We start from the raw sequence: 112008 nt of genomic DNA on the forward strand, positions 1-112008 counted from the left end.
ATATGGGGGCTTACCTCGGCTTGGTACCCAGACGCTATCAATCCGGCGAGATCGACTATTCCGGCTCCATCTCCAAATGCGGCGACAAGCGTGTGCGCACACTGCTCTACGAGGCCGCTAACGTCATGCTGACGCGCTGGAAGCAGCCGCTCAAGCTGAAGGATTGGGCGTTGGCTATCGCTCGGCGCTCGACCATGCGCAAGGCCCGAGTCGCGCTTGCTCGGCGCCTCGCGATCATCATGCATGCCATGCTGCGCAATGGCACCACATTCAAACCGGCCTGACGATCAGCAGACAGAAGGCCGAAACGAGCCCCCGAGCGGGAGCGCCCCAGGGAGGGAGTGGTAGACGGCGCCGATTCTGTAGCATGCGGCCATTCAATGGCTGGCTGCGATTTCAACCAAGCCGCTTCACACCCAGCCGACCCCATCGAGTGCCTCGAGCACGTAGAGAACACAGGCATCCTGAAAGGCCTCAATTTCGCTCAAAGCGGAGCTCTCGTACTTGACCAATTAGAGAACGATATCGGCAAAGCTGTCCTTGGTGACATCTTGGTGACGAGAGTAAATTGCGACTGTGATCTCAAAGATCGCGCCGCGCTTTGGGCTTGGCCCGCTCATCTATTTCGCTTTCTTGGCCACCGCGGCTGGGGGCGCAACGAGCGCGAATTCCTTCATTTCATCAGGGGAAAGATAGTAGAGCCTGTCGGGCGGGGTCTCCATGGCGTGGATCCAGAGCCCCGGTTTGATTCCCATTTCGTCGAGATGGCGGGTCACGTCGGCGGTGGTGCGTTGTGCTTCCGACATGGCAAGTTCGGGCGAAAGCTTCTCCTTGGTGCCGTTGAAAACCTGATGCACGCCGAGAACGGCATCCTTGTCCGCCGTGCGCACGACGCCGCCTGCCATGACGATCGGGCAGGAGGAAACGCAAAGCGCGCCGCCGGCAACGCTGGTCGCTATCTTGCGTTCGCGGATGAGCTTAGAGATCGCCAGCGCGTCGCCGACCGATCCCCCCGGCGAGTCGAGCGAGACTGTTTTGACATATTCGCCACGGGTTTCGATCTCGGTCTGGAAGCGTGTGGCCGCACCCACCTCGATCGTGCCTTGTGCGAGCAGCACGCCGCCTGGCTGCAGATCGAAGCGGATCGCCTTCTTCAGGAGCGCTGGGTCGGTCTTCACCTCGACCGGCGCGCCCTGTGGTTTGCCTTCCGTCAGTGCCGGCGGCAGCACGGGCGGGGCGTTCGGCATCATCGGATCGAAGGCTGGAATATCCGGACTGGCAGAGCTGATTTCATGCCAGTCGATGACTACGAAGACCGCGGCCGCGGCGAGGAGGGCATGGAAGGCATGACGCATCAGCGTGCCGTCATCGGCAGAAAGCACGTAGTCCTTCAACCGTTGCCCCGCCGTTTCCAGTCTCATGCCGGCGGCCCTTTGCGTGGTCCCTTGCCGGAAAGATCGAAGCTCGCAATGTTCGACTGATCGGCCGCTTCGGTGCGCTCCGCGGCATCCATGGCGGCTTCGATGTCGACGCCATGCCGCTGGATTTCACGTCGCACTTCCAGCGCCTGCAGAAGCTCGGCCGCAGTGATCCGTTCGGCAAAGGGCAAGCGCTGCTCCTGGCGGCGCAGCGTCGAATGGACGATCGACAGCATGAAGATCAGCACCGCAGGCAGGATATCGATCGAGATGGCTCCGGCCCAGCTTGGGATGAAATCACCGGCATAGCGCAGCACGGCTTCCGCAGAGGAGAGCGGCACGAAACGGCGCTCGGCCACCGGTTTGCGCTCGAGGATCTGGTCGGCCGCCTGCGATAGTACCTTGGATTGCGCGGCGACAGACGATCGAATCGTTTCCATGACCTGATCCTGCCTTGTGGCAAGGTCGGCCTCGCGTCCATCCGCCACCGGGGCGATGAAGCCGAGCGACAGGTCCTCCGCCGCGCGCTTCACCGACGGCGCTATCGACGTCTGCTCCAGCGAGGTGATGACACCGGAAAGCCCAACGACTTCGGCCGAGAATTGATCGGCGCGCGGGTTGATCGCACCCGGCGCGGAAACCAGCGTGCGCATGGTCTCGAGATGCTTCCGCCCCTCGTCGAACAGTGTCGTCACGCGCTCGCGTGACGCGTTGATGCCATTCTCCAGCTCGGTCAGCTGCGAGGCCATCTGCGACAGAAGCTGGACGACGCTGCCGGCCCCGGTCGTTCCGGTCAGCGCGCCCGTCTCCCGCTCCTGGTCGGCAAGGCGCTGGAATCGTTCCTGTGTGCGCTGGATGTCGGGAAGTAGGCTTTGCGCGGCGAGTGCATTCTGGTGTGCCTGGTCGAGATCAGCCGTGTAGTCCTCCAGCGTTTCGGCCAGATGCTGTTCGAGCGCCGCCGAGCCCGCCAGTGCGGCCGCGTTCAGCCAGCTCGACATGGCGATGATCATCGCGCAGCCGAGTGCCATGACGCCGAGCATCGCGGTGCGTCCGGCCGTCCCCGTCACATGCGGATAGAAGCGAGCCATGTAGGTCCAGAAGGCGTAGATCGCCACCGAAACGGCGCTGGAATAGATGAGCGCTGCGAAGAAGACTGCCGTTGCCGAGCCGTCGAGGATGCTTCGCACCCCAAGGTAGGTGTAAACGCCGGAGGCGAGCGCCAGGATCGCGAACGCGAAACGGGTCATGGTCTCGACGGCTTCGACGCCGTCCTGCAAGCGATGCGATGTGCCGAGCGCCATAGTCTCCTCCGGGCTAGCCCCTTAAGAAACCACTACAATACAGGCAAAAGCAAGGTTTGGCATCGGGCAGGCCGACGGCGCCAAATCTGATCTCGTTCGGCCGCTTATTCGGCCGGCGTAATGTGAGCAGATTTAGTGTCGAAACCCGCTCCGCGCAGCGACTTCTGCGAGATGTCGATCATCGGCGTGAAGCTCGCAGCCCGCATGCCGACCTCGTCGCGCTCATCGAGGGTAGCTGCCGGCGCCATGCCGCCCGACCGCTCGCTGCGCGCGACTTCCAACTGGCCGGTCAGGATGGCACGCTCGGCCCGCAGCTGCCGGATTTCCGACTTGGCGATCTCCAGGCTGGTGCGCAGCTGGCCGATTTCGTAGCGATGCGCGTGTCGATATCGCGACGCGGCGCATCGGCATCGCGGCGTGCGCGCAGGCTCTCGGCTTCACGCAGCTTCAGCGCGCCGCCTGCTTGCACTTGCCTTCACCTCGGTCGCGAACTCCCGCCAGGCATCGCCTGACGAGGTGTGGCCGCTCCTGCCGCTGCCAATTGTGCGTTTGTCGGTAGCAAATGCCACCATAGTCACACTACTAGAAATTGAACGGCAACTTTGCTACAAAGGCAGCCTCGGGAGGCATGGAAGTTACACGCCTGGAAGTGAGCGCGGAACTCTGTGCTCCGAGGGGCGGAATGTTCGTTTGGAGGCGTCGATGCATTTCACACCTTCAATAGCGTCCATGGTATCCGTCGCAGCGATATCGGTCGGCCTTTTCGCACAGAGCGATGCCCACCAATCCGACAGCGGTTGGACATACCCCCCATCGTGCTGCACCGGTAAAGACTTCGGTGGAGACTGCCGGGCCGTACCCAGATCTCAGGTGAGGAAAGGACCCAACGGATTCTCTGTTATCCTTCATCCGGGGGACCATCACCTGGTGACGAGAAACCAGTTGTTCCTGATCCGTTATGGAGATGAGTTACGATCTGGAGACGGTGAATTTCACATCTGCCTTCAGCCAACCGATGACCCCACTGAGGCGGATGGGATAGGACGGGGTGGACGGTATCATATGACCTGCTTTTTTGCGCCTCCTGACGGCGTTTGATCACCAAGTGGGCTTTTGGGGACAGTTGCTGAAAATAGCGCAATTTTGCAGAAGCGGATTTTATTCCTCTCCATCCGAAAGGCCCCGGCTCCTGCTGTTGCGAAACGCGCCCATGATCAGCGATTTAGGGCCGGAAAGCCAAGTGCTTGGTAGAGGCAATTTTTCCTCTCGGCCGATCTTTTTTGATATTTCGCTGGTTGCCTCTCCATGCTTGCGCTCCTATGTTCCGCCTCACCTGCCGATTACGCAAACTATTGCCAAAGGAGACCCGCAATGGCTTTCGAATTGCCCGAACTTCCCTATGACTACGAAGCGCTTCAGCCCTTTATGTCGAAGGAAACCCTGGAATTCCATCACGACAAGCACCACAAGGCCTACGTCGACAACGGCAACAAGCTCGCGGCAGAAGCAGGCCTTTCCGACCTCTCGCTCGAAGACGTGGTGAAGAAGTCGTTCGGCACCAATGCCGGGCTCTTCAACAATGCTGCCCAGCATTACAACCACGTCCACTTCTGGAAGTGGATGAAGAAGGGCGGCGGCGGCAACAAGCTGCCGAGCAAGCTCGAAGCTGCCATCAGTTCCGATCTCGGCGGCTACGACAAGTTCAAGGCCGATTTCATTGCCGCAGGCACGACTCAGTTCGGGTCCGGCTGGGCATGGGTTTCCGTCAAGAACGGCAAGCTCGAAATCTCCAAGACCCCGAACGGCGAAAACCCGCTCGTACACGGCGCAACCCCGATCCTCGGCGTCGACGTATGGGAACACTCCTATTACATCGATTACCGCAACGCGCGTCCGAAGTACCTCGAAGCCTTCGTCGACAGCCTGATCAACTGGGATTACGTCCTGGAGCGCTACGAAGCGGCTGCGAAGTAAGCAGCTCGCAAGAACGAGATGTCAGCACCCGGCGCCTAGAAACGCCGGGTGTTTTCGTTTCGATGACCGTCACAAGCTTGTCATGCGGCGCGCCTAAAGCGCTGCCATGACATCCTTTTCCGATTTCCCAAGTCTCCGCTTCGGCATCGTCGCAGACCCGCAGTATGCCGCAAGGGCGCCGCATGTCGGGATGAACCGCCACTATGCCAAAAGCCTCGCCAAGCTCGCAGAGGCAATCGAGGTCTTCAATCGTGAGGATCTGAGCTTCGTCATCACGCTCGGCGATATCATTGACCGTGATTTCGAGAGCTTCGACGATATCCTTCCCGTCTACGATAGCCTGAGGCACGAGAATTTCTTCCTGCTCGGCAACCATGATTTTTCCGTCGCACCGGATCGATTGGTCGATGTCGCTAAGCGTGTCGGCCTGACCTCGCCGTGCTACAGCTTCGTCCGACACGGCTGGCGGTTCATTGGCCTCAATGGCAACGAGGTCAGCACCTTTGCGCCACCGGAAGGGCATCCCTATCGAGACATCGCGGCCCGCCGCCTTGCTGAGCTCAGGGCTGCAGACGCCATCAACGCGCAGGAATGGAACGCCATGCCGAGCGAGAAGCAGTTCGCCTGGCTTTCCGACCAGATCAAGGACGCCGGCGCCACGGGCGAGCGCGTCATCGTCATGAACCATTATCCGGTCTATCCGCCGAACGAGCACGACAGCTGGGATCGCGAGCGCATCGTCACGCTTCTGACGGCGCATGACAACGTCGCCGCCTACTTCAGCGGCCACAACCATGCAGGCAATTTCGGCACGCTCGACGGATGCCACTTCCTGAATTTCAAAGGCATGGTCGATACCGAGACCGAGAATACCTTCGCCATCGTGGAGATCTGGGCCGACCGCATGGAAGTCCGCGGCTTCGGACGCGAAGACAGCCGGACGCTGAAGCTCCGGCGCTAGGTCGTGATGATTTTGGTCCGAAGCCACCAACGTGTTTCACACTCCGCGTAAAAAGGGGGCAAGCCGATTGTTCCCTAGCGATCGGCAGCTTTGCGCCGTCAATGCAGCCCCATGTGAGGCGTCGCAAGGTACGTTTCGCGCCCGCTCCGGCTAGCCCGGTGGCACCGGCGCCGGGGTTTTCAACCGCAAGCCGAGGACCAAGGGCACGCCGGTCGCGTAAACGACGACGACCGATAGCCAGATCGCGCCGGGCCATTGTTGCCTGACGACGAAATAGAAGCTCGAGAACGCGAGCGGAGCCACAATCGAGGCCAGACTCACCGCGGACGCCAGCACGCCTTGGAACTGGCCTTGCTGGCTCTCATCGACCTGCCGGGTCGCCAGAGACTGCAAAGCCGGCACGCCGATGCCGCCGAGGGTGAAAACCGGCATGATCGCGAAGATCATCCAGCTCTGGGTAGCGAAGGCCATGACGATCAGAGCAATGCACGCTCCGGCGATGCCCGTCAGAATGGCTGCACGCTCGCCGAGCAGCTTCACCGCCGGCCCCGGAAGGAAAGCCTGGGCGAGGGTCTGGCAGACACCGAAGGTGCCGAGCGAGAAGGCCAGTCCAAAGCCCGTTCCACTGGAAGGTGTCGCTCCCCCAGAGGGCCCAGCAGGTGCCGTATGCCTCGCCTGTGGCGCTGAAAATCAAAAAGACGATGATGATGGGCAGCAAGCTCTTCACCGAGAACACCCAACGCAGCGGCCGAAGGGGGTTCAACGCCGACAGGTCGATTTTCTCCCGGCTGGGTGTGCGTGTCTCCGACAGGATGAAGAACGCCAGCAGGAGATTGCAGGCGTTCAGCAAGGCCGCCGCGATGAAGGGCAGTCGCAGCCAGTCATCACCAAGGGCGCCGCCGAGGACGGGGCCGATGATGAAGCCTATGCCGAACATGGCGTTGAACAGGCCAAAGCGGCGGGCGCGCTTTTCCTCGGGGGAAATGTCGGTGATGTAGGCGCTCGCCACGGAGATGTTGGCACTCGTCAGGCCGGCGATGGCGCGGCCGAGCAGCAGCATCCAGAGATTGGGTGCAAAAGCCAGAAACAGGTAGTTGATGGCTGCGCCCCCGAGTGAAATCAGCAGCACGGGCCGACGGCCCAGCCGATCGCTGAGGGCACCGAGCACCGGCGCAAAAATAAACTGCATGACCGCGTAGAGGGCGGTCATTGTGCCGATGTAGGGCGCCACGTCTTCAGCGTGGGTGACCTCCTGCAGCAACGAGGGCAGAATCGGAAAGATGAGGCCGATGCCCACGGCATCGAGGACAATGGCGGTGAAAATAACAATGAGGGGTCTGTTCATAGTGCGTTCCGATCGACGCAAGCATGCAGCGCTGCTAGGCGCCAATGGCTTGCGATTGGGCCTGACGGTGCGTCAGGGGTTTTGTTCTCGTGGAAACGCTGGCCGATCCATGCTCGAAAGCGCATGGATCGCTTGTACTCGACCGCCTAGACGACATTTCGTCCACCTGTTTACTCCGCCACTGAGCGGATCAAGGGAGGCGGTCGCTTTTCGCGACGATGGCCACCTACACCAGGCGACTGTGCGCGACAAGTCCCTTTCTTGCCGATGATGAATGACTGGCAAGCGCCATAGACGTGGTCCTTGCCATAGCCGCGCCGTCAGGCCGGCGTCCTTGGCCTCGTTCTCGATCGGAAAGAGCTTGTGTCCGGCCTGGTTGCGGTCGGTCCCGCAATGCGCGACCATGACCTGGGAGTCCCCCGGCGGCGCTAGCTGACGCGAGGTGGTACCTTTGTGCGTGAGGTTGGAGTTGCATTTGGCGGAGAGCCGCCATGTGCCGGCGGCGCCATGTCTTGCGCCAGTTGCGGTCGCTCTGGCAGAGAAAAATTGCCGCGCGATGCGATGGTGCCTCAGCCACGCCGGGCGGCTTCGATCACCCCAACGTCGATCTTCCTCATGGTCATCATTGCGTCAAAGGCACGCTTTGCTTGATCACCGCCTGCCGCCAGCGCTTCGGTCAGTACGCGCGGTGTGATCTGCCAGGACAGACCCCACTTGTCTTTGCACCAGCCGCATTCACTTTCAAGGCCGCCATTGCCGACAATGGCATTCCAGTAGCGGTCGGTTTCTTCCTGATCGTCAGTTGCGATCTGAAATGAGAAGGCTTCGTTGTGTTTGAACGCGGAACCGCCGTTCAAGCCGATACAAGGAATACCCGCGACCGTGAATTCAACAACCAACACGTCTCCTTGCTTACCGTCCGGATAGTTTCCAGGTGCACGAATGACGGCACCCACGGCGCTGTCGGGAAAGGTTTCGGCATAGAAGCGGGCGGCAGCCTCAGCGTCTTTGTCGTACCATAGGCAGATCGTGTTCTTTGCCATTGTGCGGGTCCTTTCGCTCTTCATTTCCCATTTCTCCCTGAAATAAGGAGCAAACCGTCTTTCTCCAGCCCATATGAGCCATTTCACGCGGCCGATTGCCAAGTGCCTCTCATGGTCGAAGGGTCCCCCTTTGGGGCCACAGTTGCGATTGGACCCGGTCGCTTTCGGTATCGCTCTAAGCTGCCGTTACCATCGGCAGCTCTTTGCGGTCCATGGCATCGCGCTTCGGCGGCGTGCCGAACATGCGCGAATATTCGCGGCTGAACTGTGAGGCGCTTTCGTAGCCCTCCTGATAGGCGGCAGTGGCAACGCTCGCACCGTCCGAAACCATCAGTCGCCGCGCCTCCAGCGGTCGCAGGTTCTTCTGATACTGTAGCGGTGTCATGGCGGTCATCTGCTTGAAATGCTGGTGGAAGGAGGAGGCGCTCATGCGGGCGACGGACGCAAGTTGCTCGATGCGCACGGGCTCAGCGAAATTCTCGCGCAGTAGGTGGATGGCATCGGTCATGCGGCGGGCATGGCTGCCGGGTAGCGCAAGCTGGCTGACCTCGCCTGCATTCGGCCCCGTCAGCAGCCAATAGCAGATTTCGCGCATGATCGCCGGGTAGGGCCCGATGATTGCCTCGCTGCTCTCGGAGGACAACCGCTGGGTCAACGGCCAGCGCATCGAAGTCTCCGGCGGCACATACCTCTGACGCGCCAGACCAGGATGATTTTAGGTCGTTCGGCCTGAGATCTGAATCCTGATCTACATCAAAGAGCTAGAGCGGATTTCGGGCGAGAACCGCTTACACTTTTTTGCATCCCGCTTCAGGCGGTTGCGGCGGCCGGCGGGTTCAGCCACTCGCTCGTCCACAGCTGCCGCAACCGGTCGCCTTCGCCCCGGAAATAGGCGTCGACCGCCTCGCAGTTTTCCACCCGGTCGCTGCGGAAATTGCGGATCGCCTGGCGCAGCTCGCACCAAGCCACGATGTTGGCGGTTTGCGAATAATAGATGAGCGCGATCGGTCGGATCTTGCGTTCGGTCGCGCGGCCAAGTTCGTCACGATAGTCGAGCACCAGCTTCTGCTCGTCGCGGATGGCGCGGCGAACAAGACCAAGATCAAGGCCTGCCGGCGATTGGGCAACCGATCCCCAGGCATAGAGCGCCTTTCGTTCCATCGCCTGACGCAGCGGCGCCGGTACGGAGCCGGCGATCTTCTGGTTGACGCTCTTGGCCGCCCGCTTGAGTTCCTCGTCGCCGGTCCGGTCGAGCAGGGCCAGCGACAGGACGATTGCCTCCATTTCCTCGACCGAGAACATCAGCGGCGGCAGGTCGAAGCCGGGTCGCATGATGTAGCCGATGCCGCGACCTCCCTCGATCGGGACGCGCATCGCCTGCAAGGCGGCGATATCGCGATAGATCGAGCGTACGGTCACCTCAAGCGTCTCCGCCATGGCTGCCGCCGTCATCGGCTTGCTCGCCAGTCGCAGGATCTGGATGATCTCGAAAAGCCGCGAGGCCTTGCGCATTTTTCGCCTCCGTCGGTCCAGGCTCCTGACAATACACTGTCAGTTGGATCGTCGTATAGATCTCCCTATCAAATTGAAAATCAACAAGGTCCCGGAAATCGACCTTGACCTGGATAGCGAGAAACTGACATGACTTACAGCGAAAATCTCTGGCTCTATTTCACCCTCCTCTTCGGCATCATCATCGTTCCCGGCATGGACATGCTCTTCGTGCTGGCCAATTCGCTGACCGGCGGCAGGCGTACCGGCATTGCCGCGACTGCCGGCATCATGGCAGGCGGCGCAGTGCATTCGCTCTATGGCGCGATCGGCGTCGGCGTGCTTGCAATCCTCTTGCCGACGCTGTTCAACCCGCTGCTTTTTGCCGGTGCCGCCTACATGGCCTGGATCGGCTACACGCTGATGCGCAGTTCGATTACCGTCGATACCGTCGGCGCGGGCGGCCTGCGCTCGGGCTGGCGGGCCTTTCGCCAGGGTGCGGCGACCTGCCTGATGAATCCCAAGGCCTATCTCTTCATGATCGCCGTCTATCCGCAGTTCCTAAAGCCCATTTACGGGCCGATCTGGGCGCAGGGCCTCGTCATGGGCTTTATGACCATGGCGACCCAGGCTGCCGTCTACGGGACGTTGGCGCTGACGGCGGCGCGAAGCCGCAATTTGCTGGTGTCCAATCCCAAGGCGACGATCCTCGTCGGCCGGATCGCCGGCGGCCTCCTGATCGCTGTTTCGATCCTCACGGCATGGCACGGTTGGCGCGCGCCGTCGTGAGGCACTCGGTGTGAAACGATTTGGAAGTCTGCTTTTTCCTGAAATCCTTGAAATCTCACCCACTTGTTACTTTTGGAGGTGGAAAAATTTGCAATGATGCCGCGCGCCTAGCGAAGCGCCGGGCTTTGCGGACCTGTTATCAAAGAGGAGTGGAGACATGAGACTGAAAACGATAGCCGCGGCACTGCTCGTCGCCGGCCTGGGGGTCGTAGGCGTTGCCATTGCAGCCGACGACGGCACGCACGAAGCGCGTTCTGCGCTGATGAAGAAGGTCGGCGGCGCGGCAGGGGCGATGACAGCAATCGCCAAGGGCGAGAAGCCCTATGACGCAGAGGTGGTGAAGGCGGCGCTGATGACGATCTCGGAAACCGCAAAGGTTTTCCCGGATCAGTTTAAGGCTGGCACCGAAAAGGGGGATAAGGCGGCAAGTCCGAAGATTTGGGAAGATCACGCGGACTTCAAGGCCCGTGCAGCAAAGCTTTCAGCCGATGCCGACAAGGTCCTCGCCCAGCTTCCGGCTGACGCAGCCGGTGTCGGCGGCGCTTTAAAGACGCTTGGCGGCAACTGCGGCGGCTGTCATGAGAAGTTCCGCATAAAGACCGAATAGCGATCCTGGCATTTCAGTCAAGCGATCCGCGCCAGCCTTGTCGCTGGTGCGGATCGTTTTATGTTTTCAACAAAGCTATTGGCAACAGGAGCGGTGAATGTTCCGCAGGTTCGTCCGGTATTTGCTCTGTCTCGTCGGTGTGGTCGTCATTGGCGGAGCGGTCTTCTACTTCATCACCGCGCCCAATCCGCTTCCCGACAATCATTGGGCCAACCTTGGCGAACCCGATCTGAAGAACGGTGAAATGGTCTTCTGGACAGGTGGCTGTGTCAGCTGCCACGCTGCGCCGAGGTCGGAAGGCGACGCCAAGCTGACGCTCTCGGGCGGCCTGGCGTTGAAAAGTCCCTTCGGCACCTTCCACGTGCCCAACATATCGCCTGACGAGAAGGCCGGTGTCGGGACATGGACGTTGGCGCAGTTCGGCAATGCCATGAAGCGCGGCGTCGCGCCCAGCGGACAGCATCTCTACCCGTCCTTCCCCTACAATTCCTACGCCCGGATGAGCGACAAGGACGTCAACGATCTCTTCGGTTATCTGAAGACGCTGCCAAAGAGCGGCAACGTGGCCCCGCCGCACGAATTGCCTTTCCCATACAACATCCGGCTGGCGTTGGGCGGCTGGAAGTTCCTCTATTTCAACGACGAGCCACGTGTCGCGCTTGCGGCCAATGTCGACGACAAGATTAAGCGCGGGCAGTATCTGGTCGAAGGGCCTGGCCATTGTGGCGAATGCCACACGCCGCGCGATCGGCTCGGCGGGTTCGAGGGCGACAAATGGCTGGCGGGTGCGCCAAACCCGGAAGGTCGGGGCAGGATCCCCAATATCACGCCGGGTTCGAAAACCGTCGGCTCATGGAGCCAGGAGGATATCGCGAACTATCTGGAAACCGGCTTCACGCCCGACTTCGATACGGCGGGTGGCTCGATGGCGGATGTGCAGCGTAACCTCGCCCACCTGCCGAAGCCGGAACTCGAGGCGATCGCAGCCTACGTGAAGGCGGTTCCCAACCGCTAATATTAGCAATATCTCAAAAATGCCGCATTGCAGCACTCCACTGGGTCGTGCGCACTGAACGCCCAGTGGCGAACCCTTCCGAGGTTCGCTTTCCGAACGACGCCCATCATCGTCTTCTGAAAGGACAGCTGCATGCACATCACGTCGGCCAACCCTGCAGATGATCTCGAGTCCGTCGCCCGCAAGGGCGGCAAATTGCGGCGTATGGTGGTGCGGATACCGACTTACATTGCGGATATCCGCGAAAATCCTGCCTGGCTGCCGATGTTCCTGCTGGCGCGCACAATACCGGCGCGCAAGGCGCATTGGCTGACTGCACGACGCAGCAATGGCGCGATCGAGAATCTGCCGACGCTTTTCACGGGCGTGGATTATGGAAGCGCCGTCGCGGCGCTGAGGCGCGATGGGATATTTCCCAACCTGACGCTCCCCGAGGCGATCACCGGTGAAATCGCCAGCTTTGCAAGCGCAACCCCATGCTTCGGCAATTTCGATCGGCAAATCGAGTTTCGGGCGTCGGATCATCGCGACGCAGAGCAGCAATGGGGACGGCCGATCCTGAGCGGCCACCACTTCGAGCGGGCCCTTGATTGCCCCGCGGTTCGTGCGGTCCAGCGCGATCCGGTCCTGTCGGAAATCGCACGCTGCTATCTGGGTGCCCAAGCCCGCCTCATTACCACCCGCATCTGGTGGAGTTTTCCCACGAGGGCCGGCGAGGCCGACCGCAGCCTGGCGTCGCTGGACAAGTATCACTTCGATCTCGACGACTGGCGAATGCTGAAGTTCTTCTTCTATCTCGTCGACGTCGACGAAGACACCGGTCCGCATGTCTATGTCAGGGGTAGCCACAACAAGCGCCGCATCAAGCACCAATTGACCCTTCTAGTCGGCCATCCCGCGCATGAAATCCTGGATTTCTACGGGAAGGAGAGCGTGACGACGCTGACCGGCGCGGCAGGCTTCGGCTTCGTGGAAGATCCGTTCGGTTTTCATATGGGCACGGTCGCCAAGACGAAGCCTCGCCTGATGATGGAGGTGGGCTTTGGTGTTTCCAAGCCGTCGCGCCGCCGCTTCCACGGCGAGCCGGTGCTACGGTGAACTCAGCGCGGTCGGCGCCGCTAAAGCATGTCCCCCGAAAGTGGACACCGGTTTCGGGACAAAGACATGCGTGAGAACAAAAAATAAAGCACAAATCAACGAATCCAAACGATCGCGACGCGCCTCCGTTCGTTTAGATTAGGCCGCTTTCGGCTGGTGCTCGGCACCGAACATCAGCACGTACTGGTCCAGTTCGTCGCCGGCATGTCCAAGTGCGCGGTAGATTTCCGCCGCAAAGGTCATCGGTGCCGATCCGGCCGCCGTCACCAGCTTTCCGTCACGCACGGCCTGCGGGATATCCTTGTAACGGGAGTGGCCGGCGTAGCCGGGCGCACCTGCGATAAAATTGGCGGCATTGCTGGTATGGTCGATGGCATTCAGCGCTCCTGCGCGGGCAAGGGCCAGCGTTGCGCCGCAAATCCCGGCGACGAGCTTGTCGTGGGCGATAAAGTCGTCGATCACCTGTTTGAGGTCAGGCGCCTTCTCCGTTTCCCAGATCGTTCCGCCGCAAAGCACGAGGCCGTCGAAGGCGTTGGCATGCAGGTTTTCAGCCGCGGTATCGGCCGCGACGCGCATGCTGCCCATCGAGCGCACTTCCTCGCCTTCGGGTGTTGCAAACACCACGTCGAAGCCGAAGTAGGAGCGTGCGGAGGCCGTCAGTTGCGCGACCTCCCAGTCGGCGAATCCGTCGGTCAGCACGATTGCAAGTCGGGTCATCGGTTTCTCCTTGCCGAGCGTCCGCAGTGGCCAATGCCGCTCATGCTAAAGCCTGCATATAGCGCATGCCAGTAACCGGGCGAGGCACGAAGTCCATGTTCTCGTAGAAGCGATGGGCCTGCACGTTGCCGGTGGCAGCGCTGACCGAGAGATAGCCGCAGCCGGCGCTGCGAGCCGTCTCGCGGGCGCGGTTGACGAGATGCTGGCCGACGCCATGGCCGCGATGGCCGTCGCGCACGAAGAGATGGTGCAGATCCATGCCGCGCGCACCATCCTGCGCCCTGTAGAGCGGCACGAGGATCGCGTAGCCGATCAGGCCTTCGCCGGTCTCGGCAACGAGGGCGCTGATCCACGGCACGGGGCCGAAGAGGTCGCGCTCGAGCTGCTCCGGGCTCGAGGCGGAAGCATCGCCGTGGTGCTTGGCGAGCAGGGCGATCATTTCGGTGAGTTCGGGCAGATCGCGCGGCTTGGCGGCGCGGATATTGATCACCGGCGGGCGGATCAATGAGACTTCGCTGTCTTCGATTTCAACCATGGTCTTCGCGTCCTTTGTGGTTTTCTGCCGTCAGGACGCTGCCAATACAACAAAGCCGCCTGACGGCGGCTTGTTGACAATATGATCTGTCCAGCCGCCCCTTACAGGTACAGCCAAAAATACGTGCTGGTGATGTGCGCGTTCTTGATCATGTGTCGATAGATCGTCCAGAACGCGCCGTTTGTCAATGGGGTTTACGCGCGGGCGCCGGGAAGCGCGCAGCGTCCTTCGACGCAGCCGCCATCGACTGCTTTGCCGGTGGCATCGGAACCGCTTGCGCCAGCTACTTTTCATCAGCCTCGTATTAGTATAGGGTACCCCCCTATACTAAATGGATGAAGCCATGTCGCACACGACGCACCACAAGAAAAAGCTGATGGCCCGCGTCAGCCGCCTGAAAGGCCAGCTGGAGGCGGTCGAGCGAGCCCTGGAGGCAGAGCGGCCCTGTGGGGAGATTTTGCAACTGCTTGCCTCCATTCGCGGTGCGCTGAACGGTTTAACCGGGGAGGTGTTGGACGATCATCTCCACGAGCATGTCCTGCATGCCGCGGATGAGAAGGCACGGACGGAAGCGGTCGAGGAAATATCCGAAGTCCTGCGGACCTACATTCGCTGAGAAAGCCGACATGAGGAGCGTGCAATGACTGCACAGACGGAAACACTTAAGCACGACCACGTTTTCCTGGGCGCGGACCACGACCTCAACGCCCGCCGTGTCTGGTTCGTCATCGCCCTGACCGCCGTCATGATGGTGGTCGAGATCGGCGCCGGAACTTACTACGGTTCGATGGCGCTGGTCGCCGATGGCTGGCATATGTCGACCCATGCCAGCGCTCTGCTAATCTCTGCCGTTGCCTACCTCTATGCGCGCCGGCAGGCACACAATCCCTGCTTCACCTTCGGCACCGGCAAGCTCGGCGACCTCGCAGGCTTCGCCAGCGCCATCATCCTGGCGCTGATTGCGCTCTTGATGGCCTGGGAGAGCTTTCTGCGCATCACCCATCCCGTACCGATCAGCTTCGAGCAGGCGATCGGCGTCGCTGTCGTCGGCCTGCTGGTCAATCTGGCCAGCGCCTGGCTCCTAAAGGACGGCCATCACGGCCACGGCCACGGTCATTCCCACCATCACGAGCACCATCATCACCACGATCACGGCGATCATGACCAGCATGGCGACCATGCCCGTTCTGCACATGCCTCCGACAACAACATGCGCGCCGCCTATGTCCATGTCATTGCCGATGCGCTGACGTCGGTGCTCGCCATTGCCGCACTGTTGCTCGGCAGTCTTTATGGCTGGCTCTGGCTCGACCCGCTGATGGGCATCGTCGGCGGCCTGATCATTGCCCAATGGTCCTGGGGCCTGATGACGTCGTCGGGCCGCGTGCTGCTCGACGTTGTGCCGCGGGAGGTGGATCTGCAGCATGAGATTCGTTCGGCGCTGGAAACGGGTGGCGAGCGGATCACCGATCTTCACGTCTGGCAAGTCGGACCCGGCCATCATGCCGCGATCGTCGCACTCGTCGCGCCGCAGCCCGAAAGCCCGGCCTTCTACAAGGCGAAGCTCGAGCCTCTTGCAGGTCTTTCGCACGTCACGGTCGAGGTCTCAAAGCCAGCCGCCGCTTGACGCGACTCATCCGGGCCACAATCAGTCTCTAGCCCTGTCTCCATTGATTCAGGCAGAGGACTTTTCATGCGCGGCTTTTCAATCCGGCGCCGGACACTTCTTGGTTCGGCACTGCTTTCGCCCGCCTTGCTCCTGCCGCGTGTTGCGCGGTCGGACGACAGCGACGATGAAATCAATCGGCGGATCGGTGCACTCGAAAAGGCGATCGGTGGCCGTATCGGTGTATCCGCCATCGACACGCAGACCAACATTTCGTTCGGCTATCGCGAAACCGAGCGCTTTCCTCTCTGCAGCACGTTCAAGGTCCTGGCCGCGGGCCTTGTACTTGCGCGGGTAGACAAGGGACAGGACACTCTCGAGAGGCGCGTCGTCTACGACCAGGCCAAGCTTGTCACCTACTCGCCCGAGACGGAAAAGCACGTCGGCGGCGAGGGCATGAGCCTCAGTGAGCTCTGCGAAGCGGCGATCACGCTGAGCGACAATACGGCCGGCAACCTGCTTTTGGAAAGCTTCGGCGGCCCTCCCGAGCTCACCAAATGGCTGCGTACGCTGGGCGACCGTTCGACAAGGCTCGACCGCTGGGAAACGGCACTGAACGAAGCCAAGGACGGCGACCCGCAGGACACGACGACGCCCGATGCAATGGTCGACACGCTCGGCAACCTGGCGCTTGGCTCGGCGCTCTCGGAGCCGTCGCGCGACAAGCTGACGGAATGGATGGTGGCGAATACGACGGGCGGCGCGCGCCTGCGCGCCGGTCTTCCGGGCACCTGGAGGATTGGCGACAAGACCGGCACCGGAAACAATGGCAGCGCCGCCGATATCGCCCTCGTCTGGCCGCCCGGCCATGGCGCGATCCTCGTTGCAGCTTATGTGACGCAGGCCAGGGCGCCATTGTCCGAGATCAACCCGGTCTTCGCCGAGGTTGGCAGGATCGTGGCCGATATGGTCGGATAAAGCTTGTCCGTCAAAGAGATGCGACGGAAACGTAATTCTCCGTCGCATCGATCTGAATCAGTTTGTGAAGCCTCAGACGCTGATAGTCGCGTCGTCGCTCGGCTTGTCCTTGCTGTCGTCGTCGCCGGTCAGCTGTCGCTTCAGCTCGTCCGCGATCTGCTTTTCGATGGCCTCGCGCTCTTCAGGCGGCATTGCCTTGAGATCGTCCTCGGTCAGACCGAGCCGCTGGAGGATCTGGTCGCGAATGCGCTCTGCCGGCGTCTTGTTGGCGAGGTCCGTGAACTCGGAGACAACAGCGTCATGGCGCGCTTTCGCCGGATCCTCGGTGCCATCCATGGTCACCGTGCCGCTGCTCTGCAGCGCCCACATCATGCTGGAGATTGAGGTCGGCGTGCTGCTTGGCTGAAGTGCCGCGCCGCTTTGGCGAACGCTCATCTCGGCATCACTGGACTGTTGCTTGTTGCGCTGGCCGGACTGGCCGAAGAGGTTGGTCAATCCATAGGTGCTGGAAATGCTACTGCCTATCTTCACGAAAATTCTCCCTGAAACAATGCGCCGGAGAATGGCGTGCCAGACATGCCTGGAGCTTGCCTCCACGGGCTCGGACGGCGGCCGAGCGAGGCGGCCGTCCGTCTCCCGAGTTCAGGGCAGGGCGTAGCCGATCACGTAGTCGCCGGGCTTGGTGCCGATCGAGCCGTGTCCGCCGGCGACCATGACGACGAACTGTTTGTTGTCGCTGGTCGTATAGGTCATCGGTGTCGCCTGGCCGCCGGCCGGCAGGCGGGCTTGCCATAGCTGGTCGCCGTTCGTCACGTCATAGGCGCGCAGAAAGTTGTCGACCGCGGCCCCGAGGAAGGCAACGCCGCCTCTCGTCAGGATCGGCCCGCCGATGCCGGGAACGCCAACCTTGAAGGGCAACGGCAGCGGCGTCATATCGTAGGTGGTGCCGTTTCTGTGCTTGTAGGCGATCTTTCCGGTACGCAAGTCGGCGCCGGTGACATAGCCCCATGGCGGCGCCTGGCAGGGGATGCTCAACGGGCCGAGGAACGGTCCCATGAAGACGCCGTAGGGCGCACCGTCGTTGCGGTTGAGGCCCTGTTCGCTACCTTTCTCGTCCTGGCCTCTCGGCGGAATGTCGGCCGCCGGCACAAGTCGCGAGGTGAAGGCGAGATAGGTCGGCATGCCGAACATGATCTGCCGCTCGGGATCGACCGCCACGCTACCCCAGTTGAAGGTGCCGAAGTTGCCGGGGTAGATGATAGAGCCCACCAAAGACGGCGGGGTGTAGCGGCCTTCGTACTTGTAGCGGTGGAACTGGATGCGGCAGGCGAGCTGATCGAACAGCGAGATCCCCCACATGTCCTTTTCCTGCAGCGGCGGCGGCGAGAAGGTGAGGTCCGAGATCGGCTGCGTTGGCGACGTATGGTCTTCAGGGATCGCGCCGCCCGGCGCGGGCATCTCCCTGAACGGGATGATCGCCTCGCCGGTGCGCCGATCGAGCACATAGATGTCACCCTGCTTGGTCGGGGCAACGAGCGCCGGCACCGACGTTCGGTCGGTTTTCGTCATGTCGAACAGCACGGGTTGGGCGGGAACGTCCATGTCCCACAGGTCGTGGTGCACGAACTGCTGCACCCATTTCACTTGCCCGGTGGCGATGTCGAGCGCGACGATCGAGGAGGAGTATTTCTCGACATGGGCGCTGCGGTTCATGCCGAGCTGGTCGGGTACCTGGTTGCCGAGCGGGATGTAGACCATGCCTAGACCGTCATCGACACTGAAGACGGACCAGCTGTTCGGAGAGTTGGTGGTGTAGGTCTGGCCTTCGGGCAGCGGTGTGGTGACATCAGGATTGCCGGAATCCCAGTTCCAGATGAGCGCGCCGGTATTGATGTCGTATGCGCGGATAACGCCGGACTGCTCCTTTGTGGAATAGTTGTCGTTGACGGCGCCGCCGACGATCAGCTTGCCGGCGACCGCGACCGGCGGCGATGTCGAATAATAGTAGCCGGCTGGATTGTACTGCATGCCTTTTTCAAGATGCAGCACGCCATCTTCGGCAAAGCTCGTGCAGATCTGGCCATTTGCGGCATCGAGCGCAATCAGCCTAGCGTCGGAGGTCGGGAGAAACACGCGCTCGGCGCAGGCGGAGCCGGGGGCTGCGGCCGTGTCACGATAGTAGGTGACGCCGCGGCAGGTCTGATGCTGGCGGTTCGGGTTCATGCCGGAGTTGGAATCGTATTTCCATTTTTCCTTGCCAGTCTTGGCGTCGAGCGCGATTGCCCAATTGTGTGGCGTGCAGAGGTATAGCGTGTCGCCGACTTTCAGCGGCGTCACCTGATAGGTGGTTTCGCCGACGTCCTCGGGTCGTTTCACATCACCGCTCTGGTAGCGCCAGACCTCCTTGAGATCCTTGACGTTGCTGACATTGATCTGGTCAAGCGGCGAGTAGCGCTGGCCGAAGGGTGTGCGACCGTATTGATGCCATTCTTCGTCGGGCACAACGCCGCCGAAGGTCGCGGGGCTAGTTACGGCCTCAGTCGGCAAATTGCCCGTTATCCGGTGCGGATCGGTGGTCATCGAATAGCCGGCGATCGCGATCGCAATCACAACCGGTATGGCGAGCGGCCAGGGGTTTGCCCCATAGGTGATCCCGGTCGGGCTGAGAAAGCCGAGCGGCCGGCAGATCCAGGGCGTGAGCAACCACAAGCCGAGAAGAATGATCAGTCCGCCGCGCGGTCCAAGCTGCCACCAGTCGAAGCCGACTTCCCAGATCGCCCATGCCAGCGCCACAATGACGAGCGCCGCGTAGACCCACAAGGCGGCCGCTCGGCGCATCACAAGCAGGATGGCGGTCAGCAGGAACATGGCGCCTGCGAAGGCATAAAAGACGCTGCCGCCGAGCATGACGAGCCAAAGACCGCCGCCGCCGAGCGCAAGGCCAACCAGGATGAAAAGAATGGAAGTAATGACGATTGCCATATGGGAAGACTCCCGCTGAGGTTAGCCGGGTGCGATCAGAGCGCGAAAAATGTCCGCAAATCAGCGAGATAGGGCGGTCGCAACCGCCGTCAACTGCGACCATAGGTGTCAGGATTGAGAAGGTTCGCGCCTCATTACGTACCGCAGAAGGTCTGCAGCACGCGTTCCTCCGGCTTCGGCGGCTCCATGTAGGCCGCAAAGCCTGGTTGGTCGTCATAGGGCTTGGCGAGCACGGCAAGCAGCGCTTCGAACAGCGAAAAGTCCGCATCGTCGACCGCCGCATTGATGGCCTGCTCGATGCGGTGGTTGCGCGGAATGAAGGCGGGATTGACAGCGCGCATTGCCGCTGCGCGGTCGTCCTCGGTCCGGCCATCGTCACGCGTAAGGCGCTCGCGCCAGCCGGCGAGCCATTCGCGCGCCGCATCGGGTTCGCGGAACGTCGAGAGGAACAATGCCTCGCCATCTCCTGATCCTGAGGCGTCGGAGAGCCGGCGGAAGGCGAGGGTAAAGTCGGCCTGTTGCGCCTGCATCACGGCAAGCAGCGACTGAACGAGCTCCAGGTCGCCGTCCTCGACGGTCGCCAGGCCGATCTTCTCGCGCATGCCGCGCAGCCAATGGATCTGGAAGCGCTCGCCATATTGCTGGATCACGGTGTTGGCGAGCTCGACGGCCTTTTCCGCATCGGCATCGATGAGCGGCAACAGCGTTTCTCCGAGCCGCGCCAGGTTCCATTGGCCGATGCCCGGCTGATTGGCGTAGGCGTAGCGCCCGCGCTGGTCGATCGAGGAAAACACCGTGCCGGGATTGTAGGTGTCCATGAAGGCGCAGGGGCCGAAATCGATCGTCTCGCCCGAAATGGCCATGTTGTCGGTGTTCATCACGCCGTGGATGAAGCCAATATGCAGCCACCTGGCGATCAACGCCGCCTGACGCTCACAAGCGGCTTCGTAAAGGGCAATATAGGGGTTATCCCTGTCCTTGAGTTCCCGATAGTGCCGGTCGATCACATAGTCGGCGAGCGCCCGCACGCCGTCCGTATCGCCGCGAGCGGCGAAAAACTGGAAGGTGCCGACGCGGATATGGCTCGCCGCAACGCGGGTGAACACTGCGCCCGGCAGGATGCTCTCACGATAGACGGGCTGGCCGGTCGAAACTGCGGCAAGCGCTCGGGTCGCCGGTACGCCGAGCGCATACATCGCCTCGCTGACGATATATTCCCGAAGCACCGGTCCGAGTGCGGCGCGGCCATCGCCGCGGCGGGAGTAAGGCGTCTGGCCGGCGCCCTTCAGCTGGATATCACGGCGCTGACCGTTGTGGTCGATGACCTCGCCGAGCAGGATCGCCCGCCCGTCGCCGAGCAGCGGCACGAAGGAGCCGAACTGATGCCCGGCATAGGCCATCGCCAGCGGATCGGCGCCATCAGGCAGCAGGTTGCCCGAGAAGATCGCGGCGCCGTCGCGCCTGAGCATCTCGACATCGAGGCCGAGTTCGGCCGCGAGAGGCTCGTTCAGCTTGATCAGCCACGGCTCGGCCACCTGCGAGGGGACCTGGCGCGTGAAAAATTGCTGCGGCAACCGCGCATAGCTGTTGTCGAAGGTGAATGGCCGCGAGGTGGACGCGTTCTCAATGATCGTCATATGTTCTAGGTAGGGCTCCGGCATGCATGACGCAAGCGGCCAAGAGCCTTTGCCTTGGATGGAGCGGCCGGTGCGATGGTGGTCGCCGGTGCCGCCACAGCCGCTTCGTCCATCGCCACGCGCCGCGCGAAATCTCGCGCAAACGCACGCGCGATATCTCGCGCAAACGCAAATGCTGCATAGCGCCCAGCCATTCCCTGCGGGCACGGCTGCCCTTCCATATAAGCATAACGACGCCACATTTGCAGGCGTATACCAAGAGCCTCAATCCTCTTTTGGCATCACGCCATACCATACCGCGGCCACGCTTCCGCGCCGGCCACGCCATTGCGAGTGATCCCTGACGATGTCGGATCAGATCTACCAGGCGGCTGCCATCGGGCGCGCCAAGCCCAGTTTCCGCGTGATAGCGATGATCGTTGCGAGCGCCATGTTTATGGAACAGCTCGACGCAACCGTGCTGGCGACGGCGTTGCCGACCATGGCGCGCGATTTCGGCGTTAGCGCTCCGTCAATGAGCATTGCACTGACGTCCTATCTCCTCAGTCTCGCGATCTTCATTCCGGCAAGCGGCTTGATTGCCGATCGCTTCGGCTCGCGCACCGTTTTCCGCTCGGCGATCGCCGTCTTCGTCACCGGCTCCATCTTCTGCGCGCTGTCGCCCAATCTCCTCTGTCTTGTCCTAGCGCGTCTGTTGCAGGGTCTCGGCGGCGCCATGATGCTGCCGGTCGGCCGCCTCGTTCTGTTGCGCAGCGTCGACCGCAAGGACATGGTCAATGCCATGTCGTGGCTGCTGGTGCCGGCGCTGATCGGCCCGATTCTCGGCCCGCCGGTCGGCGGCCTGATCGTCACCTATCTCGACTGGCGCTGGATCTTCTATATCAACGTGCCGATCGGCATCATCGGCTTCACGCTGGTCTCGATCTTCATCGAGGATTTCAAGGGCGAGTCGAAACGTCGGTTCGATACGGTCGGTTTCATCCTCTCCGGCATCGCGCTTGGCTCCTTGCTCTTCGGTTTCGAAAGCTCCAGTCGGCCGGGCGAAGCGGCCTTTTCGCTGTTTCTCATCGCGGTCGGGGTGCTGTTCGGCATCGTCTACCTCAAGCATGCCCGCCGGCATCCGTCGCCGATCATGGATTTCTCGCTGATGAAGGTACCGAGCTTCGGCACCTCCGTTATCGCAGGCTCGCTGACCCGCATCACGCAAGGCGCGCAGCCTTTCCTACTGCCGCTGTATTTCCAGCTCGGCTTCGGCCTCTCGGCCGCCAAGGCCGGCCAGCTAGTTACCGCCGCAGCACTCGGCTCGATGGCAATGAAAGCCGTTGCGCCGCGCGTGCTGCGCCGCTTCGGCTTCCGCAACAGCCTGGTCGCGAATGGCGTCATCGCCACCTGCGGCTATGCGCTCTGCGCCGCTTTTCGGCCGGATTGGCCGTTGGCACTGATTTTCGCGATCCTCGTCATGTGCGGCTTCTTCATGTCTTTCCAGTTCACGGCCTACAATACGGTGGCCTATGACGAGATTGACCGCGACCGGATGAGCTCGGCCACCAGCTTTTACACGACCTTCCAGCAGTTGATGCTGTCGCTTGGCATCTGCGTTGGCGCGTTGGCGCTGCACACGTCGATAACGGTCAACGGCAGCGAAACGCCGCAGCTCCACGATTTCTCCGCAGCCTTCCTCTTCGTCACCGCGATCTCGATTACGGCGACCTTCTGGAACCTGCGCTTTGCGCGCAGCGCCGGTGCCGACATCAGCGGTCATGATGCCGGCAAGGCGGCACACGCCACCGAGCACTGAACCCATCAGGCGCGGGTGAGTTCCGGCAGGCATGCCGCGCAGATGGCGGCCACATGCCGGTGATCGGTGCCACAGCAGCCGCCGACGATCCTGACTTGCGGCATCGAGGACATGAGTTGTCTGTAGTGCTGTGCGAGATCGACGGGATCGCCCGCATCAAGCGTCTCGCTCTCGTCGAGATCGGCGTGGCTCATGCGTGAGGCATTGGCCCGCAGCCCGCGGATCCGTTCCGTCCAGTTTGCCTTTGGATCGAACGCCTCGGCGAAATGCGTCGGGTGGGCGCAATTGATCATGTAGTAGGCAGGTGAGCCGCCAGTTGCCGCGTCCGTCGTCTCGATCGCCTCCTGCATGCTGCGCCCGGTCACCAGCCTACCGTCGGTCTCGACCGTGAAGGAGATCGCGCAGGGCACGCCCCTGGCGGCGGCCGCCCGCGCCACGCCGATTGCCTCGTCTATGTTGGTCAGTGTGAAGGCCGTCACCATGTCGGCATCGCTTTCGGCGAAGCTGCCGATCTGGACGCTGTGGTAATCCTCGGCTTCGGTGGCATCCATGTTGCCGGCCTTGTAGCCGTCGCCGCGCGGCCCGATGGCGCCGCTGATGACGATCGGCTGTCCCGGTTGTTCGTATCTCCCGCGCAATCCCGCCAGCAGCGAGACGCTGCCCACATTGGCCGCGTGCAGCGCTTCGCGCGTGTAGCCGAGCTTCCCGGCCCAATCCGGATTGGCGCGCCATGTCGGCGTGTCGAGGATGAATCCGGCGCCGTGCTTGCGGGCGATATCGAGATAGCGGCGATAGTAGGCCTGCAGCCGGTCGCGCCCTTCCTCCGAGGCCAGCATCACAAACGATGCGAAGTGCGGCAGCTGCAATCCGTCAAGAAAGATGAAGCTTGTCTATGCCGCCATCGGTCACGAAGAAGCCGCCCTCGAGCTGCGGCAAGCTGTGTCGGTAGGTCGCCATCGTATCTCCTCAGCCGGACGAAAGACAATGCTGCGACGCAACTGATTATTTAGTATGTTCTAAAATAGGCTCCGGCGATGGTACAGCGAAATTTCAGTGGTCTTCCATCGCCGAGGCCATCTCGGCGAGCTTGCGTACCGTATTCAGGTTGCGCGCCGTTCCGGGCTTCAGGGCGGGCAGCTTGAGCTTCGATTTTCCGGAGCCGATGGGGAAGTGGACATAGATTTCGCGCCCGGCCAGAACCGCCTCTTCGCCGTCGGGCGCGACCATCGCGTCGAGAGCGTCGCTCTGTGCAGCCTCGGGCAGGAAGCTCACCAGCAGATAGTTGGGCTTGGCGTCGCGAAAGGGCGTGTTGGCGACGATCGCCTCGAGCTCCTTGCGGCTGCGGAGCATCACGCCGGGCTTCTTGCCGAGCACCTTTCCAAGCGCGCCATCCAGCTTTTGCTCGATCTCGGCTTCCCTCTCGTCGGAGCGGAACAGCACGTTGCCGCTCTGGATGTAGGTCTGCACGTCGCGGAAACCGAGCTCTTTGCAAATTGCCTTCAGCGTCGTCATGGGCAGCTTGCCCGTGCCGCCGACATTGATCGCTCTCAACAGCGCCACATAGACTGTCACGGGCTCCTCCAGCCGATTACACCTTCCCTGCAACCTTGATCGCGAAGGCGTACTCGAAGGCGATCTCCTCCAGCCGTTGGAAGCGTCCCGAGGCGCCGCCATGGCCGGCATCCATGTTGGTCTTCAGCAGGATCGGCGCCGAACCGGTCGTCTTTTCGCGCAGCCGCGCCACCCACTTTGCCGGCTCCCAATAGGTGACGCGCGGGTCCGTCAGACCCCCGAGCGCCAGGATCGGCGGATAGGCTTTCGCGCCGACATTGTCGTAGGGCGAGTAGGCGGCGATCTGCTCGTACTCGACCTTGCTCTCGATCGGGTTGCCCCATTCCGGCCATTCCGGCGGGGTCAGCGGCAGCGTGTCATCGAGCATGGTGTTCAGCACATCGACGAAGGGAACGGCGGCGATCAGGCCGGCGAACTTCTCCGGCGCCATATTGGCAACGGCGCCCATCAGCATGCCGCCGGCCGAGCCGCCTTCGGCGATGATGTTCGCGTAGGAGGTGAAGTTTTCCTGATTCAGATAGTCAGCGGCGGCGATGAAGTCTTTGAAGCTGTTGGTCTTCTTCGCCATCTTGCCGTCTTCGTACCAGCCAAAGCCCTTATCCTTGCCGCCGCGGATGTGGGCGATGGCGTAGACGAAACCGCGGTCGGCAAGCGACAGGCAGTTGGTGTTGAAGCCGGCCGGAATGGTAATGCCGTAGGCGCCGTATCCATAGAGCAGGCAGGGTGCAGAGCCGTCGAGCGGCGTATCCTTACGATAGAGCAGGGTGACCGGCACCTGTTCTCCATCCCAGGCCGGCGCGAACACGCGGCGGGTGACATAGTCGTCGGGATTGTGGCCGGAGGGCACTTCCTGCGTCTTCAGGAGGGTACGCTCGCGCGTCACCATGTTGTAGTCATAGAGCTGTGACGGCGTCGTCATCGAGGAGTAGGAGAAGCGGATGACGTCGGTGTCGTATTCCGCGGCACCCTGCAGGCCGAGCGAATAGGCCTCTTCGGCAAAGGCGATGGCGTGCTCCTCGCCGGTGCGTCGGTCGCGGATGATGATCTGCGGCAGGCCGTCCTTGCGCTCCAGCCAGAGCAGATGCCGGGCAAAAGCCATGTGGCTGATGATCAAGGTTCCGGGCTTGTGCGGCACGACTTCGCGCCAGTTCGCCTTGCCCGGGTTTTCAACCGGCGCTTCCATGATCTTGAAATCCTTGGCGTCGCCGTCATTGGTCAGGATGTAGAAGACATCGCCGCCTTCCGTCATCGAGTATTCGATGCCTTCCTCGCGCTCGGCGACAAGCTTCGGCTCCGCCGTCAGATCCTTGGTGGAGAGCAGGCGGTATTCTGACGTCTCGTGGTCGTGAATGTCGATGTAGATAAAATCGTCGAGCAGCGAACCGCCGACGCCCATGAAGAAGCCGGCGTCCTTCTCCTCATAGACCAGCCGGTCGTCGGATTGGGGCGTTCCGAGGATGTGGTGGAAGACCTTCGAGGGACGATGGTTCTCGTCGAGTGCGGAATAAAAGAAGCTCTTGCCGTCAGGTGCCCACGCGCCGCCGCCGCCGGTGTTGTCGACCACGTCGGGAAGATCCTCGCCGGTCGCTAGATCGCGGATGCGCAGCGTATAGAATTCTGAGCCCTTGTCGTCATAGCCCCAGATGCCGCGGCTGTGATCGGTCGAATGGTCGAGGCCCGCCAGCCTGAAATAGGCCTTGCCGGCCGCTTCCTTGTCGCCGTCGAGCAGAACGGCGCGGATCGTCTCGTCCTTGACGTCGCCGTTGCGGGGGGTGCGGAAATAGCGTGGCTGTTCGCCGCCGGTGACGAAGAAGGTGCCGTAGGCATAGTCCCCGTCCTTCATCGGCACGGAGCTGTCGTCCTCCTTGATACGGCCGCGCATCTCGGCAAACAGTGTCTTCTGCAGCGCCTTGGTGTCCTCCATCGCCGCGTTCATGTAGACGTTTTCGGCTTCCAGATGCTGGCGGATCGCCGGATCGAGGATTGTTGGATCCTTGAACATCGCCTGCCAGTTGTCCGCCCGCAGCCAGGCGTAGTCATCCGTGCGCGTGATGCCGTGGCGCGTATCAGAAAGCGGCTTCTTGGCGGCAACGGGCGGGTTCGGCAGGTTCTTGAAGACGGTCAATGAAGGCTCCGGATACGTGGTGTCAGGTTGGCAAGAGATAGAGGCGCGCATGCATCGGATCAAGCGCCGAACGCACCGCCGTGACAAAACCGAAGGAATGCTCACGTTGCCTTGATGTCACCACATTGTTTAAGAAAGTCCGCTACGTCGCCCGGAATTTATCCCCTGTTCGACCGTGAAAGCCCCGGTCGTCCACAGGCGATTCCGGAATGAGAATGCAAAGGAATCCTACTGTAATGCCAAAACGCCTCGTGTTGCTTCTTTCCGCATTTAGCCTTGCGGTTCCCGCGTTCGCAGTCGATCCCGCAATCAAGAAGCAACTCGAAAAGCTCGACCCCGCGACCCGGCTCGAACAGAGCTGCGACACCGAGGCGATGAGCCGAATCAACAAGGACGATACCGGCTACAGGCCCGACAAGGTCATCGCCTACACCTTCAAGGATCCCGTCCCAAGTGACAACAAGCTGGACGCACCTGGCGCCGTGTTCCGAAGCAAGGGCGACTGGTATCACCTGTCCTACACCTGCATCACCGGTCCGCAGCACATGAATGTTCGCGAGCTTGACTATAAGATCGGCGAGAAGGTGCCGAAGGAGAAGTGGGAAAAGTACTACCTCTATGATTGATCGAGGGCGGATCAGGGCGCTCGCCTGCCTTGCCTTTCTGAAGCCTTAGTCCTCAGGCATCAGCTCTTCGTTGAATGCTGGCGGCAAATCGCAGGAGCGACCGCAAGCGGCATCAGACCACATGGCGCCGGCGCGCTGGGTGCGTTATGCAGCGCTTGAACAATGAACGGCTTCTCTTTGGTATGAATCGAATTTCTCTCGCTCCGGCGCTGCTGATCGCCTCCGCCGCCTCCATCGCGGCCGCCGCCGCTGCCGCTCTCCCGCCGCAGGACACGCCCGCAATCACCGCACCACAGAACATCGCCCAGCCGCCAAAGATGGCAGCCCAGCCAAAGCTGGTGGAGCCGCATCTGCGCATTGCCCGTTCCGACGTCGAGGGCCACGCGCGCGTGGCGCTGACGTTCGACGCCTGCATGGGCAAGGCTGACGACCGCATCCTCTCGGTGCTGGTTCGCGAGCGGATCCCCGCAACCATTTTCGTCACCGCACGCTGGCTGAAGCACAATCCACAGGCGCTGCAGGTCTTCCTTGAGAACCCCGATCTTTTCGAACTCGAGAACCACGGCCAGAACCATATTCCAGCCGTGGACAAGCCGGTCTCCATCTATGGCATTGCGTCTGCCGGCTCGCCGGAGGCGGTGCGCCAGGAAGTGCAGGGTGGCGCCGATGCGATGCTCGCAGCCGGCATTGCCAGGCCGCATTGGTTCCGCGGCTCGACCGCCAAATACGACCGGTCGTCGATCGCCCAGATCCGCGAAATGGGATACCGCATCGCCGGCTATTCCGTGAATGGCGACGGCGGCTCGCTGCTCGGTGCGGCGGTCACGGAAAAGCGGATTGCCGCCGCCAAGGACGGCGATGTGGTGATCTCCCATATCAACCAGCCGACCCACGTCGCGGGCGAGGGTGTTGCCAAGGCGATCCTCGACCTGAAGGCCAAGGGCGTCGAATTCGTCCGCCTGCAGGATGTCGAGGATACCGGCGACGACCAGACGACGCAGTGATTAGTTGACGGCGCTCTGCGTGCGGTCCTCTTTGACGCTCGGACGTCCAAGTACATCCGGCGCGTCACGGTCCAGGGCGAAATCGTCGAACCAGTCGCGGTATCCTCCGCCGATCATTGCGCCGATCACCTGCGTCGCGAGATAGGAAAAGGTGATGCCGTTGCCGCCGTAGCCATAAGCGGCATAGACCTGCGGCATCGAGGGAACGGCACCAATCAGCGGCAGCCCGTCCGAAGTCTCCCCGAACGTGCCGCACCACGCCGTCGCGACGCGCGTGTCAGCCCTTGACCAGAGCCGTTTCATCTTTTCCCGGATCGTGACGATCTTCTCAGCAAGCTTGCTGTCGCGGATCGCGGGGTCGACAGTATCGTCGTCCTCGCCGCCAGCGATGATTCGCCCGTCCGGCGTCGTGCGCGTGTAGAGATAGGGATGGCTGTCTTCCCAGATCAGCACCTGGTCGCGCCACAGCATTGCCGGATCCTGCGGCATCGTTGCAAGTGCCCAGCTCGACGTCGTCCGATGCAGTTTCGGCATATCGATGCCCGGCATGGCGTAGCCGGTGGCGAGCACTGCAGTTTTGGCTTCGATGACGAACGAGCCGTCGGTCTCGGCGCTCACCCGCCCACCTTCGCTATGGAGTTTGGTGACCGAGGCGCCGATGAGACGCGCGCCTTGCTTCACGGCAATGTCCAGCAGGGCCCAGGTCAGGAGCAGCGGATCGGCCTCCGCCGAGCCGCGGGACAGGATGCCCGCATCGCGATCGAGTTCGAATTCGGTAAAGAGATCGCAATGCTCCAGATATCGGCTGGGCAGGCCCGCCTGGCGACGAAGCTCGACCTCCTTGTGCAGATCGCGGGCGCCCTCCTGGTTGCTGGTCAGGAGCAGCGACTGCCGAGGCAGCAGATTGCAGGCGATGCGATGGGCGAGGATCAGCTTGGAGAGACCTGCGACGGCGGCAGCGCTTCGCCTGTAGATACCGACGGCGCGTTCGAAACCATAGAAATGCTCGAGCTCGCTCAGCGTCCGGTCGATCTCCCATTGCAGCATGGCCGTGCTCGCCGCCGTGCTGCCGAGACCAGGCGTCTCGCGGTCGACGATGATCACGGAAAGCCCGCGTTCGGAGAGGTGCTGACCGAGCAGCGCGCCCGTGATCCCTCCGCCGATCACCATGGCGTCGACCTTGAGATTGTCTTGAAGTGGCTGGTAGGCGGGTTTCGTTCCGGCGTGGCTCCACGGGGGGATGCCACTCTTCAGCCGGTTGTGGCGGGACCCTGCAAGATTGATTTCGGCCATCTGACGCGTCTTACCTCAATTATTTCGGCAATTGCGGCTGCAGTCTCTCTTCGATGAAAAGTTCATCGATGATGGTCATGACAATCAGCGATAGTGGTAGGGCGAGCATAGCACCAACTGCGCCCCACATCCAAGTCCAGAACAGAATTGCCAGAAACACCACGAAAGGATTGATTTCCAGGCGCTTCCCCATCACCGCCGGGAAGACCAGATTTTCCATGATGAGGTGGACGATGAAGAATGCTGCGGCTGGCATGAGGCCGACCAGCAGGCCGTCATGCGTGATGATGCCGGCTATAGCCGCCGCAAGCGTCATGGAGGCAATGCCGAGATAGGGGATGAAGCTCGAAAGAAAGGCAAAGAAGCCCCAGAGCACCGGCGCTGAAAGACCGCCGAGATAGGCGATCACCATCATCATGACGCCCAGGCACAGATAGATCAACGAAGCCGTGGCGAAGTAGAAGCCGAGGACCTGTTCCACACTGTTGATCACCCGGATGGCGGCAAGCCGCTGCGGACGCGTGCGAAAGACCATGATGATCGATCTGCGCAGGCTGACACGTCCGGCAAGGAAGAGCAGCAGCGCCGCGAAGAAGATCAACGCCTGGACAAGGGCAGGGGTCAGGTTGGCGCTGATGAGATGCAGCACGTTGCCCGTATTTTCGAGGAGCTTGTCGCTCGACATCGGTCCGCCCTGGAAGGTCTCCGGCGTGATGTGCAGCCACCGGATTCGCTCGAGATAGGGCATCAGCCGGTTGAACGTCTTCTCGACGAAGGCGGGGCCCTCATTGGCAAGCGTCGTCAGCGGTCCGGCAAGCGAATTGGCAACGAGGACGATCACCAGCGCGACGCCGGTCGACAGGATGACGGCGTTGGTGATGCGCGGTACGCCGAGTCTGCTGAGCTTTTCCGCCAGTAGCCCGAGAATCATGCCAACGACAACGGCAAGCGTCACCGGAACGAGAATGAGCGACATCATGTAGATGGCCGAAAGAGCGAGCATCGCAAAGATGCCGATCACAGCCCAGGCCATGGTGATATCAAGCCCGTCCTTTTCGACGCGGTGCATCGGCGCTTGCGGCATCTCCTCCGTGTCTTGCTTCAGTTTTTCGGCCCAGGCGCTGACAGAGCGCTCGCCCATGGTGATCTTGCTGGCCTGCTTGCGGATACCGCTGGCAATTCCCATCGATGGACGATCCCCGGAAGCCCAGATGCTTCGCGACGGAAACGCACAGAACCCCTTCAGGTTCCTGAGGGGTCAGGCGCGCAGCGTCAGGCCGATACCCCAGGGGTCGCGCAGGAACACGCCACTATTGCGCTTGTCGCTCCTGATCTCGAGCTCGTCGAGCTTGGCGATGGCCTTGTCGAGCGCGGCCTTGTCGTTGAAGCGAAGGGCGTAGTCGGAAAGGCCGGTCATCCCCTCGGCACGGGCGCCGGCGCCGGCGCTGTTCCAGATGTTGGCGGCGACGTGGTGATGGTAATCGCCTGTGGCAAAGAAGCTGGCGCCGGGATAGCGCGCCATCAGCCTCAAGCCAAGCACATCGCGGTAGAATGCGTCGGCCTCCGGTATGTCGCCGACCTGCAGGTGGATGTGGCCGATTGCGGTGCCGTCGGCCATGCCGTTCCAGGTATCGTCGGGCGCAGTGTTGTAGAGCGACTGCAGATCGAGACGACGCGTGGCCATCTCCACCTGGCCGTCCGGATGGAACTTCCACTGCTCGTGCGGTCGGTCGGCATAGATCTCGATGCCGTTGCCTTCCGGGTCGGAGAGATAGATGGCCTCGCTGACCAGGTGATCGGATGCGCCGTCCAGGGCGACATTATTATGTGCGGCGTGGCGCAGCCAGCGCGCGAGCTCGGTGCGGCTGGGCATCAGGAAGGCCGTATGGAAGAGGCCGGCGGCATTGCGCGGCGCGATGCGGACATCCTTGCCCGTCGTCAGCGCCAGAAGCGGCGTGCCGCCGACGCCGAGCACGTCGCCGCTGGCGCTTTTCTCGATGACCTTCAGGCCGAGCATGGACTGGTAGAAACTGGACACCAGCGGCAGGTCGGTGACGACGAGGTGCGACTGGTCGACATAGGCAGGGCGCGTCAGGGCATAGGACGTTTCGGTGTTCATGGGCGTATCTCCTGCCTTGGCTGAGAGAGGCGTACCGGCGCTGGCGGCGAGAGCGCCGCCCGTAGCGATACCAAGGAATTTGCGCCGGTCCATATGCCTCAGAGGTCCCCTTGGCCGCTGTACTTGCTCTCTATATGGCGGATTCCGATTGTTCACAGAAGCCCTGTTTTTGATGATTGAGCGTTCGACGATCGTTGACAAAAATCCGCGCGATCTTGATCTTGATCAAAGCGCCTTATTTATCTCCTGTGAGGATGTGGTCGTGAGAAACGGCGGCGCTGGAGGCCTGCATGTACAAGAAAATCATCGTTCCAATCGAAATAGGGGCGCTGCACAGCGGCGAGAGGGCGTTGCGCAAAGCATCCACGCTCCTTGATACGGGTGGCGAGATCATTTTGCTCAACGTCGTCGAGGACGTTCCCACCTATGTTGCGATCGATCTGCCGGCCGACCTGCTGCAGAACGCGATCGATGATGCCCAGGAGAAGCTCGGAATGCTGATCCGCACGAGCGGCATACCCGCAATGATCGAAATCGGCCACGGCCGCCCGGCCCATAGCATCCTCGCCACGGCCGAAGCGCATGATGCGGATCTCATCATCGTCGCTTCCCATATCCCCGACTTCAGCAACTACTTCATCGGCGCCACCGCCGACCGTGTCGTCAGGCATGCCAAATGCTCTGTGCTGGTCGACAGGCAGCGCTAAGGAGAAAATGGCACAGGACCGATGGAGGAACTTCCATGAACGACACGCAGACATACGAGAAGATCCTACGCGACCGCCAGCGTGAGCTTGAATCGCGGCTGAGCCGCATCGACGGCGATCTCGGACGCACCAAGGAGCAGGACAGCGACGACCGCGCGGTCGAGAGCGAGAACGACGAGGTGCTGGAGGGGCTTGGCCAGGCCGGCCAGGAAGAGCTGCGCGCCATCGGCGCCGCCCTCGATCGGATCGCGAAAGGCACGTATGGCACCTGCGTCCGCTGCGGGGAGTCAATTTCAACGAAGCGTCTCGGCGCCGTGCCTTATGCCCCACTTTGCGAGGATTGCATGGGCCTGGGCTAGCACGCATTTCCACAAAGGGGCGATCCGGTCTCCGCGGCCGCCCCCTTGTGGTGCGTTTCAAGCCGCCGCCATCGCAGCGGCAGCGCGTAGCATGTCCCGAATGCTGCGTTCTTCGGCGGTAAAATCCTCGCTTGTGATGCGCCGAACTCTGCGGCGGCCTTTTTTGCGAGATGGGATGCGTTCGGCAGACGGTCCGGGCGCTCGAGCCTAAAGGAAATTGCTGAAAGCGGGCCGAATCCCGAAAATCGATTCCGATTTTCGGGATTATGTTTTCCTGTTACCTCCAGTCGATAACCGCCTCTCGTCGCTCACGAATGTTTATCGGCCTGTACACCTGTTGTGTTGCACGTATCCCGTTTCGGTGACACGATCTGAGTATTATGAGGGTTTCCTGCATGACGGAGTTCAACGGCATCCGCTGGGCTTATGACAAATACGAGCTTATCGCCGACGGCGTCGTCCACGGCGTCGGACTTGCGTTTGCGCTCATCGGCGCGACCGTTCTGATCTTTTACGCCACCCTCTGGAGTTCCCATGCCGAACTCGCCGCCGCATGGATCTACAGCATCGGCCTGGTGCTGACGATCGCCATCTCCTTCTCCTACAATGCCTGGCCGGTCTCGCGCACGAAGTGGTTCCTTCGCCGTCTCGATCATTCCTCAATCTTCATCCTGATCGCCGCCACCTACACGCCTTTCCTGGAACGCGGCGCCGACAGTCCGCTTCTGTTCGGGATGCTGATCGGCATCTGGGCGATCGCTGCCCTCGGCATCTTCCTGAAATGCGCCTTTCCCGGGCGCTTCGACAAGGTCGCCATCCTTCTCTATCTCGGCATGGGGTGGAGCGGTATCTTCGTGGCCGGGCCGGTGGCCGAGCGCGTCCCCTACGTATCGATGCTGCTGATCCTCGTCGGCGGTGTCATCTATTCTCTCGGCGTCATCTTTCACGTCTGGGAAAAGTTGCGCTTCCAGAACGCCATTTGGCACGGTTTCGTCGTGGCCGCAGCGGCCGTGCACTATTCAGCGGTACTCACCTGCTTCAGCATGGCGAGCGCGGGGCTCTGATCCCCAGCCGCGGTGGCGCAGCCAATGTCTTGTCCAGATGCTGGACCACCGGATCATATGCCTTCAGCGCCGCCTTCGGATACGCCAGCCTGAGGTATCCGAAGGCATCGTGGCAGAGAGCCATGGCGCGCGCGTAATGCGATCCTTGCGCGTGTCGGAATAGCTGGCGAACGTCCTTGAGGGCTTCGAAGAGTTGATCTGCCAGCTGTCCTGCCTGGCCATTCCGTCTGCCGATTGCAGCGTCTTGCCGTCGCCGTTGTCGGCCTCGTTGGCGATCGTGAAGCCGGCGGCGTCCGTAATGACGCTATACCCTGTCGCGGACGATCGCTTCCGTCGCACGATTTCGTCGGTTTACAACGCTGAATGCGGGGCGTATGCCGCTTGCCGGAACCGAACTGGAACTGGACCTGATATGACCGACGCCGTTCTCGTGCGCGACGCCACCGAAACCGATCTCCCAGCCATCCGCGATATCTACAACCACGCTGTCGAGCATACGACGGCGATCTGGAACGAAACACTGGTTGATCTCGACAACCGCATCGAATGGTTCAAGGCCCGCAAGGCGAAGGGATTTCCGGTCATTGTTGCCGAGAAGGACGGCAAGGTCGCGGGCTATGCCTCTTATGGCGTTTGGCGGGCTTTCGACGGCTATCGCCACACGGTCGAACACTCGGTCTATGTCGACAAGGATCGCCGCGGCGCTGGCATTGGCGAATTGCTGATGCGGGCGCTGATTGAGCGCGCCGCCGACGCCAACATCCATGTGATGATCGCCGGCATCGAGGCGGCGAATGCGGCCTCCATCAAGCTGCATGAAAAGCTCGGCTTCCGCGTTGCCGGAACCTTCTCGGAAGTCGGTACCAAGTTCGGCCGCTGGCTTGACCTGACCTGCATGGAGCTTAGGGTTACGAAGTGAGCCTTATCGTTCTCACCGGCGCTTCGGGATCGGGCAAGACGGCGATCGCCAAGGCGATTGCCGCCCGGTTCACGGGTGAGATTGATGTCTACTATTTCGATGACATCGGCGTTCCCTCGCTCGGGCAGATGACGGCGGACTATGGCTCGCCGGCGGGTTGGCAGCGAGCCATGACCTTCAAATGGCTGGGGAGTCTTGCAGAAGCTCAGCGGTCGGGCCGCAATCAACTGCTCGAAGGCCAGATGCGCCTTGCTTTCCTGGAGGAGGCGGCAAGTGTTGCCGGCATCGCCTATCGGCCGCTGCTGGCCGATTGCGATGACGAGACACGAAGGCATCGCCTGGCGGTCGAGCGCGGGCAGCCCGAGCTTGCCGACGCCGAGATGATGGCCTGGGCAGCCTTCCTCCGCCGCGAGGCAGCGGCCAAGGGCTGTGAGATACTGGACACGTCGCGCTTGTCGCTGGATGAAAGCGTTGACGCCGTCGTCGGGCGCTTTCAAGATAGTCCCGGAACTTGATCTCCGGGCCGAGGCGCTATTTCCCCGGTTCGAACACCATCGCGTGGCCGTTGATGCAGTAGCGCAGGCCGGTCGGCGGCGGGCCGTCGGGAAAGACGTGCCCGAGATGGGCATCGCACGTGCCGCAGCGGATTTCCGTGCGGACCATGCCGTAGCTCGCATCGCGATGCTCGATCACCGCGTCGGGCGAGACCGCCTCGAAATAGCTCGGCCAGCCGCAGCCGGCATCAAATTTTGTATCCGAACGGAAAAGCGGCGAATTGCAGCCGACGCAGCGATAGAGCCCGGTCTCGAACGAATCCCAGTAGGGGCCGGTGAAGGCACGCTCGGTGCCATGCTGCCGGGTGATCCGGTATTGCTCGGGCGTCAGCTGTTCTTTCCATTCCGCGTCGGTCTTGTGAACTTTGGCGATTGTCGTATCGGCCATGGCTTGTTCCTTTCGCGCCGGGGGGTACGGCTTTGATTTTCGACAGCAATGTGGTGCGGGAAACCGCAGGGATCAAGGGATGCAGATCTCGGCAAAGCGGTATGTAGGCCTGGAAGGATGCGGGCAGAACCCGTTCCCTGTGGGTATCCCGCCGCTGCAAGTTGCTCCTGGTCGAACAAGGCTTGTGACCGCGCTCCTGTTCTCGTACACCTGACGGGACTTCCGGCTTTCGCCGGCTCCACGAAGCGTTGCCAGCAGAGGAGGGCACATGGCCGGTGTCACGGCTTTGACATTTGCGGCCTTGTGTCTGCCACTTCTCGGCGCTGTTGTTGCTCCCTTTCTCGTTCGCGCCTTTGGTGCAAGCGCCGCCTGGCTGCTGGCGCTCGCGCCGCTTTTGGCCTTTGCGCACTTCGCCAGCCTGCTGCCGGCGATATCGGCCGGCAAGGTGATCACCGGCGGCTATGCCTGGGTGCCGAGTTTCGACCTCCGCTTCTCCTGGCTGCTTGACGGTCTTTCGCTGACCTTTGCGCTGCTGATCACCGGTATCGGCACGCTGATCGTGCTGTATGCCGGCGGGTATCTGAAGGGGCACCGGGATCAAGGGCGTTTCTTCTCGTTCATCTTCCTGTTCATGGGCGCCATGCTCGGCCTCGTCGTATCAGACAGCCTGCTGATGCTCTTCGTCTTCTGGGAGCTGACGTCGATCACGTCCTTCCTGCTGATCGGGTTCCACCACGAGCGCCCTGCCGCCCGTCGTGCCGCCTTACAGGCGCTTGTCGTTACCGGTGGCGGCGGCCTTTTGCTGTTGGCGGGCCTACTGCTGATCTGGAGCACGACAAATGCCACGCAGCTGTCGACGCTGCTTCAGTCCGGCGATCTGCTGCGCGCCAATCCATACTACCTGCCGATCCTGATCCTCGTTCTCGGCGGCGCCTTCACCAAGTCCGCGCAGTTTCCGTTTCATTTCTGGCTGCCGAACGCGATGGAGGCGCCGACACCGGTTTCCGCCTACCTGCACTCGGCGACAATGGTGAAGGCGGGCGTCTATCTCCTGATGCGGCTCAATCCGGTGATGGGCGGGACGCCTGCGTGGGAGCTATTGCTGCCGCTCTTTGGTGGCGCGACGTTGATCATCGGCACGCTGCTTGCGATCCGTCAGACCGACCTCAAGCTGCAACTCGCCTACACGACCGTCTCGTCGCTTGGCCTTCTTGTGCTGCTGACCGGCTTCGGCTCTCCCCATGCGGTCGAGGCCGCGGCGCTCTACCTCGTGGCGCATTCGTTCTTCAAGGGAGCGCTGTTCCTGGTTGCCGGCATCATCGACCATGAGACCGGCACGCGCGACATCACCCGGCTCGGCGGCCTGAGGAAGGCGATGCCGCTGACATTTGCTGCCGCCCTTGCCGCGGCGATTTCGATGGGCGGCCTGCCGCCATTTTTTGGCTTCCTCGCCAAGGAGGAAATCTATGCCGCGCTGGCCCATGGGGACCCGCGATCGATCGTCTTTACGCTGGTTGCGGTATCAGGCAACGCGCTGATGTTCGCGATCGGTTTTGCGGTGACGCTGAAGCCGTTTCTCGGGTCTGTTCCGGAAACGCCGAAGCACCCGCGCGAGGCGCCGCCATTGCTGTTGGCCGGTCCCGTCGTGCTGGCACTGCTCGGTTTGATCGGTGCAGTCTTCTCGGCAGGTTTTCATCACTACATCTCGTCTCCGGCGGCGTCGGCAATCCGGGGCTCGTCGAGCGTGATCGAGATTTCATTGATCCCGCATGTCGGCGTGCCGCTGCTTCTTTCCGCCCTTACGATCGCGCTCGGCCTTCTTGTCTATTGGAAAATCGACCAAGCGCGTCGGAAGATGGCAGTGGTATTAGGCAAGCTCGGACCGGGGCCGGATCGCGGTTTCGATCACTTCATTGCCGGTCTCGTCAGCCTGTCGGTCCGCGCGACGCGTTTTGTCCAGCCGGGACGACTTGAACTCTACATCACCTGTACCTTCCTCTGCGTCGCCGCGATCCTGCTCGTACCGCTCTGGCTCTACGGCGAAATGCCTGCGCTTCCCGTCTGGCCGCGAGAGGTCCAGATTCACGAATGGGCCGTTTTCCTGCTCGCCGTGCTCGGCCTGTTGAGCGTTGTCATTGCGCGTGACCGGCTGACGGCGATCGTCTCCCTCGGCATCCAGGGCTTCTCCGTCGCCATCATATTCCTGCTGTTCGGTGCGCCCGACCTTTCCTTCACGCAGTTCATGGTGGAGACACTGTCGGTCGTCATCCTGGCTTTGGTCATGACCCGCCTTCGATTGTCGCCGACCGACCGGCGGCCACTCGGCCAGAAGATACTCGACGGCAGCATCGCCATCGCCTGCGGCTGCGGCTTCGCGCTGCTGCTGATGAAAGCCACGCAGGCGCCGTTCAACAACGCGCTGACGGAGTTCTTCAATACCTACTCGAAGTCGGTCGCCCATGGCGCCAACGTCGTGAACGTCATCATCGTCGATTTCCGCGGTACCGATACGCTGGGCGAGATCGCCGTCGTCGCCATCACCGGCCTTGCCATCCTCGCCCTCATTCGCGTCCGCGCGCAGACCGAGCGCAAGCTTGCGGAAAACGATCCGGATGCTCCCGAGGATCTGGGAGTCGAGCGCCCGTGAACACGCTGATCTTCCGCACGATCGCCCCGGTTTTGACGGCGCTGATGCTGCTCTTTTCCCTCTTCGTCCTCCTGCGCGGCCACAACGAGCCGGGCGGCGGCTTCATCGGTGGTCTGATTGCGGCCTCGGCGCTGGCGATCTTCGGCATTGCCCGCGGCGTTGGCGCCGTCCGCAGGGCCATCATTTTCCATCCGCTGTCGATATCAGGCGCCGGACTATTGATGTCCTGCTGCGCCGGCCTTCTGTCGATTGGCTTTGGCGTGCCGTTCATGACCGGGCTGTGGATCTATCCCGAGATTTCAGGCGTCGAGGTGCCGCTCTCGACCGTCATGCTCTTCGATATCGGGGTCTACCTGGTGGTGGTCGGCGCCATCACCTCGATCGCGTTGGCGCTGGAAGAAAGGGAGGTCGAGTGATGGAGCCGCTGTTTGCGATCCTTGTCGGTCTGTTCTTCGCCGCCGCGATCTATCTGATGCTGTCGAAATTCTCGATCCGCATCATGCTCGGCATCGCCATCCTCGGCAACGCCGTCAACCTGCTGCTGTTCACGGCCGGGCGGTTGACGCGCGAGGTGCCGCCGATCATCCCGGCCAATCTCGATGCGCTTCCGGCCGCCGCCGCCAATCCGTTGCCGCAGGCGTTGATTCTGACGGCGATCGTCATCTCGTTTTCCTTCCTCGCCTTCCTCCTGGTGCTGACCTATCGCGCCTATCAGGATATCGGCACCGACAACACCGACGAGATGCGGGTGGCCGAACCCGTCGATCCGCCGCTGCCGCCGATGGGGTACTAGATGGCGGCTCCGGCAAATACGATCACCGATCTTTCCGCTGCGATGGTGACGGCGCCTGTGCCTTTGGCGAACTGGCTTGTCATTGCACCCGTCGCGCTCTGCCTCACCCTCGGCGCTGCGCTGTTGATGATGCGCAGCTCGACGCGGTTGCAGGCGCTGGTCGCCATTCCCGGCCTTGCCGTTCTGGTCTTGCTGGATGCCGCGCTGTTGGCAAAGGTCGTCGCGCATGGCCCGTTGACCATGGTCATGGGGCGCTGGCTTCCTCCCTTCGGCATCGCCTTCACCGTCGATCTCTTCGGCGCGCTGATGACCCTGACTGCCGCCGTCGCGGCGCTTGCCGGCGGCCTTTATGCACTGAAGGATGTGACCGAAAGCGGTCGCCGCTACGGCTTCTTCCCCTTCTTGATGCTGCTGATGGCAGGCGTCTCAGGAGCGTTCCTGACCGGCGACGTCTTCAACCTCTACGTCTGGTTCGAGGTTCTTCTTATTTCGTCCTTTGGCATGTTGATCCTCGGCTCGGAGCGCGGGCAGATCGACGGGGCGCTGAAATATGCGGTACTGAACCTGATCGGAACGACCTTGTTCCTGATCTCAGTCGGCATTGTCTACGCGGTCTTCGGTACGCTCAATATGGCCGATATCGCAGGCAAGGTGGAAGGTGCGCGCGACACCGCGCCGCTGATGACCCTGTCAGCTCTGGTGGTGCTGGCCTTCGCCATGAAGGCGGCTGCCTTTCCCGTCAATTTCTGGCTGCCGGCCTCCTACCACACGCCGCGCATCGTCGTGTCGGCGCTGTTTGCCGGTCTGCTGACCAAGGTCGGCGTCTACGCTCTGATCCGCATCATGGTGATGCTGCTGCCGGTCGAGCGCGAGCAATTGAGCCTGGTGATCGCCGTGGCCGGTGCGGCCACCATTGTCTTCGGCGCGCTCGGCGCTCTGGCGCAGGACGATATCCGCAAATTGCTCGGCTACGTGGTGATATCGGGCATCGGCAACATGCTGGTCGGCATTGCGCTCGGCACGCCCGGCGGTCTCTCGGGTGCGATCTTCTACGCCTTGCATTCCATGCTGCTGATGACGGCGCTCTATCTTTTAGCCGGACAGGCAGCCGCGCTCGCTGGTAGCTTCTCGCTGGCCGACCTTGGTGGGCTCTATCGTCGCAGCGGCAGTTTTGCTGCCGTGTCTTTCATCCTGTTTCTCGCCGCCTGTGGATTGCCGCCTCTTTCCGGCTTCTGGCCGAAGGTGGTCTTGGTCCGGGCGTCGATCGATGTCGGCGCGTGGTGGCTGGCCGCCGCGATCCTGATCGGCGGTTTCCTGATGACGATCGCGTTCGGACGCGTGTTCCTGCTCGCCTATTGGCGGCCGGCCGCAGCGCCGCAGCCGGCAGCCTCGATTGGCTGGCAGGCGGGGCTGCCGCTCGTGATCCTCACGGCCCTCATTGCCGGCTTCGGCATTCTACCGGAGACGCTGTTGGAATTGGCGCAGGCGGCGGCCACCGGTCTCGTCGATCCGACGGCTTATCTGCAGTCGGTCTTCCCGGACGGAGCGATGCCATGATTGCCCTGCTGCTTAACCTCCTTCTGGCCATCGCCTGGGCTACCGTCACCGGCAGCGCCTCGCCGCACAATCTCATATTCGGCTTTGCTCTCGGCGCCTTGTGCCTCACTATTGTGCGCGAGCCCTATGGCAGTAGGGGATATCTTCGCCGGTCTTGGGCAATCCTGCATCTTACCCTACTGTTTCTGAAAGAGTTGGCGATTTCCGCCTGGCGGGTCGCCGTCACGGTGCTGACGCCCAACATGCGGCTGCAACCCGGCATCTTCGCCTTTCCCCTGACTGTCGATCGCGATTTCGAGATTACGCTTCTTGCCAACATGATCACGCTGACGCCAGGCACACTGTCGGTCGATGTCTCCGAGGACCGCAAGACGCTCTATGTCCATGCGCTGGATTGTGCCAATCCCGAAGCGACCAAACGCGATATCGCCAACGGTTTCGAACGCAGGATCATGGAGGCCTTCCGATGATCGCGCCGCTTGCCATCGTCTCCGCAGCCGCCGGGGTCGCTCTCATGATCCTTGGCGTCGCCTTTCTTCTGGCAGGCTGGCGGGTGGTTGTTGGGCCGACGCTGCCTGACAGGATACTGGCGCTCGACACGCTTTCGGGCACGGCGATCGGCTTCATTGCCGTATTGGCGGTCAAAACAGGCTTTAGCCTCTACATCGACATTGCCATCTCGCTGGGTCTGGTCGGCTTCCTGGCGACGGTCGCCTTCGCGCGTTTCGTGATGTCGCGCAGCATTGTTGCAGAACGGCACAGCGAAAAAACCGCGGGTGCCTCGAAAAAGCCCAAAGTGGCAGCCAAACGCAGCCGCGCAGCGGAAAGAAAGGGCAAGGCATGATGGACTACGCGGTCGCGCTTGCCGTCACGTTCCTGCTGCTTGCCGGCTCGCTGTTTGCCCTCGTCGCCGCGCTCGGCGTCGTGCGGTTACCGGACCTTTACACGCGTATGCACGCCGCTTCCAAGGCCGGAACGGTCGGTTCCGGCATGCTGCTTTTCGCCGCCGGTGTCGCGTCGGGCGAGGTTGCGGTCTTTGCGCGGGCGCTGGCAGGGTTCGTCTTTTTTCTGTTAACGGCGCCGGTCGCAGCGCATCTTCTCGCCAAAGCGGCACACCAGACAGGACACCGTCTTGGCCCTCAATCGGTGCGTGATGACCTCGCCAAAAGATGAGAGCGCTTCCGATTCAGTATTTTAAGTTGATTTTTGCACCCTTTTGCAGATTTCTTAATGGTTAATGTTTGGGTCTAGGGCAGACAATTCTTGCGAGTGGGGCATTTTTCGGTAGATATATATGAAATAATAATTGGCGTTTTCGCAAAACGGTGATATTTGGTGTTCCAAGTAGAGTTCTGATATTGAATTAGAATGACGTTGCTTATTTCCTCATTGGCTTTGCATTTCAGTGTTTACTTGAGGAAGTGGACTGCGTGATAGCGTACTAATTCGAAATCAGGCAGTATAAGAAACGGGTTTCGGCCTCAGGAATCTAGGGGTGGATTTCAGTTTTTCGAAACAGGTAGCCGTAGCCTGAGTTTTTTGCTGTTCGCTCTACGATGACGGTCTTGGCTGACGAGGCTTAGACCTTTGGAGCATTGAAACAGGAGAAACGTATTATGACGGATACTGCAGCCGGTAGCGGGCCGGAATTGCTGGTGGAGCTTACCGCAGACATTGTCGCCGCCTATGTCAGCAACCATGTGGTCCCAGTTGGCGATCTTGCCAACCTGATCTCGGACGTGCATTCGGCACTGAGCAATACATCGGCGCCGCAACCTGCAACGGCGGTTGTCGAGAAGCAGAAGCCGGCTGTATCGGTGCGTAAATCCGTTCAGGATGAGCAGATCACCTGCCTGGAATGTGGCGGCAACTTCAAGTCGCTCAAGCGTCATCTGATGACCCACCACAGCCTCTCGCCGGAAGAATACCGCGAGAAATGGGAGCTTCCCGTCGACTACCCGATGGTAGCGCCGGCCTATGCTGAAGCGCGTTCGCGCCTCGCAAAGGAAATGGGGCTCGGCCAGCGTCGCAAGCGCGGCCGCGGCTGATTGTTGCCAAGAATACGATCTGAAGAGCCGGGCAGAAGCCCGGCTTTTGTGTTTTTGGAGGGATAGGAACGGGGGACAGTAATCCTGTTCATCCGCCCGTCAAAGAAATTGAGAAGCGGGATCAACAGAACGTTGCGCATGCATCCTTTTGTTTGTCCCCGGATCACCGCCTCCAGGCCGCCGCACCATGCAAGTCGTGCGAAAGGAGAGCGTGGCGGCATGGCCGACCTCGCCGACAGCGCGATCGCCGCGCGCGCTGGAAGCGATGGGCCCGGAGCTTGCCGGCGTGCGGCTCGATGTCTGCTGCTTCATGAAGGACTGGAAACCGTGGAGCGGGAGCGTCGGCGGCCGGTGCGCTCTGCCAAGCTGGTGTTGCGTACGGCGCTGATGGCGCTGTCACGGCATTATAGTCGGCCCGCACCGGCGCCCCGACCGCGCGTGGAGTGTTGGGGTGCGGAGGGCTATCGGCCCGAATTGTATTCGTGACCGGTGTCGGCGGCTGCCTAGGCCACGGCGCGTACGCGTGCTTCCTCGCGGATGCGGTTGACCATCGAGCGCAGACCGTTGGCGCGCTGCGAGGAAAGGTGTTCGACAAGGCCGATCTTGGAGAATACGTCGAAGGCATCGAGCGCAGCGATCTCGGAGGCCTTCTTGCCGGAATAGGTCGCCAGCGCGATGGCCACGAGCCCGCGCACGATATGCGCGTCGGAGTCGCCCTCGAAAGTCATCAACGGATTGTCCGGATCCCCCTCGGTGTGCGTGACCAGCCAGACCTGGCTGGCGCAGCCCATCACCTTGTTGGCCGATATCTTCTGGTCGTCGGGAAGGTCCGGCAGCGCCTTTCCAAGCTCGATCACATAGCGATAGCGGTCTTCCCAGTCGTCAAGGAAGGAGAAATCATCGAGGATCTGCTCGAGGGACGTCATGTATTCTAGCCTTTCGTTATCAAGATTCATATAGGTGAAACGCGGCCAGATTTGAACCATTAAAAAGAAACGCCGCAAAGGATATGCATCCACGCGGCGCAGCAAAGGCTGAAAATAAACAGGGCAGGCACGTCAGGCACGGGACTTTTCCGCGTCGTGCGGATCGTCGGTGCAAGCTTGGTTGCGGGAAGTCTCGCGGAATTCTCAGCTGGCAGGGCGCGGCGTCGGCAGCGGAATGGTGCCGGTCGTTACGGTGTCGGAGATGGCCTCGCCGCCGTCATCAACCGGCGGGCGATAGGGCAGCGGCTGGTTGAGGGCTGCGGTCCGTTCCTGCGCCGCGGTCTGGGCCTCGGCATGCGCCGGTGCAAGCGCCGCGACAGGAGCACTCGGCGCGATTGTCGCAACAGCAGGCTTGACTGCATTATCGTCGCCGAAGCGGCTGTCCAACAGCTCGTAGGCGACACGGGCGCCTTCGCGAGCCCGGTGGCCGAGGGCTGTCATGGTCTCGGCACCCTTGACACAGACTTCCGGCTTCTCGCCGCACATGCCGGTCACATAGTCATAGGCACCTGTCGCCGCGACAAAGGCGTCGGAAACCTGCAATTTCGGCTGGGGACCTGTAGAGCTTTCGCCGCTGAAAAACGACAAGAGCACGAGCACAAGCCCGAACCAGAATGATCCTTTGATCAGAAACCACATCGTCGTTGCCCATCCTGATTTGCCGTTCGGTCTTGCTGCCGAATCTGTCCGGTCTTGCGGTGTGCTTTGACCTTAGAGCAGAGTTGCGAATGCCGGTTTTCGAAACTCGTCGGCATTTGCGGCAAATTTAGCTCGAATTTTAATGAACGGGATTTGCACCACATTTCAGTCAAATTGTAGCGACCGTCGTTAAGCATGTGGCGGGCCACCTCCTGTAATTGCAGGCAAACCTTGCGGCGAAGCTGCCACAAAGGTTAACGGAAGTCCGAAATGTGAGCGAAATCCGTCGCTTACCGCCCGTTAACCGTAAAAACCAAAGCCGCTTTCATATGCCCAAAAACGGGACATTTCGCTCTTTTGCGGCGTGGAGGCGGCTTTTCCCTTATCCTTTCTTTAAGCGCCCAAGGCCTATTGTCCGCCTTGGTAAAGAGCCTTTTTCGGGCGGGTATTGCGTGCGTGTAATGAGTAAGATCGCAGAGCGGGCGGCAGCCCTCGTGGACCGGGCAGTCGGAAGCTGGCTCTCCCGGACAGGCGGCGGTGCAGCCGTGCGCCAACGCGAACTGATGATCCTGCGCCGATTGGCATTGCTGTCGTCTGTGGCTCTCGTTGCAGCACCCGTCGGGCTCTCCCTGGTCACCAGTCCCGCTGTCGCACTGCCGGTAGGTGTCGCGACCGTGTGCGCGGCTTTCCTCTTCTCCGCAGTGGGCAGCATTGCGCTGTCGCGCCAGAGCACGGCAACGGCGGCGGTCGCCGCGCCCATTGCCGAAGACTTTTTCATGGAGGCAACGCCCGGTCTCGCCTTGTTCCTCGACCCACAGGGCAACGTCACCACCGTCGGCGGTCGCGACAAGCGCGAGTATCTCGCCTGGATGCGCGATCCGATCGGCAAGGGCTTCGTCGATCAGATACACGTCTCCGACCGTATTCTTTTCCTGCAGGCGCTGGATCAGTTGCGCCAGGGCGAGGCGAGGGCCGCCGTCGACCTGCGCCTGGAGCGCCCGTCCGTTTCGCGCGACAACCGGCAGTTTGCCTATCTGCGCATGGACCTGACGGCGCGGCATGACAGCGACGGCGTCTTCTTCAGCGTGATTGCCCAGCTGCGCGACGTCTCGATGGAGCAGCAGTTGCGGCAGGAAGCGCAGAGCCGTGCCGCCGACGCCCGCACGGCCAACGACGCAAAATCGCGGTTCCTCGCCGCCGTCAGCCACGAGCTGCGCACCCCGCTCAATGCCATCCTCGGCTTCTCCGACATTCTGCTCGGCGAGTATTTCGGCAAGTTTGAGAACGAACGCCAGCGCGAATATGTCGGTCTTGTCAGGGACTCCGGCGCGCACCTGCTTTCGGTCGTCAACACCATGCTCGACATGAGCAAGATCGAAGCCGGCCGCTACGAGCTCTGCCTCGAACCCTTCGACATTGCTGCCGTCGTCCGTTCCTGCGAGGCAATGCTGGCGTTGCAGGCGAAAACCAAGGGTGTGACGCTGACGAGCCGCGTGCAGCGCGGTCTTGACGAGGTCGTTGCGGATCAGCGCGCGATCCAGCAGATCCTGATCAATCTGGTCGGCAATGCCGTGAAGTTCACTGATGCCGGCGGCGCGATCTCGATCGATGCCTCGATGCGTGACGGCGTTCTGAACCTTTGCGTCAGTGATACCGGCATCGGCATTCCGGGCGACAAGCTGGAACTGCTCGGCCAACCTTTTGTCCAGATCCAGAACGACTATAGCCGTCGCTTCGAAGGGACGGGGCTCGGTCTGTCGCTGGTGAAGGGTTTGGTGGCGTTGCATGGTGGCGACTTCGCTATCGCCAGCACGCCGGGCTCCGGCACGATCATCACGATTTCCATCGCAGCGGATGGCTCTGGCATTCCAGCTGCGGGTACTGCCCGCAACGATCTTGTCGAGTTCCCGCCGCGACTGAAGGCTGCGCCGGCGCTTGTCGGTGTTTTGGAAGAGGGGCTTTTCGATGGCCGCGAGCAAGCGAAAATCGCCTAGGGGAAGGAGGGGCCGGCAGAAGAGGCCGGGCCTGCTTCTCACCGGGGCATCCGCAGTTGGCGGATTGGGACTGCAGGGCGCAAGCGCGCTCGGCGGCGTGATTGGCCGTAACCCGTCGGTTGCCGGCGGCACGGCAGCCTTCCTGGTCATCTTCAGCTTCGTTGCCGCCAACGCGCTCTGGTATCAGCCGGGCGCACATCCGCATCCGTTCCTGCGCACTCGTGATGCGCTTTTCCCGAATGTGCTTGGCGGCCGGCCGGCCGCCGAGGAGCATGGTGGCAACGTCACGACGTTCAAGATCGAGCGGCAGGACGAGGCCGACGCCACGCAGACGAATGCGACGCCGCCGGCCGCTCCTGGTGGTCAGCGGCCGAGCCAGATCGTCATGGACATCCAGACCGAGCTGGTAAGGCGCGGCCTCTACAACGGCACGCCGGATGGAGTGATTGGTCCGCGCACCAGTGCGGCGATCCTCTTCTTCGAAGAAACCGTGGGCATGCCGCAGACGGGCGACGCGACGCCCGACGTGCTGGCAGCGCTGAGAACGGACTCGGTCGGCCCCTCGGCGGTTCCGTTGGAAAAACCGCCCGAGGACGTGACATCGAAGGCATCCGCTGAGGATCCGGTCGCCGCCGCCATCCGCAGTGCAGAAAGAAACATCAAGACCGCGCCGACACCCGCAAGGAAGGCAGTCCAGTCGGCGGAACTGTCGAGTGTCGACCTCGTCTTGAAGATCCAGAAGGGTCTGACCAACATGGCCTATGCCAATGTCGGCGTCGACGGCGTGCCGGGCGAACAGACGCGCACCGCCATCCGCCACTTCCAGAAGCACTACAACCTTCCCGAGAACGGTGAGCCCAGCGAAGCGGTCCTGAAGAAGCTCAAGGAAATTGGCGCGCTCTAAGGTTGCCGTCGTAGCGACACAATTACAGCGCGAACCTCTGACGAGGACCAATATCAACCGCGCGGGGCGACCGCAGCATTGGCGCTGCCCGTTTGTCTGCTATAGGACGCCGATGAGATTACGCACTGACATCTTTGTCTCCGCCATTCTGCGCCGGGTTTTTGCCAAGGGCGGCTTTGCCGCTGTCGAGGCGAAGGGCGCCGACGAGGCAGGCGTCGTCTTCATCCGCCAGCACTTCCGCGATGGTCTTGAGACGCTTTATGGCCCTGCGCCACAGAGTTTTTTCGACGAAGAAACGACCGGCGCCCGGCTGTTCGAGCAGCGGTTGACGCGCAAAGAGCCTGACAGGATCAGGGAAATGCTCGAGCGCGAGCGGAGGTTTGACCCCGACCTCTGGATCATCGAGCTGGAAGCCGACGATCTCGGCGATATCGTTCCGCTTGTCGATCAGCGTCAGAACCCGCTGTAGACAGGATCAGCGTGTGCGGCCGATGATGCGCCTGTCTCGGGCGGGCGGCACCTCGTGGGCGGGGTGGGCCGTTTCTGTTTCCTCGGGCAGGTAGGTGTAGGTGTCCGCGCGGCGCCAGGCTTCGACGCGGGCACTGCACTCTTCCGGATCAAGCCCGTCCAGCACCATCCAAGCGCGCGTAACGCTGTGCTGCGGTTCCGCGAGGTGAGGATAGAGCCTTTCGAGCACGAAGACGGCGTCGAGGAAATCCATGCCGAGACTGATGAGAGTGGTCGCCAGCTGCTGTCCGGAGATATCGAGCATGATGCGCTCGGCAAGCCAGCGGCTTGCGGAAAGTGCATCGGCAAGTGCCTTGGCAAAGAGCACTGCCTCGCGGTTGCGGGCGAAGCGGACGAGCAGCGCGGCCTGGATCGGCGACAGGTTCCTGAGCCCCAGGCGATCGCCCTCCGGACGGCTGACGTGACGCGCCAGTTCCCGGATCCTGTTGCGCATTTCTTCTTCGTTGGCGCGGTGTGCGGCAGCTTCAGCGTCCTCGAGGGACGTGGGAGCCGGTGGTTCGGGTGGCACGACACTGGGCGCCTCGACCTCGACCGGTGCCGCCAGCCGCTGTTCTGCCTGACGCAGACCGACCAGAGCGTCGATGACCCGCGGCGAAAGGGCATTCCGGCTGACGATCGCCTTCATGTGCGCGCTACCCTGCGTGCGCGCGATCGTGATCAGGGTTTCGTCGTCGATCGCCGGCGAGGAGGTGAGGAAGGGTGCCGCAATGTCGATCGGCTGGCTGCCGACGAAAAGCGCAACGGCCGGCGGAATATGCGCGCATTGGGAAAGGGCAGCCACGGCCTGTCGCCTTGCCTCATCGGAGGATGCCTGAAACAGCGGCGTGAAGAGTTCGGCGAATTGGCGCAGTTCGGAGCGCGTCGGCGGTTGCAATCCCTCGAAGCTGCTGACAGTCGCCATGAGAACCACGTCCTTCTTCCGGCTGGCGGATGGAGCCTCTAGGTCTCGGAACCGGTCACGCACAAGAACACACCCTGGAAACGCAAAAAAGGGATGCCGCAGGACTGGACGTAGAGAGACGCCCCTTACCCACATAGGTTATGAACAAATCCTACATGGGCAGGGTTAATGGTTGCTGAAGACTTTATTAAAATTGTACCGAAAGGCGCCATCGCCTGAGGCCGCGTCCGAGACTAAAGCCCCTTGTGTCCGCGCAGCGCCGCCAAGAGCCTTTCGGCGTTATTGTTTCCGGATTGGTAGAGGTCGAGGGCTGCGGAGGCTGCCAGTTGCGCCTCGGGGCTCTTGATGTCGATCCGCTTTTCCGCACACCAGGCATCGAGCGCATGGCGAAGCACATCAAGGTCCTCGGGGGAGAATGTCGAACCGATAAACAAAGACATTTTAGCCCCTTCCTTGTCCGTGGTGAACGGAACAGCGCCCAGCCGACCGGCCTCGAACCCCTAGCCGATCGTACAACCATACCGGTATTGCTGAGGACCGCAATTGATATTTTTGTGACGGGAATCGGCCACACTGACGTCCAGCTTGCCTCGGCGACACAACCTCCATTAAGTATATGAATTAATGCTAATATCATTGTGGCATTGTGGACTGAATCTTCTTGTGAGACGTTTGAAACCAAAAGACGGCACGGCGCGTTTATAGAGCGTCGTGCAAGCAGCGAATGTCCACGCATGAAATTAACGATCTGTTAACCGTCATATGTCTCAATTCGGGTATGAACGGCGGTCGAGTGCTTCGGTCGTCCGGTTTCACATCACGGTATTTCAAACAGGTGCCGTGAGAAAAGCGCGAATGCCTCGGAGCCCGGTCTGGCTCTACAGGACGCGCTGGCTCGCAAAGGCGGGCAGGGTGAGATTGCGCAGTTCATCCGTCTCGGGCCGTGCATGGAGACGAGAATGGCAATAGTCGTCGCATTGGCGGACCGTCTATCTCAGACGCGACGCCGCAAGGGCAAGAAACCGGTCGAGGCACAGATCCTGCTTTTCACCGGCGTGCGTTACGAGCGCCTCACGGAAAGCTCGAAGCGTTCCTCCGCGCATCGCGTTTCGCGGGCAAAGAAATAGAGAGATTGCTTCAGTTCGAGGAGCCGGCATACTCGTCGCAGCCGGCCTCCGCGAGAAAGTTCCTTGCGGCCGCGTCAAAGCTCGCCTGGGGCGCCAATGTCCTCAGCACCGCATAACCCTGCGAACGCGTGCTTTCCACGAGAATGGTCTTCTGCAGATCCGGCGGCAAAGCCTTGCGAAGCTCCGTCAGCTGGATCGGCGTTCCGATCAGAACATCGAGCGCGCCTCCGACCGACGTCCTGTCATTCATGCTGAAGACCTCGTTCGATGCCTCGTCATAGAGTGCGATCGACCAGAACGGCACATTGCCCTTGGCCGTCAGGCGGACCGGATTTTCCTCGATATCGAACGCGCAGACCGCGGTGCGGACAAAGGGATCGTCGTTGGAAAGCCCGGCCGCGTCATCGGTAGCACCCAGCAGGTAGAACTTGTCGAGATCGCCCTCGGCAGCGACGCGGGTCGCGGCATCCCTGCCGGTAAAGTGCGGCAGCGACAGGATGATGACGAGATGCAGCAGCGCCGCCCCGAAAAGTCCCGCAAGAATGGCAAACAGGACCCTAAGCATTGCCGCATCCGGTTTTCTGGAGCTTCGGCATGGAAAGGTCGATGACGCCGGAACTGCCCGCCGTCGGGGTATCGAACAGGGTCAGAACGAGCTGGAACGTGCCCGCCGCCGGCAGTGCCAGCCAATTTCCGGGCCGGGCGTGCGCTGCAATCTCGATCGAGAAGCTGCTGTCAGCCTGCCGCAGCACCGTCCAGGAATTCATCGCACCGGGAAGTCCTGGCCGCAACGAGGCCGGGTTGCCGCTATTGTCTGCGGTAAACAGGGTCCAGATGCGGGCAGGCGGCGTCTGCCCTGTGATGCGGTAGCTGCAGCCGGCATTCAGCCGATCGCCCGCATCGTCGACCCTGGCGGTGAACATCAGGCCTTCGGCATTTCCATAGAGCAGGCGTCCGGCCCGGGCTCTGTGCGATTTCGCATAGGGGTCGGCGCTTTCCGTTTGCAGTTCGGGGAAGGCTTCCCAAGCGCCGAGCTTGATCGCGCCGAAGCCAGCCGTTGCATCCAGCGCGTAGAGCGAAATCATGATCCCGCCGCCAAAGGCGATAATCAGAGTCATCGCTATGAAGAGAGGAAACCGAAACACTATGCGCCCTTGAGAAACAAATCAGTTGAAAGGGTTACCACTGATTCTGGCTGCGCGGAATGGCGCAGGGCTCTGCCGGGGGCATATCCCGGCAAAACCGGACAACGCTGGGCTGTCCGCCGCCCTCTGCAAGAGGCGCAGCCGATGGCCGAAGCTGAATTTACCGATGGCACATGGACGACGCCGCCAGTCATAAGGGGTAATCGCAACCCGCAAAGGCCGCTTGTGGCGCATTTCGGCCGACCCAACTCGCGGGTTGTTATACTGGTCCGGCTTTGGCAAGGATGAGGAATGCATTGCCCAGCGCTCTTGGAAACGGGTCAAGGACCGACATCGGCTGCGACCGAATATTTCGATCTCATTGTCGGATTGGCAAAAGCTGGCCCGTCCTAGGGGCATTCATAGTATTCTATCCGTAGGAGGATCATCATGCCCAACACGATACGTCTTCACCGCGTCCTGGCGGCCAGTCCTGAGAAAGTCTATCGCGCATTCCTGGAGCCGGATGCACTGGCCAAATGGCTTCCGCCAAATGGGTTTGCCTGCACGGTGCACCATTTCGAGCCAACCGTCGGCGGAACACACAAGATGTCCTTCCGGAACTTCACGACCGGAAAAAGTCATGCCTTCGGTGGCAACTATCTCGAACTGGTGCCAGGCGAGAAGCTTCGCTACACGGACAAATTCGACGACCCCAACTTGCCTGGTGAAATGGAGGTTACAGTGACGTTGAAGAAAGTCTCGGTCGGCACCGAACTCGATGTCGTCCAGGCGGGAGTACCGGACGTTATTCCTCCGGAGGCATGCTATCTCGGCTGGCAGGAATCGCTTCGCAATCTGGCAAGGCTCGTCGAGCCGGAAATCAACGAATGAGCCTCAAAACCTGCGAAGAGTAGAATCGACTGCTTGGTCGGCGATGCAAGAGCAAGGGGAAAGGCGGAGCTTAGCGACTGAGGCCGCCTGCCTCTTCGACGGGCCGGTTCTTCCAACGCTACGTGAAAACGTAAGGGCCTCTCTTGGCAATCGGTCGCGATGATGCCTCTTGGCGCAAAGCGGAAGTGTCAGATACTCCGCTCGTGACCAAGCGGACACGTTGGCGGGCGCGTTGTGTGGTTCCTCTCATTGGACACCGGCCGAGTGCTTCGCGCAGCTGCCATCCAGCGAAACTATCAGCCCGCACATCGCATCTCAGCGGCAGCAATCGGACCAAAGCGACGTTTTCGCAACGTGAAATCGTCATTGAGCTCCAGGTGGTGGCCCTCAGTTGGCGCTCGCCACCTTTTGCGCTGTAAGCGGTGGGGCCGCCTTCAGCGCCTGTCCAATCTCCTTGAGAATACGCGTCGAATCGACCGAGAGCATCCGCGGACGAATGAGGGGAGGCGGGCTGCCTTCCGCGGGCTCGGCGGCAACGGTCTTGACCGTCTTATCAGGCGGCAGCGGCTGTGTGCCGGGGATTTGCCGCAGAGTGATGCCCTGGTGGGCGTAGTCCATCGCGCGCTTGAAGGTCATTGCCGGCAGCGAGCCGCCGGTCATCTTGTTGGTCGAGGTGTAGTCGTCATTGCCGAACCAGACGGCGGCGGTGTAGTTGCCGGTGTAGCCGATGAACCAGGCGTCACGATAGGCCTGCGTCGTGCCCGTCTTGCCGGCGGTCAGGATGCCGTTGTCGAGGGCTGCCTTGCGCGCAGTGCCGACATAGGGGACGCGCGACAGCATCTGGTTCATATAGGTATCGGCCTTCTCGGAGAGCACACGCTTGGCGGGCGGCTCGTCACGGTCGAAGTCGTAGAGGACGTCACCACCGTAATCCAGAACCTGTGTGATGCCGTGACGGCGCGACTGGTAACCGCCCGCCGGGAAGACGGCATAGGCCGTCGCCTGGTCGAGCACGGTCACTTCTGAGGTGCCGATCGGGATCGTCACGTCGTCGCGCACAGGCGATTCGACCCCGAGATTCTTCGCCATCGCGCGGATCGGCTGGATGCCTAACTTCTCCTTGGCGAGGCGCACCGGGATGGTGTTGATCGACTGGGCAATGGCGGTCGCGATGGTGACACGGCCGGCATACTTGTTGGCGTAGTTATGCGGGCTCCAGTTGCCCCAGTAGATGGGCGCGTCGACGACGATGGTGTCGGGCGTCATGCCGCTCTCCATCGCCACCGAATAGGTGTAGACCTTGAAGGACGAGCCCGGCTGGCGCAGCGCCTTGGTGGCGCGGTTGAACTGGCTTTCGCCATAGTCCCGTCCGCCGACCATGGCGCGCACCGCACCGCCGTTTTCGAGCACGACCATCGCGCCCTGCTTGGCGTGATAGCTCTCGCCATACTCGCGCAACGACGTTTCGACCGAATCTTCGGCCGCGCTCTGCAGGCCCATGTCGATCGTGGTCCGGACGACGAGCGAATGCTGATGGAAGCGTGTCGACAACCGCATCACCTCATCAAAGGCCCAGTCGAGGAAGAAATCGGGCGATTCCACCTGGTTGCGGTCGACGACCGTCGCTGGATTGCGCCGGGCGGCGATCACCTGGCCCTCGGTCATCAGGCCGCTTTGGACGAGGTTGGTCAACACCTCGTTGGCGCGACCGCGCGCCGCCGGCAGGTTGACGTGCGGCGCATATTTCGCCGGGGCCTTGAACAGGCCGGCAAGCATCGCGGATTCGGCCAGATTGACATCGGTGATGCTCTTGCCGAAATAGAACTGCGCCGCCGCCGCAGCACCAAACGTGCCGCCGCCCATATAGGCGCGGTCCAGGTAGGTGGAGAGAATTTCCTTCTTGGAGAGGGTGGCTTCGAGCCACAAGGCCAGGAAGGCTTCCGTGATCTTTCGATCGATCGAGCGTTCGTTGGAGAGGAACAGGTTCTTGGCGAGCTGCTGCGTCAGCGTCGAGCCGCCCTGAACGACTTCGCCGGCCTGGGCGTTGGTGACCACCGCGCGGAAGAGGCCGATGACGTCGATGCCGAAGTGGTCGAAGAAGCGACGGTCTTCGGTTGCCAGCACCGATTTGATCAGTGCGTCAGGCAGTTCATCGATCGGGACGGAATTCTGGTGGATGACGCCGCGATGGCCGATGACGTTGCCGTAGCGGTCGAGGAAGGTGACGGCATAGTCGCCGCGATTGCGCCAATCTTCCTTGGTAGCCTCGAAGGCAGGCTGGGCAAGGGCCAGCATCAGGACGGCGGCGACGGCACCGAGCGTCAGGCCTTCCCCGCCGAGTTCAAAGACGATGCGCTTCCAGCCGCGGACGCGGAAGCGGCGAAAGAAGATGGTGATGTCTTCCCAGATTTCGGCCGAGCGAAAACCGGCGTTCCAGATGGTCGAATCGATCCACGAGTCGATCTTCAGCAACAGGTGGCGTTGCTTGCGCGGCCGTTTTTCTGGATTGTCCGGATCCGTCACGTCTTATATTCCCGCCCGATCAGTCACTTCGACGTCGGAGGAACCTGACGCCGGACTATGGCAAATCTGCCGACAGTGCCCCGGAGCAACCGGAGCTTGGTGAATCATTGGTTGATTTGCCTGACAAGAACAAGAGAAATGGAAGCTCTCACGCGATTTTGCGAGGAGCTGTTGCAAGAACGGAATGATGGAAGAAATACCCTTCTGGAAGACGAAGACGCTCGCCGAGATGACGACGACGGAATGGGAGAGCCTGTGCGACGGCTGCGGCCTGTGTTGTCTCAACAAGCTCGAGGAGTGGGATAGCGGCGACATCTACTTCACGTCGATCCGCTGCAAGCTGCTCGACAATGAGAGTTGTCGCTGTTCCAGCTACGAAAACCGCTGGGACTTTGTGCCCGATTGCGTTCAGCTGACCAAGCAGAATGTCGACGAGATCGCCTGGCTGCCGCCGACCTGTGGCTACCGATTGATCAACGAGGGACGCGATCTCTACTGGTGGCATCCGCTGGTCTCCGGCGATCCCGAGACGGTGCATGCGGCCGGCGTTTCGGCGCGCGGCCGCACGATCAGCGAAACCGAAGTCGATGTCGACGACTTCGAGGATTACGTGGTTGATTGGCCGCTCACGGTTGGCGACGAAGCGCGTGCCAAGAAGCCGGAGACGGCTAAGTAGTGCCGGACTGACCGGTCGTCTCAAGGAATTGCTTTAGCTCGCCGCGAACATAGGCTTCGATCGAGCCTTGCGGCTCGAAGCCCCACCAGAGCAGGCAGCCCTGCCACTGCGAGAGCATCAGCCTTCCAAGAGGCTTCTTGCCTTGGGCGTGAAGGCACTGGTCGAGCGCGTCGGCGAGCGTCCTGCCCCACGCCGCACCGCGAGCACGCAAGGCCCGATCTCGCAGATCTTCCCTCAGGAGCAGCAATCCCTCCGCATAGGAGGCGACATCGTCGCCATAGTCCTTCGAAAGGCCGACGAGCAGGTCTATGGCCCCCTCGTATGTCGTCGGAACGGATTGGATCAGTCGGGCCGTTTGCATGTCCAGCCGGTCCCAGGCGCGCAGTAGGCAGGCCCGCAGCATTGCCGCCTTGGTGCCGAAGCGCTGCACGAGCGTCGAGCCGGAAAGGCCGCTGATCTTCGACACCGCTCCGAAGCTTGCGGCATCTGGTCCTTTGGCATGCACGAGCTCCAGCACCATGTCGAGAAGCTGTTCGTCCGAAAGCGTGCGTGGGCGCGGCATCAAATTCCCTCTTGCGTTCGCGTTAAATATGAACGAACGTTCGTTTATATTCAAGTCGCGGTTAAACCGATCCATCGGGTTCAAGCGTGGAGGAGAAGCCAGTGTCAGCAGACCTTTCGGGAAAGATTGCCCTCGTGGCCGGCGGCACCCGCGGTGCCGGTCGCGGCATTGCGGTGGAGCTGGGCGGTGCCGGCGCCACGGTCTACGTTACCGGCCGCACGACGCGGACAGAGCAATCGGAGTACGCCCGGCCGGAAACGATCGAGGAGACGGCCGACATGGTCACAGCCGCCGGCGGCAAGGGCATCGCTCTTCGCGTCGACCATCTCATACCAGCGGAGGTCGAGGCGCTGGTCGGCAGGATCCGCCGCGAGCAGGGCCGGCTCGACATCCTGGTCAACGATATCTGGGGCGGCGAGCATCTGACGGAGTGGAACAAGCCAGTTTGGGAGCATTCGCTGGAGAAGGGGCTGCACATGCTGCGGCTGGCGATCGACACCCACCTGATCACCGCGCACTACGCGCTGGCGCTGATGATCGAACACCCCGGCGGCCTGCTGGTCGAACTGACCGACGGCACGGCCGAATACAATGCCACGCATTACCGCCTCTGCCCCTATTATGATCTCGTCAAGACGGGCGTCATCCGCATGGCCTGGGCGCATGCAAAGGACCTTGCGCCGCATGGCGCCACCGCGGTCGCCATCACGCCCGGCTGGATGCGATCGGAGATGATGCTCGATATCCTCGGCGTGGGCGAGGAGAACTGGCGCGATGCAACGGCGGTGCAGTCCCACTTCGTCATCTCCGAGACGCCGCGTTTTACCGGCCGCGCGGTCGCCGCACTCGCAGCCGATCCCGAACGCGCCCGCTGGAACGGCCAGTCGCTCTCGAGCGGCGGGCTGGCCAAGGTCTACGGTTTCGACGACGTGGACGGTTCGCGGCCGGATTGCTGGCGCTACATGGACGAGGTGATGGAGGCCGAAAAGCCGGCCGACGCGACCGGCTATCGTTGAATCGGATTAGCCGGACGGGATGACAACGAACTGTCTTTGCAGTGTTTTCGGCGCGGCGTTCCGCCAAGACTTGCGCACGAGATCCTGCACCAGTTCGTCGCTCGCCTTGCCGTAGAAGAGCCGGGTCGAGCCGCGCAGTCCCCAGCCCCCGGGCACGGCAGTCGTGTCGTCGGGTGCCACAGCCAGCGTCATATGCTGCTGGTCGGGTGTCAGGCGGACGACGCAGTAGTCCTGATCCGGCATCGTCAGGAATATCTTGCCGCGCACGCGCAAATCGCGCGTGCCGTGGTGCGCGCTCTCGACCGCCTCCGGCAGGCTGAGCGCAAACGAAATGACCTCGTCCTGGTTCATGCTCTTAAAATTAGCACAGGCTGATAGGCGCGGGCCAATCAGAAAAACTCACGCGGCCGCCCGCTCGCCGGCTGCTACGGCGGCACCCGGCTCGGGCGTCAGAAGCTGGACGATGAGCTGATCGAGGATCGCGAAGACGCGCTCTGGCGGCGCGAGTTGATCGAGGCCGCCACGATCCGCTTCACTGGCGAACTCAGGCGTGTCGTCGTTGCCGTCGATCCGCCGGCGGCGGCGCCGCAATCGTGCTGCGCATCGTCGTGACAGGAGGAGGCGTCGTCGGGCCGGGCTGCGGTGCTTGCCGATTGTTGGCTGCAGGGCGCAAGCACGGCCGGCTGGGCAAGCGCGGTGGTGCGGGCCTGCCGGCGCTTTTCGGCCGACCGCGTGGTCGCCGAGATCAACCAGGGCGGCGAGATGGTCGCCGCGATGCGAAAGAGCCTCGACGAGAGCCTGCCGCTCTCGACCGTGCGCGCCACCCGCGGTAAGTATCTGAGGGCCGAGCCGGTCGCCGCACTCTGCGAGCAGAGGCGAGTTGCCCATGCCGGCCGCTTCGTCGCGCTGGAAGACCAGATGTTGCGACTTCGGCCCGGACCGGATTTCATCCGGCCGCTCGCCCGACCGGCTGGATGCGCTGGTCTGGGCGTTGACGGCATTGATGCTGGAGGGAAATGAAGAACCCGGGTGAGGGGTATCTGAGGCTTAGCGTTGCGGCTGCGGCTGCGGCGGGCGCGGGGTCTGCCGCTCAGGGCGGACCTGGCGCCACTCGTTTTCGAGCTGGTCGATGACATGCTGGGGAATGGTCGGCTGATTGCTGTTGCCAGGCTGCTGCATGCTCTCCTCCGAGTGCTTGATTTAACGGTGAGTTAATCACTGGCACGGCTTAAACTACGTGTAAATCATGCGCTTAAACACTTTAAACGATTGAATTAATTTTAATCGATTGAGGCGCAAAGCGCCGTACCACTTTTTGAGGCGGGTATCATGGTTATCCACATCGACAGGCCCTTCTTCTTCGACACGGTGCGGGGTTCGCTCTTCAAGGGTGCTCTGAATCAGCCGCAGGTGGAGGGCATGACGGCGATCCTCGACTTCTGGGAGGACCGGATGCCCGACACCGATCCGCGCTGGCTCGCCTACATCATGGCGACCGCCTATCACGAGACGGCCTACGCGATGCAGCCGGTGCGCGAGACGCTGGCGGCGACCGACGCCCGGGCGATCGAGATCCTGGAAAACGCTTATGCGGGCGGCAAGCTCTCCTGGGTGAAGACGCCCTACTGGCGGCCGGACGAGGATGGCAAGAGCTGGCTCGGCCGCGGCCTGGTGCAGCTCACCCACAAGCGCAACTACGAGGCCATGAGCCGGCTGACCGGCATCGATCTCGTGGCCGAACCCGACCGGGCGATGGAGATGGACGCGGCCGTTTCGATCCTGATCGAAGGCATGGTGCAGGGCTCCTTTGCCACTCACAAGCTCGCCGACCATCTGAACGAGACGACGGACGACTGGATCAATGCGCGCCGCATCGTCAACGGCACGGACCGGGCGGAGAAGCTCGCCGGCTACGGCAAGACCTTTCTTGCGGCCATCCGCCGCGAGCAGCCGAAGGGCCGGCTTGCGCGGTTGAAGGCCTGGCTCGTGCGTGCTATCGCGCGGATCTTCGGCTAGACCCTGACAGGAGTTTCCGCGTGATCCGCCACATCGTCTTCTTCACAGCGCCTGCGGAAAATCTGGATGAAGTGCGCGCCGGCCTGTCGATCCTGACGGCCATCCCGCACGCCCGCCTGCTGGAGATCGGCACCAACATCAAGACCGACCAGCTCGGAACCGACGTCGACCTCGTGGTCTACGGCGAATTCGACGACGAGGCGGCACTCGCCGCCTACAAGGCACATCCCGACTACCAGCGCTCCATCGACCTCGTGCGCCCGATCCGCGAAATGCGGATGGCGGCGGACTATGACAGCGACGCGGCCGTGAAGCAGCCGCTGGGGTGATGGTGTCGGCAAGTTGCCGCGTTGTCCACTAAGCTTGGGGGTAGCGCCAGCGTCCGCTTTGCGCCGATATTGTTCTCTAATGGGTCAAGGAGCGGCAGCTCGATTACAAGCATTGTGGACGCTTTCGAGAGCCTGGCTTCTCTACGTGCTCAGGTGGTACTTGATGGGAGTCGGCCGATCTGGTTGGCCGCATGCTACAGTATCGGCGCCGTCATCCATTCCCTCCCTGGGCGTCGCGCCGCTCGGAAGCTCGTTCTCTAATGGGTCAAGGAGCGGCAGCTCGATTACAAGCATTGTGGACGCTTTCGAGAGCCTGGCTTCTCTACGTGCTCAGGTGGTACTTGATGGGAGTCGGCCGATCTGGTTGGCCGCATGCTACAGTATCGGCGCCGTCATCCATTCCCTCCCTGGGCGTCGCGCCGCTCGGAAGCTCGTTTCGGTCTCCTATCCGGGCGATCGTTTGCTATGCGGCTTTGAACTCGGTGCCGCGCCTGAGCATCGCATGCATGATGATGGCAAGCCGCCGTGCGAGAGCAATCCGCGCCTTTCGCATCGTCGACCGCCTTGCGAGCGCCAGCGCCCAGTCCTTCAGCTTCAAGAAGGTGCTAGACCAGTTGGCGCTAAAGAAGGCGCGGCCCCGGTCTCCCTGAGGACACAGAGCCGGCGCGAACCGAGGGCGAAGCTCTATGTTGCAGAGCTGCGGTTCAGGGAAGTGACAAAACCGGCTCCCGCTGTCGCTTCGTAACGGCGCCTCGCACCGTTCGGGCGACCTATTCCTCGAAGCGACTCGTGGTGTCCCGATCGCGGTCGTATCGTCTCGCCAGTGGAAACGGCGGCAGCCAGGACTCGCGACGGACGGTCCAGAGTTCGTAGGTCGGCCTCAATTGGTCGGGAGCATCGAGAGACCCCAGGTTCACTTCGATCTCGTCGCCAGTGCGTCCGAAGACGGGCGAGCCGCAACTGGGGCAGAAGAACCGCCCGGCGTAGTCACGTGTTTCGCCGTCGATCGTCACCGCATCCTGAGGAAATATCGCAGAAGCGTGAAAAAGAGCCCCATGATGCTTGCGGCAGTCGAGACAGTGACAAAGGCCGACCCGGTATGGTCGTCCCGACGCCACAATTCGGACGCTGCCGCACAGGCAGCCGCCAGTGAACCGGTCCATGCTTCTTCTCCAAGATCAAGCGGTGAACTGTTTACAACGAACAGCATTGTTGTCGCTATTGCTCGCTGCGATCGGGGAACGCGCGCGTCGCCCCACGATGCGAGAGACGAACCGACATTTCTCGCCCATTGTCGCATGCACAGCGGGCTTCGTCTCGCTCAAATCTGTCCGCACAGCCTAGTGGCGGCCTTGACCTGCGCCGCCAGCATCAGGACGAAGCCGAGCGACATGAGGGCAAGCATGGCGCAGGTCGCGATTGCGGTTCCAGCGCCTCCGCGGTCGAGGATCGCCGTGAAAACGACCGGTGCGATGGCGTTGGCGAGATTTTGCGGCAGCGACAGCCGGGCGGATTGCAGTCCGTATTCGCGTGGCGAGAACAGGGCGAGCGGCAACAGTGCGCGGGCGACCGTCATCACACCGGAGCCGAAGCCGTAGAGCAGGATGAAGCTGATCAGCAGCGGCGTCGAGGGCGGCATTGCGAGCATCAGCAAAAAGCTTGATACCATCAGGGTCACGCCCATTGCGGCGCTGAGAATCGGGTTGCCACGGCGGCCGAGCAGCATGTCCAGGAAGCGAGCGGAAATGCCGATGACACCGCGTGCCGAACCGAGCTGCAGCGCCAGCGCCGGCGAGGCGCCGGACTGGCGGAAGATTTCGAGCAGCGATGGCGACAGGCCGAAGGTGATGAAGGTCGAGATCGTCGTTGCCGCGGCAATCAGAAGGAACGCCTTGCGTTGTCCGTCGGGGGAGAGTGGTACCGGCGTTTGCTGTGTGGCGTTACCGTCCGCGGCAAAGGCGATCGGCTTCGGCAGGGCGAAAAGATGCAGCGGCAGGCATACGAAAAACTGCAGCGCAGCGCAGATCAGAAAAGTGATGCGCCAGCCGACGGTCTCGTTGAGCAGGCTGAGGATCGGCCAGAAGATTGCGCTCGAAAGGCCGGTGAACAGCATGAGGATGGCGATCACGCGTTTGCTGTCAGGTCCGGCGCGCTCGACGACGGCGGTATAGGCCGGGGCGGAGAGACCGAAGGCGCCACTGGCGCCGACGGCGATCCAGGCAAGCACATAGAGGATGATACCCTGCGCGGCGGCTAACAGCAGCAGGCCGAGGGTGAAGGTGATCGATGCGGCGGCGAGCAGGCGTGCGGCGCCATGTCGGTTCAGCAGGCGCCCCGTTGCAGGGCCGGCAAAGGCGCTGACGATCATCATGATGCTCAGCCCGCCGAAGACCACCTCGTTCGGCAAGCCGAGATCGGGCGCGATGACGCGACCCATGACGCCGAGCATATCGAAGCTGGTGCCCCAGCCAATCAGCTGCGTGACGGCAAGGACGGCGACCGTCTGCGCCGAGCGCAGGGGGATGGATCGAGGCATGGGCGGGCTTTGAGGCGGATGGGGTTGCGGCGAGGCGGTCGGTCGTAGCAGCTTCGCCGGCTGGTTGAAAGTGACAAGTGGATGACATCAGTGGGCGCGAGCGATGGTGACGCAGAAGGGCAAGGACCTGCTCCTGACGATATTCAACGGAACAAGCTACGAAACGGTGGCGGGACTGACATCGAAACGCCTCGCCTTCAACGCCGAAACCGTCGATGTCACCGATGCCGAGAGCGGGGGCTAACGCGAGTTGCTGGGCGGCGCCGGCGCGATGCGGCTGCAAGCAGCGTTCGCACCATTCACAATCCTGCAGCGGGCTCGCTGGTCATTGCCGTGGATGGTATCCAGCAAAGTCCGGCGGCGCTTGGCGGCCTGCTGGCCGTCTTTGGGCATGTCACCGCCAAGGAGGCCATCAAGTCCGCCGCTTGACGCCGGTCCGGCGAGCGGCGGCGTCGTTCGCCGAGCGCATTTTTGAACACGGGTGGCGCGAATTCGGAATTGTTCTAAGCATCAGGGATTACAAGGCATTCATTTGCCATTCAGGTCGCTTGAGTACATAGTCTGGGCCAAGTTAGTATCCATTGAAAGCATTGCACATGGCCTCTCCCTTGAGCGTCGCAGCGCTAGCCGCCGGGCTGGCGATAACGTCGCCCACACCGGATAATCCGCGTACCCTGACGGTGCGCGTTGCAGGCGATTGCAGCGAGGCGGCGCGTGACGTTGTGGAAAAAACGGGAGGCCAGCTCCTTTCCGTCCAGCCTTTGGGCGATAGCTGCATCATTACCGTTCTCGTCCAGGGCAACGGCCAGCGCCCGCGTAAGGTAACCGTCAAGGTTCCGATGTAGGCAGAATCGGCCTATCTAAACACCGAGAAGATCAAGCGGAGTAAAGCGGACCGATGCGCATTCTGGTAGTCGAAGACGACGTCAACCTGAACCGGCAGCTCAGCGATACCCTCAAGGAAGCAGGCTACGTCGTCGATCAGGCTTTTGACGGCGAGGAAGGGCATTTCCTTGGCGATACCGAGCCCTATGATGCCATCATCCTTGATATCGGCCTGCCGGAACTGGATGGCGTGACGGTGCTCGAGAAGTGGCGCGGCGCCGGTCGCGGTATGCCGGTGCTGATCCTCACGGCTCGCGACCGCTGGAGCGACAAGGTCGCCGGTATCGATGCCGGCGCCGACGACTATGTCACCAAGCCTTTCCACGTCGAGGAAGTACTGGCGCGTATCCGCGCGCTAATCCGCCGGGCGGCGGGGCACTCTTCGTCCGAAATCATCTGCGGCCCGGTGCGGCTCGATACCAAGAGCTCGAAGGCCACGGTCAACGGCGTGGCGCTGAAGCTGACCTCGCATGAATACCGGCTGCTTTCCTATCTCATGCATCACATGGGCGAAGTGGTTTCGCGCACCGAACTGGTCGAGCATATGTACGATCAGGATTTCGACCGCGATTCCAACACGATCGAGGTTTTCGTCGGGCGCCTTCGCAAAAAGATGGGTGTCGATCTGATCGAAACGGTGCGCGGGCTTGGCTACCGTATCCAAGCGCCGAACAATGCGAATTAAGTCGCTTACTGCACGCGTCCTGCTGCTGACCACGATCTGGTCAACCGTCGCGCTTGTTGTCATCGGCCTTTTGATCTCGACGCTGTACCGGAAGAGCGCTGAGCGCGGCTTTCAGGACCTTTTGCGCGCCCAGCTCTACAACGTCATCAACTCCGTGACGATTGGCGATCAAGGAGCGCTCAGCGGCAGCCCGCAGCTTGGCGATCTGCGCTTTGCTCAGCCGAAAACGGGCTGGTACTGGGTTGTCGAGCCGCTCGGCACTTACACGGCCCCGCCGCTGGTCTCGCCGTCGCTCGGCTCCGTCTCGATCCCCGTTCCCTCCGTTCTCGAAGCGCCCTTCGACAAGAACTACGAGCGCTACTACCAGGTGACCGATGCCTCGGGGAACCGTATCCAAGTTGCCGAGACCGAGGTCGTGCTGGATACCGATGGTCGCGCCGCGCGCTTCCGCGTCACCGGCAACGTCGACGTGGTCGAAGACGACGTTCGCAATTTTTCCCACAGCCTTTACCTGGCGCTGGCTGGCTTCGGCGTCGGCAGCCTCATCGTCAACGCACTCGCGATTCTCTACGGCCTCAAGCCGCTCGACAAGGCGCGCGCCGCTTTGGAACGCATCCGCGCCGGCGAGAGCGAACAGTTGAAGGGCGAGTTTCCGCGCGAGATCCTGCCGCTTGCAAACGAAGTCAACGCGCTGATCGACAGCAATCGCCGGATCGTGGAGCGGGCGCGCATGCAGGTCGGCAATCTGGCCCACTCTCTGAAGACGCCGATCGCCGTGCTGCTCAACGAGGCGCGCGTTCTGGAACGCTCTCACGGCGACCTCGTGCGGAGCCAGGCGGAGGCGATGCAGGGTCAGGTGCAGTCGTATCTGAACCGCGCCCGAATTGCCGCACAACGCGAATCCGTGCTCGCCCGCACCGACGCCGAACCGGCGATGGAACGGCTGGTGCGCGTCATGCGACGCTTGAACGTCGACAAGGAGTTCGAACTCACGGTGGCGCCGCCCCATATCGCGGTTGCCATGGAGCAGCAGGACCTCGAGGAGGTCGTCGGCAACCTTCTGGAGAACGCCGCCCGTTTTGCGTCGACCAAGGTGCGCCTGTCCGTCGCGGAGGCACCCGGGGAGCTCAAGGGCGCCGAGGGCAGCGGGCGCCGCCACTGGGTCGAGCTTGTCGTCGAGGACGATGGACCGGGACTTGAGCCGGATCAGATCCGCGAAGCGCTGAAGCGCGGCAAGCGGCTGGATGAAAGCAAACCAGGTACGGGGCTTGGCTTGTCCATCGTGACGGAGATTTCCAACGAGTATCAGGGGCGACTCGAATTGTCCCGCGGCGAGTGGCAGGGACTGAAGGCCCGCCTTATTTTGCCGGGCATCACAAAGGATGTTGCGTGAGCAATTGCTTGATGTCACATAGACTTGGGCGATTGCATAGCATGCTTTGCCTTATTGCCGACACGGCTTGGTGCGCGTGTGGCTCGTTGATTGACACCTGATTCTGGTTCGGCTGAATGATGCTACGCTCGCAAGGCATGATCGTTTCCTCGCTTCTCGTCGCCATGACGCTTTCTGGATGTCAATCGACGAAGAGCGGTGGCTCGGGCGGTCTTTTCTCGCGGAAGCCTCCGGCTTCGGCCACCTATATTGCGGCGTTGCAGGGCGGCATCATCGGTCGTAGCGACGTGGACCTCAGCGACAGCGACCGTCAGCGCGCCCTCGAAGCCGAGTATCGTGCCTTGGAAGGGGCCGGCGTCGGACAGCCTGTCGTCTGGAGCGGACGCAATGTCAGCGGCAAGGTCGTCGCGGCTGCGCCCTATCAGGTCGGCTCGCAGAATTGCCGTCAGTATACTCACAGCGTGACGATCGACGGCAAGGAGACGGTGGCGCGCGGCTCCGCCTGCCGAAACGACAATGGTAGCTGGTCGCCGCTCGGTTAGTCGGTTTTGCAGCAAAAACAGACGATAGGATGAGCCGCAGGCTGCGTATTGCGGCCAAACGCCTCAAATAATCGTCATTGCGGCTTTGCTTGTTGGAATAGACGTTCGCTTCGAGTATTTGGCGCCTATGCTTTTCTGGATTCTTGTGGCCGTTTTGACGGCGGCTGTTGCTGTCATTCTGCTTTATCCGCTTTTGCGTGGAGCGAGAGCGGTCGACGATACGCGCGCCGGCGAGGCTGCCGTCTATCGCGATCAGTTGCGAGAGCTCGATCGTGACCTTGCCAGCGGACTGATTTCAGCCGAGGAAGCGGACTATGCGCGGGCCGAAATCGGCCGACGCCTGATCACCGTCTCGGTCGCGCCGGTCACCGATCGCAAGGTCACCAAGCATCACCGTCTCTCCGAAGCCTTCGTGCTGCTGATGCTGCCGGTCGTGGGGCTCTGTCTTTACATTCTGGTGGGGCGACCGGATTTGCCGTCGCAGCCGCTGGAAGCCCGACTTTTGAACCCCGGCAACGATATGGCGATCCTGGTCGCCAAGGCCGAGCGCCATCTGGCGCAGAGCCCCAATGACGGCAGGGGCTGGGAGGTGCTGGCGCCGATCTACTTCAACACCATGCGTGTTGCCGAAGCCGAGACCGCCTATCGCAATGCGATCCGTCTGCTCGGGCCAAGTGCTGCGCGCCTCGACGGACTTGCCGAGACGCTAATGGCGACCTCGAACGGCGTCGTCACCGAAGATGCACGCAAGGTGCTGGAACAGTCGCTTCAACTGCAGCCCGACAATCCGAAGGCGAGCTTCTACCTTGCGCTCGGCATGGAACAGGCCGGCCAGGCTGCACAGGCTAAGGCCGCCTTTGAAGCCCTCGCCAAGCAATCGCCCGCCGACGCGCCCTGGATGCCGCTGGTCGCCGAGCATATTGCGAAGAACGGTGGTGCGTCGCCGGGCAGCGCTGGGCAGGCGCCGGGCAATCCGACGCAGGCAGATGTTGCTTCCGCCGAGAGCATGAACACTGGCGATCGGCAGCAGATGATTGAGGGCATGGTGGAAAGCCTCGATGCCAAGCTCACCGAAGACCCGAACAATCTAGAAGGCTGGTTGCGGCTCGTCCGCTCTTATGTCGTATTGAAGGACAAGGATCGTGCGGTTGGAGCTTTGAAGCGCGGACTGGCAGCGTTTCCGGCAAGCAGCGAGCAAGGCAAGCAGCTGCTGGCGTTGGCACGAGAGCTCGACATCGCGACAGAAGGAATGACGGAATGACGCGCAAGCAGAAACGCTTGGCAATCATCGGTGGCGGCATGAGTTTCATCATTGCCGCCGTGCTGCTCGTCATGTTCGCCTTCAGCCAGTCGGTCGCCTATTTCTATATGCCCGCGGATATCGCGAAAAATCCGGTGCCGCCTGGAACCCGGATCCGGCTCGGCGGTCTTGTCGGCGACGGCAGCATCGTGCGCGGCGCGGGATCGACGGTGCAGTTTGCCGTGACGGACGCGACTGGCGACCTTGTCAGGGTGCGATACACCGGGATTCTCCCCGACCTCTTTCGCGAGGGCCAGGGGGTCGTGACCGAGGGCCGTTTCGAAACAGGCAGCGACGTCTTCACCGCCGATACGGTGCTCGCCAAGCACGATGAGAAGTACATGCCGAAGGACGTCGCCGACAAGCTGAAGGCGCAAGGGCTCTGGAAGGAAGGGGAGGCGGTGCAATGATCATCGAGATCGGCCACTACGCTCTTATCCTGGCGCTTGCGACGGCGCTCATTGTCTCCGTTGTTCCGGTGATCGGTGCAAGGCGCCTCGACCGGGCGATGATGGACGTCGCGTCCGTAGGCTCCCTGGCGATGTTCGCGCTTGTGGCTTTCTCGTTCGCCGTTCTGACTTACGCTCACGTCGTATCGGACTTTTCGGTGGCGAACGTCTGGGAGAATTCGCATTCGCTGGTGCCGCTGCTTTTCAAGTTTTCCGGGGTCTGGGGCAATCACGAAGGCTCCATGATGCTCTGGCTGCTGATCCTGGCGCTCTTCAGCGCCTTGGTTGCAGCCTTCGGGCGCAATTTGCCGGACTCGCTGCGGGCAAACGTGCTTGCCGTTCAGGCTTGGATATCGGTCGCGTTCATCCTGTTCATCCTTCTTACCTCCAACCCGTTCATGCGTTTGGATCCGGCTCCGGCCGAGGGGAAGGACCTCAACCCTGTCCTGCAGGACGTCGGCTTGGCGATCCACCCGCCGTTGCTCTATCTCGGCTACGTCGGCTTCTCCGTCTGCTTCTCCTTTGCCGTGGCAGCGCTGCTCGAAGGGCGCATCGACGCGGCGTGGGCGCGCTGGGTGCGCCCCTGGACGCTGGCTGCCTGGACGTTTCTGACGCTCGGCATCGCCATGGGTTCTTATTGGGCCTACTACGAGCTTGGATGGGGCGGCTGGTGGTTTTGGGACCCGGTCGAGAATGCGTCATTCATGCCGTGGCTTGCCGGAACGGCGCTGCTGCATTCGGCACTCGTCATGGAAAAGCGCGAGGCGCTGAAGATCTGGACGGTTCTGCTTGCCATCCTGACGTTCTCGCTGTCGCTGATGGGCACTTTTCTTGTCCGATCCGGCGTCCTGACTTCGGTACATGCTTTTGCCAGTGATCCGTCGCGCGGCGTCTTCATCCTGTGCATTTTGCTGATTTTCATTGGCGGAGCGCTGTCGCTCTTCGCATTCCGCGCGCCGCTCCTGTCGGCAGGCGGCCTGTTCGCTCCCATCTCGCGCGAAGGTGCGCTCGTTCTCAACAATCTGATCCTCACCGTGGCTTGCGGCACGGTGCTGACCGGTACGCTCTATCCGCTGCTGCTGGAGACGCTGACCGGCGACAAGATCTCGGTCGGACCGCCCTTCTTTAACATGACCTTCGGCTTGTTGATGGCGCCGCTGCTGGTGATCGTCCCCTTCGGTCCGCTGCTGGCATGGAAGCGCGGTGACTTGCTGGCTGTTTTCCAGCGGCTTTATCTGGTTGCGATCCTGGCCTTTGTTGCAGCGGTCATCGTTTTCTATATCGAGCATGGCGGTCCGGTGCTTGCCGTGCTCGGGCTGGCTGCCGCTTTGTTCCTGATTTTCGGCGCGATTGCCGATCTTTGGTATCGCGCGGGCGCGGGCAAGGTCGCGGCTTCTGTCGCCTGGAGGCGCCTTGCCGGCCTGCCGCGCTCGGCCTTCGGCACAGCGCTCGCTCATGCCGGGCTTGGCGTCGCCGTCCTCGGCATCGTCGCGGTCACCACCTTCGAAACCGAGCATGTGGTCGAGATGAAACCCGGCCAGACCGTGGAGGCCGGAGGCTACTCCGTGCGTTTCGACGGCATGAAGCCGGCCACTGGCCCGAACTACAGCGAGGAGCGGGGTCACTTCAGCATCGGCCGCGGTGGCGTGGAGGTGGCCGATGTCTGGTCATCCAAGCGGATCTACGCGGCGCGCCAAATGCCGACGACCGAAGCCGGCATCCTGACTTTCGGCCTTAGCCAGCTCTACATGTCCCTCGGGGATTCTACGGACGATGGCGGTATCGTCGTGCGTATCTGGTGGAAGCCCTTCATCCTCTGCATCTGGGGCGGTGCGCTGATCATGGCGATCGGTGGGTTCGTTTCGCTCAGCGACCGGCGTCTGCGTGTCGGCGCTCCGAGCCGGAGAGCAAAACCGGCGCCCCCGGCCATGGAGCCGGCGGAATGATCCGGCGCTTGCTCCTCGTGCTGGCGATGTTCCTTTCGTCAGCGCCGGCCGTCAACCCGGACGAGGTTCTTGCAGATCCGAAGCTCGAGGCACGAGCCCGGACGATCTCCGCGGAACTGCGCTGCATGGTCTGTCAGAATCAGTCGATCGACGATTCCAATGCCGAGCTCGCAAAGGACCTGCGCTTGCTGGTGCGCGAGCGGCTAACCGATGGCGATACCGATGAACAGGTCATGAACTACATCGTTTCTCGATATGGCGAGTTCGTGCTGTTGAAGCCACGTTTCGAAACGAAAACGATCCTGCTGTGGGGCGCGCCGCTCCTGCTGGTTGTTGCAGGCGGCCTGTCGCTGATCGTCTTCGCACGCAAGAGGGCAGGCAGGCCGACAGGCTCCAAGCTGACCGCCGAAGAACAGGCCCGATTGAACGAACTGCTCGACGAGTGATCTTACGACCATCTACGGAGGCGGTCTCGCACCACAGACGCGACCAGCGCTGCGGTGAATGCCAACACCACGCAGCCCGCCGCGATTGGTCCTGCAGACGGCGAATACACGTCCATCACCGCGCCGACCGAGGACGAGCCCACCGCGCTGCCGACGGCGTAGGCAAGGGCGAAGGCAGCGCTTCCCGCGACAAGCCTATCGCCGGCATAGCGTTCGCCGAGGATTGTCAAGGCGCAGGTGTAGAGCGAAAAACTCGCTGCTCCCATGATGCCGAACATCACCAGAATTGCTGCCTGCGACTGAAGGAACGGGATCGCGATGAAGCTCAGCCCGGCAAGTAGGCCGGAGCAGATGGCTACTCCGAAGCGCGAGGTCTTGTCGAGAAGCCAGCCGACCAGCGGTTGGGCAAGTGCGGTCGGTAGCGCAAGCACTGTAACGCTGATGGCGGCGAACGCCTCGGAATAGCCGAGCCGGACGAAATAGACCGGCATGGCTGAGATGGCGGCAATATCGGCGAATGCAAATGCGACCACCATGCAGATCAGCATCGGTGCGCTTCTGACAAACTTGAAGAGCGCTCCTGATGCGGCCTGCTCGGGAAGCGTGCGTGCTCTCCGGGTTAGGATGATCGTCAGGAAGGCGACGCAGGCGACGTAGACGGCAAGCAGCGCGAAGGCAAAGCCTTGCTCCGTGCCGAAGATCGGAATCACCAGCGGACCCGCGGCAAAGCCGCCGCACATGCCTGCCCCATAGAGACCGGAGACACGCCCGCGCAGGCGGTCAGGGCAGGCCGTATTAAGCCAGGCCTCGCTCAGCATGAAGATCAGGCTGACGAAAAAGCCGAGAAAAAATCGAGCGATGCACCACACCCAGAAAGTGTCGAATGTCGCGAAGGTCGAGAGACTGACCGCACAGCCGACGAGGCCCGCGACGATCAGCCGGTCGCCCCGCACCTTTCGCGACAGCCACGTCACCGCGAACGTCGCCACGGCCAAACCTGCCGCAAAGCAGCCGGCGTTGAAGCCGATGAGGCTCGGCGAAACATTGCGATGCTCAAGGACAAGAGAAATCAGCGGATAGGTCAGTCCCTGTGCAACCGCGAAGGCGGTGACACCGAAGATGACGGCAGCGAGCGCAGCAGTATCGGGCGCAAAATCCTCTCCCGTGACCACATGGGCCATGGTTTCGTCCTCCTCCGGTTGTAAGCAGGAGGCTTATCGACTCTAAGCGCTTTAGTCGAGGGAGATTGCTGCACCGGATCGCAATGCGGTCGTATTGCACATTACGAATTATTCATCGCTCGGACAGTTCGCAGTAAGGTGTGCCGTCCTATATCTTCCTTCATCAGCCGATCCGGTCATCCTGATCCTGAAGATGTTGAAGTCAAAGAAGGTGCCACTCATGTTCAAGAATATCAAAGCTCCGTCGCTCAATACCGCGCTGAAGGCCTCGACCGTCGCGGGTCTTGCCGCTGCGGTGCTTGCGACCGGTATTCCGCTCGAAATCACTCGCTCCTATGCCGAAGCTGTCAAGGTTCAGGCTCCGTCCGTTCCGAGCTTCGCGAACGTCGTCGATGCCGTTTCGCCGGCGGTCATTTCGGTCCGTGTCGAAAATCGCGTCAAACCGGTGTCCGATGATGATGCCAACGGCTTCGCCTTCGACTTCAACGGTCGCGGCTTCGACGATCTTCCCGATGCCCTGAAGCCTTTCTTCCGCCAGTTCGGTGAGCAAGGTCCACAGGGTCCGCAGGATCGCCGCGGTCCTCCGCACCATGGCCCGCAGGATGGCAAGGGCCGCCTGCGTCCGGTTGCCCAGGGCTCGGGCTTCTTCATTTCTGAGGATGGTTACATCGTCACCAACAACCACGTCGTTTCCGATGGCGCAGCCTTCGTTGCAGTGATGAACGACGGCACCGAGCTTGATGCCAAGTTGATCGGCAAGGATCCGCGTACGGACCTCGCCGTTCTCAAGGTTGATGGCAAGGGCCGCAAGTTCACCTACGTCAACTGGGCAGATGACAACAATGTTCGCGTCGGCGACTGGGTTGTCGCGGTCGGTAACCCCTTCGGTCTCGGCGGTACGGTAACAGCCGGTATCGTCTCGGCACGTGGCCGCGACATCGGCTCTGGTCCGTATGACGACTACCTGCAGGTTGACGCCGCAGTGAACCGCGGTAACTCCGGTGGCCCGACCTTCAATCTCAATGGCGAAGTCGTCGGCATCAACACCGCGATCTTCTCTCCGTCCGGTGGCAGTGTAGGTATTGCGTTTGCCATTCCGGCGTCTACGGCCAAGGATGTCGTTGCCGACCTCATGAAGGATGGACAAGTCTCCCGCGGCTACCTGGGCGTTCAGATCCAGCCCGTTACCAAGGACATCGCCGACTCGCTCGGCCTTTCCGAGGCGAGCGGCGCGCTTGTTGTCTCCGCTCAGGCGGGTACGCCGGGTGAGAAGGCGGGCATGAAGGCCGGCGATGTGGTCACCGCCGTCAACGGCGAGACGGTCAAGGATGCCCGCGACCTCAGCCGCCGCATCGGCGCCATGACGCCCGGCAAGAAGGTCGAGCTTTCTGTCTGGCGCTCCGGCAAGGCTCAGTCTCTGACGGTCGAACTTGGCACGCTGCCTGCTGAACAGAAGGATGCTTCCGCTGACGACGGCGATCAGGCGCCGGAAACTCAGGCTCCTGCTTCCGAAAAGGCACTTGCTGACCTCGGCCTGACGGTTGGGCCTTCTGACGATGGCAAGGGGCTTCAGATCACCGGTATCGACCCGGACTCCGACGCTGCCGACAAGGGCATCAAGGAAGGCGAGAAGATCACCTCGGTCAACAACCAGGAAGTCTCCAATGCCGATGATGTCGTCAAGGTCCTGAACCAGGCGAAGAAAGATGGCCGCACGCGGGCACTCTTCCAGATCCAGTCGAAGGACGGCAGCCGCTTCGTCGCCCTTCCGATCAACGGCCAGGGTTAATCCTCCCAACCCTGACAGAGTGGGGAGCCGCGCCCTCTGGGCGCGGCTTCCTTTCGCCAAATATTCGCAGGTGATCGCAATGACCTCTGTGCCACAGGAAGCAGCTTTGAGCCTTGCCGAAACGCAACTGGCGGGTAATGTCGGCCGCATGAAGATTCTCATCATCGAAGACGATCTCGAAGCAGCGGTTTATCTCACCAAGGCGTTTCGTGAGGCGGGCATCGTGGCCGATCACGCAAGCGACGGCGAAAGCGGGCTCTTCATGGGCTCGGAAAACACCTACGACGTGATCGTCATCGATCGCATGTTGCCGCGCCGCGACGGTCTGTCCGTCATCAGCGAATTGCGCCGCAAGGGAATCCACACGCCTGTTCTCATTCTCTCTGCCCTCGGTCAGGTGGACGACCGCGTTACCGGCCTCAGAGCGGGCGGCGACGACTATCTGCCGAAGCCCTATGCGTTCAGCGAACTTCTTGCGCGTGTCGAGGTGCTCGGACGTCGCAAGGGGGCACCGGACCAGGACGTTGTTTACCGCGTCGGCGACCTTGAACTCGATCGGCTCGCGCACGAGGTCCGCCGCGGCGGCAAGGAGATACCGCTGCAGCCGCGCGAATTCCGTCTGCTTGAGTATCTGATGAAGAACGCCGGCCAGGTGGTGACCCGCACGATGCTTCTGGAGAACGTCTGGGATTACCACTTCGATCCGCAGACCAACGTCATCGACGTGCACGTTTCTCGGCTGCGGTCCAAGATCGAGAAGGACTTCAGCCAGCCGCTTCTCAAGACCATTCGCGGCGCGGGGTATATGATCAAGGACGAGGGATGAACCGTTTCTGGTTTCTCTTCAAGTCCACGGCAGTCCGCCTTTCGGCACTTTACATCCTGCTCTTTGCCATCTGCGCCGCGACGCTGGTCTTCTATGTGACGGCGATGTCCGAGCGGCTTCTGACCAACCAGATCCGCGAAGCCGTGCAGCAGGAAGTGGACCAGGTCCAGCGGGCCTACGACGCCGGCGGCATGAATCTTCTTCTGCGCACGATGGAGCGGCGCGCGCGCCAGCCAGGCGCCAATCTCTACATCATTGCCGGTCCCTCGGGCGATATCCTCGCCGGGAACGTCGCATCCGTGCAGCCCGGTGTGCTCGATGAAGAGGGGTGGACCTCCTTGCCCTTCATGTATCAGCGTTATGCCGACAGCGGCCTCAGCCGCCGGCATATGGCGGTTGCCAACATTTTCGTGCTGGACAACGGGCTGCGTCTGCTGATCGGCCGCGACCTCGGCGAGCCTGAGGCATTCCGCGGGCTGGTGCGGCAGGCTCTGATGATCGCTCTCGCGATCATGGGCCTCGGCGCCATCATCATCTGGTTCGGCATCGGTCGGAACGCCCTGAAGCGGATCGACCGCATGTCCGATGCGAGCAAAAAGATCATGGCCGGGGATCTCTCGCAGCGGCTTCCGGTCGGCGGCTCGGGCGACGAGTTCGATCGTCTGTCGGTCTCGCTCAATACAATGCTCGGCCGGATAGAGAAGCTGAACGAAGGTTTGCGGCAGGTTTCCGACAACATTGCGCATGATCTGAAGACACCGCTGACGCGGTTGCGCAACAAGGCTACCGATGCTCTGGAAACCGCAGACGCCGAGGTGCGACGCACCGCGCTTGAGGGGATCATATCCGAGTCCGATCAGTTGATCCGCACGTTCAATGCACTGCTGATGATTTCGCGCGTCGAGGCGGGTTCGGTCGCCGCCGAAATGTCTCGGGTCGATCTCACCGCCATCGTCGCAGACAGCGCGGAACTGTATGAGCCCGTCGCCGATGATGCAGGGCTTGCGCTCACCTCGTCGATCGAGCCCGACATCGAAGTTCAGGGCAACCGCGAGCTGATCGGCCAAGCGATTTTCAATCTCATCGACAACGCCATCAAGTATTCCTCGGATGCGGAAGGCCACGGCGATATCACGCTGAAGTTGCTTCGCCGCGCCGATGGCATTTGCCTCTCCATTGCTGATCGCGGACTAGGTGTCCCGGCCGAGAAGCGCGAAGATGTACTGAAGCGCTTCGTGCGGCTGGATGAAAGCCGCTCCAAGCCCGGCACCGGTCTTGGCCTCTCCTTGGTGGAGGCGGTCATGGAATTGCATGGCGGGAAACTGGAGCTTTCGGACACTGATGCGCAGAATCAGGAGAAGCGAGGTCTCACCGTCAGCATGATCTTTCCGGTGAAATAGCACTGACCATCATGGCGGCAGCGGATCGAATTCGATGTTGGCCATTACCGCCACAGACCCTACCTTAGAGCGTAATTGCCGGAAGTCGCTATGATTCTCCCGGTTGTTCGCGGTTCTGTTCGCCAGGGAGGGTGCATGCTGACGAGTTCGAGGCATAGCCTTGTTGAAGTAGCCGACGGGTTGCTGAAGCCGCTGAACAAGGGCGAGCTGAAGCTTGCGCAGGCGGATCTCCAAAGGATCGGCAAGAGCGAGCCCGATGTGGCGGAGATGCTCAGGGCGGAAGGCGGATTTCGCGACTTCATCACGGCCGCGCTGACCTTGTCTCCCTATCTGCGTGACATCGCGAATATCGATACGGCAATTCTCGCAACTGCAATTTCGGAGCCGCTGGAACCCCGGATAGAGGCGCTGATCGCAGAAGCGCGCGCATGTTGGAAGCCGGCGGCAAGCGGCGATCTGCCGAGTGAAGCCGACGTGATGAGCCGCCTGCGTATCATCAAGCGCAAGGTCGCCTTCCTTGTCGCCATGGCAGATCTCGCCCGGATATTCGATGGTCGCGCGACCACGGCTTGGTTGAGCCAGCTTGCGGAAGCGTCTGTCGGTGCGGCGATAGATCACCTGCTGCTTGCCGCCCACCACGGGGGCAAGGTCACGCTAAAGGATGTTTCCGCTCCCAGCGAGGGCTCGGGGCTGATCGTCCTCGGCATGGGCAAGCTCGGCGCTTGCGAACTCAACTACTCGTCCGATATCGATCTCGTCGTATTCTTCGACGAAGAGGCGGGGATCATCCCGGATCCGGACGACGCGATCGAAATCTTCCCGCGGCTGATGCGACGGCTGGTGCGGATCATGCAGGAGCGTACGGCGGATGGATATGTCTTCCGGACCGACCTTCGGCTGCGACCCGATCCAGGATCAACGCCGCTTGCCATCCCCGTCGACGCGGCGATGATCTACTATGAGGGCAGGGGGCAGAACTGGGAGCGTGCCGCCTTCATCAAGGCGCGCGCCGTCGCTGGCGATATCCTTTCTGGCGAGCAATTCCTGCGCGGGCTCGTTCCGTTCGTCTTTCGCAAGTATCTCGACTACGCCGCCATCGCCGATATCCATTCCATCAAGCGCCAGATCCATGCCCACAAGGGGCATGGCGCGATCGCGGTTAAGGGCCACAACGTCAAGCTCGGTCGCGGCGGCATCCGCGAGATCGAGTTCTTCGCGCAGACACAGCAGCTGATCGCCGGCGGCCGGATGCCGGCACTTCGTTGCCGCGGCACCGAGCAGACGTTAGCGGAGCTGACAAAGGCGAAATGGATTGACGAGGAAACGCGGGACGAGCTGACCGAGGCCTATTGGTTCCTTCGCGATGTCGAGCATCGAATTCAAATGGTGCACGACGAGCAAACACATCTTCTGCCAGAGACCGAAACCGACCTGAAGCGCATCGCCTTCATGATGGGGTTCGACAATACGCCGAGTTTTGCCGCGCGCTTGGTCGAGGTCTTCAAAACGGTCGAGCGACGCTATGCTCGCCTATTCGAACAGGAGACCAAGCTTTCAACGGAAACGGGCAATCTGGTTTTTACCGGACAGGCCGATGACCCCGATACGCTTAACACGCTGCGCAAGCTCGGCTTCGAACGACCCTCCGATATCTCCCGTGTCATCCGCACGTGGCATTACGGTCGCTACAAGGCGACGCAGTCCGTGGAGGCGCGCGAGCGCCTGACCGAACTGACGCCGGAACTGCTGCGTGTGTTCGGCGAAAGCAAACGCGCCGATGAGGCGATCCTGCGGTTCGACAGCTTTCTGTCGGGTCTGCCCGCAGGCATTCAATTGTTTTCGCTCCTCGGCAGCAACCCGGCGCTTCTATCGCTGATCGTCAACATCATGTCCTCCGCACCGAAGCTGGCTGAGGTGATTGCCGCCAAGCCGCATGTTTTCGACGGCATGCTCGATCCCGGCCTGATGGCGGAATTGCCGACGCGCGCCTATCTCGCCGAACGTATTGGCGGCTTTCTCGCGCCCGCACGGTACTATGAGGAGGTGCTCGATCGACTGCGCATCTTCGCCTACGAACAGCGCTTCCTCATCGGAATCCGGCTGTTGACCGGCGCGATCCGGGGCGCCATGGCCGGCCGCGCCTTCACGCATTTGGCCGATCTCGTCCTCGAAGCGGCACTCGATGCCGTCATGAAGGAGATCAGGGCGGCACATGGCAATTTTCCGGGCGGCCGCGTGGCGGTCGTCGGCATGGGCAAGCTCGGGAGCTTCGAACTCACTGCCGGCTCTGACATCGATATCATCTTGCTCTACGACTACGACGATGAAGCCGCCGAATCCTCCGGCCCCAAGCCTCTCGACGCGACGCGCTATTTCACCCGCGTCACGCAGCGGCTGATCTCGGCGCTCTCGGCGCCGACGGCTGAGGGCGTGCTCTATGAGGTCGACATGCGCCTCAGGCCGTCGGGAAACAAGGGGCCGGTCGCTACCCGTATCAAGTCCTTCGAAAAATATCAGCGTGATGAGGCTTGGACTTGGGAGCACATGGCGCTGACGCGCGCCCGCCTCGTGTGCGGAGACAGAGAACTGATCGGTGAGGCCGAGCGGATCATCGCCGAAGTGCTCTTCGCAAAGACGGACTCAGACAAGATCGCCAAGGACGTGTCCGAGATGCGGGCCTTGATCGAGCAGGAAAAGCCGCCGGCCAGCATCTGGGACCTGAAGCTTATTCCCGGCGGACTGATCGATATCGAATTCATCGCGCAGTATCTGCGGCTAGTGGCCTCCACGAAAGGTATCGCCGTTGACGGGGACGACTTCAACACGGCGGGGCAGGTGAAGCTTATCGGTGTGGAGCTGATGGACCGCGATGACATGGAACTCTGCCTGGCAGCGCTGTCGCTCTATACGGATATTTCGCAGCTCATCCGCCTGTGCATCGACGGTCTGTTCGATCCCAAGGAGGCTCCGGCGGGCCTCACCGATCTCGTTTCCCGTGCCGGTGACTGCCCTGACATCAAGACGCTTGAGGGAGAGATCAAGCGTCTTTCGAAAGCCGTCAGGAAAATTTTCCAGACGGTAGTGAAATCTTAGTGGCCGTTGTTTGGAATGTGCAGTGAAATGACGGTGCCAATCGCCTCGCGCGACCGGATCTTCATCTTGCCCCCGTGAAGTGTCGTCAACGACCGAGAGATGGCAAGACCGAGGCCAGAGCCTCCCTTGCTCTTTGCGTACTGGTTTTGCACCTGCTCGAAAGGCTGGCCGATCTTGCCGAGCGCCGCGCGAGGGATGCCGATACCGGTGTCGGCAATCGTCAGCATGACGCCGCTGTTGGTGCGACGCGTGCGAACGGCGATACGGCCACCTTCGTTGGTAAACTTTACTGCGTTGGAGAGCAGGTTGAGCAGGATCTGCTTCATCGCGCGGCGATCGGCGGTCAGCCTCATGCCATCGCAAATGCGCTGCTCGACGAAGATATTCTTCTGTGCGGCGGGGATCGCGGTGAAGCGAAGGCTTTCTTCGATGAGCGGCGCGAGATCGATCGTTTCGCACTCAAGCTTCATGTGGCCTGCTTCGATCTTCGACATGTCGAGAATATCGCTGATGACGTTCAGGAGGTGCTTGCCGCTATCGTGGATGTCGCGCGCGTATTCATTGTATTTCGACGAGCCGAGCGGGCCAAACATCTGATCCTGCAGGATTTCCGAAAAGCCGAGGATTGCGTTGAGCGGCGTGCGAAGCTCGTGGGACATGTTCGCCAGGAACTCGCTCTTCGCCCGGTTGGCGCCTTCCGCGCGCTCCTTCTCGACGAGATAGTTGGAGTTGGCGACGGAGAGTGCAGCCTTCTGGCTTTCCAGAGTCTGACGGGAAGAGGAGAGGTCACCGATCGTCGCCATGAGCCGGCGTTCGGAGTCACGCAGACGCTCCTGGTTGCGTTTCAGCAACGTGATATCGGTGCCGACAGAAACCATGCCGCCGTCGCGCGTACGGCGCTCATTGATCTGCAGCCAGCGCTCATCAGCAAGCTGTACTTCGGTCGTGCGGGAGTAGCCGGGGCCATCTGCATCGGCGATGCGGCGTTCGATTACCGGGCGCGCTGCCGCGGCATTGACAAGTGTGCGCTCGGTCCCCGGGACCAGAACGCTATCGGGAAGTCCGTACGCCTGCTGGAAATGCGCGTTGCACATGACGAGACGGTCGTTCTTATCCCAGAGCACGAACGCTTCCGAGGTGCATTCGATGGCGTCTGCCAGCCGCTGATCGGCCTCGGCGTAACGCTGGGCGAGGCGATGCTGCTCGGTCACGTCCATTGCGATCCCGATCATGTGGACGCGGCCGGAATTGGTACGGATCACCTGGGCGCGAGCCCGCATCCAGACATAGTGGCCGCCGGCATGCCGCATACGGAATATCTGGTCGACCTGACCGGCATCGCCACGTGCGATCGACCGGGCGATTTCGTAGACACCGCCGTCATCCGGATGCATCAGGCGGGCCGCATCGCTGAAGCACATCGTCCGCTCCGAAGCGGGAAGGCCCAGCATTTCGTACATCGAGCGCGACCAGTAGAATTCGCGACTGTCGAAATCGAAGTCCCAAAGTCCGCAGCGGCCGCGCGACAGCGCGGTTTCGACGCGGAGGTTCGACTCTAGAAAGATATCGTCGGCATCGCGGGCGCGCTTCACCTGCATGTAGTAGGCATATAGGATGACGAGCAGGATGGAGGAGATGCCTGCGAACAGTGTCACGTTCAGCGTGACTTCGTCCCGCCAGAGTTTGCCGATCCGCTCCAGCGATGTCGCGGCGATGACATAACCCCCGGACCCGCGGATCAGAGTAATCTCGGCGTAGTGGGGACGGCCGCTGATCGTCGTTTCGATGACGCCGGCGCGATCGCCGAAACGGCGGATCGCTGAGATCTCCGAGAAAAAGTCTCCGACGCTGGCGCCAAGATAGGCTGAGCCGGCTGCCGTTGCTGCGAACACCTTGCCGCTTGGCTGCACCAGCAGCACGAAGGCGTCATCGTCCAGGCGATCCTGCGGAAGAAAGCGCGCCAGCCGAACCTGCGCCTGCATGACGTCTGCGGTTTCGAATATCTGGTTGGCATCGGCGAAGGCCGCAGCGGCAGTCGCGGCCGCAAGTGCGGTGGAATGGCGGGCGGCGGCCTCTGTCCGACCATACTCGGAGATCATTCCGAAAAAGTGCGATGCAGCCACAACCGTAAGGAAGGCTACGATCAGAATCGGAATAATTCGCTTCAGGACGATTTCGACCTGGGAGAGGTTGCGCGAGGACGACGAGGAAACGCGGGAGCGCGTGGCTGAAAAGCTATCGCGCCAGGCCAGGAGGTCGTCGAAATCGACACGCAGCCGCCCGTCGGCTGCGGTTGCCCGCCGCACGTTCATCATCGCTTCAACCTTGATCCCTCGTGTGATTCGCAGCGCCGCTCGCCCGAACCTGACTCAATGAATCACTGGTGATTCGCCTTGTCCAGAGGAAAAGGTAAAAATTTGTTAACCGATTCTAGATGCTGAATTTTCCTCGGCGATCCGAAAGCCGCTGTGGGTGGTGCAGCGGCTTGCGATGGCAAATCACCCTTTGAGAGTGCGTTCGACGATGTCGCGGACGTCGGTCGAAAGCTCGGCAGCCCGTTCGATTTCCAACAGGGACAAGCGGGCGTGGTCCTGCCTGACCGGCTCCAGGGAGCGCCAGGAGCGCATTGACGTCAGGATGCGGGCCGCCAACTGAGGGTTGCGCCGGTCGATGTCGAGGATCTCGCGGGCGAGGAAGCGGTAGCCTTCTCCATCGGCGCGGCCGAAGCCAGTCGGATTTGCGAAAGCAAAGGTACCGACAAGCGAACGAACGCGATTGGGGTTGGTCCTCTTGAACAGAGGGTTCTCCATCAGCTTCAGCACCCGATCGAGCGTGCCGGCGCCGGGTATGGTTGCCTGCACTGAGAACCACTTGTCGACGACCAGTGCGTTTTCAGCGAAACGATCCCGGAAGATCGACAACGCTTCGGCAGCTTCCGCACTGTCGGGAAAGCGGTGCGCAAGGATCGTCAGCGCATGCAGCAGGTCCGTCATGTTGTTGGCAGCATCGAAGGCAGCCTTGGTGCGAGCCGGCGAATGTTCCGCGTAGGAAAGGTAGGTCAGTGCCGCGTTGCGCAAGGCGCGGCGACCCGCACTTGTTGCGTCCGCGCTGAAGGCGCCCGGCGTTGTCATCGAACCATAGAGTGCGACGAATGTCTCCCGTCCCGCGTCGGCGACGTGCTTGATCACCGCCTGGCGTCCGGCATGGATGGCGTCTGGATCGTTGTTGCCACCGAGTTCGCGGGCGATGTCGGCTTCGCTTGGCAGGGCCAGCGCCTGGGCGCGGAAGGCGGGCTCGAGGCCCTCGTCAGCCGCGGCAATAACCAGGGTGTCGACGAATGTCGCCTCAGAACCGACAGTCTTTCCTTCGCGGGCATCGCGCGCCGCCTTCAGAAGGTTCGGAAGTGCAAGGTCCGTCAGCGCCTGCCAGCGCGCAAAATGGTCTGTCTCGCAGCGGGCAAGCAGGGCGAGGTCGGCGGGCGACTGGTCGAAATGGAGATTGATCGGTGCCGAGAAGCTGCGATTGATCGAAACAACTGGCCGCGTTGGAACGCCGTGGAATACGGCCATTTGCGTGCGCTCGATCAGATGTAGCACGCTGCCCGTATACTCCGCACCTTCGACAAAGGCCGGAGCCATGGCGGCACCATCCTGCGCGAAGAGCTGCAGGCTCAGCGGGATGTGCATCGGCTTCTTGTCGGACTGGCCGGGCGTTGCGGGGATCATCTGCTCCAGCGAAAGGCTGAAGGTCTTCGCTGCGGCATCGTATGAGCCGGAGGCCGTAACCAGCGGCGTGCCCGCCTGATGATACCAGAGTGAGAACTGTGTAAGGTCGCGTCCGCTGGCGTCCTCGAAGCATTTGACGAAGTCCTCGATCGTCACAGCCTGGCCATCATGACGATCGAAGTAGATGCCCATTCCCTTCTTGAAAGTCTCCTTGCCGAGCAGCGTTGCGATCATTCGCGTAACTTCGCTGCCCTTCTCATAGACAGTCGTCGTATAGAAGTTATTGATTTCGCGGTATTTTATCGGTCGAACGGGATGAGCGAGCGGACCTGCATCCTCCGGGAACTGCTCGGATTTCAGGTGACGAACCTCGGCGATGCGCTTGACCGGGCGAGAGCGCTGATCGGCCGAGAACTCGTGATCGCGATAGACGGTCAATCCTTCCTTCAGGCACAGCTGGAACCAATCGCGGCAGGCGATGCGGTTGCCGGTCCAGTTGTGGAAGTATTCGTGGGCAATGATCGCTTCGATGTTGGCGTAGTCGCTGTCGGTGGCCGTTTCCGGATCGGCAAGGACGTACTTGTCGTTGAAGACATTGAGCCCCTTGTTCTCCATGGCGCCCATGTTGAAATCGGAGACTGCGACGATCATGCAGATGTCGAGATCATACTCGCGTCCGAAGACGTCTTCGTCCCACTTCATCGAGCGTTTCAGCGCGTCCATCGCATAGGCCGCACGCGACTCTTTGCCGTGCTCGACATAGATCTTCAGGGCGACCTCGCGACCGGACATCGTCGTGAACGTGTCTTCGATGATGCCGAGATCGCCGGCGACCAGCGCGAAGAGATAGCTCGGCTTGGGATGCGGATCGAACCAGGCAGCAAAGTGTTTGCCTTCGCCATAGCCGGCGCCGCCGAGGAAATTGCCGTTCGACAGCAGCAGCGGATTGGCGGACTTGTCGGCAATGATATTGACCGTGTAAGGCGCCAGGACGTCGGGGCGGTCGGGGAAATAGGTGATGCGGCGGAAGCCCTCTGCCTCGCACTGCGTGCAGTAGATGCCGCCGGTGCGGTAGAGGCCCATCAGTTTCGTATTGGCTTCGGGGTTGATGATGGTTGTGATCGTCAGTTCGAACGGATCGGATGCCGGTAGATCGCGCACTGTCAGGCTTTCCGGCGTCACGGTGTATTGATCCGCCGGCATTTCCATCTGGTCGAACAGCAGGCCGGAAAGCGCAAGTTCATCGCCATCGAGCACCAGCGAGGCCTTGGGGTCGACGCCCTCGCGGCGATGGAAGATCAGTCGTGCTTCGACCTTGGTTTCAGTCGGATCGAGTTCGAAGGTAAGGTCCACGCGTTCCAGAACGAATTCGGTGGGCTGGTAGTCTGCCAGATTGATGACCTGGCCGGTATCTGTACGCATGATGTTCCCTGAAGACCTTGAGCGGATGGCTGCTTCGTCTGCGGAGTGGGCACTCCGCCACAAATTTTGAGGGCATGATTACAATAAAGTCTGAACTAAAGTTAAAGCGAAATCGCGGCAGCGGAAGATTTGGAGACGCTGGAAGCGGCTATATGTGGGCGGATCTGGGAATGGGATCTGAGGCTGATGGCTGCTTTGATCCTCATCGTCTTGAGTTCGCTGAACGACGATTCTGCGTCGTCTTTACAGCGCTGAGATCTCGGGATTTGTACCAATTCCCTCAAGTCGCCACGCCTATCGAGCAGGCGTGGCGGTGGCTCTGTAAACTTTCCGATTTTCTATCTGTTCATTCGTCGCAACGACTGTCACAGTCACGCTGCGTCGAGTCTGGCGCATTCTCCCGCCTCAAAACAGCAATACAAGAGTGCAAGACATGCGGTCGGCTACGGTAAACCCGATGAGGGGCATTGCGTTCAAGGTCGGCTCGGTTGTTGTCTTCCTTGCAATGCAGACCTTCATCAAGCTTGCCGGCAGCGACATCCAGCCGGGGCAGGTGACCTTCTGTCGTTCCTTCTTTGCGCTGTTTCCGATCATGGCCTACCTGGCCTATCGCGGGCAGCTGCGATCGGCATTTTATACGGCCAATCCGATCGGACACCTGAAGCGGGGGACGCTCGGCATCATATCGATGGGACTAGGCTTCTACGGGCTCCTGCACCTGCCGCTACCGGAGGCAATTGCGCTCGGCTACGCGATGCCGCTCGTCGCGGTGATTTTTGCGGCGCTGTTCCTCGGTGAAACCGTACGAATCTACCGCTGGAGTGCGGTATTTTTCGGAATGGTGGGCGTGGCCATCATATCCTGGCCGAAGCTCACCCTTTTTCGGGAGGGCGGCATCCATTCCGAGCAAGCGATCGGTGCGATCACGGTGCTGCTGGCTTCCGTGCTCGGCGGCATGGCGATGATTCAGGTGCGGCGACTGGTGGAGGAAGAGAAGACGGCCACAATCGTTCTCTATTTTTCGATCATTGCCACAGTGTTCTCGCTCGTGACGGTTCCGGTCGGTTGGCAGGTCCTTGATCTGAAACCGCAATTGCTTCTCGTTGCAGCCGGCTTCTGCGGCGGCGTGGCGCAGATCCTGTTAACGGAGAGCTATCGGCACGCAGATGTCTCGACGGTTGCTCCGTTTGAGTACACATCGATCGTCATCGGAAGCGTCATCGCCTATTTTGTATTTGGCGATGTCCCAAGCGGCAGCACGCTGATGGGGACTGCAATTGTCGTGGCAGCCGGGATATTCATCATCTATCGCGAGCACCAACTTGATCTGGAGCGGCGAGCCGCCAGGCAAGCCGGATCGTGAAGCCGCCTTAATCTTATCTTTGTGATCATGTCGCGGAAGTTCTCTCGTTATGCGGGAGGATTTCAAACGAAATAGTGACGTGAGCGAACGTTTGTTGCGTCTTATGAACTTGACGAAGCTTCATTTATTCGCGAATGCGCATGTTATGGGTTGATCGGACGGCGTGGTGCCTGGGGTGCCGACGCCGGGCATGTGCGCGGCGGGAGAAAAATGCCTTTTAGTGCCGAAGACTTGGTTGCGAACCCGCAGTTCATCCTAGCCATTCGTTTCCACGCGGGGCGCATGCGCGGCATGTTCGATGCTGGCCCGCGACTGGCACGATTGCTTGCATCCCAGCAACGCTGGCTGCTGACGCAGACCGCCTTTGCCCTTGCCATGGAGCGCGATCCTGCTGATCCGGCCTCAGGCTTCACTGCCGTGCGGCTGACGGGCGAGATCACGTCCCGCAAGGTGGCCAGCCGCAACACGGTGTTGAGCTTCATCGACGAACTCTTCACCTACCGCTTCATCGCCTATGAGCCGGGGGCGGAGCGGCGGCGCCCCCGCCAGTTCGAGCCGGCAGAGATCAGTCATCAGGCGATGTTTGGCTGGCTGGTCTCGAACCTCGGAGCCCTTGATCTGCTGGATGGCGGAAACCGGGTTGCCCATGTCGAGGCCCACCCTGAATTGATCCGCATCATGCAGCCGCGGATCGCGCGCAATTGCCTTCAGGATCCGCAGTGGCGGGAGCCCTCAGAGCATGTGGCGCTTTTCCTGTGGAACGATGCTGGAGGGCTGATCGTCGATCATCTTGTCTCCCGGATCGATCTGGAAGGAAATGACCCCGACCGCGTCGTAGTCGGTCATCTCGACAGTCGCGCCCTGGCGGCGGATTTCATGATATCGCGCACGCACTTGCAGCGGCTTTTCGCCAAGGCGGCGCAGCAAGGATCTCTTGGCTGGAATGCGACCGACAGGAAACCTGTACTCTGGATCTCGCGCTCGTTCGTCGAGCAGTACAGTCTGTGGCAAGCGATCAAATTCGCCTATGTTGATGAGGCGTTCCACTGGGGGACGAGATAGTGTGGCAAGGCGCGGCCGGCTGAGAGGCCAGATCGGCGATAATCGCGCTTGGTGACACGGTGCGCAATGGGCAAGAGGCCAGCAAATGCCAGCCTCGACCTTAGTATTGCTGGAAATCCGCAAACATCGTGGCGGGACGCGCGATGCGCCCGCTGGCGCCAGTCCCACGAGCAACCATCTGCTCGTTTGTGGCGAAGCCGATGCGGTTGTAGCTTTGCGTTGTGCGACCCTGCTCATTGGCAAGGCGAAGGGTTTCAAACCCGCAGTGGATAGAACGAAAAGGTGCAGTCATTGCCTTGGTTCCTGTTGATTCCTCCCAAGACACCCCATCATATTGCACTGCAGCATGAGATTTTCAATGCATTAGAATAAGCGGCAGGTATGCATAAATCGCATGGATCTTTTCATAAAACGTTTAGATTTGCCTATTTGGAGGGCATATTAGAGTGCCGCCAGTTTGGCCTGAAAAGCCAAAAGATCGTTCCAGGCCAATCGTTTGTTGACGGGTGCCGTCAATAGATCTTGCGGATGCAATGTCGCGATCGCAGGAACGATGCGGTGTCCGATCGCGATCTCCCGCCATTGCCCGCGCAAGCCGTGAATCGTATCGGTCTCGCCGAAAAAGACCCGGGCGGCAAAATTGCCGAGCACGAGAATCGCCTTTGGCTCGGCAAGCGCGATCTGCCGCTCGATGAAAGGACGGCAGATATCCATCTCGGCGGTCGACGCAATGCGATTGCCAGGTGGTCGCCAGGGAATGACCTGGGTCAGCACTATGGCATCGCGTTGCAGGCCGATCGCCGCGAGCATTTTGTCGAGCAGTTGGCCAGGTCGCCCGGCAAAGGGTTGGCCTTCACGATCGTCGTCGGCCCCGGGCGCCGAACCGATGACCATGATCCCGCTTGTGGCATCTCCGCTAGCGAAGATCGTCGAACGTGCGCTGTGCTTGAGATTGCATCCATTGAATGCCTCAATCGCCGTTTTCAGCTCCGGCAGCGAACGGGCGCTTTCGGCCGCGAAGCGTGCCTGTTGCACGGCCTCGCCATCGGGGATCGAAGGCTGCGGCCGCAAAACCGCACGCTCGGGGGCAGGGGCGTTCCTTTGCGTCGCCTGAACTGCTGGGCGGGCCGAGGTTTCCCGAGCTTCGGTGGCCTGCGGCGACGAGGCCGCGCTCCGCTTAGCCGCCTTCAACGCCTCGAACTCAGCGAAGCGATTGACGGCTTCCTCTTCGAGCAGCCATTCCACGCCCGCTTCGGCATGGAAATGCAGAAGCGCGGCGAGTTCGCCCGCAGAAAGTTCGTTGACGCAGATCATGGCGGGGACTTTAGCGAAGCCGCGACGTCAAAGAAAGAGCGCGTTGGCCGCAGGACGACCTATTGCACCGTCCATTGCGTGATGTCCTCGCGCTCGCCGATCAGTGCCAAGCCGTGCGCGATCGAAAGCAGCTCGCCGCCTGTCTCGATCCGGTCCTTGTCGAAGCGCTCGGTAAAGATTCGACGCACAGCCGGGACAAACGACGTGCCTCCCGTGAGGAACACCTTATCGATCATGTCTGATGTCGTGTTTGTCTTTGCCAGCACCTCATCAAGCGCCGTTTCGATTCGCGCGAGGTCATCTGCAATCCAGGTTTCGAAATCGGCCCGGCGGATTGTCCGGTGTCCACCACGACCGAGGGGGGCAAAGTCGAAGGCGGCCTCGTCGGCCGCCGAGAGCGCCATTTTCGTGGCCGATACGGCCTGATAGAGGGGATAACCCTCGTCGTGATCGACCAGATCGATGAATCTCTCAAGCTTCTCGGGTTCGAGTGCCACGCGCACGAGCTTTTTGAGATCCTCGAATTCGCGCGATGTCTTGAAGATGGAAAGCTGATTCCAGCGGCCGAAGCTCGAATAGTAGTTCGTCGGAACTTCAAGGATCTTGTCGAAACTCTTGAAATGGCTCCCCTTGCCGATCTGCGGGGCCACGATGTTGTCGATCATGCGATAGTCAAAGTGGTCGCCGGCAATTCCCACGCCCGAATGACCGATCGGGGTTGCTGTCAGTTTTCCGCCGACCGTTTCGAAGCGGATGAGCGAATAGTCGGTCGTACCACCACCGAAGTCGGCGACAAGCACAGTGGCGTCCGACTTCAGATTCTGCGCGAAGTAGAATGCCGCCGCCACGGGTTCGTAGACATAGTGAACCTCGGGAAAGCCGAAGCGGGAAAGCGCCTCGTTGTAGCGCTCTGTCGCCAGAACCGGGTCGGGGTTCGCGCCGGCAAAATGCACCGGGCGGCCGGTAACGATGCGTTTGACATCGGAGGGCCAGTTGTCACCGGCGTAGTTGCGCAGGCGCCGAATGAAGACCTCCATCAGATCCTCGAAACTGTGACGCTTTGCGTAAATGAGTGTGCCCTGGAAAAGAGCGCTTGCCGCAAAGGTCTTGATCGATTGCAGGAACCGACAATCGCCCGCATTGTCGATGAATTGCCGGATCGCGGCGTGGCCGGCCTCGACCTTCAAGGCGGACGCGCCGAGTTGCCGATCCTTCATGAAGGACAATGCAGTGCGCATGCTGTCGGCGCCGCCGGCGGCGCTCGTGAAGGCCATCGAATGCGTCGTCTGCCCGTCCGCCGTCGCCAAAACTGTGTTGGTTGTGCCGAAGTCGAATCCCAGCGCCTGAGCCATGCTCGCACCTCATCATGCCGATTGTTTTTTGGGAACGGAGGCAGGCTCCGCAAAGGCGCGCAACGACGCGCCCTAATTCAAAGAGGGCGCGTGATGCCACAGAGGCCGTCGTTATTCAAGGCTTCGAGCGAAAAATGCAGCGGGCGCCATTGGCGCCCGCTTGTCTTTCATTCGGCCGCCATTGCCTGAGGCACTTGCTCGTTGTCCTCGGCTTTCTTCCTGCGTCCAAAGCTGAGGAGCCAATCGCTGAGCCTACCCATCTCGACGAAAATCACCGGGGTGATGAACAGTGTCAGCGCTTGCGAAACGACAAGACCGCCGACGACGGCAATGCCGAGGGGCTGGCGAAGTTCAGAGCTTGCCCCAGTCCCAAGAGCGATCGGAAGCGCACCGAGGAGGGCGCAGAAGGTCGTCATCATGATCGGTCGGAAACGTCGGACGCAGGCTTCGTGGATCGCTTCCGATGGCGACATGCCATTGCCGGAGCGCAGGTTCTCCAGCGCTACGTCGATCATCATGATCGCGTTCTTCTTGACGATGCCGATCAGCATGAGCAGGCCGATGAGGGCGATGATAGAAAGGTCGAAGCCCATCACTTTCAGCGCCAGCAACGCGCCCAGTGCTGCGGCCGGCAGGCCGGAGAGAATCGTCAACGGGTGAATGAAGCTCTCGTAGAGCACACCCAGCACGACGTAGATCGTCAGCACGGCTGCCAGGATCAGGAGCGGGGTGTTGCCCTGAGACTGCTCGAATATCTGCGCAGTGCCGCCGTAGGACGTGAAGACGTCCGCGGGCATGTCGATGTCTTTCTTGATTTGATCGATTGCCGCGGTGGCGTCACCAAGCGCCTCGCCTGCAGGCAGGTTGAAGGAGACGGTCGTCGAGACAAGCTGGCCGGTCTGGTTGATGGTCACCGGGCCGGTCGTGCGCTGAACGGTCGCAAAGTTGGACAGGGGAACCAGGGCGCCACTGTTGGACGCGACTCGGATTTCCTGAAGCTTCTGATCGTCCCAGGGCTTGCTGGTGTCGTATTCCACGATCACATCGTAGCTGTCGCCAGTCGACTGGATCTGTGCCGCCGTATATCCCCCAAAGGCTTCCTGCAGGGTCGTCCGCAGCTGTGCGTCGGTAATGCCGAAGGCCGCGGCCTTCTCCGTATCGACGACGATATTGGCCTGCAACGCGTTGTTCTGGGCGTCGGAAGTGACGTCGGTGAAGCGCGGGTCGGCACGCATCGCTTGCTGAATCTTGTTGGCCCAAAGGTTCGTCTGATCGGCGCTCAGCGCCTGGACGACGAGTTGGTATTGGCTCGCAGTCTGGCGGCCGCCGAAGCGGAGGCTTTGCTGAGGCGTAATATAGGCCTGCAGGCCGGGGATCTTGCTGATGCTCGCCCGCAACTCCCTCAACGTCTGGTCAAGCGGTGGGCGCTGATCCTTGTCCTTCAATTCGACATACATCGTGCCATTGTTGAGCGGGCTGCGCGCATTGCCGCCAACGATCGACATGACGTGGTTGACGGCAGGGTTTTGCTTCACGAGTTCCGCCGCCTGGTTCTGCAGCGCCTGCATCGCCGGATAGGAGATATCCTGACGAGCGCGCGTCGAGATGTTCAGGCGACCGATATCCTCCGTGGGGAAGAAGCTCGCCGGCAGCGTCATGAACAGATAGATGGTCAATCCGACAGACGCCAAAAACAGCGCAAGCACCGTTGGACGATGCTTCAAGCACCAGCCGACCGATTTCTCGTACCCCCGGAGCGTCCGTTCGAAGCCGGCGTCGAACCAGCGGATAAAGAACGGCGGGCGCTCGTGGCCGCTGCCGAGACGGGACGCGAGCATGGGGGTTACCGTGAGCGACACGATTGCGGAGGCCACGATTGCAATGGCAACGACCATGCCGAACTCGTTGAAGATGCGGCCGACGACGCCACCCATCAACAGGATCGGAATGAATACCGCGATCAGCGACACCGACATCGAGATGATCGTGTAGCTCACTTCGCCGGCACCCTTGATCGCTGCATCGAGAACAGGCATGCCTTCCTCGACATGCCGGAGAATGTTTTCCAGCATGACGATCGCGTCATCGACGACGAGGCCGACCGCAAGTGTCAGGCCAAGCAGCGAGATGTTGTCGATGCTGTATCCCAGCGCGTACATCATGCCGAAGGTGGAGATCAGCGACAGCGGCACCGCGAGCCCGGGAATGATCGTCGCCGTCAGATGGCCGGTAAAGAGGTAAATGACCAAGACGACGAGGCCGATCGTCAGGAACAGCGTGAACTTCACGTCGCTGATGGCATCGCGGATCGGCTTGGCCGAATCGTTCATGACCTTCGTCGATACCGATGCCGGAATCTCCGCGTGCAGCCCCGGCAGCTTCGCGTTGATCGCCTCGACCACCTCAACGGTGTTCGCATCGGGCTGACGCTGAATGGCGAGGATGATGCCACGATTGCCGTCGTACCAACTGCCTGTGTAAAGATTCTCGACGCTATCTTGCACATCGGCAACATCGCCGAGATGGATCGGTGCGCCATTCGGGTTGGCGATCACCAGTGTCCGGAATTCGGCGGCATTGGTACGTTGGGTATTGGCATTGATCGTCATGCTCTGCGTGTCGTTCTGCAGAGAGCCGACCGGAACTTGGCTGTTGGCCGCAGCCAGGGCCTGGTTGACCGTGTCGATACCGATGCCGCGGTTGAGAAGCTTGTTGGGGTCGACCTCGACCCGCACCGCGTAGGTCTGCGCACCGAATACCGACACCTCCGCGACACCGGGAAGCGTCGAAAGCGAGGGCGAGATGATGTCCTCGGCAATCTCATCGAGCTTGCTGCGGGGCATGGTATCGCTCTGCACGGCAAGCAACATAACGGGTGCGTCGGCAGGATTGGTTTTCCGGTAGCTCGGCGGCGTCGTCATGTTGTCCGGCAACTGACGCGTCGCATGCGAGATCGCCGCCTGAACGTCGGCGGCTGCGGCGTCGATGTCACGGTTGAGGTCGAACTGCAGGACGATGCTCGTATTGCCGAGCGAGTTTGTGGCGCTGATCTCGCTGATTCCGGGAATTGTCTGGAACTGCTTGATCAGTGGCGTCGCCACCGAGGTCGCCATTGTCTGCGGCGAGGCACCGGTCAGGGCGGCCGAGACGTTGATCGTCGGGAAGTCCACCTGCGGCAAGGCTGCCACCGGTACCAGCTGATAGCCGGCAAGGCCGGCAAGCACGACGCCGATGGCAAGCAGCGTCGTCGCGACAGGACGTCGGATACAGAAATTCGGTATCATTCTTCCGTGCCCGCTGTGAGGATTTCGGTCTTGTTTGCGGCGTGGTCCGCGGAGGCAACGTTCAATGCCTTATCGTCAAACTGCTCCTTCACGGGCTGCTGGTCGACAAGTTGTGCCTGTCCCTCGATGATGACGTGGTCGCCCTCGGAGAGGCCCTTCGTAATGGCGCTGAAGCCACCGTTTGCTCGTGCCACCGTTACGGGCGAAAGATGAGCCTTGCCGTCGCGCACGACAACGGCGAAGAAGCCGTCGGCGCCCGGACTGACCGCAACGGTCGGGACTACAACCTGCTGCTCATTGTTGTTGAAGTGGACAACGATGTTGACCGATTGGCCGGGCCAGAGGGCGCCGGACGCGTTCTCAAACTTCGCCTTCGCGAGGATGGTGCCGGACGCCGGATCAACGGTGTTATCGTAGAAGCTGATGTGACCCTGGCGCGGCTTGCCCTTGTCCGATTGGGGGACGGTGCTGACGTCTACTGGTCCTGCGGCGAGTGCAAGCTTCAACTGCCGCAGGTCACGCTCTTGCAGGTGGAACTTCACGTAGATCGGATCGTATTTCGCGATCGTTACGATCGCCGAGCCGGCATTCAGAAAAGCTCCAGGACTGACGGCAATATCACCAAGGCGTCCGTCGAAGGGCGCGCGGATATCGGTATGTTCGAGCAGGACCTGATCAGCAGCGAGAGCCGCCTTGTCTGCCTCAACCGTGGCCGATGCTGTGTCGCGCGCTGCCTTTGCCTGATCATAGCTTTGCTGTGTGCCGGCCTTTGAGCTCAGCAAGTCGTTGGCACGTGCCAGTGCAGTTTCGGCCTCTGCCAGGGTGGCCTGGTCGCGGACGACCATGGCGCTGTCCTTGTCGACCGTTGCTTGCGCCGTGCGGGCATCAAGCTCGGCGATGAGGTCTCCCTGTTTTACGGTGGCGCCGTCCGACGCGAGGATTTTGGTAACGATCCCCTGTTCCTGGGCCGCGATCGTCGTGTTGTCGTCGGCGTCCGCCCAGCCCGAAGCCGTGACGTCTCGGGGCAGGGTGGTCTTTACCGCGGCGACAGTCTTTACCAGCGTCGGTCCGCCATTGCGGTTCCGGCCCTTGCCGCTGCCCTTCTGATCACCGGATTTCTGGGATGCATCGCCCGCCGTTGGGTGACTGCCGTCGGCGGCATCAGCCTGCTGCGGCGTCTTGGGTAAAAATTGCGAAAGATAAGGGATGCCTTCCCTATACCGCCATGCGCTAACGCTGGCAGCAGCGATGATGCAGACCGTGACCAAAAATTTCTTCATGAGCGAGACCGGGTTGGGGCAAATTGCGGGTAAATCCAGGCTCTATTGAACCACGCCTATTACGGCGCAAAAAAGACACAATTTCCCAACCGGCCATCACTAAGTGGTTATAATAGCTTAAATTTCTGTAATGAAAGAATGTGCTGATGTGACCTTTCGCAGGCGTCAACAAGGTTCGGCCGCACAGGTTTTTGCAATTTCCCTTTTGCAATCAGACGGATCGCGCCGCGCCGCCATCGCAGCGCACCAGGCTGCCGGTAATGTAGCTCGCCGGCTGGCTGCAAAGAAAGGCAGCCGTTGCTGCGAACTCTTCCACCGTTCCGTAGCGACCGACGGGAATCGCCGCTTCCTTTGCGGTGCGGATGTCATCGAGGCTTTTGCCGGTGCGCTTGGCGGCGGCGCCATCGAGATCGTCAAGCCGCCCAGTCAGGATGCTCCCGGGAAGCAGCAGGTTCGAGGTGATTCCAAAACGCCCGATCTCCGTTGCCACCGTCTTGCTCCAACCGGCGAGGGCAGGGCGCAGGGTGTTTGAAAGGGCAAGATTGGCTATGGGTTCGATAACGCCCGATGATGCGACGGTGAGAATGCGCCCCCAGCCTTGTTCCTTCATGGATGGCAACAGTGCATTGGTGAGCGCAATGACCCGCAGGACCATAGAGAAGAAATAGGCCTCGAGCTTCTCGGGCGTCATGTCCTGCGTCGTTCCCGGCGTCGGGCCGCCGGTATTGTTGACCAGAATATCGATGCCGCCGAACTTGTCGCGCACCGCGGCGGCCACTATCTCCACGAAAGTCTCATCGGAAAGATCGGCCCAGATCCAATCCGCCTTGCCTTTGCCCTCGGCATTGATCGCGCGACAGTTTGCCTCCAGCGTCTCGCCGCTGCGCCCGGAGAGAAGAACATGTGCGCCCTCACGCGCCAAAGCCACCGCGATGCCGTGACCCAATCCGCGCGATGACGCCAAGACGAGTGCGCGCTTGCCTTTGATGCCAAGATCCATGCCATATTCCTCCAGTCGTCCATCCCTCTATATGGTGGTGCAAAAGCCGATGAAAGTGGCGGGACGGCCATTTGTTTGGTATTTGACGTTTACGTAAACTGCATATAATTCTTTGAGGCCAGAAATGCCGTTGCGCGAATTGGGGGATTGGCTGTCGTTTCCCGGCTCGACAATGGCTCCCTGTTTTGCCAAGAGATAGTCCCATTACGGGGAAATGGCAGCAATGTCGGCCGAGCGGAGATGGATGCATGACTGATACGAGTGAACTGCCCGAACGCGAGAGCATGGAATTCGACGTGGTGATCGTCGGTGGCGGTCCTGCGGGGCTTTCGGCTGCGATCCGTCTGAAGCAGGTCAATGCGGAGCTGTCGGTCGTCGTGCTCGAGAAGGGGGCCGAAGTCGGCGCGCATATCCTGTCGGGTGCCGTCGTCGATCCCATTGGCATCGACCGTCTGCTGCCCGGCTGGCGCGACGAGGCTGACCATCCATTCAAGACGGAGGTGACGGACGACCACTTCCTGGTGCTCGGTCCGGCAGGCTCGGTGCGCTTGCCGAATATCCTGATGCCGCCGCTGATGAGCAATCATGGTAACTATATCGTCTCGCTCGGCAACGTCTGTCGCTGGCTCGCCACCAAGGCGGAAGAACTCGGCGTCGAAATCTATCCCGGCTTTGCCGCAACCGAAGTGCTCTACAATGAGGAGGGTGCGGTCATTGGTGTCGCCACCGGCGACATGGGCATCGAGAAGAACGGCGAGCCCGGCCCGAACTACACCCGCGGCATGGCGCTGCTTGGCAAGTATACCCTGATCGGCGAAGGCGTGCGCGGCTCGCTCGCCAAGCAGCTGATTGCCAAATTCGATCTATCCAAAGACCGTGAGCCGCAGAAGTTCGGCATCGGCATCAAGGAACTCTGGCAGGTCAAGCCCGAGCACCACAAACAGGGCCTCGTGCAGCACTCCTTCGGCTGGCCGCTCGGCATGAAGACCGGCGGCGGCTCCTTCCTCTATCACCTGGAGGACAACCTCGTTGCCGTCGGCTTCGTCGTCCACCTGAACTACAAGAACCCCTATCTCTATCCGTTCGAAGAATTCCAGCGCTTCAAGACGCATCCGGCGATCCGCGGAACCTTCGAGGGCGGCAAGCGGCTGTCCTATGGGGCGCGGGCCATCACCGAGGGCGGCTATCAGTCGGTGCCGAAGCTTTCCTTCCCCGGCGGCGCGCTGATCGGCTGTTCGGCCGGTTTTGTCAACGTGCCGCGCATCAAGGGCAGCCACAATGCGGTGCTGTCGGGCATGCTGGCGGCGGACCGGATCGCTACCGCGATCGCGGCGGGCCGTGCCAATGACGAGGTGGTCGAGATCGAGACCGACTGGCGTTCGAGCGACATCGGCAAGGACCTGAAGAGGGTGCGCAACGTCAAGCCGCTGTGGTCGAAGTTCGGCACGGCGATCGGCGTGGCGCTCGGCGGTCTCGACATGTGGACGAACCAGCTCTTCGGCCTCTCGCTGTTCGGCACGCTGAAGCACGGCAAGACCGATGCGGCGTCGCTGGAACCGGCCTCCAAGCACAAGCCGATCGCCTATCCGAAGCCGGATGGCGTTTTGACCTTCGACCGTCTCTCCTCGGTGTTCCTATCGAACACCAACCATGAGGAAGACCAACCGGTGCACCTCCAGGTGAAGGATATGGCGCTGCAGATATCGTCCGAGCACGACATCTATGCCGGTCCCTCGACCCGCTACTGTCCGGCTGGTGTCTACGAATGGGTTAAGAAGGATGGCAAGGAGACCTTCGTCATCAACGCCCAGAACTGCGTCCACTGCAAGACCTGCGACATCAAGGACCCCAACCAGAACATCAACTGGGTGCCGCCACAGGGCGGCGAGGGGCCGGTCTATCCGAATATGTGAGGAGCAGGCATGAGCGAGACGCCAGCCTGCATCATACGTCAGGCACGTCTCGACGACTTGCCGCGTCTGACCGAGATCGAAATAGATGCCTTCGCAACATTGGCGGAGGCGCTCGGCGTCGTGCGGGAACCGCACGCATTGCCGCGTGATGTCTTGCAGCGATCGCTCGATGCGGGTCTCCTGCTTGTGGCCGCCGATGACGAGGATCAATCGATCGCCTTTCTCGCGGCTGAGGAAATTGAAACCTCGCTTTACGTGATCGAGTTCGATGTTTGCCAGGCATGGCAGCGCCGAGGAACCGGACGGCGCTTGATGCTGGCAGTGATCGAAATGGCCCGTGCGGGCGGCTTCTCAGGGGTGACGCTGACGACCGATCGCGATGTGCCCTTCAATGCGCCATTCTATGCTTCTCTGGGCTTTATAGAGCCGGAACCAGAGGCAATGCCGCAGTTTCTGCAGAAGAAGCTGGACTATGAGATCGAGACCGGGATGGATCCTGATCGACGGATCGCGATGGTGCTCGCCTTTGGAGAGCCGTAGCATTCAAAGGAACGAGCCGGCGGAGCGACCGCCGGCTCGAAGGGTGCTTTGCGCCACTACCTGCGCGATGCAATGCCGGTCGAAAGGGCAACGCCAATGCCGGTGACGACAGCGGCAGCAATCTCCGCAATCCCGATCTCCTCCCCAAGCAGCACGCCGCCGCCGATGGTCGCCAGCACCGGCGTGATCGCGGTGAAGGCGGCAGCCTGCGTCCCGCCCAGCGCATGCACGGCTAGGCCATAGGCGACAGTCGCGGCGAGGCCGGAAAGGATGCCTTGGCTCAACATCTGCAGGCCGACTTCGGCAAGCGGTGCGCTGGCAATCGAGGTGCCGAAGACGATGGCAAGGCCAACATGGATCAGGCATGACCAGATGGCGATCAGCGCGCTGGCCTGCACGGCGCTCAAGCCGGAGCGACGGAAGGCGTGCGTGTAGCTTGCCCAGAGAATTGCCCCCATCGGCAGCAGGACGAAGCTGCTCCAGGGCAAGGCCGCACCGACAAGGCTGCGGACAAGCAGGATGCCGACGCCCGTGACAATCGCAGCCAAGCCAAGCAACCGTGTGAAGTCCGGTCGTTCACGGAAAACGACGATGCCGATAATGGCCGCGGCGAGCGGCATCGAACCGCCGAGCAGGATGCCGGCCGCAGATGCAGGGGTCGAATGAATCGCCGATGTGGTCAGCTGGAAGAAGACGGCGCCTGCACCGGCGACCATTGTAGCGAGCATACCAAGCGGCACGCCCTTCGGCAGCAAGCCGGTCTTCAGCCAGACGGGCGCCAGCACGAGGGCTGGAATGCCGTAACGGATCAGGCCGATATCGATCGTTCCAAGCTGTGTCGTCGCGCTGTGGCGGGTCGCCAAGATCCACGCCGCCCAGATCAGGACCGTGACGACGGCACCCGCATATCCAACAGATGTCGAAGTGGACTTTTCATTGTTTGTGAAGGCAAGGACGCTCATCGATCTCTCCTCTCATGATCGTCCGGAGGCTGTCCGGTTGAGAGAAGAATAGGCGGAAACGGCGAGGCATGTCCTTGCTATCTATGCCATCATAATGCTAGCATAAGCAATTATCTGCCAAGAAGCTCAATGGATGTTACCGATAATGCCAAATCTGGATAATTTCGATCTGGCGATATTGAAATGCCTGCAGGAGGATGCGCGCGCAACCAACGTGGAGATCGCCCAGAAGGTCAATCTGTCGCCGTCGCCTTGCCTCCGTCGAATCCGCAACCTCGAAAAGACCGGCGTCATCCGCGGCTACCGCGCGGACATCGACCGCAAGGAGGTCGGTCTCGGCTTGACTGTTTTTGTCGAACTCAAGGTCGCCCATCACAGCCGCGAGAACGCGCAAGCGCAGGAGGCGGCGTTGCTCGCCATTCCCGAGGTGGTCTCGTGTTTCCTGATATCCGGAACGGCGGACTTCCTGGCCGAGGTCGTGGTCGAGGACCTTGCAGCCTATGAGCGGCTGCTGACGGACACATTGCTGACCTTGCCGAATGTCAGCGATATCCGCTCGAACTTCGCCATCCGCAGCATGAAAACCCATGGAGCGTTGAAGCTGCCTGGGCCGTAATGAAAGCAGGGCCGATCGGCCCCGTTTTCATGCTTAGAGTAGCGTCCCGCTGAGGATCAGCACCGCGACCGAGAAGTAGATCACCAGTCCGCTCACGTCGACAAGAGTTGCGACGAAGGGCGCGGAAGCACTGGCCGGATCGAGCCGCAGCTTCTGCAGGATGAAAGGCAGCATTGAGCCGGAGATCGAACCAAAAGTCACGATGCCGATCAGCGCGGTAAAGATCGTGAAACCGACCAAGACCCAGTGCTCGCCGTAGTCAAAGAGACCAATATTCTGCCAGAGCGCGATGCGGGCGAAGCCGACGAGGCCGAGGATCGAGCCCAGCACTATGCCCGTCGGCAGTTCACGCAAAAGAACACGCCACCAGTCGGAGAGCTTGAGCTCACCGAGCGCCAACGCACGGATGATCAGCGACGTTGCCTGCGAACCGCTATTGCCGCCCGAGCTCATGATCAGCGGCACGAATAGCGTCAGCACGATCGCCTTTTCCAACTCGCCTTCGAAATGCTGCATGGCGCTTGCCGTCAGCATTTCGCCGAGGAAGAGGGCGCAGAGCCAGCCTGCACGCTTGCGGATCATGCCGGCAAAGCCGATCTTCATATACGGCTTGCCGAGTGCTTCCATACCGCCGAACTTATGGGCGTCTTCGGTCTGGTCGGCAATCATCGTGTCGATAACGTCGTCGACCGTGACGATGCCGAGCATGTGGCCGTCCTCGCTGACGACAGGCAGGGCCAGCAGATTGTGCTTGCGGATCAGCCGGGCGACATCTTCCTGCGTCATCAGCGGATCGGCACGCACAACCCCTTCCTTCTGCGCAACCGTGAGAACGGATTCGCCGGGATCGCCGGTGATCAGACGTCGCAGCGTAACGACGCTCGTCAGAACGTGGCTCACCGCGTCGAGAACATAGATGGCATACACCGTCTCGCGGGAACGCTCGACCTTGCGCACATGCTCCAGCGTCTGCTCGACCGTCCAGATGTCGGGCACGCTGACGAACTCCGTCGTCATGATGCTGCCGGCCGTGCGGGGCGGATAGCCCATCAGGTGCTGGACGGCAAGGCAGGTCGTACGGTCAAGCCGCGAGAACAGGTGCGCGCGGGCCTCTTCGTTCATTTCCTGAAAGAGGTCCGCAACGCGGTCGTTCGCCGTGGCGTTCAGCAGGCGTGCGCCGTGATCGACCGGCATTTGAGCGATGATCGCTGCGGCATTGTGCAGCTCAGGGCGGCCGAGAATACGGACAGCCTTCTGCTGCGGCAGCGTTACCAGGATTGCTGCAGCTTCGGGGATTTCAAGTGCGTTCAGCCGTTCGACGCGCTCGGCCGTCGTGATGGCACCGAGGTGGTCGTTGGTGAAGAAACGAGCGGCATGGCCCGCCCGCCGTGGGAAGCGATTGATGTTCATAGGCTCGCCTTTCCGTCGATCCGCCGCAGCGTCCGACGGGCGAGCCCGACAGGAGTCGGTCAGCGCACGAGGGCCGCGTACGGCAAAGGCAATCGACTGCTACTGTCGCTTGGCATCGTGATGATGGCTCCGTTGATATCCGCGGAAAACGGACGTAATCCGCGTATGGCTGTAGGTGGTCTCAATTGGCAGAAAAGTCAAGCGCTTGAGGCTCTTGGTGCCAGAATGCCGCACCTTCCGGCGCGGCATTTCGTTCGAGCAGCTTTTGTTTGAATCGCGGGAGGTGTTAGAAGCCCTCCAGAACCAGCTTTCCTTTCGTCCGCCCGCTTTCAATCATCAGGTGCGCCTTCTTCAGATTGGCAGCATTGATCGTGCCCAGCGTCTCGCTGAGCGTCGTGCGGATCTCTCCGGCATCGACGAGTTCGGCAAGCTTGTTGAGCAGCTTGTGCTGTTCGATCATGTCGGGCGTGCCAAAGAGCGGTCGCGTGAACATCAGCTCCCAATGGATGGACGCGGCCTTGCGCTTGAACGGCACGATGTCGAGAGTCGTCGGATCGTCGATCAGCGCGAAGCGGCCCTGCGGCGCAATCAACTCAACGATTTCCTTGATGTGCTGATCGGTATTGGTCGTCGAGAAGACGAAGCCCGGGGCGCCAAAGCCGAGGGCCGCCACCTGCGCGGCGATCGGCTGTGAATGGTCGACGACATGATGGGCGCCAAGCTGCTTGATCCATTCGCTCGTTTCGGGCCGGGATGCCGTTGCAATGACCATCAGGTCCGTCAGCGCACGTGCGATCTGGATCGCGACCGATCCGACGCCTCCAGCGCCGCCGATTATAAGGATTGCCGGTGCGGCCCCCGGAACCGGATCTTGTACTCGCAGCCGATCAAAAAGCGCTTCGTAAGCGGTGATCGACGTCAGAGGCAAGGCCGCAGCTGAGGCGAAGTCGAGCGTCTTCGGTTTGCGTCCAACAATCCGCTCGTCGACGAGGTGGAATTCGGCATTGGAACCCGGGCGATTGATTACCCCGGAGTAGAAGACTTCATCGCCGGCTTTGAACAGCGTGACCTCCGGGCCGACCGCCTTGACGACACCGGCGGCGTCCCATCCGAGCACTTTGAATTCATCAGCAGCAGGCGCAACGCCAGCGCGCACCTTCACGTCGACCGGATTGACGGATACCGCCTTGATCTCGACCAGCAAATCATGACCCTTCGCTTCCGGGATCGGTAGATCGACGTCGATCAGGGACGTTTCGGCGGAGATGGGCTGAGGAACCTTGTAGGCGACGGCGCGCATGGAAAACTCCTGTGTTCGTTTGCACAGAGGCTAGATGCGTCTTATGCTCGACAAGGACAAGAATGCACAAATTCTGTACGTAGTACCAAAAAGGATACCGTCAAATGTCGCTCCCTCGTGCCAAGCTGACCCGCAACTTTCCGGGTTGCCCCGTCGAAGCGACGTTGAGTTTCCTGGACGGAAAGTGGAAGGGCGTGATCCTATTCCATCTGATGGGTGGGACGCTGCGCTTCAACGAACTGCGTCGCAAGCTGCCCTCCGTGACGCAACGGATGCTGACGAAGCAGTTGCGTGAGCTGGAGGAATCGGGCCTCGTCTCGCGGACGGTCTTCCCTGTCGTGCCGCCGCGTGTCGATTATGCGTTGACGCCGCTCGGCATAACGCTGAAGCCTGTCATCAATGCGCTCGCCGCCTGGGGGGAGGAGAATGTCTTCTGCCTCCCGGAGGGGCGCCACCTTCGCGACGTCTCGGCCGCCTCAGGCGCTCCGGCGATCGAGGCCTAGGGACGCTGCAAACACAAAGATACCGATCAACGACAGGATCGCGCCGACGTAGCCGGTGGCGGCGAAGCCGTAGCCTTGTGCAATGACCAGGCCACCGAGCCAGGCACCAAGCGCATTCGCGATATTGAAGGCGGAATGGTGCGACGCGGCAGCCAGTGTCTGCGCATCGGCGGCGACATCCATGAGACGGGTCTGGACTGCGGGACCCGCGGCAAAGCCGCAACCGATGCAGAATACACAAATGGCCAGCATGAAGGGACTGGCGGCCGTCAGGGAGAACATCGTCAGCACGACGATGTTGAAGACAAGGGAGCCGCCGATCGTTCCCATCAGCGACTTGTCGGCGAACCAGGAGCCGACGACATTGCCAACGTTCATGCCGATGCCGAAGATGATCAGCATTACGGCGACCATGCTGTCTGGCAGCATCGCCACTTGCGTCGTGGTTGGCGCGATATAGCTGAACATGGCAAACATCCCGCCGAAGCCGACGGATGCCGTCGCAAGCGTCAGGAGGACTTGCGGGCGCTTGAAGGCGCCGAGTTCCCGCCTGAAGCTTGCACCCTCGGCAACACGGTCGCGCGGTACGTAATACCAGATCAGAGCAACCGTCAGAAGGCCGATGATGCCGACGATCGTAAAGGCAAGGCGCCAGTTGAGCGACTGCCCGAACACGGTGGCGAGCGCCGTCCCGAGCAAAGTCGCGACCGTCAACCCGAGCATGACGCGGCCGACGGCGCGAGCGCGTTTGTGCATCGGCACCATGGATGCAGCGACGATTGCGGCGACACCGAAGTAGGCACCATGCGGCAGGCCCGTTATGAAGCGCATCACCGTGAAGCTCTCGAAGGTTGGCGCCATCGCGCTCAAGATGTTGCCGACGGCAAAGATGCCCATAACGAGCAGGAGCAGCGAGCGGCGCGCCATCTTTGCGGCAAGCACCGCAATGATGGGTGCACCGACAACGACGCCGAGTGCATAGGCGCTGATTACGTAGCCTGCCTGCGGAGTTGTCACCGAGAACGTGTCGGCCACATTCGGCAGAAGACCCATGATCGCGAACTCGCCGGTGCCAATGCCAAAGCCGCCGCACGCAAGCGCCAGCTGCACGAGCGCAATCGCCGTCGGCGATGGGGCTTCGACCACAGAGCTTGTGTCAATGGAATCGTTTACGGCGAGCTGGCTCAAGAGGCACTCCTTGGCATTCGATGCTTGACGTACGGGACGGAACCGAGAGCCGTGACCGGTAGGCTGGGACATGAAGGGAGATGGGGGCGATGCCCCACGGCCCATCTATCAACGATAGCTGCTGGAGGTCGAGTGCGTTTTCTGCAGTGCAGCGTCCCCTCACATGCATACGTGCCTTGCAAATTTGGTGGCCCTGCCGCCGCTCCTGAAGTTCGCCAAGCGCGTTTCAGCTTGAAATCGCGGGTGCAAGAACCATCTCTTAGCAGCGCGGGACAGGTTGTCGCCTTTTGCTGCGGATAACAGGAACCATATGAAACTTATTGGCTTTTTCAATCGCGATGGCGGGACGTTCAGAACCACCGATATGGAAGCCTATGAAAGCCGGGCCGAAGCGGTCTTCAGGGAGGCTGGCCACGATTTCAATGCAATCGTCTTCTCCGGTAGGGAGATCGTGCCTGCCATGGAGCGGGCGGCCCGCCGTGACGACATCGATGGCATCGTCGCTGGCGGCGGCGACGGGACGATCTCGGCGGCTGCGTCCATAGCTTGGAAGAACGGTATTGCACTTGGCGTCGTGCCGGCCGGTACAATGAACCTTTTCGCCCGTTCCTTGCGCGTTCCCCTCGACATCTGGCAGGCGCTTGAGACACTCGCTTTTGGCGAAGTCGATCACGTCGATATAGCCAGCGCCAACGGCCGGCCCTTCATTCATCAATTCTCGGCCGGGCTTCATGCGCGCATGGTTCGTTATCGAAATTCCTATACATACCGCTCGCGTCTCGGAAAGATCGGAGCAAGCGCGCGTGCCGCCTTCGGTGTCGTGCTCAATCCGCCCGAATTCGAGGTCGACTTTGAAGCCGCGGGCGTTTACGAGCGCCGCCGCGTTTCCGCAGTCTCGGTTTCGAACAACCCTTTCGGCCAGAATGCCTTGCTTTATGCAGACAGCCTCACCGGCGGCGAACTGGGCTTCTATACCGCCAAGCCGCTGAAACCGCTCGGCGTCGCACGCCTGGCGATCGACCTCTTGAGAGGCAAGGTGAGGGAGAATGCGGACGTGATGATCATGCATCCGGCGCAAGTACATTTGCACTTTCCCAAGCTTCATTCAAAGGCGAATTGCGTGATGGATGGCGAGTTGCGTCCGCTGGAGCGGGACGTTGCGTTGAAATTGCATCCCGGCGAACTCAAGGTTTTGGTCCGGCAAGGACTTGCGGCGCAGATTGACGAAGCCGAGCGGCGCGAAGTCGCTCCCTAGCAATCCAAGCGTTGTTATGTCGCGGGAGTTCCGGATCCGGTCAGGCGCACGTCAGCATGGTCTCATCGTCGAGCATTGATCGACGATATGTGGAGACTACAGGCGCGGCAGGTACGTGCGGTAGTCAAAATCCGAGACTGTGCGTAGGTAGGTGATGGCTTCCTTGCGCTTCGTGTCGCCGTAGAGCTTCTGGTAGCGCTTTCCGAATGTGTCTGCGATGAACGGGGAGGCGCTGAAAGCGTCGACCGCCGTCAGGAAATCGTGGGTCAGTTGCGTCGTGTCTTCTGGCGTGTGTGAAGGTGTCGTCTCCTCGCCGGGATCGAGCTCGGAATCGATGCCGAGCAGCATTCCCCCGAGAATGACAGCAAGCAGCAGATAGGGGTTTGCGTCGGCTCCGGCCACGCGGTGTTCAACGCGAGCGGCCGGGCCATTCAGATCGGGTATGCGGACAGCTGTGCCACGGTGACCGTAGCCCCAGGTCAGGTCGACGGGGGCGAACGAGCCGGGCTGGAAGCGGCGATAGGAGTTAGCGAACGGCGCGAAGACGAGTTGCGCATCCCGTATGGTTTGAAGCAGGCCGGCGCAGACAGATTTCAGCTTTCGCGGTTCGTCGCCTTTTGCATCGAGAAGATTGCTTCCATCCTTGTCGATGACGCTGGCGTGCACGTGAAGGCCCGAACCGGCATGATCGGAGTAGGGTTTGGCCATGCAGGTCGACTTCAGTCCGTGCTTGCGCGCCGCCTGTTCCACAATGCGCTTCAGATAGATGCAGTCGTCGGCGGCGGCGAGGGCGTCGGGGCGATGCAGCAAGTTGATCTCGAACTGTCCGGGGCCGAATTCCGCCGTCGTCGCATCTGCCGGTAGCCCTTGCGCCTTGGCATAGGCGCGCACGGTCTGCAGATAGTCATCGAGCGCATCGACCGCGCTCATGTCATAGAGCTGGAAGCCGTTCGGCTCGCCGCGATAAGTGAGATTGACAGGCGGCGAAGGCCGGCCGGTCTCGCGCCAATCCGGTTCGACGACGTAGAATTCGAGTTCGGTCGCGACGACTGGCCTCAGGCCGCGCACTTCATACCGCTTCAGCACGGATGCAAGGATAGCTCGGGGATCCATGAAGCTCGGCGTGCCATCGAACTCGTGCATGGTTGCAAGCACTTGCATCGAACCCTCGGGCGCCCATGGCATCGCAGCCAGGCTGCGCTCGTCCGCAATGCAATTGCCATCGGGATCGCCGACGGAAAGCGAAAGGCCGGTGATGTCGTCGTTGTCGTCCCCCCAAATATCGAGCGACTGTGTCGAGGAGGGCAGGCGCACTTCGCCGGCCCAGATTTTCTTTTGGGCGTCGAGCGGAATCTGCTTCCCGCGCAGGTCGCCATTCATGCCGACGAGCAGGAGCTCGACGCGCGGGTTGCCCGCTGCTGTGCCGTGAAGCTTGTCGTCTGCCATGATCTTGAAAATCCCCGCGGAGAAGGCCAAGGTCGTAGCCTATTGGGAAGAGGCTTTCAATCTCTGAAGGTGATTTGCAAATTATGTCCGATACTTACGCGCGCTCCAATCTCGCCGCCATCGACGCGGCACACCACCTGCATCCGTTCTCCGACATGGCGAAGCTGAATGCTGACGGCACCCGTGTCATTCAGCGTGGCGAGGGCGTCTACATCTGGGACAGTCAGGGAAAGCGGTATCTGGACGGCTTTGCCGGGCTGTGGTGCGTCAACGTCGGCTATGGGCGCAAGGAGATTGCCGACGCCGTTGCCCGGCAGATGAATGAGCTGCCCTATTACAATACCTTCTTCGGCACGACGACGACACCGGCCACGCTCCTTGCGGAGAAGGTCACCTCCCATGCGGGGCCGCACTTCAACCACGTCTTTTTCACCGGTTCCGGCTCCGAGGCAAACGACACCTGGTTCCGTATGGCGCGCGTCTATTGGAGCGCGGTCGGCAAGCCCTCGAAGAAGATCGTGATCGCCCGGAAAAACGGTTACCACGGCTCGACCGTTGCCGGCGCCAGCCTCGGCGGCATGAAGTATATGCATGAGCAGGGGGACCTGCCGATACCGGGCATCGTGCACATCGGACAACCTTACTGGTACGGCGAGGGTGGTGAGTTGTCTCCGGCCGAGTTCGGTCTGAAGGTCGCACGTGAATTGGAGGCCAAGATCGACGAACTCGGCGAAGAGAATGTCTCGGCGTTTGTGGCGGAGCCGATTCAGGGGGCCGCGGGTGTCATCATCCCGCCCGCAACCTACTGGCCGGAGATCGCGCGCATCTGCAAGTCCCGCAACATCCTGCTTGTCTGCGATGAGGTCATCTGCGGTTTCGGCCGTCTCGGGGAATGGTTCGGCCACCAGCACTACGGCGTCGAACCAGATTTTGCACCGATAGCCAAAGGGCTTTCGTCGGGCTACCTCCCGATCGGTGGTGTGCTCGTCAGCGACCGTATCGCTAACGTTCTGATCAACGAGGTCGGGGACTTCAATCACGGCTTTACCTACTCCGGTCACCCCGTTTGCGCTGCCGCAGCGCTCGAAAATCTCCGTATCATCGAGGACGAAAAGCTCGTCGAACGCGTTCGTGACGACATCGGTCCGTACTTTGGCAAGGTCTGGGGCGCGCTTGGCGAACACGATCTCGTTGGAGAGGCCGTAAGCGTCGGCCTCATGGGAGCGCTTCAATTGACCGCCGACAAGGCAGGCCGCACGCGCTTCGAAAAGCCGGATGCGGTCGGCGCGCTGGTGCGCAATAACGCTCTCGCAAACGGTCTTGTTCTGCGCGCTACTGGAGATCGGATGCTGGCTTCACCGCCACTTGTTATTACACACGAGGAGGTGGATGAGATGGCGCGTATCGCAAAGATCGCGCTTGGCGCTGCATGGAAAGAACTGCGGAACTAGAACGGTGCGTCTAGCTTGGCTCGCGTGGATAGATCCATGCGTAGCTGAAGAGACGCTGGTCTTCCGCTCGCCCGCGAACATACCCGACACTCATGTGTTTCACCGCCACGGCAGGGTATTGCGGGCCGAGATTTTTCTGTACCCATGCAGCCAAATCCGGCTGCAAAGCCGAAGCCTCTTGGGAGGTAAGCCAAACGGCCAAGATTGGCTTCTCTGCGCTCCACTCGTAGTCGACCTCCAGATTGCCGAAAAACGTGCATAGTGTCGGAACCTCGGGCAGTTGTAGATGCATGTTGCCGGACGCGACCCAGCCATCGGTTAACACGAGCCCTGGGCGCTTGCCTTCCTCGGCAAGAATCTTGCTGACGAACTCCTCGTAAGGCGCATTATAGGCCTCTGGTCGGCCAAAAAGCGTCGGCACGTTCGCGCGTACGAAGACCAGCGACGGCGCAACGATCATCACGGCAAGCGGCACGACAAAGAAGCGCTTCGCGAAATCCTCGGCTCGAATCCCACGCGCCTGCATCTTCAGGCAAAATGCGATCGGCATCAGGAACAGGAAGGGTAGCACCCATCGGTCGCGCATGGATGTTATGCCGATGGCGAAAACCAGCAGCAGAACCTGCAGACCAATCGCCAGGAATATCGTGTCGAAAAAGTGAGCCCAGACGGTTGTCGGCCTCAGATTGCGGAGAAACTTCTTGCCGAATATGATCGCATAAACTGCGACGAGAGGCGCGATGATCACGAGGATCTGCCCGAAGAATTCGGTCGGCCCCTTGATCAGTTTCGCGAATGCGCCGCTTGGCGCTTCTTGCGCCATTGTATTTAACGTGCGGGTTGCCGCTAGGCTGACATTGTCGAGTAGCCAAAGGCCATGCGGTAGAAAGATCACGACCGCAATGGCCAATGACATCAGGAAGCGTCGGTCGAGCAACCGCTTCAGGCCCTCCGGATGCAGGAGCACCGCAATAAGTGCCCCAGACGCGACGAGGCTGAAATTGTACTTCGACAGCATGCCGAGGCCGAGCGTCGCGCCGATCATCACGTAGGAGAACAGCGAAGGCGCCTTCAGCGTCTTGATGATGCTGTAGATAAACAGGTTGATCATCAGCATCTGGGCGACCGTATGGGTCAGGTCCCTTTGTGCTTGCCAGAAAACCTGTGGAATCGTGAACAGCGATAGCGTCGCGATGGCAGCAAACAACCGGTCATCGAGTACAAGTTTTGCGAGCTTGTAGTAGCTCAGGAAAAGAAGAAAAAGGACCAGATTCTTGGCTGAGGCAATCGTTGCGATCGACAGTCCGAAGACGGACACGACCGTCGCCTGGAACCAGTTATAGAGCGGCGGCTGGGTGTCGTAGCCGGCCACAAGCCATTGCGAGAAGAACGCCTGCTGGGATTCATCCACCCGCAAACCGTTTGGCACGAGCAGGCGAACGACTATGGCGACGACAAAATATGCCGCCAGCAGTAGGACAACGGTGTCCGGCTTGCGAGCCAGCAGATTACGCATTCTCACTTCCGTCGAAGACTTGGCGGACGATATAGTTCGGCGAGGTATCGTCACGGTAGTAGGTACGGGCGATCATCTCGGCGAGAATGCCGGTCGTGATCAGTTGGACCGAGGAAAGCATAAAGACGATGCCGACCATCAGCATCGGGCGGGTGCCGATATCGTTGCCCAAGATGAACTTGTCGACGAACAGATACAACATGATCAGCGCGGAGATTGCACCAAGGCCAAGGCCGAGCGAGCCGAAAAAGTGGCCGGGCCGTGCCTTGTAGCGCATGAAGAACATGACCGAGAGCAGATCAAGGATGACACGGAAGGTGCGCGAGATGCCGTACTTCGACTGTCCGTGCTGACGGGCATGGTGGGTGACGACCATCTCGCCGATGCGCGAGCTCGGCACGACGCCGGCGACCCAGGCCGGGATGAAGCGGTGCATTTCGCCCATCAGCTTCACCTGCTTGATGATCGAGGCACGGTAGATTTTCAGGCTGCAGCCATAGTCGTGCAGCTTCACGCCGGTAATGCGCCCGATCAGGTAGTTGGCGCACCACGATGGGATCTTGCGCAGCAAGAGACCGTCCTGACGGTTCCTGCGCCAGCCCACCAGAAGATCGAGCTGGCGGCGCTCGAGTTCGCCAACCATGGACGGAATATCTTTCGGGTCGTTCTGTAAGTCGCCGTCCATCGTGGCGATCAACCGCCCTGTCGCGGCGTCGATGCCTGCCTGCATCGCGGCGGTCTGGCCGAAGTTGCGCTGCAGTTCGACAATCTTCAGGACAAGTCCCTCACGGCCGATATGCTTGCGCGCATTTGCCAGCGTCGCGTCCGTGCTGCCATCGTCGATCAGGATAAGCTCCCATTGGTCGGGATAGCCTGCCATGGCCAAGCAGATACGATCGATAAGTGGGCCGACGCTCTCTTCCTCGTTGAAGACAGGCACTACCAGCGACAATTCGACCGGCCGCATCGCTTCCACGAGGCCTTGACGCGAGTCCACCGTTGTCTGCACGTTTGATTTCTCCTACAAGGCGCACGGCCACAGGCGGCTTTCGCCGCGATAGTCAGGACCTACTATATGAAGTTTCCGGTTGTTGCCAGCCGACAATCCTGGTTTATCCGCAATCGGATGACCCTGCTGACGATCGTAATCGTGGCTGTTTATGCGCTTTTTATCCAGTGGTTCTGGGGCTGGCCGGTCATCCTCGGGCAATGGGCTGAAGTGGGTGCAATCCCGGTTATTGGCGCCCTGATTTTGCTCACTAGCACCTACTTTCTCAGGACCTGGCGCATCTACGACTACTTTCCGCGCGAGACCGCCGGTCGCTTCAAGGTGCTCTTCCGCGTGACGCAGATCCATAACCTCCTGAACATCATGCTGCCGTTTCGAACCGGGGAGACCAGCTTTCCGGTCTTGATGCGTACCGAGTTCGGTATCCCGCTGGCGCGCGGCACGTCTGCGCTCCTCGTTATGCGCCTGCTCGATCTACACGCCTTGCTGGCTGCCGCCGGTATTGGGTTTGCGATCGCGTCACAGGACAAGATCATCGCATGGGTTGTCTGGACGGCTTTCCTGTCACTGCCTGTGGTCGCTTTTGCGCTCAGGCAACCCTTGTTGCGGCTTGCCAGCAGGCTTCTACCGGCCAAGGCGCAGAAGCTTGTGGTCGAGATCAAGAGGGGACTCCCAGTTGATGCAGCAGCCTTCACGCGCGCCTGGGCGATGACGGTCATCAACTGGCTCGTCAAGGTTCTCGTGCTCGCCTGGGCGCTCAACCTCATGGGTGTTTTGCCGATGGCTGCAAGCTTCGGCGGGGCGCTTGGCGGCGAACTCTCCTCGGTGCTTCCGGTGCATGCGCCGGGTGGCGTGGGTACTTATCCGGCCGGCATAGCCGCCGGTGCCATGGCTCTTGGCGCATCGAGCGAAAAGACGGCCCTCGCTGCCTTGGCACAGGCAAGCATCAATGCGCACCTGCTGATCATCGTTTCGGCCCTGACAGGCACGGCAATCTCACTGCCGCTCGGCCGCCGTCGAAAGCTCTGAGATTCGTTTGCTCAGAAATGCTCGCTCCGGCGCCTGCTGGCACAGCCGCAAGGCTGCCTCGTAGGCCGCAATCGCATCTGCCTTCCGCCCCAGCTGCCGCAGAAAATCGGCACGGGCGGAATGCGCAAGATGGTAGCTCTCCAGTTCTCCCGTCTGCAGGATCGCGTCTACGAGTTGCAATCCCGTTTCTGCTCCCTCCACCATCGCCACTGCGACTGCTCTATTAAGCTCGGCAATCGGCGACGACTGCGCGGAAAGCAAGAGATCGTAGTAACCGACGATGCGCCGCCAGTCCGTTTCCACAGGCGTCTCAGCCCGCGCATGCTCCGCGGCGATGGCTGCCTGTAGCGTGTAGACACCAACCTCACCATTTCGCATGGCGCCGTCGAGGCGTTGAAGGCCTTCGCTAATCTTTTCACGATCCCAAAGCCTGCGATCCTGATCGGCAAGGAGAATGAGACCTCCCTCCGAGCTTCGCCTGGCGACGCGACGCGAGTCCTGCAGAAGTAGCAGGGCAAGCAGTCCCGAGACGTCAGGATGCGGCAGGAGACGCGCGAGCAGCCGTGTGAGCCGGATCGCTTCCGAGGTCAGATCCGTGCGGATCACCTCGTTGCCGGAAGAGGCGGAATAGCCCTCGTTGAAGACCAGGTAGATGACATGCAGCACCCGGTCGAGCCGCTCGGGCAATTCGTCGCGCTCAGGGACCTCATAGGGAACGTTCGCCGTGCGGATCTTGTTCTTCGCACGCACGATACGTTGCGCCACAGTCGGAGCAGGGACAAGAAACGCGTGAGCGATCTCCTCCGTCGTAAGCCCGCATATCTCGCGGAGCGCCATCGCCATCTGCGCATCAGCCGGTATGACCGGATGGCAGCATGTGAAGATCAGCCGGAGCATGTCGTCTTCAATCAAGTCCACGTCGCCGATCTCCGTTTCGTCGAAAGAGCCGTACAGACTTTCCTCGATGTCCTTCACCGACATATCGAACCGCGACCGGCGTCTGATGTGATCGATCGCACGAAATCGTCCGGCGGACACGAGCCAGCCGAAGGGATTGGCCGGAACGCCATCGCGTGGCCATGTCCGCGCGGCGGCGGCAAACGCGTCATGCAAGGCCTCTTCGGCCCTGTCGAAGTCGCCGAGGAGGCGGATGAGCGTCGCAAGCACCCGGCGAGACTGCGATCGGTAGATATCCTCGATCAGGCGTTCCAAAATTCACTCCGGTCGTGTCAATATCCGCACCGGGCGGACCTCCACCGCGCCAATTTTGGCGCACGGAATTCCAGCAGCGATTGCCTTCGCCTCATCCATGTCGGAGGCATCGATAACATACACGCCGGCCAGATGCTCCTTCGTCTCGACATAGGGGCCGTCCGTCATGCTGAGCTCATTGTTGCGCACTCGCAGGACGACAGCCTTATCAGGCGTCTCGAGAGCGTCGGCATGGATCAGCGTGCGACGATCGCGCAACTCTTCGTCGAAGCTGAAATGAGCGCGAACGACGGCCTCGGTTTCGGCCGCGGTCTGTCGACCGTCAACGTCGGCCGAATTGTAGATCAAGCAAACATAGCGCATCGCATTATCTCCCGTCTTTGATGGAATAGGCCGGGCGTATTTCGATGGAGGCGTACTTCAGTATGGGGAATGTCGAGACAACCGCCTTGGCTTTTTCCATGTCGGCGGCTTCGATCAGCACGAAGCCACCGAGATGTTCCTTGATCTCGGCGAAGGGACCGTCGGTTGCCGTGGTGATGCCCTGCCTCAGGCGCAGGGTTACCGCCGCCTCGGGCGCTTGCAGCGCAAGCGCGGCCTGCAGGACGCCGCGCTCCCGCCAATGATCGTCGCTTGCGATGCACTCTTGCGTCAGCACATCCCACTCTTCCTGCGGTACGAGCTTGCTCTTCTCGGTGTCGAACCAGATCTGGCAGAGATACTTCATGACGTCTCTCTCAATTGTGGACCGGAATATCGTAGATCGGCCGGACTTCGATCGATCCCAGCTTCGCGAGCGGGATGCCGGCCGCAACGCGAATGGCATCGTTGAGATCTTTCGCGTCGATGAGAATGAAGCCGCCGAGTTGCTCCTTTGTTTCCGCAAAAGGGCCGTCCGTCACCGACATTTCATCGTTGCGAACGCGGACGGTCACGGCATTCTTCGGCGATTGCAGCGCGTGCGCGGTGACCATGTGGCCGCTAGCGATCAGATCATCATCGTAGCCGAGGGACGCCCTGTCGAGGCTCCCTTTCTCCTCATCGGTCATCGCTTCAAGCGTCGCAGGCTCGAACCAGACCTGGCAGAGATATTTCA

Annotated in this window: 106 protein-coding genes and 7 pseudogenes (1 of these 113 only partly in view); 61 read left to right on the forward strand and 52 right to left on the reverse strand. The window is 61.2% G+C overall.

Annotated elements, in window-relative coordinates:
* Nucleotides 1-284 (forward strand): transposase (locus tag BSG20_RS05345; RefSeq protein ID WP_143147461.1); only part of this gene is annotated, 284 nt, incomplete at its 5' end.
* A 336-nt stretch (nt 285-620) separates the two neighbouring features.
* Here BSG20_RS05345 and BSG20_RS05350 read toward each other — a convergent pair.
* Together BSG20_RS05350 and BSG20_RS05355 are read right to left on the reverse strand one after the other, a co-directional pair.
* A complete protein-coding gene (locus BSG20_RS05350) occupies nt 621-1421 on the reverse strand; it encodes a COG3904 family protein (protein WP_072372024.1) in 801 nt (266 codons plus the stop codon).
* Complete coding sequence (locus BSG20_RS05355; protein ID WP_072372027.1) at nt 1418-2719, reverse strand: hypothetical protein; 1302 nt, start codon at nt 2717-2719, stop codon at nt 1418-1420. Before BSG20_RS05355 ends, BSG20_RS05350 begins: the two co-directional genes overlap by 4 nt.
* 135 nt (nt 2720-2854) lie before the next feature.
* Between BSG20_RS05355 and BSG20_RS36310 the strand changes: the two genes are divergently transcribed.
* From BSG20_RS36310 to BSG20_RS05375, 3 genes are all read left to right on the forward strand, one after another.
* Complete coding sequence (locus tag BSG20_RS36310; RefSeq protein ID WP_167371541.1) at nt 2855-3091, forward strand: hypothetical protein; 237 nt, start codon at nt 2855-2857, stop codon at nt 3089-3091.
* 999 nt (nt 3092-4090) lie between these two features.
* Nucleotides 4091-4693: a superoxide dismutase gene (locus BSG20_RS05370; protein ID WP_037117267.1), complete on the forward strand. Its 603-nt coding sequence runs from the start codon at nt 4091-4093 to the stop codon at nt 4691-4693.
* Between the two features lie 106 nt (nt 4694-4799).
* Nucleotides 4800-5654 (forward strand): metallophosphoesterase, encoded by an 855-nt coding sequence (locus BSG20_RS05375; RefSeq protein ID WP_072372033.1) that lies wholly within the window; start codon nt 4800-4802, stop codon nt 5652-5654.
* Nucleotides 5655-5804: 150 nt separating this feature from the next.
* Here the strand turns inward: BSG20_RS05375 and BSG20_RS05380 are convergent.
* The 3 genes and pseudogenes from BSG20_RS05380 to BSG20_RS37235 form a co-directional block, all read right to left on the reverse strand.
* Nucleotides 5805-6999: pseudogene (locus BSG20_RS05380) on the reverse strand (TCR/Tet family MFS transporter).
* A gap of 569 nt (nt 7000-7568) precedes the next feature.
* Entirely contained in the window at nt 7569-8042 is a 474-nt protein-coding gene (locus BSG20_RS05385; protein ID WP_072372164.1) for a VOC family protein, read from the reverse strand.
* Nucleotides 8043-8217: 175 nt separating this feature from the next.
* Nucleotides 8218-8664 (reverse strand): annotated as a pseudogene (locus tag BSG20_RS37235) (helix-turn-helix domain-containing protein); the annotation flags it as partial.
* Here BSG20_RS37235 and BSG20_RS37240 point away from each other — a divergent pair.
* Nucleotides 8651-8737, forward strand: a pseudogene (locus tag BSG20_RS37240) (3-oxoacyl-ACP reductase); the annotation flags it as partial. The pseudogenes BSG20_RS37235 and BSG20_RS37240 sit on opposite strands and share 14 nt — an antisense overlap.
* Nucleotides 8738-8852: 115 nt before the next feature.
* On the opposite strand, the gene BSG20_RS05395 reads toward BSG20_RS37240, so the two are convergent.
* The gene (locus BSG20_RS05395) at nt 8853-9554 is read right to left on the reverse strand and encodes a helix-turn-helix transcriptional regulator (protein WP_072372036.1); all 702 of its coding nucleotides are present in this window, start codon (nt 9552-9554) and stop codon (nt 8853-8855) included.
* A 129-nt stretch (nt 9555-9683) separates the two neighbouring features.
* On the opposite strand from BSG20_RS05395, the gene BSG20_RS05400 reads away from it, so the two are divergent.
* The 4 genes from BSG20_RS05400 to BSG20_RS05415 all read left to right on the forward strand — a co-directional run bounded on the left by BSG20_RS05400 (nt 9684) and on the right by BSG20_RS05415 (nt 13042).
* A complete protein-coding gene (locus BSG20_RS05400; RefSeq protein ID WP_072372039.1) occupies nt 9684-10322 on the forward strand; it encodes a LysE family translocator in 639 nt (212 codons plus the stop codon).
* A gap of 157 nt (nt 10323-10479) precedes the next feature.
* Nucleotides 10480-10929: a c-type cytochrome gene (locus BSG20_RS05405; RefSeq protein WP_072372042.1), complete on the forward strand. Its 450-nt coding sequence runs from the start codon at nt 10480-10482 to the stop codon at nt 10927-10929.
* A 97-nt stretch (nt 10930-11026) separates the two neighbouring features.
* Complete coding sequence (locus BSG20_RS05410; RefSeq protein WP_072372045.1) at nt 11027-11944, forward strand: c-type cytochrome; 918 nt, start codon at nt 11027-11029, stop codon at nt 11942-11944.
* Nucleotides 11945-12076: 132 nt separating this feature from the next.
* On the forward strand, nt 12077-13042 hold the full coding sequence (locus BSG20_RS05415) for a phytanoyl-CoA dioxygenase family protein (protein ID WP_072372048.1): 966 nt from the start codon (nt 12077-12079) through the stop codon (nt 13040-13042).
* A 138-nt stretch (nt 13043-13180) separates the two neighbouring features.
* Here BSG20_RS05415 and BSG20_RS05420 read toward each other — a convergent pair whose 3' ends face one another.
* Together BSG20_RS05420 and BSG20_RS05425 are read right to left on the reverse strand one after the other, a co-directional pair.
* Complete coding sequence (locus BSG20_RS05420; RefSeq protein ID WP_072372051.1) at nt 13181-13759, reverse strand: type 1 glutamine amidotransferase family protein; 579 nt, start codon at nt 13757-13759, stop codon at nt 13181-13183.
* A gap of 40 nt (nt 13760-13799) precedes the next feature.
* Nucleotides 13800-14294: a GNAT family N-acetyltransferase gene (locus BSG20_RS05425; protein WP_072372053.1), complete on the reverse strand. Its 495-nt coding sequence runs from the start codon at nt 14292-14294 to the stop codon at nt 13800-13802.
* A gap of 343 nt (nt 14295-14637) precedes the next feature.
* On the opposite strand from BSG20_RS05425, the gene dmeR reads away from it, so the two are divergent.
* From dmeR to bla, 3 genes are all read left to right on the forward strand, one after another.
* Nucleotides 14638-14910: a Ni(II)/Co(II)-sensing transcriptional repressor DmeR gene (dmeR, locus tag BSG20_RS05430; RefSeq protein WP_024313816.1), complete on the forward strand. Its 273-nt coding sequence runs from the start codon at nt 14638-14640 to the stop codon at nt 14908-14910.
* Between the two features lie 24 nt (nt 14911-14934).
* A complete protein-coding gene (dmeF, locus tag BSG20_RS05435; protein WP_072372056.1) occupies nt 14935-15921 on the forward strand; it encodes a CDF family Co(II)/Ni(II) efflux transporter DmeF in 987 nt (328 codons plus the stop codon).
* Between the two features lie 66 nt (nt 15922-15987).
* Complete coding sequence (gene bla, locus BSG20_RS05440; protein WP_072372058.1) at nt 15988-16878, forward strand: class A beta-lactamase; 891 nt, start codon at nt 15988-15990, stop codon at nt 16876-16878.
* A gap of 72 nt (nt 16879-16950) precedes the next feature.
* Here bla and BSG20_RS05445 read toward each other — a convergent pair whose 3' ends face one another.
* The 3 genes from BSG20_RS05445 to BSG20_RS05455 form a co-directional block, all read right to left on the reverse strand.
* Nucleotides 16951-17409 (reverse strand): hypothetical protein, encoded by a 459-nt coding sequence (locus BSG20_RS05445; protein ID WP_072372061.1) that lies wholly within the window; start codon nt 17407-17409, stop codon nt 16951-16953.
* 111 nt (nt 17410-17520) lie between these two features.
* Nucleotides 17521-19860: a glucose/quinate/shikimate family membrane-bound PQQ-dependent dehydrogenase gene (locus BSG20_RS05450; RefSeq protein WP_072372064.1), complete on the reverse strand. Its 2340-nt coding sequence runs from the start codon at nt 19858-19860 to the stop codon at nt 17521-17523.
* 134 nt (nt 19861-19994) lie between these two features.
* Entirely contained in the window at nt 19995-21497 is a 1503-nt protein-coding gene (locus BSG20_RS05455; protein ID WP_072372067.1) for a protein adenylyltransferase SelO, read from the reverse strand.
* Nucleotides 21498-21843: 346 nt separating this feature from the next.
* Here BSG20_RS05455 and BSG20_RS05465 point away from each other — a divergent pair, with 346 nt between their 5' ends.
* Nucleotides 21844-23295: a DHA2 family efflux MFS transporter permease subunit gene (locus BSG20_RS05465; protein ID WP_072372073.1), complete on the forward strand. Its 1452-nt coding sequence runs from the start codon at nt 21844-21846 to the stop codon at nt 23293-23295.
* Between the two features lie 5 nt (nt 23296-23300).
* On the opposite strand, the pseudogene BSG20_RS05470 reads toward BSG20_RS05465, so the two are convergent.
* The 3 genes and pseudogenes from BSG20_RS05470 to BSG20_RS05480 form a co-directional block, all read right to left on the reverse strand.
* Nucleotides 23301-24252: pseudogene (locus tag BSG20_RS05470) on the reverse strand (homocysteine S-methyltransferase family protein).
* A gap of 93 nt (nt 24253-24345) precedes the next feature.
* A complete protein-coding gene (locus BSG20_RS05475; protein WP_072372076.1) occupies nt 24346-24867 on the reverse strand; it encodes a DUF1697 domain-containing protein in 522 nt (173 codons plus the stop codon).
* Between the two features lie 16 nt (nt 24868-24883).
* Nucleotides 24884-26992, reverse strand: a complete 2109-nt coding sequence (locus tag BSG20_RS05480) for a S9 family peptidase (RefSeq protein WP_072372079.1) — start codon at nt 26990-26992, stop codon at nt 24884-24886.
* Nucleotides 26993-27228: 236 nt separating this feature from the next.
* Here BSG20_RS05480 and BSG20_RS05485 point away from each other — a divergent pair, with 236 nt between their 5' ends.
* Both BSG20_RS05485 and BSG20_RS05490 read left to right on the forward strand, forming a co-directional pair.
* Nucleotides 27229-27618 carry a DUF930 domain-containing protein gene (locus tag BSG20_RS05485; protein ID WP_024313807.1) on the forward strand — a complete coding sequence of 130 codons (390 nt, stop codon included), beginning with the start codon at nt 27229-27231 and terminating at the stop codon, nt 27616-27618.
* 182 nt (nt 27619-27800) lie between these two features.
* A complete protein-coding gene (locus tag BSG20_RS05490; RefSeq protein ID WP_072372167.1) occupies nt 27801-28622 on the forward strand; it encodes a polysaccharide deacetylase family protein in 822 nt (273 codons plus the stop codon).
* Here the strand turns inward: BSG20_RS05490 and BSG20_RS05495 are convergent, their stop codons facing one another.
* From BSG20_RS05495 to BSG20_RS05505, 3 genes are all read right to left on the reverse strand, one after another.
* Complete coding sequence (locus BSG20_RS05495; RefSeq protein WP_072372082.1) at nt 28623-29915, reverse strand: NAD(P)/FAD-dependent oxidoreductase; 1293 nt, start codon at nt 29913-29915, stop codon at nt 28623-28625.
* A 19-nt stretch (nt 29916-29934) separates the two neighbouring features.
* A complete protein-coding gene (locus tag BSG20_RS05500) occupies nt 29935-31101 on the reverse strand; it encodes an AI-2E family transporter (RefSeq protein ID WP_072372086.1) in 1167 nt (388 codons plus the stop codon).
* A gap of 72 nt (nt 31102-31173) precedes the next feature.
* On the reverse strand, nt 31174-32034 hold the full coding sequence (locus BSG20_RS05505) for a VOC family protein (RefSeq protein ID WP_072372169.1): 861 nt from the start codon (nt 32032-32034) through the stop codon (nt 31174-31176).
* Nucleotides 32035-32324: 290 nt separating this feature from the next.
* Here BSG20_RS05505 and BSG20_RS05510 point away from each other — a divergent pair, with 290 nt between their 5' ends.
* The 3 genes from BSG20_RS05510 (at nt 32325) to trhA (ending at nt 34164) form a co-directional block, all read left to right on the forward strand.
* Nucleotides 32325-32741 carry a universal stress protein gene (locus BSG20_RS05510; RefSeq protein ID WP_072372090.1) on the forward strand — a complete coding sequence of 139 codons (417 nt, stop codon included), beginning with the start codon at nt 32325-32327 and terminating at the stop codon, nt 32739-32741.
* A 35-nt stretch (nt 32742-32776) separates the two neighbouring features.
* Complete coding sequence (locus BSG20_RS05515; RefSeq protein ID WP_072372093.1) at nt 32777-33100, forward strand: TraR/DksA family transcriptional regulator; 324 nt, start codon at nt 32777-32779, stop codon at nt 33098-33100.
* Between the two features lie 395 nt (nt 33101-33495).
* Nucleotides 33496-34164 (forward strand): PAQR family membrane homeostasis protein TrhA, encoded by a 669-nt coding sequence (gene trhA, locus BSG20_RS05520; RefSeq protein WP_072372096.1) that lies wholly within the window; start codon nt 33496-33498, stop codon nt 34162-34164.
* Between the two features lie 63 nt (nt 34165-34227).
* On the opposite strand, the gene BSG20_RS05525 is transcribed toward trhA, so the two are convergent.
* Entirely contained in the window at nt 34228-34503 is a 276-nt protein-coding gene (locus tag BSG20_RS05525; protein WP_072372099.1) for a hypothetical protein, read from the reverse strand.
* 73 nt (nt 34504-34576) lie between these two features.
* Between BSG20_RS05525 and BSG20_RS05530 the strand changes: the two genes are divergently transcribed.
* Nucleotides 34577-35083 carry a GNAT family N-acetyltransferase gene (locus tag BSG20_RS05530; RefSeq protein ID WP_072372102.1) on the forward strand — a complete coding sequence of 169 codons (507 nt, stop codon included), beginning with the start codon at nt 34577-34579 and terminating at the stop codon, nt 35081-35083.
* Entirely contained in the window at nt 35080-35598 is a 519-nt protein-coding gene (locus tag BSG20_RS05535; protein ID WP_072372105.1) for a hypothetical protein, read from the forward strand. The genes BSG20_RS05530 and BSG20_RS05535 overlap by 4 nt, the downstream gene beginning before the upstream one ends.
* 16 nt (nt 35599-35614) lie before the next feature.
* Here the strand turns inward: BSG20_RS05535 and msrB are convergent, their stop codons facing one another.
* Nucleotides 35615-36025: a peptide-methionine (R)-S-oxide reductase MsrB gene (msrB, locus tag BSG20_RS05540; RefSeq protein ID WP_072372108.1), complete on the reverse strand. Its 411-nt coding sequence runs from the start codon at nt 36023-36025 to the stop codon at nt 35615-35617.
* A gap of 268 nt (nt 36026-36293) precedes the next feature.
* Between msrB and BSG20_RS05545 the strand changes: the two genes are divergently transcribed.
* From BSG20_RS05545 to BSG20_RS37245, 9 genes are all read left to right on the forward strand, one after another.
* Entirely contained in the window at nt 36294-38672 is a 2379-nt protein-coding gene (locus tag BSG20_RS05545; protein ID WP_072372111.1) for a putative monovalent cation/H+ antiporter subunit A, read from the forward strand.
* Nucleotides 38669-39088: a Na(+)/H(+) antiporter subunit B gene (locus BSG20_RS05550; RefSeq protein WP_072372114.1), complete on the forward strand. Its 420-nt coding sequence runs from the start codon at nt 38669-38671 to the stop codon at nt 39086-39088. The genes BSG20_RS05545 and BSG20_RS05550 overlap by 4 nt, the downstream gene beginning before the upstream one ends.
* Nucleotides 39088-39465: a Na+/H+ antiporter subunit C gene (locus tag BSG20_RS05555; RefSeq protein WP_024313790.1), complete on the forward strand. Its 378-nt coding sequence runs from the start codon at nt 39088-39090 to the stop codon at nt 39463-39465. The genes BSG20_RS05550 and BSG20_RS05555 overlap by 1 nt, the downstream gene beginning before the upstream one ends.
* Nucleotides 39466-41022 (forward strand): Na+/H+ antiporter subunit D, encoded by a 1557-nt coding sequence (locus tag BSG20_RS05560; RefSeq protein WP_072372116.1) that lies wholly within the window; start codon nt 39466-39468, stop codon nt 41020-41022.
* Nucleotides 41019-41492 (forward strand): Na+/H+ antiporter subunit E, encoded by a 474-nt coding sequence (locus BSG20_RS05565; protein ID WP_072372118.1) that lies wholly within the window; start codon nt 41019-41021, stop codon nt 41490-41492. The genes BSG20_RS05560 and BSG20_RS05565 overlap by 4 nt, the downstream gene beginning before the upstream one ends.
* Complete coding sequence (locus tag BSG20_RS05570) at nt 41489-41866, forward strand: cation:proton antiporter (RefSeq protein ID WP_072372120.1); 378 nt, start codon at nt 41489-41491, stop codon at nt 41864-41866. Before BSG20_RS05565 ends, BSG20_RS05570 begins: the two co-directional genes overlap by 4 nt.
* Complete coding sequence (gene mnhG / locus BSG20_RS05575; protein ID WP_177309815.1) at nt 41863-42195, forward strand: monovalent cation/H(+) antiporter subunit G; 333 nt, start codon at nt 41863-41865, stop codon at nt 42193-42195. Before BSG20_RS05570 ends, mnhG begins: the two co-directional genes overlap by 4 nt.
* A gap of 443 nt (nt 42196-42638) precedes the next feature.
* The gene (locus BSG20_RS05580; RefSeq protein ID WP_024313785.1) at nt 42639-43070 is read left to right on the forward strand and encodes a Ros/MucR family transcriptional regulator; all 432 of its coding nucleotides are present in this window, start codon (nt 42639-42641) and stop codon (nt 43068-43070) included.
* Nucleotides 43071-43208: 138 nt separating this feature from the next.
* The gene (locus tag BSG20_RS37245) at nt 43209-43556 is read left to right on the forward strand and encodes a DUF6456 domain-containing protein (RefSeq protein WP_368681544.1); all 348 of its coding nucleotides are present in this window, start codon (nt 43209-43211) and stop codon (nt 43554-43556) included.
* A 17-nt stretch (nt 43557-43573) separates the two neighbouring features.
* On the opposite strand, the gene BSG20_RS05590 is transcribed toward BSG20_RS37245, so the two are convergent.
* Both BSG20_RS05590 and BSG20_RS05595 read right to left on the reverse strand, forming a co-directional pair.
* Entirely contained in the window at nt 43574-43996 is a 423-nt protein-coding gene (locus BSG20_RS05590; protein WP_072372172.1) for a SufE family protein, read from the reverse strand.
* Nucleotides 43997-44200: 204 nt separating this feature from the next.
* Nucleotides 44201-44695, reverse strand: coding sequence for a DUF5330 domain-containing protein (locus BSG20_RS05595; protein ID WP_072372122.1), 495 nt, complete (start codon nt 44693-44695; stop codon nt 44201-44203).
* A gap of 461 nt (nt 44696-45156) precedes the next feature.
* Here BSG20_RS05595 and BSG20_RS05600 point away from each other — a divergent pair, with 461 nt between their 5' ends.
* From BSG20_RS05600 to BSG20_RS05610, 3 genes are all read left to right on the forward strand, one after another.
* Entirely contained in the window at nt 45157-46689 is a 1533-nt protein-coding gene (locus BSG20_RS05600) for a sensor histidine kinase (protein ID WP_072372124.1), read from the forward strand.
* Nucleotides 46661-47593 (forward strand): peptidoglycan-binding domain-containing protein, encoded by a 933-nt coding sequence (locus BSG20_RS05605; RefSeq protein WP_072372127.1) that lies wholly within the window; start codon nt 46661-46663, stop codon nt 47591-47593. Before BSG20_RS05600 ends, BSG20_RS05605 begins: the two co-directional genes overlap by 29 nt.
* A gap of 112 nt (nt 47594-47705) precedes the next feature.
* Complete coding sequence (locus BSG20_RS05610) at nt 47706-48062, forward strand: DUF1491 family protein (protein ID WP_072372130.1); 357 nt, start codon at nt 47706-47708, stop codon at nt 48060-48062.
* 6 nt (nt 48063-48068) lie between these two features.
* Here the strand turns inward: BSG20_RS05610 and BSG20_RS05615 are convergent, their stop codons facing one another.
* Entirely contained in the window at nt 48069-49085 is a 1017-nt protein-coding gene (locus BSG20_RS05615; RefSeq protein ID WP_072372133.1) for a DUF2336 domain-containing protein, read from the reverse strand.
* A gap of 170 nt (nt 49086-49255) precedes the next feature.
* On the reverse strand, nt 49256-49462 hold the full coding sequence (locus BSG20_RS05620) for a hypothetical protein (RefSeq protein WP_037117211.1): 207 nt from the start codon (nt 49460-49462) through the stop codon (nt 49256-49258).
* A gap of 519 nt (nt 49463-49981) precedes the next feature.
* On the opposite strand from BSG20_RS05620, the gene BSG20_RS36315 reads away from it, so the two are divergent.
* Nucleotides 49982-50149 carry a hypothetical protein gene (locus BSG20_RS36315; RefSeq protein WP_167371542.1) on the forward strand — a complete coding sequence of 56 codons (168 nt, stop codon included), beginning with the start codon at nt 49982-49984 and terminating at the stop codon, nt 50147-50149.
* Between the two features lie 10 nt (nt 50150-50159).
* On the opposite strand, the gene BSG20_RS05625 is transcribed toward BSG20_RS36315, so the two are convergent.
* Entirely contained in the window at nt 50160-50714 is a 555-nt protein-coding gene (locus BSG20_RS05625) for a DUF1254 domain-containing protein (protein WP_072372136.1), read from the reverse strand.
* Entirely contained in the window at nt 50707-51294 is a 588-nt protein-coding gene (locus tag BSG20_RS05630; protein ID WP_072372138.1) for a DUF1214 domain-containing protein, read from the reverse strand. Before BSG20_RS05630 ends, BSG20_RS05625 begins: the two co-directional genes overlap by 8 nt.
* Before the next feature lie 429 nt (nt 51295-51723).
* Here BSG20_RS05630 and BSG20_RS05635 point away from each other — a divergent pair, with 429 nt between their 5' ends.
* On the forward strand, nt 51724-52167 hold the full coding sequence (locus tag BSG20_RS05635) for an SRPBCC family protein (protein ID WP_072372141.1): 444 nt from the start codon (nt 51724-51726) through the stop codon (nt 52165-52167).
* Nucleotides 52168-52554: 387 nt separating this feature from the next.
* Here the strand turns inward: BSG20_RS05635 and BSG20_RS05640 are convergent, their stop codons facing one another.
* Nucleotides 52555-54690 carry a transglycosylase domain-containing protein gene (locus tag BSG20_RS05640; RefSeq protein ID WP_072372144.1) on the reverse strand — a complete coding sequence of 712 codons (2136 nt, stop codon included), beginning with the start codon at nt 54688-54690 and terminating at the stop codon, nt 52555-52557.
* Nucleotides 54691-54877: 187 nt separating this feature from the next.
* Between BSG20_RS05640 and BSG20_RS05645 the strand changes: the two genes are divergently transcribed.
* Entirely contained in the window at nt 54878-55366 is a 489-nt protein-coding gene (locus BSG20_RS05645; protein WP_072372175.1) for a YcgN family cysteine cluster protein, read from the forward strand.
* Here the strand turns inward: BSG20_RS05645 and BSG20_RS05650 are convergent.
* Nucleotides 55359-55928, reverse strand: coding sequence for a TetR/AcrR family transcriptional regulator (locus BSG20_RS05650; protein WP_072372147.1), 570 nt, complete (start codon nt 55926-55928; stop codon nt 55359-55361). The two genes, BSG20_RS05645 and BSG20_RS05650, sit on opposite strands and share 8 nt — an antisense overlap.
* 101 nt (nt 55929-56029) lie before the next feature.
* Between BSG20_RS05650 and BSG20_RS05655 the strand changes: the two genes are divergently transcribed.
* On the forward strand, nt 56030-56944 hold the full coding sequence (locus BSG20_RS05655; RefSeq protein WP_072372150.1) for an SDR family oxidoreductase: 915 nt from the start codon (nt 56030-56032) through the stop codon (nt 56942-56944).
* A gap of 6 nt (nt 56945-56950) precedes the next feature.
* On the opposite strand, the gene BSG20_RS05660 is transcribed toward BSG20_RS05655, so the two are convergent.
* A complete protein-coding gene (locus BSG20_RS05660) occupies nt 56951-57295 on the reverse strand; it encodes an MmcQ/YjbR family DNA-binding protein (protein WP_072372153.1) in 345 nt (114 codons plus the stop codon).
* 63 nt (nt 57296-57358) lie between these two features.
* Here BSG20_RS05660 and BSG20_RS37250 point away from each other — a divergent pair.
* Nucleotides 57359-57988, forward strand: a pseudogene (locus BSG20_RS37250) (phage terminase large subunit family protein); the annotation flags it as partial.
* Between the two features lie 3 nt (nt 57989-57991).
* On the opposite strand, the gene BSG20_RS38350 reads toward BSG20_RS37250, so the two are convergent.
* Nucleotides 57992-58123 (reverse strand): hypothetical protein, encoded by a 132-nt coding sequence (locus BSG20_RS38350; protein ID WP_258579391.1) that lies wholly within the window; start codon nt 58121-58123, stop codon nt 57992-57994.
* Nucleotides 58124-58273: 150 nt separating this feature from the next.
* Here BSG20_RS38350 and BSG20_RS05675 point away from each other — a divergent pair, with 150 nt between their 5' ends.
* Nucleotides 58274-58960: a glycoside hydrolase family 19 protein gene (locus BSG20_RS05675; protein WP_072372159.1), complete on the forward strand. Its 687-nt coding sequence runs from the start codon at nt 58274-58276 to the stop codon at nt 58958-58960.
* Nucleotides 58961-58980: 20 nt separating this feature from the next.
* Nucleotides 58981-59289 (forward strand): Dabb family protein, encoded by a 309-nt coding sequence (locus tag BSG20_RS05680; RefSeq protein WP_072372162.1) that lies wholly within the window; start codon nt 58981-58983, stop codon nt 59287-59289.
* Nucleotides 59290-59752: 463 nt separating this feature from the next.
* On the opposite strand, the pseudogene BSG20_RS35505 reads toward BSG20_RS05680, so the two are convergent.
* From BSG20_RS35505 to BSG20_RS05690, 3 genes and pseudogenes are all read right to left on the reverse strand, one after another.
* Nucleotides 59753-59887 (reverse strand): annotated as a pseudogene (locus BSG20_RS35505) (IS110 family transposase); the annotation flags it as partial.
* Nucleotides 59888-60059: 172 nt separating this feature from the next.
* Nucleotides 60060-60452: a GFA family protein gene (locus tag BSG20_RS05685; protein WP_072372178.1), complete on the reverse strand. Its 393-nt coding sequence runs from the start codon at nt 60450-60452 to the stop codon at nt 60060-60062.
* Nucleotides 60453-60610: 158 nt separating this feature from the next.
* Nucleotides 60611-61825 (reverse strand): MFS transporter, encoded by a 1215-nt coding sequence (locus BSG20_RS05690; RefSeq protein ID WP_072372181.1) that lies wholly within the window; start codon nt 61823-61825, stop codon nt 60611-60613.
* A gap of 103 nt (nt 61826-61928) precedes the next feature.
* Here BSG20_RS05690 and BSG20_RS05695 point away from each other — a divergent pair.
* The 9 genes and pseudogenes from BSG20_RS05695 to BSG20_RS05735 form a co-directional block, all read left to right on the forward strand.
* Nucleotides 61929-62066, forward strand: a pseudogene (locus BSG20_RS05695) (phage tail tube protein); the annotation flags it as partial.
* Nucleotides 62067-62421: 355 nt separating this feature from the next.
* Nucleotides 62422-62670: a hypothetical protein gene (locus BSG20_RS05700; protein WP_024313764.1), complete on the forward strand. Its 249-nt coding sequence runs from the start codon at nt 62422-62424 to the stop codon at nt 62668-62670.
* 53 nt (nt 62671-62723) lie between these two features.
* Nucleotides 62724-63395: a response regulator transcription factor gene (locus BSG20_RS05705; protein WP_018860060.1), complete on the forward strand. Its 672-nt coding sequence runs from the start codon at nt 62724-62726 to the stop codon at nt 63393-63395.
* Entirely contained in the window at nt 63385-64788 is a 1404-nt protein-coding gene (locus BSG20_RS05710; RefSeq protein WP_072372184.1) for a sensor histidine kinase, read from the forward strand. Before BSG20_RS05705 ends, BSG20_RS05710 begins: the two co-directional genes overlap by 11 nt.
* A gap of 116 nt (nt 64789-64904) precedes the next feature.
* Nucleotides 64905-65330 (forward strand): hypothetical protein, encoded by a 426-nt coding sequence (locus BSG20_RS05715; RefSeq protein WP_072372188.1) that lies wholly within the window; start codon nt 64905-64907, stop codon nt 65328-65330.
* A gap of 127 nt (nt 65331-65457) precedes the next feature.
* Complete coding sequence (gene ccmI, locus BSG20_RS05720) at nt 65458-66591, forward strand: c-type cytochrome biogenesis protein CcmI (RefSeq protein ID WP_072372190.1); 1134 nt, start codon at nt 65458-65460, stop codon at nt 66589-66591.
* On the forward strand, nt 66588-67040 hold the full coding sequence (gene ccmE, locus BSG20_RS05725; RefSeq protein WP_072372193.1) for a cytochrome c maturation protein CcmE: 453 nt from the start codon (nt 66588-66590) through the stop codon (nt 67038-67040). Before ccmI ends, ccmE begins: the two co-directional genes overlap by 4 nt.
* Nucleotides 67037-69025, forward strand: a complete 1989-nt coding sequence (locus BSG20_RS05730; protein WP_072372196.1) for a heme lyase CcmF/NrfE family subunit — start codon at nt 67037-67039, stop codon at nt 69023-69025. The genes ccmE and BSG20_RS05730 overlap by 4 nt, the downstream gene beginning before the upstream one ends.
* A complete protein-coding gene (locus BSG20_RS05735) occupies nt 69022-69471 on the forward strand; it encodes a cytochrome c-type biogenesis protein (RefSeq protein ID WP_072372199.1) in 450 nt (149 codons plus the stop codon). The genes BSG20_RS05730 and BSG20_RS05735 overlap by 4 nt, the downstream gene beginning before the upstream one ends.
* Nucleotides 69472-69473: 2 nt before the next feature.
* On the opposite strand, the gene BSG20_RS05740 is transcribed toward BSG20_RS05735, so the two are convergent.
* Nucleotides 69474-70652, reverse strand: a complete 1179-nt coding sequence (locus tag BSG20_RS05740) for an MFS transporter (protein ID WP_072372201.1) — start codon at nt 70650-70652, stop codon at nt 69474-69476.
* Nucleotides 70653-70872: 220 nt separating this feature from the next.
* On the opposite strand from BSG20_RS05740, the gene BSG20_RS05745 reads away from it, so the two are divergent.
* The 4 genes from BSG20_RS05745 (at nt 70873) to BSG20_RS05760 (ending at nt 77760) form a co-directional block, all read left to right on the forward strand.
* Nucleotides 70873-72441 (forward strand): Do family serine endopeptidase, encoded by a 1569-nt coding sequence (locus tag BSG20_RS05745; protein WP_072372651.1) that lies wholly within the window; start codon nt 70873-70875, stop codon nt 72439-72441.
* A 79-nt stretch (nt 72442-72520) separates the two neighbouring features.
* On the forward strand, nt 72521-73267 hold the full coding sequence (locus BSG20_RS05750; RefSeq protein ID WP_072372205.1) for a response regulator transcription factor: 747 nt from the start codon (nt 72521-72523) through the stop codon (nt 73265-73267).
* The gene (locus BSG20_RS05755; RefSeq protein ID WP_072372207.1) at nt 73264-74667 is read left to right on the forward strand and encodes a sensor histidine kinase; all 1404 of its coding nucleotides are present in this window, start codon (nt 73264-73266) and stop codon (nt 74665-74667) included. The genes BSG20_RS05750 and BSG20_RS05755 overlap by 4 nt, the downstream gene beginning before the upstream one ends.
* Nucleotides 74668-74802: 135 nt before the next feature.
* Nucleotides 74803-77760, forward strand: a complete 2958-nt coding sequence (locus BSG20_RS05760) for a bifunctional [glutamine synthetase] adenylyltransferase/[glutamine synthetase]-adenylyl-L-tyrosine phosphorylase (protein ID WP_072372210.1) — start codon at nt 74803-74805, stop codon at nt 77758-77760.
* Here BSG20_RS05760 and BSG20_RS05765 read toward each other — a convergent pair.
* Both BSG20_RS05765 and pepN read right to left on the reverse strand, forming a co-directional pair.
* The gene (locus BSG20_RS05765; protein WP_072372212.1) at nt 77757-80075 is read right to left on the reverse strand and encodes a PAS domain-containing sensor histidine kinase; all 2319 of its coding nucleotides are present in this window, start codon (nt 80073-80075) and stop codon (nt 77757-77759) included. The two genes, BSG20_RS05760 and BSG20_RS05765, sit on opposite strands and share 4 nt — an antisense overlap.
* A gap of 183 nt (nt 80076-80258) precedes the next feature.
* Nucleotides 80259-82907, reverse strand: coding sequence for an aminopeptidase N (gene pepN, locus BSG20_RS05770; RefSeq protein WP_072372215.1), 2649 nt, complete (start codon nt 82905-82907; stop codon nt 80259-80261).
* Between the two features lie 433 nt (nt 82908-83340).
* On the opposite strand from pepN, the gene BSG20_RS05775 reads away from it, so the two are divergent.
* Together BSG20_RS05775 and BSG20_RS05780 are read left to right on the forward strand one after the other, a co-directional pair.
* Nucleotides 83341-84270, forward strand: coding sequence for a DMT family transporter (locus BSG20_RS05775; RefSeq protein WP_072372218.1), 930 nt, complete (start codon nt 83341-83343; stop codon nt 84268-84270).
* A gap of 210 nt (nt 84271-84480) precedes the next feature.
* A complete protein-coding gene (locus BSG20_RS05780) occupies nt 84481-85332 on the forward strand; it encodes a hypothetical protein (RefSeq protein ID WP_072372221.1) in 852 nt (283 codons plus the stop codon).
* Nucleotides 85333-85432: 100 nt separating this feature from the next.
* Here the strand turns inward: BSG20_RS05780 and BSG20_RS05785 are convergent, their stop codons facing one another.
* The 6 genes from BSG20_RS05785 to BSG20_RS05810 all read right to left on the reverse strand — a co-directional run bounded on the left by BSG20_RS05785 (nt 85433) and on the right by BSG20_RS05810 (nt 93562).
* Nucleotides 85433-85624 carry a hypothetical protein gene (locus BSG20_RS05785; protein WP_072372224.1) on the reverse strand — a complete coding sequence of 64 codons (192 nt, stop codon included), beginning with the start codon at nt 85622-85624 and terminating at the stop codon, nt 85433-85435.
* Nucleotides 85625-85773: 149 nt separating this feature from the next.
* Entirely contained in the window at nt 85774-86646 is an 873-nt protein-coding gene (locus BSG20_RS05790; protein WP_072372227.1) for a uracil-DNA glycosylase, read from the reverse strand.
* Nucleotides 86647-86705: 59 nt separating this feature from the next.
* Complete coding sequence (locus BSG20_RS05795) at nt 86706-87998, reverse strand: Hsp70 family protein (protein ID WP_072372229.1); 1293 nt, start codon at nt 87996-87998, stop codon at nt 86706-86708.
* A 167-nt stretch (nt 87999-88165) separates the two neighbouring features.
* The gene (locus BSG20_RS05800; protein ID WP_072372231.1) at nt 88166-91282 is read right to left on the reverse strand and encodes an efflux RND transporter permease subunit; all 3117 of its coding nucleotides are present in this window, start codon (nt 91280-91282) and stop codon (nt 88166-88168) included.
* Entirely contained in the window at nt 91279-92562 is a 1284-nt protein-coding gene (locus BSG20_RS05805; protein ID WP_072372234.1) for an efflux RND transporter periplasmic adaptor subunit, read from the reverse strand. Before BSG20_RS05805 ends, BSG20_RS05800 begins: the two co-directional genes overlap by 4 nt.
* A gap of 211 nt (nt 92563-92773) precedes the next feature.
* Entirely contained in the window at nt 92774-93562 is a 789-nt protein-coding gene (locus BSG20_RS05810) for an SDR family oxidoreductase (protein ID WP_072372237.1), read from the reverse strand.
* Nucleotides 93563-93810: 248 nt separating this feature from the next.
* On the opposite strand from BSG20_RS05810, the gene BSG20_RS05815 reads away from it, so the two are divergent.
* Both BSG20_RS05815 and BSG20_RS05820 read left to right on the forward strand, forming a co-directional pair.
* Complete coding sequence (locus BSG20_RS05815; protein WP_072372240.1) at nt 93811-95475, forward strand: electron transfer flavoprotein-ubiquinone oxidoreductase; 1665 nt, start codon at nt 93811-93813, stop codon at nt 95473-95475.
* A gap of 9 nt (nt 95476-95484) precedes the next feature.
* Entirely contained in the window at nt 95485-96015 is a 531-nt protein-coding gene (locus BSG20_RS05820; protein WP_072372243.1) for a GNAT family N-acetyltransferase, read from the forward strand.
* Between the two features lie 56 nt (nt 96016-96071).
* Here BSG20_RS05820 and BSG20_RS05825 read toward each other — a convergent pair whose 3' ends face one another.
* Complete coding sequence (locus tag BSG20_RS05825) at nt 96072-96977, reverse strand: DMT family transporter (protein ID WP_072372246.1); 906 nt, start codon at nt 96975-96977, stop codon at nt 96072-96074.
* A gap of 145 nt (nt 96978-97122) precedes the next feature.
* Here BSG20_RS05825 and BSG20_RS05830 point away from each other — a divergent pair, with 145 nt between their 5' ends.
* Nucleotides 97123-97593 carry an Lrp/AsnC family transcriptional regulator gene (locus tag BSG20_RS05830; RefSeq protein WP_072372249.1) on the forward strand — a complete coding sequence of 157 codons (471 nt, stop codon included), beginning with the start codon at nt 97123-97125 and terminating at the stop codon, nt 97591-97593.
* A gap of 33 nt (nt 97594-97626) precedes the next feature.
* Here BSG20_RS05830 and mgtE read toward each other — a convergent pair whose 3' ends face one another.
* Nucleotides 97627-99003, reverse strand: a complete 1377-nt coding sequence (gene mgtE, locus BSG20_RS05835; RefSeq protein WP_072372252.1) for a magnesium transporter — start codon at nt 99001-99003, stop codon at nt 97627-97629.
* Nucleotides 99004-99289: 286 nt separating this feature from the next.
* Nucleotides 99290-100303: a zinc-binding alcohol dehydrogenase family protein gene (locus BSG20_RS05840; protein ID WP_072372255.1), complete on the reverse strand. Its 1014-nt coding sequence runs from the start codon at nt 100301-100303 to the stop codon at nt 99290-99292.
* A 104-nt stretch (nt 100304-100407) separates the two neighbouring features.
* On the opposite strand from BSG20_RS05840, the gene BSG20_RS05845 reads away from it, so the two are divergent.
* The gene (locus BSG20_RS05845) at nt 100408-100806 is read left to right on the forward strand and encodes a winged helix-turn-helix transcriptional regulator (RefSeq protein ID WP_072372266.1); all 399 of its coding nucleotides are present in this window, start codon (nt 100408-100410) and stop codon (nt 100804-100806) included.
* Here BSG20_RS05845 and BSG20_RS05850 read toward each other — a convergent pair.
* Nucleotides 100780-101994 (reverse strand): MFS transporter, encoded by a 1215-nt coding sequence (locus BSG20_RS05850; RefSeq protein ID WP_072372269.1) that lies wholly within the window; start codon nt 101992-101994, stop codon nt 100780-100782. The two genes, BSG20_RS05845 and BSG20_RS05850, sit on opposite strands and share 27 nt — an antisense overlap.
* A 310-nt stretch (nt 101995-102304) precedes the next feature.
* Between BSG20_RS05850 and BSG20_RS05855 the strand changes: the two genes are divergently transcribed.
* Nucleotides 102305-103249: a diacylglycerol/lipid kinase family protein gene (locus tag BSG20_RS05855; protein ID WP_072372271.1), complete on the forward strand. Its 945-nt coding sequence runs from the start codon at nt 102305-102307 to the stop codon at nt 103247-103249.
* A 96-nt stretch (nt 103250-103345) separates the two neighbouring features.
* Here BSG20_RS05855 and BSG20_RS05860 read toward each other — a convergent pair whose 3' ends face one another.
* Nucleotides 103346-104725 (reverse strand): glutamine synthetase family protein, encoded by a 1380-nt coding sequence (locus BSG20_RS05860; RefSeq protein ID WP_420884114.1) that lies wholly within the window; start codon nt 104723-104725, stop codon nt 103346-103348.
* Between the two features lie 53 nt (nt 104726-104778).
* Here BSG20_RS05860 and BSG20_RS05865 point away from each other — a divergent pair, with 53 nt between their 5' ends.
* Nucleotides 104779-106146 carry an aspartate aminotransferase family protein gene (locus tag BSG20_RS05865; RefSeq protein ID WP_072372273.1) on the forward strand — a complete coding sequence of 456 codons (1368 nt, stop codon included), beginning with the start codon at nt 104779-104781 and terminating at the stop codon, nt 106144-106146.
* 10 nt (nt 106147-106156) lie between these two features.
* Here the strand turns inward: BSG20_RS05865 and BSG20_RS05870 are convergent, their stop codons facing one another.
* Nucleotides 106157-107662 carry a glycosyltransferase family 39 protein gene (locus BSG20_RS05870; protein WP_072372275.1) on the reverse strand — a complete coding sequence of 502 codons (1506 nt, stop codon included), beginning with the start codon at nt 107660-107662 and terminating at the stop codon, nt 106157-106159.
* Nucleotides 107655-108671 (reverse strand): glycosyltransferase family 2 protein, encoded by a 1017-nt coding sequence (locus BSG20_RS05875; protein ID WP_072372277.1) that lies wholly within the window; start codon nt 108669-108671, stop codon nt 107655-107657. Before BSG20_RS05875 ends, BSG20_RS05870 begins: the two co-directional genes overlap by 8 nt.
* Before the next feature lie 66 nt (nt 108672-108737).
* On the opposite strand from BSG20_RS05875, the gene BSG20_RS05880 reads away from it, so the two are divergent.
* A complete protein-coding gene (locus BSG20_RS05880) occupies nt 108738-109700 on the forward strand; it encodes a lysylphosphatidylglycerol synthase domain-containing protein (RefSeq protein ID WP_072372279.1) in 963 nt (320 codons plus the stop codon).
* Here the strand turns inward: BSG20_RS05880 and BSG20_RS05885 are convergent.
* The 4 genes in view from BSG20_RS05885 to BSG20_RS05900 are tightly spaced (at most 10 nt apart) and all read right to left on the reverse strand, a layout consistent with a single transcriptional unit that may run on beyond the window.
* Nucleotides 109668-110912 (reverse strand): RNA polymerase sigma factor, encoded by a 1245-nt coding sequence (locus BSG20_RS05885; protein WP_072372280.1) that lies wholly within the window; start codon nt 110910-110912, stop codon nt 109668-109670. The genes BSG20_RS05880 and BSG20_RS05885 overlap by 33 nt on opposite strands.
* A gap of 3 nt (nt 110913-110915) precedes the next feature.
* Nucleotides 110916-111275, reverse strand: coding sequence for a YciI family protein (locus BSG20_RS05890; protein WP_072372282.1), 360 nt, complete (start codon nt 111273-111275; stop codon nt 110916-110918).
* A 4-nt stretch (nt 111276-111279) separates the two neighbouring features.
* On the reverse strand, nt 111280-111639 hold the full coding sequence (locus tag BSG20_RS05895; protein WP_072372284.1) for a YciI family protein: 360 nt from the start codon (nt 111637-111639) through the stop codon (nt 111280-111282).
* A gap of 10 nt (nt 111640-111649) precedes the next feature.
* Nucleotides 111650-112008, reverse strand: partial view of a YciI family protein gene (locus BSG20_RS05900; RefSeq protein WP_072372286.1) — the 3' portion only. 1 nt of this gene lie beyond the right edge of the window; 359 of the gene's 360 nt are visible here — the last part of the coding sequence; only part of the start codon is in view: it crosses the right edge, with 2 bases visible at nt 112007-112008; the stop codon is at nt 111650-111652.

This window comes from Rhizobium tibeticum, from assembly GCF_900110205.1.
In the GTDB taxonomy this organism is placed as follows: Bacteria; Pseudomonadota; Alphaproteobacteria; order Rhizobiales; family Rhizobiaceae; genus Rhizobium; species Rhizobium tibeticum.

Bases quoted from the DNA above. Each gene is read 5' to 3' on its own strand.
- BSG20_RS05605 (WP_072372127.1), top strand. From the start codon at position 46,661: ATGGCCGCGAGCAAGCGAAAATCGCCTAGGGGAAGGAGGGGCCGGCAG.
- BSG20_RS05580 (WP_024313785.1), top strand. From the start codon at position 42,639: ATGACGGATACTGCAGCCGGTAGCGGGCCGGAATTGCTGGTGGAGCTT.
- BSG20_RS05735 (WP_072372199.1), top strand. From the start codon at position 69,022: ATGATCCGGCGCTTGCTCCTCGTGCTGGCGATGTTCCTTTCGTCAGCG.
- BSG20_RS05895 (WP_072372284.1), bottom strand. From the start codon at position 111,639: ATGAAGTATCTCTGCCAGATCTGGTTCGACACCGAGAAGAGCAAGCTC.
- BSG20_RS05865 (WP_072372273.1), top strand. From the start codon at position 104,779: ATGTCCGATACTTACGCGCGCTCCAATCTCGCCGCCATCGACGCGGCA.
- BSG20_RS05530 (WP_072372102.1), top strand. From the start codon at position 34,577: ATGACCGACGCCGTTCTCGTGCGCGACGCCACCGAAACCGATCTCCCA.
- BSG20_RS05710 (WP_072372184.1), top strand. From the start codon at position 63,385: ATGCGAATTAAGTCGCTTACTGCACGCGTCCTGCTGCTGACCACGATC.
- BSG20_RS05415 (WP_072372048.1), top strand. From the start codon at position 12,077: ATGCACATCACGTCGGCCAACCCTGCAGATGATCTCGAGTCCGTCGCC.
- BSG20_RS05560 (WP_072372116.1), top strand. From the start codon at position 39,466: ATGGCGGCTCCGGCAAATACGATCACCGATCTTTCCGCTGCGATGGTG.
- BSG20_RS05705 (WP_018860060.1), top strand. From the start codon at position 62,724: ATGCGCATTCTGGTAGTCGAAGACGACGTCAACCTGAACCGGCAGCTC.
- BSG20_RS05400 (WP_072372039.1), top strand. From the start codon at position 9,684: ATGACTTACAGCGAAAATCTCTGGCTCTATTTCACCCTCCTCTTCGGC.
- BSG20_RS05795 (WP_072372229.1), bottom strand. From the start codon at position 87,998: ATGGCTCAGGCGCTGGGATTCGACTTCGGCACAACCAACACAGTTTTG.
- BSG20_RS05625 (WP_072372136.1), bottom strand. From the start codon at position 50,714: ATGCTTAGGGTCCTGTTTGCCATTCTTGCGGGACTTTTCGGGGCGGCG.
- BSG20_RS05790 (WP_072372227.1), bottom strand. From the start codon at position 86,646: ATGATCTGCGTCAACGAACTTTCTGCGGGCGAACTCGCCGCGCTTCTG.
- BSG20_RS05635 (WP_072372141.1), top strand. From the start codon at position 51,724: ATGCCCAACACGATACGTCTTCACCGCGTCCTGGCGGCCAGTCCTGAG.
- BSG20_RS05410 (WP_072372045.1), top strand. From the start codon at position 11,027: ATGTTCCGCAGGTTCGTCCGGTATTTGCTCTGTCTCGTCGGTGTGGTC.
- BSG20_RS05590 (WP_072372172.1), bottom strand. From the start codon at position 43,996: ATGACGTCCCTCGAGCAGATCCTCGATGATTTCTCCTTCCTTGACGAC.
- BSG20_RS05805 (WP_072372234.1), bottom strand. From the start codon at position 92,562: ATGAAGAAATTTTTGGTCACGGTCTGCATCATCGCTGCTGCCAGCGTT.
- BSG20_RS05425 (WP_072372053.1), bottom strand. From the start codon at position 14,294: ATGGTTGAAATCGAAGACAGCGAAGTCTCATTGATCCGCCCGCCGGTG.
- BSG20_RS05650 (WP_072372147.1), bottom strand. From the start codon at position 55,928: ATGCCGCGCCCACGCACGCTTTCGGACGAACAGCTTCTCGACATGGTG.
- BSG20_RS05700 (WP_024313764.1), top strand. From the start codon at position 62,422: ATGGCCTCTCCCTTGAGCGTCGCAGCGCTAGCCGCCGGGCTGGCGATA.
- dmeR (WP_024313816.1), top strand. From the start codon at position 14,638: ATGTCGCACACGACGCACCACAAGAAAAAGCTGATGGCCCGCGTCAGC.
- BSG20_RS05370 (WP_037117267.1), top strand. From the start codon at position 4,091: ATGGCTTTCGAATTGCCCGAACTTCCCTATGACTACGAAGCGCTTCAG.
- BSG20_RS05500 (WP_072372086.1), bottom strand. From the start codon at position 31,101: ATGGGAATTGCCAGCGGTATCCGCAAGCAGGCCAGCAAGATCACCATG.
- BSG20_RS05420 (WP_072372051.1), bottom strand. From the start codon at position 13,759: ATGACCCGACTTGCAATCGTGCTGACCGACGGATTCGCCGACTGGGAG.
- BSG20_RS05660 (WP_072372153.1), bottom strand. From the start codon at position 57,295: ATGAACCAGGACGAGGTCATTTCGTTTGCGCTCAGCCTGCCGGAGGCG.
- ccmI (WP_072372190.1), top strand. From the start codon at position 65,458: ATGCTTTTCTGGATTCTTGTGGCCGTTTTGACGGCGGCTGTTGCTGTC.
- BSG20_RS05715 (WP_072372188.1), top strand. From the start codon at position 64,905: ATGATGCTACGCTCGCAAGGCATGATCGTTTCCTCGCTTCTCGTCGCC.
- BSG20_RS05750 (WP_072372205.1), top strand. From the start codon at position 72,521: ATGACCTCTGTGCCACAGGAAGCAGCTTTGAGCCTTGCCGAAACGCAA.
- BSG20_RS05505 (WP_072372169.1), bottom strand. From the start codon at position 32,034: ATGAACACCGAAACGTCCTATGCCCTGACGCGCCCTGCCTATGTCGAC.
- BSG20_RS05565 (WP_072372118.1), top strand. From the start codon at position 41,019: ATGATTGCCCTGCTGCTTAACCTCCTTCTGGCCATCGCCTGGGCTACC.
- mnhG (WP_177309815.1), top strand. From the start codon at position 41,863: ATGATGGACTACGCGGTCGCGCTTGCCGTCACGTTCCTGCTGCTTGCC.
- BSG20_RS05610 (WP_072372130.1), top strand. From the start codon at position 47,706: ATGAGATTACGCACTGACATCTTTGTCTCCGCCATTCTGCGCCGGGTT.
- BSG20_RS05765 (WP_072372212.1), bottom strand. From the start codon at position 80,075: ATGATGAACGTGCGGCGGGCAACCGCAGCCGACGGGCGGCTGCGTGTC.
- BSG20_RS05620 (WP_037117211.1), bottom strand. From the start codon at position 49,462: ATGTCTTTGTTTATCGGTTCGACATTCTCCCCCGAGGACCTTGATGTG.
- BSG20_RS05570 (WP_072372120.1), top strand. From the start codon at position 41,489: ATGATCGCGCCGCTTGCCATCGTCTCCGCAGCCGCCGGGGTCGCTCTC.
- mgtE (WP_072372252.1), bottom strand. From the start codon at position 99,003: ATGAACATCAATCGCTTCCCACGGCGGGCGGGCCATGCCGCTCGTTTC.
- BSG20_RS38350 (WP_258579391.1), bottom strand. From the start codon at position 58,123: ATGCAGCAGCCTGGCAACAGCAATCAGCCGACCATTCCCCAGCATGTC.
- BSG20_RS05645 (WP_072372175.1), top strand. From the start codon at position 54,878: ATGGAAGAAATACCCTTCTGGAAGACGAAGACGCTCGCCGAGATGACG.
- BSG20_RS05880 (WP_072372279.1), top strand. From the start codon at position 108,738: ATGAAGTTTCCGGTTGTTGCCAGCCGACAATCCTGGTTTATCCGCAAT.
- BSG20_RS05830 (WP_072372249.1), top strand. From the start codon at position 97,123: ATGCCAAATCTGGATAATTTCGATCTGGCGATATTGAAATGCCTGCAG.
- BSG20_RS05455 (WP_072372067.1), bottom strand. From the start codon at position 21,497: ATGACGATCATTGAGAACGCGTCCACCTCGCGGCCATTCACCTTCGAC.
- BSG20_RS05515 (WP_072372093.1), top strand. From the start codon at position 32,777: ATGAACGACACGCAGACATACGAGAAGATCCTACGCGACCGCCAGCGT.
- BSG20_RS05555 (WP_024313790.1), top strand. From the start codon at position 39,088: ATGGAGCCGCTGTTTGCGATCCTTGTCGGTCTGTTCTTCGCCGCCGCG.
- BSG20_RS05545 (WP_072372111.1), top strand. From the start codon at position 36,294: ATGGCCGGTGTCACGGCTTTGACATTTGCGGCCTTGTGTCTGCCACTT.
- BSG20_RS05355 (WP_072372027.1), bottom strand. From the start codon at position 2,719: ATGGCGCTCGGCACATCGCATCGCTTGCAGGACGGCGTCGAAGCCGTC.
- BSG20_RS05450 (WP_072372064.1), bottom strand. From the start codon at position 19,860: ATGGCAATCGTCATTACTTCCATTCTTTTCATCCTGGTTGGCCTTGCG.
- msrB (WP_072372108.1), bottom strand. From the start codon at position 36,025: ATGGCCGATACGACAATCGCCAAAGTTCACAAGACCGACGCGGAATGG.
- BSG20_RS05785 (WP_072372224.1), bottom strand. From the start codon at position 85,624: ATGACTGCACCTTTTCGTTCTATCCACTGCGGGTTTGAAACCCTTCGC.
- BSG20_RS05465 (WP_072372073.1), top strand. From the start codon at position 21,844: ATGTCGGATCAGATCTACCAGGCGGCTGCCATCGGGCGCGCCAAGCCC.
- BSG20_RS05600 (WP_072372124.1), top strand. From the start codon at position 45,157: ATGAGTAAGATCGCAGAGCGGGCGGCAGCCCTCGTGGACCGGGCAGTC.
- BSG20_RS05755 (WP_072372207.1), top strand. From the start codon at position 73,264: ATGAACCGTTTCTGGTTTCTCTTCAAGTCCACGGCAGTCCGCCTTTCG.
- BSG20_RS05760 (WP_072372210.1), top strand. From the start codon at position 74,803: ATGCTGACGAGTTCGAGGCATAGCCTTGTTGAAGTAGCCGACGGGTTG.
- BSG20_RS05815 (WP_072372240.1), top strand. From the start codon at position 93,811: ATGACTGATACGAGTGAACTGCCCGAACGCGAGAGCATGGAATTCGAC.
- BSG20_RS05490 (WP_072372167.1), top strand. From the start codon at position 27,801: ATGAATCGAATTTCTCTCGCTCCGGCGCTGCTGATCGCCTCCGCCGCC.
- dmeF (WP_072372056.1), top strand. From the start codon at position 14,935: ATGACTGCACAGACGGAAACACTTAAGCACGACCACGTTTTCCTGGGC.
- BSG20_RS37245 (WP_368681544.1), top strand. From the start codon at position 43,209: ATGCATCCTTTTGTTTGTCCCCGGATCACCGCCTCCAGGCCGCCGCAC.
- bla (WP_072372058.1), top strand. From the start codon at position 15,988: ATGCGCGGCTTTTCAATCCGGCGCCGGACACTTCTTGGTTCGGCACTG.
- BSG20_RS05510 (WP_072372090.1), top strand. From the start codon at position 32,325: ATGTACAAGAAAATCATCGTTCCAATCGAAATAGGGGCGCTGCACAGC.
- BSG20_RS05375 (WP_072372033.1), top strand. From the start codon at position 4,800: ATGACATCCTTTTCCGATTTCCCAAGTCTCCGCTTCGGCATCGTCGCA.
- BSG20_RS05890 (WP_072372282.1), bottom strand. From the start codon at position 111,275: ATGCGCTATGTTTGCTTGATCTACAATTCGGCCGACGTTGACGGTCGA.
- BSG20_RS05840 (WP_072372255.1), bottom strand. From the start codon at position 100,303: ATGCGCGCCGTCGCCTACAAGGTTCCTCAGCCCATCTCCGCCGAAACG.
- BSG20_RS05780 (WP_072372221.1), top strand. From the start codon at position 84,481: ATGCCTTTTAGTGCCGAAGACTTGGTTGCGAACCCGCAGTTCATCCTA.
- BSG20_RS05675 (WP_072372159.1), top strand. From the start codon at position 58,274: ATGGTTATCCACATCGACAGGCCCTTCTTCTTCGACACGGTGCGGGGT.
- BSG20_RS05685 (WP_072372178.1), bottom strand. From the start codon at position 60,452: ATGGACCGGTTCACTGGCGGCTGCCTGTGCGGCAGCGTCCGAATTGTG.
- BSG20_RS05800 (WP_072372231.1), bottom strand. From the start codon at position 91,282: ATGATACCGAATTTCTGTATCCGACGTCCTGTCGCGACGACGCTGCTT.
- BSG20_RS36315 (WP_167371542.1), top strand. From the start codon at position 49,982: ATGGCAATAGTCGTCGCATTGGCGGACCGTCTATCTCAGACGCGACGC.
- ccmE (WP_072372193.1), top strand. From the start codon at position 66,588: ATGACGCGCAAGCAGAAACGCTTGGCAATCATCGGTGGCGGCATGAGT.
- BSG20_RS05485 (WP_024313807.1), top strand. From the start codon at position 27,229: ATGCCAAAACGCCTCGTGTTGCTTCTTTCCGCATTTAGCCTTGCGGTT.
- BSG20_RS05495 (WP_072372082.1), bottom strand. From the start codon at position 29,915: ATGGCCGAAATCAATCTTGCAGGGTCCCGCCACAACCGGCTGAAGAGT.
- BSG20_RS05745 (WP_072372651.1), top strand. From the start codon at position 70,873: ATGTTCAAGAATATCAAAGCTCCGTCGCTCAATACCGCGCTGAAGGCC.
- BSG20_RS05405 (WP_072372042.1), top strand. From the start codon at position 10,480: ATGAGACTGAAAACGATAGCCGCGGCACTGCTCGTCGCCGGCCTGGGG.
- BSG20_RS05820 (WP_072372243.1), top strand. From the start codon at position 95,485: ATGAGCGAGACGCCAGCCTGCATCATACGTCAGGCACGTCTCGACGAC.
- BSG20_RS05845 (WP_072372266.1), top strand. From the start codon at position 100,408: ATGTCGCTCCCTCGTGCCAAGCTGACCCGCAACTTTCCGGGTTGCCCC.
- BSG20_RS05690 (WP_072372181.1), bottom strand. From the start codon at position 61,825: ATGCCTCGATCCATCCCCCTGCGCTCGGCGCAGACGGTCGCCGTCCTT.
- BSG20_RS05395 (WP_072372036.1), bottom strand. From the start codon at position 9,554: ATGCGCAAGGCCTCGCGGCTTTTCGAGATCATCCAGATCCTGCGACTG.
- BSG20_RS05855 (WP_072372271.1), top strand. From the start codon at position 102,305: ATGAAACTTATTGGCTTTTTCAATCGCGATGGCGGGACGTTCAGAACC.
- BSG20_RS05385 (WP_072372164.1), bottom strand. From the start codon at position 8,042: ATGGCAAAGAACACGATCTGCCTATGGTACGACAAAGACGCTGAGGCT.
- BSG20_RS05775 (WP_072372218.1), top strand. From the start codon at position 83,341: ATGCGGTCGGCTACGGTAAACCCGATGAGGGGCATTGCGTTCAAGGTC.
- BSG20_RS05350 (WP_072372024.1), bottom strand. From the start codon at position 1,421: ATGAGACTGGAAACGGCGGGGCAACGGTTGAAGGACTACGTGCTTTCT.
- BSG20_RS05595 (WP_072372122.1), bottom strand. From the start codon at position 44,695: ATGTGGTTTCTGATCAAAGGATCATTCTGGTTCGGGCTTGTGCTCGTG.
- BSG20_RS05730 (WP_072372196.1), top strand. From the start codon at position 67,037: ATGATCATCGAGATCGGCCACTACGCTCTTATCCTGGCGCTTGCGACG.
- pepN (WP_072372215.1), bottom strand. From the start codon at position 82,907: ATGCGTACAGATACCGGCCAGGTCATCAATCTGGCAGACTACCAGCCC.
- BSG20_RS05870 (WP_072372275.1), bottom strand. From the start codon at position 107,662: ATGCGTAATCTGCTGGCTCGCAAGCCGGACACCGTTGTCCTACTGCTG.
- trhA (WP_072372096.1), top strand. From the start codon at position 33,496: ATGACGGAGTTCAACGGCATCCGCTGGGCTTATGACAAATACGAGCTT.
- BSG20_RS05825 (WP_072372246.1), bottom strand. From the start codon at position 96,977: ATGAGCGTCCTTGCCTTCACAAACAATGAAAAGTCCACTTCGACATCT.
- BSG20_RS05810 (WP_072372237.1), bottom strand. From the start codon at position 93,562: ATGGATCTTGGCATCAAAGGCAAGCGCGCACTCGTCTTGGCGTCATCG.
- BSG20_RS05740 (WP_072372201.1), bottom strand. From the start codon at position 70,652: ATGGCCCATGTGGTCACGGGAGAGGATTTTGCGCCCGATACTGCTGCG.